105 protein-coding genes, 1 pseudogene and 1 riboswitch (2 of these 107 only partly in view) are annotated in these 112273 nt (G+C 66.9%); of the genes and pseudogenes, 56 read left to right on the top strand and 50 right to left on the bottom strand.

The window, feature by feature from the left end; translation table 11 throughout:
* Positions 1-367, top strand: the 3' portion of a protein-coding gene (locus tag J2T23_RS06540) for a sensor histidine kinase (RefSeq protein ID WP_141159219.1). It extends 110 nt beyond the left edge of the window; 367 of the gene's 477 nt are visible here — the last part of the coding sequence; the start codon falls outside the window, past its left edge; its stop codon occupies positions 365-367.
* Between the two features lie 102 nt (positions 368-469).
* Here the strand turns inward: J2T23_RS06540 and J2T23_RS06535 are convergent, their stop codons facing one another.
* Positions 470-1081 carry an NADPH-dependent FMN reductase gene (locus J2T23_RS06535; protein WP_141159218.1) on the bottom strand — a complete coding sequence of 204 codons (612 nt, stop codon included), beginning with the start codon at positions 1079-1081 and terminating at the stop codon, positions 470-472.
* Between the two features lie 309 nt (positions 1082-1390).
* On the opposite strand from J2T23_RS06535, the gene J2T23_RS06530 reads away from it, so the two are divergent.
* Both J2T23_RS06530 and J2T23_RS06525 read left to right on the top strand, forming a co-directional pair.
* On the top strand, positions 1391-4033 hold the full coding sequence (locus J2T23_RS06530; RefSeq protein WP_307358236.1) for an exo-rhamnogalacturonan lyase family protein: 2643 nt from the start codon (positions 1391-1393) through the stop codon (positions 4031-4033).
* A gap of 176 nt (positions 4034-4209) precedes the next feature.
* Positions 4210-5178 carry an SRPBCC family protein gene (locus tag J2T23_RS06525; protein ID WP_141159216.1) on the top strand — a complete coding sequence of 323 codons (969 nt, stop codon included), beginning with the start codon at positions 4210-4212 and terminating at the stop codon, positions 5176-5178.
* A gap of 78 nt (positions 5179-5256) precedes the next feature.
* On the opposite strand, the gene J2T23_RS06520 is transcribed toward J2T23_RS06525, so the two are convergent.
* Positions 5257-5736: an Lrp/AsnC family transcriptional regulator gene (locus tag J2T23_RS06520; protein WP_307358233.1), complete on the bottom strand. Its 480-nt coding sequence runs from the start codon at positions 5734-5736 to the stop codon at positions 5257-5259.
* An 83-nt stretch (positions 5737-5819) separates the two neighbouring features.
* On the opposite strand from J2T23_RS06520, the gene hisC reads away from it, so the two are divergent.
* The 3 genes from hisC to J2T23_RS06505 all read left to right on the top strand — a co-directional run bounded on the left by hisC (position 5820) and on the right by J2T23_RS06505 (position 8332).
* Positions 5820-6923 (top strand): histidinol-phosphate transaminase, encoded by a 1104-nt coding sequence (gene hisC, locus J2T23_RS06515; protein WP_307358231.1) that lies wholly within the window; start codon positions 5820-5822, stop codon positions 6921-6923.
* Between the two features lie 107 nt (positions 6924-7030).
* Positions 7031-7609 (top strand): YitT family protein, encoded by a 579-nt coding sequence (locus J2T23_RS06510; protein WP_307358437.1) that lies wholly within the window; start codon positions 7031-7033, stop codon positions 7607-7609.
* A gap of 81 nt (positions 7610-7690) precedes the next feature.
* Positions 7691-8332 carry an NADPH-dependent F420 reductase gene (locus tag J2T23_RS06505; protein WP_307358229.1) on the top strand — a complete coding sequence of 214 codons (642 nt, stop codon included), beginning with the start codon at positions 7691-7693 and terminating at the stop codon, positions 8330-8332.
* An 84-nt stretch (positions 8333-8416) separates the two neighbouring features.
* Here the strand turns inward: J2T23_RS06505 and J2T23_RS06500 are convergent, their stop codons facing one another.
* Positions 8417-9331, bottom strand: a complete 915-nt coding sequence (locus J2T23_RS06500; protein WP_307358226.1) for an SMP-30/gluconolactonase/LRE family protein — start codon at positions 9329-9331, stop codon at positions 8417-8419.
* 158 nt (positions 9332-9489) lie between these two features.
* Between J2T23_RS06500 and J2T23_RS06495 the strand changes: the two genes are divergently transcribed.
* The gene (locus J2T23_RS06495) at positions 9490-9843 is read left to right on the top strand and encodes a hypothetical protein (RefSeq protein ID WP_141159211.1); all 354 of its coding nucleotides are present in this window, start codon (positions 9490-9492) and stop codon (positions 9841-9843) included.
* A gap of 44 nt (positions 9844-9887) precedes the next feature.
* Here the strand turns inward: J2T23_RS06495 and J2T23_RS06490 are convergent, their stop codons facing one another.
* Both J2T23_RS06490 and J2T23_RS06485 read right to left on the bottom strand, forming a co-directional pair.
* On the bottom strand, positions 9888-10820 hold the full coding sequence (locus tag J2T23_RS06490) for a threonine/serine dehydratase (RefSeq protein WP_307358224.1): 933 nt from the start codon (positions 10818-10820) through the stop codon (positions 9888-9890).
* 2 nt (positions 10821-10822) lie between these two features.
* Entirely contained in the window at positions 10823-11086 is a 264-nt protein-coding gene (locus J2T23_RS06485) for a hypothetical protein (RefSeq protein WP_141182552.1), read from the bottom strand.
* Positions 11087-11286: 200 nt separating this feature from the next.
* Here J2T23_RS06485 and J2T23_RS06480 point away from each other — a divergent pair, with 200 nt between their 5' ends.
* Positions 11287-12543 (top strand): SLC13 family permease, encoded by a 1257-nt coding sequence (locus J2T23_RS06480; protein WP_141182553.1) that lies wholly within the window; start codon positions 11287-11289, stop codon positions 12541-12543.
* A gap of 71 nt (positions 12544-12614) precedes the next feature.
* Here the strand turns inward: J2T23_RS06480 and J2T23_RS06475 are convergent, their stop codons facing one another.
* Positions 12615-13349, bottom strand: coding sequence for a hypothetical protein (locus tag J2T23_RS06475; RefSeq protein WP_307358221.1), 735 nt, complete (start codon positions 13347-13349; stop codon positions 12615-12617).
* A gap of 277 nt (positions 13350-13626) precedes the next feature.
* Here J2T23_RS06475 and J2T23_RS06470 point away from each other — a divergent pair, with 277 nt between their 5' ends.
* Entirely contained in the window at positions 13627-15246 is a 1620-nt protein-coding gene (locus J2T23_RS06470; RefSeq protein ID WP_307358219.1) for an HNH endonuclease signature motif containing protein, read from the top strand.
* Positions 15247-15307: 61 nt separating this feature from the next.
* Here the strand turns inward: J2T23_RS06470 and J2T23_RS06465 are convergent, their stop codons facing one another.
* The 3 genes from J2T23_RS06465 to J2T23_RS06455 all read right to left on the bottom strand — a co-directional run bounded on the left by J2T23_RS06465 (position 15308) and on the right by J2T23_RS06455 (position 17529).
* Positions 15308-16168 carry an MBL fold metallo-hydrolase gene (locus J2T23_RS06465; RefSeq protein WP_307358217.1) on the bottom strand — a complete coding sequence of 287 codons (861 nt, stop codon included), beginning with the start codon at positions 16166-16168 and terminating at the stop codon, positions 15308-15310.
* Positions 16169-16317: 149 nt separating this feature from the next.
* Positions 16318-17196, bottom strand: a complete 879-nt coding sequence (locus tag J2T23_RS06460; protein WP_307358215.1) for a Rieske (2Fe-2S) protein — start codon at positions 17194-17196, stop codon at positions 16318-16320.
* A gap of 33 nt (positions 17197-17229) precedes the next feature.
* On the bottom strand, positions 17230-17529 hold the full coding sequence (locus J2T23_RS06455; RefSeq protein WP_307358212.1) for a putative quinol monooxygenase: 300 nt from the start codon (positions 17527-17529) through the stop codon (positions 17230-17232).
* 139 nt (positions 17530-17668) lie between these two features.
* Between J2T23_RS06455 and J2T23_RS06450 the strand changes: the two genes are divergently transcribed.
* Positions 17669-18634, top strand: a complete 966-nt coding sequence (locus tag J2T23_RS06450; protein WP_307358211.1) for a hypothetical protein — start codon at positions 17669-17671, stop codon at positions 18632-18634.
* Positions 18635-18650: 16 nt separating this feature from the next.
* Here the strand turns inward: J2T23_RS06450 and J2T23_RS06445 are convergent, their stop codons facing one another.
* Positions 18651-19673, bottom strand: coding sequence for an Lrp/AsnC family transcriptional regulator (locus J2T23_RS06445; RefSeq protein ID WP_141159204.1), 1023 nt, complete (start codon positions 19671-19673; stop codon positions 18651-18653).
* A gap of 136 nt (positions 19674-19809) precedes the next feature.
* On the opposite strand from J2T23_RS06445, the gene J2T23_RS06440 reads away from it, so the two are divergent.
* Entirely contained in the window at positions 19810-21030 is a 1221-nt protein-coding gene (locus J2T23_RS06440; protein WP_307358210.1) for a M20 metallopeptidase family protein, read from the top strand.
* Positions 21031-21099: 69 nt separating this feature from the next.
* Entirely contained in the window at positions 21100-22389 is a 1290-nt protein-coding gene (locus J2T23_RS06435; RefSeq protein ID WP_307358208.1) for an MFS transporter, read from the top strand.
* A 127-nt stretch (positions 22390-22516) separates the two neighbouring features.
* Here the strand turns inward: J2T23_RS06435 and J2T23_RS06430 are convergent, their stop codons facing one another.
* Positions 22517-23377 (bottom strand): hypothetical protein, encoded by an 861-nt coding sequence (locus J2T23_RS06430; protein ID WP_307358207.1) that lies wholly within the window; start codon positions 23375-23377, stop codon positions 22517-22519.
* A gap of 192 nt (positions 23378-23569) precedes the next feature.
* On the opposite strand from J2T23_RS06430, the gene J2T23_RS06425 reads away from it, so the two are divergent.
* From J2T23_RS06425 to bcp, 7 genes are all read left to right on the top strand, one after another.
* On the top strand, positions 23570-24370 hold the full coding sequence (locus J2T23_RS06425) for a hydroxypyruvate isomerase family protein (RefSeq protein ID WP_307358203.1): 801 nt from the start codon (positions 23570-23572) through the stop codon (positions 24368-24370).
* Positions 24371-24419: 49 nt separating this feature from the next.
* The gene (locus J2T23_RS06420; protein ID WP_307358201.1) at positions 24420-25298 is read left to right on the top strand and encodes a 2-hydroxy-3-oxopropionate reductase; all 879 of its coding nucleotides are present in this window, start codon (positions 24420-24422) and stop codon (positions 25296-25298) included.
* Between the two features lie 167 nt (positions 25299-25465).
* Positions 25466-27256: a glyoxylate carboligase gene (gene gcl / locus J2T23_RS06415; RefSeq protein ID WP_307358197.1), complete on the top strand. Its 1791-nt coding sequence runs from the start codon at positions 25466-25468 to the stop codon at positions 27254-27256.
* A gap of 2 nt (positions 27257-27258) precedes the next feature.
* A complete protein-coding gene (locus J2T23_RS06410) occupies positions 27259-28452 on the top strand; it encodes a glycerate kinase (RefSeq protein ID WP_141159197.1) in 1194 nt (397 codons plus the stop codon).
* Complete coding sequence (gene allB / locus J2T23_RS06405) at positions 28445-29788, top strand: allantoinase AllB (RefSeq protein ID WP_307358194.1); 1344 nt, start codon at positions 28445-28447, stop codon at positions 29786-29788. The genes J2T23_RS06410 and allB overlap by 8 nt, the downstream gene beginning before the upstream one ends.
* Before the next feature lie 9 nt (positions 29789-29797).
* Positions 29798-30466 carry a winged helix-turn-helix domain-containing protein gene (locus J2T23_RS06400; RefSeq protein ID WP_307358191.1) on the top strand — a complete coding sequence of 223 codons (669 nt, stop codon included), beginning with the start codon at positions 29798-29800 and terminating at the stop codon, positions 30464-30466.
* A gap of 81 nt (positions 30467-30547) precedes the next feature.
* Positions 30548-31027: a thioredoxin-dependent thiol peroxidase gene (gene bcp, locus J2T23_RS06395; protein ID WP_141159194.1), complete on the top strand. Its 480-nt coding sequence runs from the start codon at positions 30548-30550 to the stop codon at positions 31025-31027.
* A gap of 68 nt (positions 31028-31095) precedes the next feature.
* Here bcp and J2T23_RS06390 read toward each other — a convergent pair whose 3' ends face one another.
* The gene (locus tag J2T23_RS06390; protein WP_307358186.1) at positions 31096-32484 is read right to left on the bottom strand and encodes an MFS transporter; all 1389 of its coding nucleotides are present in this window, start codon (positions 32482-32484) and stop codon (positions 31096-31098) included.
* 90 nt (positions 32485-32574) lie between these two features.
* On the opposite strand from J2T23_RS06390, the gene J2T23_RS06385 reads away from it, so the two are divergent.
* Positions 32575-33147, top strand: a complete 573-nt coding sequence (locus tag J2T23_RS06385; protein WP_307358183.1) for a GNAT family N-acetyltransferase — start codon at positions 32575-32577, stop codon at positions 33145-33147.
* Between the two features lie 172 nt (positions 33148-33319).
* Here J2T23_RS06385 and J2T23_RS06380 read toward each other — a convergent pair whose 3' ends face one another.
* Positions 33320-33601: a hypothetical protein gene (locus tag J2T23_RS06380; protein WP_246839834.1), complete on the bottom strand. Its 282-nt coding sequence runs from the start codon at positions 33599-33601 to the stop codon at positions 33320-33322.
* Between the two features lie 245 nt (positions 33602-33846).
* Here J2T23_RS06380 and J2T23_RS06375 point away from each other — a divergent pair, with 245 nt between their 5' ends.
* From J2T23_RS06375 to J2T23_RS06330, 10 genes are all read left to right on the top strand, one after another.
* The gene (locus J2T23_RS06375; RefSeq protein WP_307358179.1) at positions 33847-34959 is read left to right on the top strand and encodes a PP2C family protein-serine/threonine phosphatase; all 1113 of its coding nucleotides are present in this window, start codon (positions 33847-33849) and stop codon (positions 34957-34959) included.
* Positions 34956-36914, top strand: a complete 1959-nt coding sequence (locus tag J2T23_RS06370) for a glycosyltransferase family 2 protein (RefSeq protein WP_307358175.1) — start codon at positions 34956-34958, stop codon at positions 36912-36914. The genes J2T23_RS06375 and J2T23_RS06370 overlap by 4 nt, the downstream gene beginning before the upstream one ends.
* Positions 36914-37246 (top strand): STAS domain-containing protein, encoded by a 333-nt coding sequence (locus tag J2T23_RS06365; RefSeq protein WP_307358172.1) that lies wholly within the window; start codon positions 36914-36916, stop codon positions 37244-37246. Before J2T23_RS06370 ends, J2T23_RS06365 begins: the two co-directional genes overlap by 1 nt.
* Positions 37239-37664, top strand: a complete 426-nt coding sequence (locus J2T23_RS06360) for an ATP-binding protein (RefSeq protein ID WP_307358168.1) — start codon at positions 37239-37241, stop codon at positions 37662-37664. The genes J2T23_RS06365 and J2T23_RS06360 overlap by 8 nt, the downstream gene beginning before the upstream one ends.
* Before the next feature lie 201 nt (positions 37665-37865).
* Entirely contained in the window at positions 37866-38363 is a 498-nt protein-coding gene (uraD, locus tag J2T23_RS06355) for a 2-oxo-4-hydroxy-4-carboxy-5-ureidoimidazoline decarboxylase (protein ID WP_307358166.1), read from the top strand.
* Positions 38360-38698 carry a hydroxyisourate hydrolase gene (uraH, locus tag J2T23_RS06350; protein WP_141182570.1) on the top strand — a complete coding sequence of 113 codons (339 nt, stop codon included), beginning with the start codon at positions 38360-38362 and terminating at the stop codon, positions 38696-38698. The genes uraD and uraH overlap by 4 nt, the downstream gene beginning before the upstream one ends.
* 80 nt (positions 38699-38778) lie before the next feature.
* A complete protein-coding gene (locus J2T23_RS06345) occupies positions 38779-39588 on the top strand; it encodes an IclR family transcriptional regulator (RefSeq protein WP_307358161.1) in 810 nt (269 codons plus the stop codon).
* A 557-nt stretch (positions 39589-40145) separates the two neighbouring features.
* Positions 40146-41180 (top strand): quaternary amine ABC transporter ATP-binding protein, encoded by a 1035-nt coding sequence (locus J2T23_RS06340; RefSeq protein WP_307358159.1) that lies wholly within the window; start codon positions 40146-40148, stop codon positions 41178-41180.
* Positions 41180-43207 carry an ABC transporter permease gene (locus J2T23_RS06335; RefSeq protein ID WP_307358155.1) on the top strand — a complete coding sequence of 676 codons (2028 nt, stop codon included), beginning with the start codon at positions 41180-41182 and terminating at the stop codon, positions 43205-43207. The genes J2T23_RS06340 and J2T23_RS06335 overlap by 1 nt, the downstream gene beginning before the upstream one ends.
* 90 nt (positions 43208-43297) lie before the next feature.
* Complete coding sequence (locus tag J2T23_RS06330) at positions 43298-44275, top strand: ABC transporter substrate-binding protein (RefSeq protein WP_307358154.1); 978 nt, start codon at positions 43298-43300, stop codon at positions 44273-44275.
* An 80-nt stretch (positions 44276-44355) separates the two neighbouring features.
* Here the strand turns inward: J2T23_RS06330 and J2T23_RS06325 are convergent, their stop codons facing one another.
* Together J2T23_RS06325 and J2T23_RS06320 are read right to left on the bottom strand one after the other, a co-directional pair.
* On the bottom strand, positions 44356-44637 hold the full coding sequence (locus tag J2T23_RS06325) for a hypothetical protein (RefSeq protein WP_141159182.1): 282 nt from the start codon (positions 44635-44637) through the stop codon (positions 44356-44358).
* A gap of 128 nt (positions 44638-44765) precedes the next feature.
* Entirely contained in the window at positions 44766-45446 is a 681-nt protein-coding gene (locus J2T23_RS06320; RefSeq protein WP_141159181.1) for a GntR family transcriptional regulator, read from the bottom strand.
* 119 nt (positions 45447-45565) lie between these two features.
* Here J2T23_RS06320 and purU point away from each other — a divergent pair, with 119 nt between their 5' ends.
* The 6 genes from purU (at position 45566) to J2T23_RS06290 (ending at position 55342) form a co-directional block, all read left to right on the top strand.
* Positions 45566-46471: a formyltetrahydrofolate deformylase gene (purU, locus tag J2T23_RS06315; protein ID WP_141159180.1), complete on the top strand. Its 906-nt coding sequence runs from the start codon at positions 45566-45568 to the stop codon at positions 46469-46471.
* Positions 46472-46520: 49 nt separating this feature from the next.
* Entirely contained in the window at positions 46521-49013 is a 2493-nt protein-coding gene (locus tag J2T23_RS06310) for a GcvT family protein (protein WP_307358150.1), read from the top strand.
* A gap of 4 nt (positions 49014-49017) precedes the next feature.
* Entirely contained in the window at positions 49018-49644 is a 627-nt protein-coding gene (locus tag J2T23_RS06305; RefSeq protein ID WP_307358148.1) for a cyclodeaminase/cyclohydrolase family protein, read from the top strand.
* Complete coding sequence (locus J2T23_RS06300; protein ID WP_307358146.1) at positions 49641-50546, top strand: bifunctional 5,10-methylenetetrahydrofolate dehydrogenase/5,10-methenyltetrahydrofolate cyclohydrolase; 906 nt, start codon at positions 49641-49643, stop codon at positions 50544-50546. The genes J2T23_RS06305 and J2T23_RS06300 overlap by 4 nt, the downstream gene beginning before the upstream one ends.
* Before the next feature lie 620 nt (positions 50547-51166).
* Positions 51167-52579: an MFS transporter gene (locus J2T23_RS06295; protein ID WP_307358143.1), complete on the top strand. Its 1413-nt coding sequence runs from the start codon at positions 51167-51169 to the stop codon at positions 52577-52579.
* Positions 52580-52834: 255 nt separating this feature from the next.
* Entirely contained in the window at positions 52835-55342 is a 2508-nt protein-coding gene (locus J2T23_RS06290) for a GcvT family protein (RefSeq protein WP_307358141.1), read from the top strand.
* 76 nt (positions 55343-55418) lie between these two features.
* Here the strand turns inward: J2T23_RS06290 and J2T23_RS06285 are convergent.
* The 3 genes and pseudogenes from J2T23_RS06285 to J2T23_RS06275 form a co-directional block, all read right to left on the bottom strand.
* Positions 55419-56117: pseudogene (locus J2T23_RS06285) on the bottom strand (alcohol dehydrogenase catalytic domain-containing protein); the annotation flags it as partial.
* A 106-nt stretch (positions 56118-56223) separates the two neighbouring features.
* The gene (locus J2T23_RS06280; RefSeq protein ID WP_307358138.1) at positions 56224-57630 is read right to left on the bottom strand and encodes a ferredoxin reductase; all 1407 of its coding nucleotides are present in this window, start codon (positions 57628-57630) and stop codon (positions 56224-56226) included.
* Positions 57627-58931, bottom strand: coding sequence for an aromatic ring-hydroxylating oxygenase subunit alpha (locus J2T23_RS06275; RefSeq protein ID WP_141159173.1), 1305 nt, complete (start codon positions 58929-58931; stop codon positions 57627-57629). Before J2T23_RS06275 ends, J2T23_RS06280 begins: the two co-directional genes overlap by 4 nt.
* A 371-nt stretch (positions 58932-59302) precedes the next feature.
* Between J2T23_RS06275 and J2T23_RS06270 the strand changes: the two genes are divergently transcribed.
* A complete protein-coding gene (locus tag J2T23_RS06270; protein ID WP_307358135.1) occupies positions 59303-60871 on the top strand; it encodes an HNH endonuclease signature motif containing protein in 1569 nt (522 codons plus the stop codon).
* A gap of 208 nt (positions 60872-61079) precedes the next feature.
* Here the strand turns inward: J2T23_RS06270 and J2T23_RS06265 are convergent, their stop codons facing one another.
* The 3 genes from J2T23_RS06265 to J2T23_RS06255 all read right to left on the bottom strand — a co-directional run bounded on the left by J2T23_RS06265 (position 61080) and on the right by J2T23_RS06255 (position 65275).
* Positions 61080-63434: an FdhF/YdeP family oxidoreductase gene (locus tag J2T23_RS06265; protein ID WP_307358131.1), complete on the bottom strand. Its 2355-nt coding sequence runs from the start codon at positions 63432-63434 to the stop codon at positions 61080-61082.
* A 117-nt stretch (positions 63435-63551) separates the two neighbouring features.
* The gene (locus J2T23_RS06260; protein WP_307358128.1) at positions 63552-64172 is read right to left on the bottom strand and encodes an MBL fold metallo-hydrolase; all 621 of its coding nucleotides are present in this window, start codon (positions 64170-64172) and stop codon (positions 63552-63554) included.
* A complete protein-coding gene (locus J2T23_RS06255) occupies positions 64169-65275 on the bottom strand; it encodes an S-(hydroxymethyl)mycothiol dehydrogenase (protein WP_307358126.1) in 1107 nt (368 codons plus the stop codon). Before J2T23_RS06255 ends, J2T23_RS06260 begins: the two co-directional genes overlap by 4 nt.
* Before the next feature lie 311 nt (positions 65276-65586).
* Here J2T23_RS06255 and J2T23_RS06250 point away from each other — a divergent pair, with 311 nt between their 5' ends.
* Genes J2T23_RS06250 through purM form a run of 3 tightly spaced genes read left to right on the top strand, consistent with a single transcriptional unit; the run spans position 65587 to position 68773 of the window.
* Positions 65587-65901, top strand: coding sequence for a hypothetical protein (locus J2T23_RS06250; RefSeq protein ID WP_141182585.1), 315 nt, complete (start codon positions 65587-65589; stop codon positions 65899-65901).
* A gap of 59 nt (positions 65902-65960) precedes the next feature.
* Positions 65961-67631 carry an amidophosphoribosyltransferase gene (gene purF / locus J2T23_RS06245; protein WP_141182586.1) on the top strand — a complete coding sequence of 557 codons (1671 nt, stop codon included), beginning with the start codon at positions 65961-65963 and terminating at the stop codon, positions 67629-67631.
* Positions 67628-68773, top strand: coding sequence for a phosphoribosylformylglycinamidine cyclo-ligase (gene purM, locus J2T23_RS06240; protein ID WP_141159166.1), 1146 nt, complete (start codon positions 67628-67630; stop codon positions 68771-68773). Before purF ends, purM begins: the two co-directional genes overlap by 4 nt.
* A 46-nt stretch (positions 68774-68819) precedes the next feature.
* Here purM and J2T23_RS06235 read toward each other — a convergent pair whose 3' ends face one another.
* The 3 genes from J2T23_RS06235 to J2T23_RS06225 form a co-directional block, all read right to left on the bottom strand.
* Entirely contained in the window at positions 68820-68969 is a 150-nt protein-coding gene (locus tag J2T23_RS06235; RefSeq protein ID WP_307358122.1) for a hypothetical protein, read from the bottom strand.
* Positions 68970-69025: 56 nt separating this feature from the next.
* Positions 69026-69595, bottom strand: coding sequence for a VOC family protein (locus J2T23_RS06230; RefSeq protein ID WP_307358120.1), 570 nt, complete (start codon positions 69593-69595; stop codon positions 69026-69028).
* A 165-nt stretch (positions 69596-69760) separates the two neighbouring features.
* Positions 69761-69994, bottom strand: coding sequence for a DUF3073 domain-containing protein (locus tag J2T23_RS06225; RefSeq protein WP_141161457.1), 234 nt, complete (start codon positions 69992-69994; stop codon positions 69761-69763).
* Between the two features lie 272 nt (positions 69995-70266).
* On the opposite strand from J2T23_RS06225, the gene J2T23_RS06220 reads away from it, so the two are divergent.
* The gene (locus J2T23_RS06220) at positions 70267-70944 is read left to right on the top strand and encodes a septum formation family protein (RefSeq protein WP_141182588.1); all 678 of its coding nucleotides are present in this window, start codon (positions 70267-70269) and stop codon (positions 70942-70944) included.
* Between the two features lie 41 nt (positions 70945-70985).
* Here J2T23_RS06220 and clpB read toward each other — a convergent pair whose 3' ends face one another.
* The 6 genes from clpB to J2T23_RS06190 form a co-directional block, all read right to left on the bottom strand.
* Complete coding sequence (clpB, locus tag J2T23_RS06215) at positions 70986-73628, bottom strand: ATP-dependent chaperone ClpB (protein WP_141159163.1); 2643 nt, start codon at positions 73626-73628, stop codon at positions 70986-70988.
* 155 nt (positions 73629-73783) lie between these two features.
* Positions 73784-74854, bottom strand: a complete 1071-nt coding sequence (locus J2T23_RS06210) for a sulfate/molybdate ABC transporter ATP-binding protein (protein WP_141183464.1) — start codon at positions 74852-74854, stop codon at positions 73784-73786.
* The gene (locus J2T23_RS06205) at positions 74851-75696 is read right to left on the bottom strand and encodes an ABC transporter permease (RefSeq protein ID WP_141159162.1); all 846 of its coding nucleotides are present in this window, start codon (positions 75694-75696) and stop codon (positions 74851-74853) included. The genes J2T23_RS06210 and J2T23_RS06205 overlap by 4 nt, the downstream gene beginning before the upstream one ends.
* A 55-nt stretch (positions 75697-75751) precedes the next feature.
* Positions 75752-76186: an SRPBCC family protein gene (locus J2T23_RS06200; RefSeq protein WP_307358116.1), complete on the bottom strand. Its 435-nt coding sequence runs from the start codon at positions 76184-76186 to the stop codon at positions 75752-75754.
* A 99-nt stretch (positions 76187-76285) separates the two neighbouring features.
* The gene (modA, locus tag J2T23_RS06195) at positions 76286-77131 is read right to left on the bottom strand and encodes a molybdate ABC transporter substrate-binding protein (protein ID WP_307358114.1); all 846 of its coding nucleotides are present in this window, start codon (positions 77129-77131) and stop codon (positions 76286-76288) included.
* Complete coding sequence (locus J2T23_RS06190) at positions 77128-77538, bottom strand: TOBE domain-containing protein (protein WP_141159159.1); 411 nt, start codon at positions 77536-77538, stop codon at positions 77128-77130. Before J2T23_RS06190 ends, modA begins: the two co-directional genes overlap by 4 nt.
* A 118-nt stretch (positions 77539-77656) precedes the next feature.
* Here J2T23_RS06190 and J2T23_RS06185 point away from each other — a divergent pair, with 118 nt between their 5' ends.
* Positions 77657-78526 carry a DUF4031 domain-containing protein gene (locus tag J2T23_RS06185; RefSeq protein ID WP_307358111.1) on the top strand — a complete coding sequence of 290 codons (870 nt, stop codon included), beginning with the start codon at positions 77657-77659 and terminating at the stop codon, positions 78524-78526.
* A complete protein-coding gene (locus J2T23_RS06180) occupies positions 78523-79332 on the top strand; it encodes a 2-phosphosulfolactate phosphatase (RefSeq protein ID WP_307358109.1) in 810 nt (269 codons plus the stop codon). Before J2T23_RS06185 ends, J2T23_RS06180 begins: the two co-directional genes overlap by 4 nt.
* A gap of 14 nt (positions 79333-79346) precedes the next feature.
* Here J2T23_RS06180 and J2T23_RS06175 read toward each other — a convergent pair whose 3' ends face one another.
* Positions 79347-79748, bottom strand: a complete 402-nt coding sequence (locus J2T23_RS06175) for a YccF domain-containing protein (protein ID WP_307358107.1) — start codon at positions 79746-79748, stop codon at positions 79347-79349.
* A gap of 110 nt (positions 79749-79858) precedes the next feature.
* Positions 79859-80470 (bottom strand): phosphoribosylanthranilate isomerase, encoded by a 612-nt coding sequence (locus J2T23_RS06170; RefSeq protein WP_141159155.1) that lies wholly within the window; start codon positions 80468-80470, stop codon positions 79859-79861.
* Positions 80471-80575: 105 nt separating this feature from the next.
* On the opposite strand from J2T23_RS06170, the gene J2T23_RS06165 reads away from it, so the two are divergent.
* The 7 genes from J2T23_RS06165 to J2T23_RS06135 all read left to right on the top strand — a co-directional run bounded on the left by J2T23_RS06165 (position 80576) and on the right by J2T23_RS06135 (position 84690).
* On the top strand, positions 80576-81145 hold the full coding sequence (locus J2T23_RS06165) for a HutD/Ves family protein (RefSeq protein WP_307358104.1): 570 nt from the start codon (positions 80576-80578) through the stop codon (positions 81143-81145).
* A gap of 69 nt (positions 81146-81214) precedes the next feature.
* Positions 81215-81279, top strand: a riboswitch (guanidine-III (ykkC-III) riboswitch).
* Between the two features lie 9 nt (positions 81280-81288).
* Positions 81289-81612, top strand: a complete 324-nt coding sequence (locus tag J2T23_RS06160; protein WP_307358102.1) for a DMT family transporter — start codon at positions 81289-81291, stop codon at positions 81610-81612.
* Positions 81612-81977, top strand: coding sequence for a DMT family transporter (locus J2T23_RS06155; RefSeq protein WP_141182598.1), 366 nt, complete (start codon positions 81612-81614; stop codon positions 81975-81977). The genes J2T23_RS06160 and J2T23_RS06155 overlap by 1 nt, the downstream gene beginning before the upstream one ends.
* A gap of 9 nt (positions 81978-81986) precedes the next feature.
* Positions 81987-82613 carry a nucleoside/nucleotide kinase family protein gene (locus tag J2T23_RS06150; protein ID WP_307358098.1) on the top strand — a complete coding sequence of 209 codons (627 nt, stop codon included), beginning with the start codon at positions 81987-81989 and terminating at the stop codon, positions 82611-82613.
* 29 nt (positions 82614-82642) lie between these two features.
* Positions 82643-83671 carry an aldo/keto reductase gene (locus J2T23_RS06145; protein WP_307358095.1) on the top strand — a complete coding sequence of 343 codons (1029 nt, stop codon included), beginning with the start codon at positions 82643-82645 and terminating at the stop codon, positions 83669-83671.
* Positions 83672-83715: 44 nt separating this feature from the next.
* Positions 83716-84018, top strand: a complete 303-nt coding sequence (locus J2T23_RS06140; protein WP_141159149.1) for a putative quinol monooxygenase — start codon at positions 83716-83718, stop codon at positions 84016-84018.
* 21 nt (positions 84019-84039) lie between these two features.
* Positions 84040-84690, top strand: coding sequence for an MBL fold metallo-hydrolase (locus tag J2T23_RS06135; RefSeq protein ID WP_307358093.1), 651 nt, complete (start codon positions 84040-84042; stop codon positions 84688-84690).
* Positions 84691-84748: 58 nt separating this feature from the next.
* On the opposite strand, the gene J2T23_RS06130 is transcribed toward J2T23_RS06135, so the two are convergent.
* On the bottom strand, positions 84749-86644 hold the full coding sequence (locus J2T23_RS06130) for a DEAD/DEAH box helicase (protein WP_307358092.1): 1896 nt from the start codon (positions 86642-86644) through the stop codon (positions 84749-84751).
* A gap of 318 nt (positions 86645-86962) precedes the next feature.
* Between J2T23_RS06130 and J2T23_RS06125 the strand changes: the two genes are divergently transcribed.
* Complete coding sequence (locus J2T23_RS06125) at positions 86963-87700, top strand: class I SAM-dependent methyltransferase (RefSeq protein ID WP_307358090.1); 738 nt, start codon at positions 86963-86965, stop codon at positions 87698-87700.
* Here J2T23_RS06125 and J2T23_RS06120 read toward each other — a convergent pair.
* Positions 87697-89121, bottom strand: coding sequence for an MFS transporter (locus tag J2T23_RS06120; protein ID WP_307358088.1), 1425 nt, complete (start codon positions 89119-89121; stop codon positions 87697-87699). The genes J2T23_RS06125 and J2T23_RS06120 overlap by 4 nt on opposite strands.
* Positions 89122-89129: 8 nt before the next feature.
* Positions 89130-90476, bottom strand: a complete 1347-nt coding sequence (locus J2T23_RS06115; RefSeq protein ID WP_307358086.1) for a CynX/NimT family MFS transporter — start codon at positions 90474-90476, stop codon at positions 89130-89132.
* Between the two features lie 686 nt (positions 90477-91162).
* Here J2T23_RS06115 and trmB point away from each other — a divergent pair.
* Positions 91163-92086, top strand: a complete 924-nt coding sequence (gene trmB, locus J2T23_RS06110) for a tRNA (guanosine(46)-N7)-methyltransferase TrmB (protein ID WP_307358084.1) — start codon at positions 91163-91165, stop codon at positions 92084-92086.
* 21 nt (positions 92087-92107) lie between these two features.
* Here trmB and J2T23_RS06105 read toward each other — a convergent pair whose 3' ends face one another.
* Both J2T23_RS06105 and J2T23_RS06100 read right to left on the bottom strand, forming a co-directional pair.
* On the bottom strand, positions 92108-92554 hold the full coding sequence (locus tag J2T23_RS06105) for a hypothetical protein (protein ID WP_141159142.1): 447 nt from the start codon (positions 92552-92554) through the stop codon (positions 92108-92110).
* 5 nt (positions 92555-92559) lie between these two features.
* On the bottom strand, positions 92560-94140 hold the full coding sequence (locus J2T23_RS06100) for a hypothetical protein (RefSeq protein WP_307358081.1): 1581 nt from the start codon (positions 94138-94140) through the stop codon (positions 92560-92562).
* A 211-nt stretch (positions 94141-94351) separates the two neighbouring features.
* On the opposite strand from J2T23_RS06100, the gene J2T23_RS06095 reads away from it, so the two are divergent.
* Together J2T23_RS06095 and J2T23_RS06090 are read left to right on the top strand one after the other, a co-directional pair.
* Complete coding sequence (locus J2T23_RS06095) at positions 94352-95170, top strand: DUF1206 domain-containing protein (RefSeq protein WP_141161454.1); 819 nt, start codon at positions 94352-94354, stop codon at positions 95168-95170.
* A 27-nt stretch (positions 95171-95197) separates the two neighbouring features.
* Positions 95198-95716, top strand: coding sequence for an SRPBCC family protein (locus tag J2T23_RS06090; protein WP_307358079.1), 519 nt, complete (start codon positions 95198-95200; stop codon positions 95714-95716).
* Here J2T23_RS06090 and J2T23_RS06085 read toward each other — a convergent pair.
* Both J2T23_RS06085 and J2T23_RS06080 read right to left on the bottom strand, forming a co-directional pair.
* Positions 95713-96369, bottom strand: a complete 657-nt coding sequence (locus J2T23_RS06085; protein WP_141159139.1) for an anti-sigma factor family protein — start codon at positions 96367-96369, stop codon at positions 95713-95715. The genes J2T23_RS06090 and J2T23_RS06085 overlap by 4 nt on opposite strands.
* Positions 96366-96866 (bottom strand): sigma-70 family RNA polymerase sigma factor, encoded by a 501-nt coding sequence (locus tag J2T23_RS06080; RefSeq protein ID WP_307358076.1) that lies wholly within the window; start codon positions 96864-96866, stop codon positions 96366-96368. The genes J2T23_RS06085 and J2T23_RS06080 overlap by 4 nt, the downstream gene beginning before the upstream one ends.
* Before the next feature lie 242 nt (positions 96867-97108).
* Between J2T23_RS06080 and J2T23_RS06075 the strand changes: the two genes are divergently transcribed.
* Positions 97109-97675, top strand: a complete 567-nt coding sequence (locus J2T23_RS06075; RefSeq protein WP_307358073.1) for a COG4315 family predicted lipoprotein — start codon at positions 97109-97111, stop codon at positions 97673-97675.
* Positions 97676-97700: 25 nt separating this feature from the next.
* On the opposite strand, the gene J2T23_RS06070 is transcribed toward J2T23_RS06075, so the two are convergent.
* From J2T23_RS06070 to J2T23_RS06055, 4 genes are all read right to left on the bottom strand, one after another.
* A complete protein-coding gene (locus J2T23_RS06070; protein WP_307358071.1) occupies positions 97701-98453 on the bottom strand; it encodes a hypothetical protein in 753 nt (250 codons plus the stop codon).
* Positions 98446-99024, bottom strand: coding sequence for an RNA polymerase sigma factor (locus J2T23_RS06065; RefSeq protein WP_307358069.1), 579 nt, complete (start codon positions 99022-99024; stop codon positions 98446-98448). The genes J2T23_RS06070 and J2T23_RS06065 overlap by 8 nt, the downstream gene beginning before the upstream one ends.
* A 180-nt stretch (positions 99025-99204) precedes the next feature.
* Positions 99205-99906 carry a protein tyrosine phosphatase gene (locus J2T23_RS06060; RefSeq protein ID WP_307358066.1) on the bottom strand — a complete coding sequence of 234 codons (702 nt, stop codon included), beginning with the start codon at positions 99904-99906 and terminating at the stop codon, positions 99205-99207.
* A 169-nt stretch (positions 99907-100075) separates the two neighbouring features.
* Positions 100076-100678, bottom strand: coding sequence for a DMP19 family protein (locus tag J2T23_RS06055; protein WP_141182613.1), 603 nt, complete (start codon positions 100676-100678; stop codon positions 100076-100078).
* Positions 100679-100898: 220 nt separating this feature from the next.
* Here J2T23_RS06055 and J2T23_RS06050 point away from each other — a divergent pair, with 220 nt between their 5' ends.
* Positions 100899-104375 (top strand): DEAD/DEAH box helicase, encoded by a 3477-nt coding sequence (locus J2T23_RS06050; RefSeq protein WP_307358063.1) that lies wholly within the window; start codon positions 100899-100901, stop codon positions 104373-104375.
* 376 nt (positions 104376-104751) lie between these two features.
* Here the strand turns inward: J2T23_RS06050 and J2T23_RS06045 are convergent, their stop codons facing one another.
* The 7 genes from J2T23_RS06045 to J2T23_RS06015 all read right to left on the bottom strand — a co-directional run.
* The gene (locus tag J2T23_RS06045) at positions 104752-106044 is read right to left on the bottom strand and encodes an ammonium transporter (RefSeq protein ID WP_141182615.1); all 1293 of its coding nucleotides are present in this window, start codon (positions 106042-106044) and stop codon (positions 104752-104754) included.
* A 247-nt stretch (positions 106045-106291) separates the two neighbouring features.
* Complete coding sequence (locus tag J2T23_RS06040) at positions 106292-106915, bottom strand: helix-turn-helix domain-containing protein (RefSeq protein WP_141159130.1); 624 nt, start codon at positions 106913-106915, stop codon at positions 106292-106294.
* 57 nt (positions 106916-106972) lie between these two features.
* Complete coding sequence (locus J2T23_RS06035) at positions 106973-108250, bottom strand: allantoate amidohydrolase (protein ID WP_307358061.1); 1278 nt, start codon at positions 108248-108250, stop codon at positions 106973-106975.
* A gap of 11 nt (positions 108251-108261) precedes the next feature.
* A complete protein-coding gene (locus tag J2T23_RS06030) occupies positions 108262-109416 on the bottom strand; it encodes an FAD-dependent oxidoreductase (RefSeq protein WP_307358059.1) in 1155 nt (384 codons plus the stop codon).
* The gene (locus J2T23_RS06025) at positions 109416-110783 is read right to left on the bottom strand and encodes an FMN-binding glutamate synthase family protein (protein WP_307358057.1); all 1368 of its coding nucleotides are present in this window, start codon (positions 110781-110783) and stop codon (positions 109416-109418) included. Before J2T23_RS06025 ends, J2T23_RS06030 begins: the two co-directional genes overlap by 1 nt.
* 9 nt (positions 110784-110792) lie before the next feature.
* Positions 110793-111521, bottom strand: coding sequence for a GltB/FmdC/FwdC-like GXGXG domain-containing protein (locus J2T23_RS06020; RefSeq protein ID WP_307358055.1), 729 nt, complete (start codon positions 111519-111521; stop codon positions 110793-110795).
* On the bottom strand, positions 111509-112273 hold the 3' portion of the coding sequence (locus J2T23_RS06015; protein ID WP_307358053.1) for a class II glutamine amidotransferase domain-containing protein. Its footprint extends 144 nt past the window's final position; 765 of the gene's 909 nt are visible here — the last part of the coding sequence; its start codon lies off the right edge, out of view; its stop codon occupies positions 111509-111511. The genes J2T23_RS06020 and J2T23_RS06015 overlap by 13 nt, the downstream gene beginning before the upstream one ends.

Genomic DNA, 112273 nt, shown 5'->3' with positions numbered 1-112273 from the left:
GCTGACGGCACCCCTGCGGCAGCGCGGAACCGTGGTCCACTGGGATACTCCGCACTGGGGCATTGAGATCCCGGCAGGCTCCGCATCCCTCCTGTACCAGTCCGCCCGGGAAGCCCTCAGCAACGCCTTCAAGTACTCCGCGGCGCACACGCTGACCATTCAGCTGGCGGCCGTTGACCATGGCATCAGGCTGGTGGTGGCCGACGACGGCACAGGCTTCGACAGCAGCCTCGCCACGTGCGGGCGGCACCACGGTTATGGCCTGCGGCTGATGGCCGTGGCTGTGCAGGAGGCCGGTGGCGCCATAGACATCAGCGCCTCACCCGGGAGGGGCACCAGCGTGACGGTCACGCTGCCGCTGGACTGACCCGAAGGTTCCAAACCGCAGGCGCGAGGGACGGCCTGCCCATAGACCCGGAGGCCCGCCGTTGCTGGGACGGCGGGCCTCCGTATGTCCAGGGAGAGGAACCTAGCGGGAGAGTTTTTCCGCGTCCGGCTCCAGGTCGCCAATATGGCCCGGCGCGTTGGCAGCGAGGACCCTTGCCACGAATGCCGCATATTCGTCCATGAAGTGGCCCAGGAACTTCGCGGTCGCTTCATCCTTGACCTCGCCGTCGGCGCCAAAGACATCAGGCTTGTAGCTGATGTAGGCCTCCGGGGAATTCAACTGGGGCGCATCAAGGAAGCTCAGGACGCTGCGCATGGACGACTGCATCACAGCGGTGCCGATGCTGCCGGGAGAGGCGCCGATGATGCCCGTGGGCTTGCGGGCAAATGAGTTGGTCCCCCAAGGACGCGAGCCCCAGTCAATGGCGTTCTTGAGCGCGCCGGGGATGGACCGGTTGTATTCGGGAGACACGAACAGGATGCCGTCGGCAGCCTCGATGGCTTCCTTGAGGGCGCGGCCTTCGGGCGGGAAATCGGCATCGTAGTCGTAGCTGTACAGCGGGAGGTCTTTGATGGGGATCTCGGTGAATTCGAGTTCTTCGGGGGCCAGTTTGATCAAGGCCTTTGCCAGGGTCCGGTTGATGGAGCCGCTCGCCAGGCTGCCCACGAAATATCCGATCTTGTATGTCGCCATGAGTGATCCTTTCCAACAGCCGGTCCACGCCGGCTGGCTGAGTGTGGCTGGAAATGTGCCGGCCCCGCACCGGACGGGAACGGCGGCTGGTGTTCACTGCTTCATCAGTCCAGCACATACAGGACGCCCCGGCCAGAGGGCGCACGTTGTCCTTGAGGCTCAACGGCGATGGGGATGCCCCGACAAGCCAAACCACCCCCGTCCGCGACACCCGAACCGTGGACCGCCCCTTGCGGGGATAAATCGCACCTACTAATTTGAAACGTATCAGAAAGCGTTTTCAGCGCATGCGCAACGGAATTGGATGACATGACGGACAACGTCCTTATCAGGTGGATTGACGGGCAAGCCCCCACGGAAATCAGCGGCGGGACCACGTGGGGCATGCCGTTCCCCCGCGGCTCGGTCCAGGGAACAGAGGCGCTGGCGGTGACGGATGCTGCGGGCACCCCCGTGCCCAGCCAGGCGTGGCCACTGGCCACCTGGCCTGACGGATCGCTGAAGTGGGCCGGCGTCGCTCTTCCCGCGACGGGATCGCCGTCGGACACCTACCACGTGACGGCCGACGCCGGCACAGCCAGCGCGGCCGGCCAGCCGCCGTCGGACGGCAGCTCAGTCACGGTCACCGAAAGTGCCGACGCCCTCGCCGTGGACACGGGTGCACTGCAGATGGTGATCGACCGCGTCGGCCCGTCCCTGTTCCGCAGCCTCTCCCGCCATGGTGAACCTGTTGCCCGGGACGCCCGGCTGGTCAGCTTCCTGCAGGACGGCGTGCCCGAAGGCGCCGGGACTGCCAGCCGCGACGCCTTCACCGGCGAGGTCACCGCCGTCGTCCTTGAACAAAGCGGACCCGTGCGCGCCGTGGTGCGGCTGGAAGGGCGGCACCGCCAGGACGGCGCCGGAGGCAAAGGGCGCAGCTGGCTGCCCTTCGTGGTGCGCTTCTACTTCTACGCCAACGCCCGCAGCGTGCGCATGGTGCATTCCTTTATCTGGGACGGCGACGCCGGGCGGGACTTCCTGGCCGGACTCGGGGTGCGCTTCACCGTGCCGCTGGAGGCCGAACTGCACAACCGGCACATCCGCATCGCGGGAGCCGACGGCGGGTTCCTCACCGAGGCGGTCCGCGGCCTGACCGGGCTCCGCCGGGACCCGGGCGCTGACGTACGCGGCGCCCAGGTTGCCGGACGCACCACTCCCCCGGCGGAGACGTGGAACCCTGAGGTTTCCCGCCGGCTGCACCTGATCCCCGCCTGGGGCGACTACACGCTCAGCCAACTCAGCGCCGACGGCTTTGAGCTCCGCAAGCGCACGGCAGCCGGCCATGGCTGGGTGGGAATTTCCGGCGGCACCCGCGCCGCCGGATTCTGCTCGCTCAGCGATACCCGCGGCGGGCTGGGAGTAGGGATCAAGGACTTCTGGCAATCCCACCCGGGCCAGCTGGACATCCGGGGAGCGGCCGGCAGCGAAGCCTCCCTGACGGCTTGGCTGTTCTCCCCAGAGGCCCAGCCCATGGACCTGCGGTTCTACCACGACGGCATGGGCCAGGAGACGTTTGGGGAGCAACTCGAGGGCCTCGAAATCACCTACGAGGACTACGAGCCTGGCTTCGGAAATCCCACCGGCATCGCCCGCACCCATGAATTGACGCTGTTCGCCTACGGGGCCACGCCGTCAACGGAGAGCCTGGCCGCGGACGCGGCAGCCGCCTCTACCCCGGCCCTGCTGCAGGCCACCCCGGAATACCTGCATTCTGCCGGAATCTTCGGCGACTGGTCCCCGGTGGACCGGAGCACCCCGGCCCGCGCCCGCCTCGAGGACCGCCTGGACTTCCTGTTCGATTTCTACGCCGGGCAGGTGGAGCAGCGCCGCTGGTACGGGTTCTGGAACTACGGCGACCTCATGCACACCTACGACCTCGACCGGCACGTGTGGCGGTACGACGTGGGCGGCTACGCCTGGGACAACTCCGAGCTCTCGCCGGACCTCTGGCTCTGGTACTCCTACCTGCGCTCCGGCCGGGCGGACATCTTCCGCTTCGCCGAGGCCATGACCCGGCACACCGGCGAGGTGGATGTCTACCACCTTGGCCCGTGGAAAGGCCTGGGTTCCCGGCACAACGTCCAGCACTGGGGCTGCAGCGCCAAGCAGCTGCGCATCAGCACGCCGGCCTATCGCCGCTTCTACTACTACCTGACGGCTGACGAGCGCACCGGCGACCTGCTGTCTGAACTGGTGGACAGCGACCAGAACTTCCTGGGCCTCGACCCGGTCCGGAAAGTCCGCCCCGACGCCGCAACCTACCGGCCCAACAGGGGCGCGTTGGGCGTGGGCCTCGGGACTGACTGGGGCTCGCTTGCTGCAACATGGCTCACGGACTGGGAACGCACCGGCAACCCGCGCTCACGGGACCGGCTCCTGGGCACCATGGCGGACATCGGCGCGCTCAAGTACGGGTTCCTCACCGGCGAAGCGCTGTACGACCTGGACAGGGGCAGGTTCGACACAGGCCGGGAGCAGATTTCGGTGTCACACCTCAGCGCGGTGTTCGGGCTGGTGGAGATCTGCAGTGAGCTGGTGGACCTGGTGGATGATCCGGCGTTTGAACGCGCCTGGCTGCAGTACTGCCGGCTGTTCCTTGCCAGCAAGGAGGAGCAGGTGGAGGCCGTGGGCCAGGCGCTGGAGGGCATCTACCTCACCCAGGCGCACAGCCGCCTTACCGCCTACGCTGCCGCACGGCTGCAGGATGCCGGGCTGGCGGCCCAGGCGTGGGAACACTTTGCCGGGGGCGGCGAGCACCTGAACCACGGGGCGGCGTTCTCGCTGCGGAAAATGGAGCCGCCCTTCGTCCTGCTGCCGGTTGATGAAGCGCCCACGGTCTCGACTAATGACGCGGCGCAGTTCGGTCTCGCCGTCATCCAGAACCTGGCGCTGGCGGGCCGGCACCTGGACTGACACTCATGCGTTGCACAAAACCTCGACGGCGGCACCTGGCGGGTGCCGTCGTCGTCCGTTTCCCCTCACGCCCACGTTGGACTCTGGAAACATCCGCGATCAAAAGGTATGTTACTAAGCATGCTGATGATTCTTCCCGAGTCATTGGTTTCCGGTAGCAAAGCGAAGGAGACGTTATGAGCACGAAGGTGGAAAAACGCATTCTGGTGAACGTACCGGTGAGCACCGCTTATAACCAGTGGACCCAGTTCGAGGAATTCCCGCACTTCATGGGCGGCGTCAAGAGCGTGACCCAGCTCAGTGACGACCGGCTGGAATGGGTGGCCGAGATCGGCGGCGTCCGCAGGCAATGGGAAGCCAAAATCCTGGAGCAGATCCCGGATCGGCGTGTGGCCTGGGCCGCCACCGAAGGCGCAACGAACGCCGGTGCCGTGGACTTCGAGGATGTCGGAGGCGGCCAGACCTCGCTCCGGCTGACCCTCGAATACGAGCCCGAAGGCATCGTCGAGAAGGTGGGCGACAAACTCAACGTCGTTGACCGCCAGGCCGAATCCGACCTGCAGAAGTTCAAGGCATTCATCGAAGACGAAGGCTATGCCAGCGGCGCGTGGCGCGGTTCCGTCAACGCCGGAACCACTGTGGGCACGCCCGGTGTTGAACACGCAGGCGCTTCCCGCGGCGATTCCGGCAAGGCAGGAATCTCGGGCAAGGTTGCGGCCGGCGTAGGCATCGCAGCGGCAGCAGGCGCAGCAGCGGCGATGGCTGCCGGCAGCAACAAGGACGACGCCGAAACGCGCGACGTCACGGTCACGCAGACCACGCCCGCGGTCCCGGCAGAACCGGTGGTTCCCGCAGAGCCGCTCACCACCGGCGCCACCACCGGCAGCGCCTACCCGGGCACGGGGACAACGGACACCACAACGGCAGGCACGACGTCGGGGGCCGGCTCCTCCGGTTCCGTCGCCGATCTGGGTGATGACAGGATCGGGCACGCCTTTGACCAGACCAATGGCCTGGTGGACACCACTGGCGAGTCCGACGAGACGGCTGCCGGCGAGAACCTGAGCGCCGGCGAACGGCGCGGGGACGACCGCAACGCCGACGGGGGCCTCCCGCCTGTGGGTGGCAACCTCGGCGGCCACTGACCCGGCCCCACCCAAGAACCAGCGCCGCCCGCCTTCCTCCCAGGGCGGGCGGCGCTTCCGCGCCTTCGGGTAGGTCTACTACTTTTGGGCTGCCGCTTGGAGCAGCGGCACGGTGCGGGTGGGCATGACTTCCACCAGGGACATGGCCGTACTGGTACGGACGACGCCGTCAATCGCCAGCATCGCGTTGGTGATCCTGTGCAGGTCGGCGGGGTCCCTTGCGGCCACCTTTGCGAGCAGGTCCGCATCCCCGGTGGTGGCGTGCATTTCGATGATCTCGGGGATGGTCTGCAGCGCCGCCACCGCAAGGTCGCTGGAGGACTGGCTGATGGAGATCGAGATAAAGGCGATGAGCGGCAGGCCAAGGGCCTCGGTCCGGACCCGCTGGCTGAAGGGCGCCAGGCTGCCGTCGTTGACCAACCGTCGGAGCCGGGCGTGCACGGTATTGCGGGCCACGCCCAGCGTCCGGGAGAGGGACAGGACGGTAGCCTGCGGGTCCCGGTCGAGTGTGAGGAGGATCTCTGCGTCCAGGGCATCAATAAGGTGCATATTGAGCATTTTGCCATCTGGCTGACCTCCAACCACAGGATCTGTCCTGTGGGATCCTGCCCTGTTGCGCAGACGTCCTGAAATCGCTGATCATGCTGTCCATGACCAGCACCCTTCCCGAAGCCACGGCACCGACGGTCCGCGCCGCCGTCGCCCAGCTGCCCGCCTACGTGGCAGGCAGGAGCGCCCAGTCGGCCCTGACCGCCGCCCTGGCCTCGAACGAAAGCCACTTCACCCCCCTGCCCTCCGTCGTCGACGCGATTGCTGCGGAGGCCGGCAGGATCCACCGGTACCCCAGCATGGGCGCAGTGGAGGCACGGGAAGCGATCGCCGCGCACTTCGGCGTCAATGCTGACGAGGTTGCCGCCGGACCGGGAAGCTCCGGGGTGCTGCAGCAGGTCATCTCGGCCGTCTGCGGACACGGCGACGAGGTGGTGTTCGCCTGGCGCTCGTTCGAGGCCTATCCCATCCTGGTGGCGGTGGCCGGCGCCGTATCGGTCCCCGTCCCGCTGCTGGCGGACGAACACCACGACCTTCCCGCCATGGCTGACGCCATCACTGAGCGCACCCGGCTGGTCATCCTGTGCTCGCCAAACAACCCTACCGGCGTGTCCATCAGCCCGGAGGCACTGGAGGCATTCCTCCAGGCCGTTCCGCCACGTGTGCTGGTGGTCCTGGACGAGGCCTACATCGAGTTCCAGCGCGGCAACGGCATCGACTCCCTGGACTTTTACCGCCGCTACCCCAACCTGTGCATCCTGCGCACCTTCTCCAAGGCATACGGGCTGGCAGGCCTACGGATCGGCTACGCCATCGCCCGGCCGGAAATCGCCGAAGGCCTTCGGCGCACGGCCGTCCCCTTTGGCGTCAACAGGATGGCCCAGGCCGCCGCGGTGGCGTCGCTCGCTGCGGAGGACGAGGTTCTTGAGCGCACCGAGGCGGTGGCCCAGGAACGGACCCGCATGATCGGAGCCCTTCGCGGCCACGGCTGGGACGTCCCGGACAGCCAGGCCAACTTCTACTGGCTGCGCGCTTCCGACGGGCTGCGCGGGCAACTCCTCGACGCCTTGGCCCAGGCAGACATCCTGGCCCGCGGCTACGCTGCCGACGGCGTCCGGATCACACTGGCAGACAAGCCAACCAATGACCGTGTGCTTGCCGTCCTGGCGGACCGCGGAAAGTTTGCGGCCCAGTGAGCACCTCCACGGAAACACGCGCTGACGCAACCACCGCTGCCCCGGCCACGCACCCTGAAGAGCCGACGGCGGGAGGTTCCGTTCCGCCGTCGGCCGTCCGCCATTCGATGGTTGAGGACGTCCTGGGCATCCTGACGGGCACCTTCGCCGCATCGCTGGGGCTGTTCCTCCTCAAGTCGAGCGGGGCCGTCACCGGCGGAACCGCGGGCTTGGCCCTGCTGGTCAGCTACTCGGTTGCACTTCCGTTTGGTGTGATCTTCTTTGCCGTGAACCTGCCGTTCTTCGCGCTGGCCGTCTGGAAGAAAGGCTGGAACTTCGCGCTCCGCACGGGGGCCGCGATCACGCTGGTGTCCCTGATGGCCAGCGTGCACCCCGCCGCCTTTGGGTCCCTGGACCTCGACGCGGTGTATGGGGTGCTGGGCGGAAACCTGCTGGCCGGAGTCGGCCTCCTGATCCTCTTCCGGCACCAGTCAAGCCTGGGCGGTTTCAGCATCCTGGCGCTGCTCCTGCAGGACAAGTTGAACTGGCGTGCAGGATACGTGCAGATGGTCCTGGATGTGGCCATCGTCCTGGCTTCGCTGGTCCTCGTTGCACCATTGGTGGTGCTGCTGTCCGCTGCCGGCGCCACCCTGCTCAACCTCGTCCTCGCCCTCAACCACCGGCCCGGGCGCTACACGGGCAACTAGGCACCGGAAAGCAGGCACCGGCCCCTTTATTTCCCAAAAGCCGGCTGAAATATCTGCCCGGGGACCGGTGTTGGCGCCACTATGACAACAATCGGAATCATCGGTGCAGGACATATTGGAAGCCAGGTGGCACGGAAGGCCGTGGAGCAGGGCTACGACGTAGTCATCAGCAACTCCCGCGGGCCGGAAACCCTCCAGGACCTCGTGGCTGAGCTCGGCCCCAGAGCCAAGGCGGCAACGCCGGCTGAAGCCGCCGCCGCGGGCGACTTCGCCGTGGTCACGGTGCCGCTGAAGAATTACAAGGACGTCCCGGTGGAACCGCTGGCCGGCAAGATCGTGATCGACACGAACAACTACTACTGGGAGCGGGACGGCAGGATCCCCGCCCTGGACAACGGCGAAGCCACCACGTCCGGGATGCTGCAGGAGCACCTCCCACAGTCGAAGGTGGCCAAAGGTTTCAACCACATCATGGCCAAGGACATCACCACTGATGGCTCACCCGCCGGCAGCGAAAACCGGCGCGCCCTGGCCACCGCGAGCGACTACCCGGAAGCTGCCGAACTGGTGACGCGCCTGTACGACGAATTCGGATTCGACACTGTAAATGTGGGCCCGCTCTCCGAAAGCTGGCGCGTGGAACGCGACCGTCCTGCGTACGTGAAGCGGCAGAACGCCGTTGAGCTGAAGGACAACCTGGAAAAGGCTACGCGGACCATCTGACCCGTCAATCCGAAGGTTATCGATACGGGACTGGCCGGCAGTTGCAACTGCCAGCCAGTCCCTTGTTCCTGTGCTGCTTCCGGCCTACTTCCAGGCAGGAACCAGCACCACTTCGAACGGGCTGGCCGGCCGGTTGAACTGGGCGTTCACAGCGGCCACGGTATCGTCGAACTTGGCCACAGTCGTCGGAATGTCGAACGCCCCGGACTTGATCGTGTTCCTCTCATCGGCGGAGGACAAATCGCTGGAAAGATCCAAGCGCTTGATCTGGTTCAGCTGGTTCTGGACGGCCCAGACGTTATCGCCCTCCACCAGGATGCCGTCCACGAACGGAACATCGGCACCTTTAATGACGGCGCTCCTGCCGTTTTTCGGATTGACGGTATACAACGCCCCATTGCTGGTGTGCGCCACAATGAGGGTCTGGCCATCCTCAGTGGACGCAATGCCGTTCAGGTTGAATCCGGGTTGAAGGTCCGCTGCCGGCCCGCTCAGTTTCAGGGTCTTCACCTTGCCCAGCTCCCCGTGCTCCCCCACCGGCAGGAAGTAGAGTTCGGCCGCGGCAGAGTTGGTGAACCAGGCGCCGTCCGCGGTCAGTGTGACGTCGTTGATGAATCCCTCTGCCAGGTCGAAATCGGCAACGGGCTTGCCGCTCCGGGTGTTGTAGACGAATGCCTTGCCGGTGCCGCCGCCCGCCACAAACAGCAGGTCGTGGCAAGTATCAGCCTTCAGGCCCACGGCGGCACGCCCCGCAGGGGCATGGATGAATCGGGTGGCAGTACCCTTGCGGAGGTCACCGCGGAAGATGTCTCCGGTGGTCAACTCCCCGGCGTAGAAAGTCTGGCCCTCCCCTGCCGCGATGCCTTCTGCGGAGGTGGCGCCGTCGAGCACGATTTCCCCTGCTGGCGGCGCTGCTGAAGCCGGAAGGGCTGTGGGGAGAAACAGCGAAAACAGGGCGGCAAGGCCCACGGCCGCGTGGCGGCGCAGTGTCTGGCGCATGCTGGTTTCCTTATTCTGGAATGATGCGCGCGGGGCCCCATCTGCGGAAGCTCCGCACGATTGGTACAGCCATTGTAGGCGCGCGAATTGGGCATGCGAAGGCGCCGGGCTACCCAATCTGCTTACAATCGAACCCTCTGACCACTACCGAGGGACCCATGAAGAAATTCGCCACAGCCCTGTTTGCCGCCGGCCTCATTGCTTCCGCTACGGCCTGCACCGCCACACACCAACTGACCACCGCTGAGACCTGCGAGCGGATCCAGGCCGTTGTGTCGAACCCCGCCAACAACGCCGGCAAGACGGGCATGAACAACCTCGCCAACCAGATCCGCCCCATCCACGCGGTTGCCTCGGACGACCTCAAGCCTGCACTGGGCCAGATCCTGGCGTACACGGATGAACAGGCCAAGGAGAACCCGGACAAGGACAAGCTGGCCGATCTCCAGTCGGGCTACCAGGAAGCCGGCACCACCTACAGCAAGTTCTGCGGCCAGGGCGGCGCCCAGTAGCCTGCTGACCCGGCCCGGGCGCCGCGTTGGTCGCCTGGGCTGGGCTAGAGCGTAGCCGGGTCCGTGTTTGCGCCGCACAGGATGACCGCCACCCGTTCATCGCGGGCCGGCACGTAGGCTCCGGTGGTCAATGCGGCGTAGGCGGCTGCGGCGCCGTGTTCCACCACGATCCGGTAGTCGTTCCACAATGCGGAGCGGGCTGCGACGATGTCCGAGTCCGTGACCAGGACACTTTCGACGCCGCAGCGGACCGCCACTGAGAAGGCAATCCCGCCGGCACGCCGGGCGCCCAGGGAGTCGGCAGCGATGCCCGATACCGGGACGTCCACCGGCTTCCCGGCAGCCAGGGCAGCGTGCAGCGTTGGCGCGGCCCCAGGTTCCACCGCAACCACTTTGGCGGAACCTTCGACGGCGGCGGCTACCCCGGCCATCAGCCCGCCACCTCCCACTGCCACCAGGACGGTGTCCACGTCCGGCACCTGGTCCAGCAGTTCAGAGCCGACAGTTCCGGCGCCGGCAACGATTTCGGGCTGGTCGTAGGCGTGGCAGTAGACCGCGCCGGTTTCCTCGGCATGGACCACGGCGGCCTGGTAGGCGGCCGCGTATTCCGCACCACCCTGGACCACGGTGGCGCCGATCGCCTTCAGCTTGGCGACCTTGACGGCCGGCGCGGCTTCCGGAACGAACACGGTGGCCGGTACGCCCAGCTGCTTCGCTGCATACGCATTGGCCAGTCCGGCATTCCCGCCGGAGGCAACCACGATGCCCACGTCTGCCCGCAGTTCCCCGCGCTCCCGGCTGGCCAGAATCCGGTTGAAGGCGCCGCGGGCCTTGAACGTGCCCGTGTGCTGCATGAATTCGCACTTGAGCCAGACCTGGCCGTCGGCCAAGCCACGGTCCGCCGCCACGACGGGCGTCCTGCGGAGAAGGCCGGCCGTCCGCCGCTCCGCCTGGTCAATATCGGCGCGGGTGACCATGCTCAGACTTCGTCGTCCCAGGTGCCCGGTTCCTCCAGCGCCTCCTCCGGTTTATGGTCCCGGGCGGCTTCTTCGCCTCCGACGTACGACGCCGGCACGGTTCCGGGCGCGTGGGCCTGCTGTTCCTCGCGGATGTTGGCTGCCCCCGGCTGTTCGGGGTGCTGGCCGGACTGCGGAGCCCTGGTGGCTTCTCCCTTGGCTTCGTCCGGGTCGCCCGGGCCCCGAAGGTCTGCGGTGTTCTGGGGATCGTCGCTGGAAACGGTCATGGTCCTGCCTTTCACCTTGGGAACTTCCTGTTTGGCCGGGGGGAACCCGGCCCGTCCTCCAGCCTACGGTCTGGTCACCTCCCTGGCCGTTCCCGCGCGAGGTTAAATGGCGCGCCACCACGGGATTCATTGGAGGCGCGCCCGGCGAGCTGCCTCCCGGCGTCGTATCCTGCTGTGGAGCCACAGACCCGGAGCCTGACATGACTTATATCCAGATCATCCCCCTGGTGATCCTCGTGGTGATGTTCGTCGTCGCCACCAGGTGGCCACTGAACATCGGGGTGATGGGGCTGGTGGCCTCGTTCGGCGTCGGCTATTTCCTGCTGGGCTTGTCGGACAAGGAGATCCTGGCCGAATTTCCGGCCAGCATTGTCCTGACCATCATTGGGGTCACTTACTTCTTCAGCATGGCGCAGCGGAACGGCACCATCGGCATCATCGTGCAGGGCTGCGTCCGGATGGTTCGCGGAAAGACCATGCTGCTGCCGTGGGTGTTCTTCCTGATGGCCGCCGCCCTGACTTCCCTGGGCACCTTCTCACCCGCCGCCATCGCTTTGCTGGCTCCCGCGGCTATCGGTTTTGCCTACGAGTCGCGCATCCACCCCGTCATGATGGGCGCGTTCATTATCAACGGCGCCCACGCGGGCGGCTTCTCCCCGCTGTCCGTGGCCGGAGTCCTGGTGCATGACATCTCGCTGAAGAACGGTTTTCCCATCTCCCAGGGCAGCCTCTTCAGCGCCAGCTTCGCCCTTAACCTGGTCCTCTCGGTGCTCACCATTGTCCTGTTCGCCCTGTTCGGCAAACTGCGTGACGGTGCCCCCAGGCAGCATGTGGACACCGACACCCCGCCCGTCGGACGCCCCCACGGCCAGCAGATCATAACTTTGGTCCTGATTGCCGTGATGCTGGTGGCCACCCTCGGTTTCCACCTCCCCATCGGCTTCGTGGCCCTCTCAGCCGGGCTGCTGCTGGCGTTCATCAACATCCAGGAACACAAGACTTTCATCGGCGGCATCTCCTGGTCCACCGTCCTGCTGGTGGCAGGCATGATCACCTATGTCTCCCTGTTGGAGCATGTGGGGGTCATCGACACCTTGGCCCAGCAGGCCCTGGCCCTGGGCGCCCCGCTGCTGGTCGCGCTGGTCCTTTGCTACGTAATCGGCGTGGGCTCTGCCTTCGCGTCCTCCACGGCATTACTCACAGCGTTCATCCCGCTGGCCGGCCCCCTCCTGGCCACGAGCTCGCTCAGCGCCTCCGGAACCGTGGCCGCGCTGGCCATCGCGGCCACCGTCGTCGACGTCTCCCCCTTTTCCACCGATGGTGCGCTGGTGGTGGCAAACGCGCGGGACGACGACCGGCAGCGGGTCTACCGCCAGCTCATGTTCTACGCGGGCGGCGTGGTGCTGGTGGCCCCGGCGCTGGCATGGGCGCTGCTCATCCCTACCGGGATCATCTAGGGCCTGGTTTCCAGCCCCACCCAGCCAGCAGGGTGAGGGGGGCTGGAACGGGTGCGGGGACTTGGCCGCCGCTACCGGGAGGCGGTGGGAGAGGCCGACGACGAGGCGCCGCTGCCCGAGGACATCGTCGCCGAAGAGGTGGACGAAGCAGTGGACGCCGACGAGCTGCTGGGCGAGGACGTGCCCATTGAGCCGGACGAACTGGTGGAGGACGGGCTTGACGTTGCGCTGCCGCCCTCGGCCTTCTTCAGCACGTCGTTGATGAGGCCCTCGAGTTCCTTCTGGTCCGTGTCACCAAGGTCGGTGCCGCTCTTGGTAGCCACCACCAGCAGGCGCCCCTTCGCAGCGGAAACCTGCATCAGCTTCTGCTGATTGTCGCCGCTCCGGGTGCTGACGGTTGCAAAGGTCTTTTCAGCGTCAGTGTCGGCCTTGAGTTCCTGGCTTGAAACGTCGTATTTCTGCCCGAGCGCCGAGACCGAGAATTTAGCGCACTGGTCCATCTTGCCGCTGATGTCGCTGAGGGTCTTTACTGCGTCGGGGCCGCCACTTCCGGACTGGGCAGACAGGCTGCGCGGCTGCTGGCCTTCGGAAAGTGCGACGGCGACATCACCGTTCTCAACTTTGTCCAGCAGGCCGGCGGTGGCGATGTCCTTGCAGTCCTTGGGATCGACGGTTGCGGCGCTCATCAGCAGGTTGGCGATGTTGCTGCCCTGGGCAACCTGGTCCTTGGAGTACAGCTTGAGCTCATTGCCGTCGTCGTCCTTCATGCCCGAAATCAGGTTCCGGAGCTCATACTCCGAATACACTTTGGCTTCGGCAGTCTGGCTGGCGGAAGCTGACGCCGTCGACGAACTGGAAGGACTGGCAGTTCCACTGCCCCCTCCCGAACAGCCGGCCAACGCCAGCATTGCCGCAGCCACAACTCCAAGCGCAGATACTCTTCGCATTAGGTTCACCCTCCCAAATAGACAGCATGCTTAGTACTTTCACTGTAGAGGTTCCCTTTGGAAGTGTGAAGTAACGCCGCCAGGAGGGAATTGGGGATCCACGTTAAATGTCAGTGGGTCGTTGGATGATGTCCATATGGAATTCAGCGGCGGTGTTGGGGTGGTGTTGGAGGGTGTTCGTGCCTCTGTTGCTGCCCTGGATGCGCTGGAGCGGGAGGACGCTTCCCTGGCAGCCGGTTTAGATGTTGGTTTCGGTGTTGGTACTGGTGTTGGTGCCGGTGTGGATGTGCTGCAGCGGCGGTATGAGATCCGGTTGGAGCGGCTGGAGGTTGCGTCCCGCTTGGAGGCGCAGCTTGCGGGGGTGAAGGCACGGGACGTCGCCGACGCCGTCGGGTTCCAGAAGGCGATGACCCCGCCGGACGCCTCGGTCCAGGACCGCACGTACGGGCAGATGTCGGTGGTGGAGGAGATCGCCGGGGTCCTCACCATCAGCTCCGCCGCTGCCGGGGCGTTGGTGGAGCAGTCCCGCCGGATTTGTTCCCTGCCGCTGGTGTTCCAGGCCCTGTCCGCCGGGACCATGTCCTGGCAGCACGCCCGCGTCGTCGCGGACGAAACCGAAGGCCTTGACGCTGTCGGGGCTGCGGCTTTGGTGGCGCATTTCTTCGACCCCGACGCACCCGATCCGGCCCGGGGTGCCGCGCCCGGTGAGCTGGTCCCGTCCCGGTTCCGGGCCAAGGTCCGTGGGTGGCGGGAGCGCCATCATCCGGAATCGATCGAGAAGCGCCATGCGAAAGGGGTGGCGGATCGTCGGATGGAATACACCCCCGACCGGGATGGCATGGCCTGGGTCTCCCTCTACCTTCCCGGGGACACCGCGTGCGCCATCTGGAACCGGACCACCGCGACCGCCCGCGGCCTCCAGGGACCAGACGAGCCCCGCACGCTTAGCCAGCTCCGCCCCGACATCGCCGCATCCCTGTTGCTCGGTGCCGTCCAAGCGTCGGGTGAGGGGTCCACCGGCACCGCCCCGGGCACGCAGGGTGTCACCGGGATCGGGAAGGTCCCTGCGCCGCGGGCCGACGTCCTGGTCACCGTGCCTGTGTTCGCCCTTCTCGGCCTTACCGACGAACCAGCAGTGCTGGATGGTTTCGGCCCGATTCCGGCGTCCATGGCACGGAAACTCGTCGCCGGTGGGGCGGAGTCGTTCTACCGGGTCCTCGTCGACCCGCGGGACGGGGCACCCCTGGAGATCGGCAGGAAGAACTACCGGCTTACCGGGTCCATCAAACGCTGGATCAGGCTGCGCGATGCCCAGTGCACGTTCCCCGGCTGCACCAACAAGACCCCCGACAACGAAACAGACCACCTCCAAGCGTGGGAACACGGCGGCACCACCAACGTCAGCAACCTGGCCCAGCTCTGCCGTAAGCATCATCGGCTCAAACATCACAGCCAATGGGCCCCCGGCCCCGCCACGAGCAAGGACCCACCGGGCTGGACCTCACCCACCGGGCGCTTCTACAAACCCGACCAGCAGGATTCAGAACCAACCCACTGGCCACCAGGAACCTGGCCACCGCCACTTCAATGGGCCGCGCCCCGTGAATGCCAGTGCCTGGCGGCGAGCCTCGAAAACCTTCCGCAGTGGGAACCCGACGACGACGGCACATCCATAGATCCGAGCGACCTGTCACCCGACGATCCACTCTGGGCCGAACTCCTGGCCACGCCACTCGCGCTGTCATCGCAAGGGTGAACCCCGCGCTGAGGCCCATCCCACCCATCAGCCGCTTCATTACCCGGCCCCGGCAGTACAGCTACGCTGCTTCGGGCGCTCCTGCGATCCGCCGTCGACGTGCCATCCGTTGCGCCTTCTCCTTGGCGGCCGCGGCCCGGAGCCTGGGGACAACCTCCATGGCGATGGGCTGCCCATGGCCGGGGGCAAGCAGCCGGGGCCCCAATTCTGCCAGCCGGGCCACGGAGTCCATCGCCGTCCTGCGGCTCCACGTGGTGTACCAGGGCGGACCGGAAACATGTGATGCCCGGAGCAGGAGACCGCGCGCCGAGTTCAAGTCCACGGTGGTTACCGCATCACCGGTCATCAGGACGCCATCTTTGGAACGCCAATACGCCACGTGTCCGGGGGTGTGCCCCGGCGTGGGAACGGCGGCCCAATCGGGCAGGCCGGGCACCTCGCCGCTTCGTGGAAGGCCATGCACAACGTCGGTAATGTCACCTGCGGCCTCAATCCGCCGCCGGACGCGGGCAGGCAGGGACCATACAAAGGGTGCAACCAGCCACCGGTCCAGCGGCATTGAATATCCCGGAACGTAGCGGCCGGCAGCCATCGGCAGTTCGGCGCGGTGGACATATGCCGGAATCTTCCAGGTCCGGGCAAGTGTCCCAGCAGCCCCGGAGTGGTCAGGATGCAGGTGGGTCAGGAAGATGGCTGCAGGAACTTCGCCGGGACCGAGCAGTTGCTCCACTGCCGCGCGCAGCGGTTCCGCACTGGCCGCCCATCCGGAGTCGATCATCGCCCATGAGGGGCCGGATCGGACCAGGTAGACGTTTGATGCCAGCGGGCCAGAGCCAGTGGTCATCAGCACCACACCGGAAGCGATCTCCTGCGGTTCCGAAACACGCATCACCGTGACCTCACCCAGCTCCGAAGACTGCACTGAAGTGGGCGTACGGGGGGCACGAAGCCCCGCGGAATTGCCCCGTTGATCTGCGGCGGGGCATGGCCGGACCATTCCACTCCACTGGGCCTCGCCATACCCCCAGTTTTACGCCGGTCCGCCGTCGACGGTAGGGCCGAACGGCCTCTCTAGCCGTCCGCCCCGGGCAGGCATACTTCGACGAGATCCCCCGTTACCCGGGTTTCGAACAGCGGCTGCCGGGAAGTTGCCGGGCCGGACCTGACCTCGCCGGTGCGCAGCGAGAATGTGCTCCGGTGCCACGGGCAGACGACGCACGGGTCCCCGCCGTCGTCTTTGATCTTTCCTTCGTGAAGAGGCCCGGAAAGGTGGCTGCAGACGTCGGACAATACGTTGACCGTCCCGCCGTCGCGGTGGACCAGCAGGGGGATGCCGGCGACATCGCGCTTGTGCAAGCCGCCCTCGGGCAGCTCCGCCAGGGGTGCCAGGGGGTGCCAGCCGGCGGGGAAACGGTGCGGAATTTCCTCGCTGTGGTTTACTCCGGCCGCCTGGCGGTAGGAGAGGTGGCCGCCCAGGAAACCCCCGGCGCCCACCGTCGCGAGCCCGAGGTACGCGAGCACCTTGCCACTGCCTACTCCGCCGGTTGCCCGCCGCACGAGGGACGCCACGTAGAGGCCAGTGGCGGTGACGTTTGCCGCGGCGTGCACCAACCCGACCCGCTGCTGCTGCGGGTGCAGCTGGGACCAGTCGGTAAACCCGGCGAGCGCAGACGGAATCACGGTGGCGGCGCCCACTCCTATGAGCAGCCTGGCCGCCTTCTCACCCCCCGGTACCGCATCGAGCACGCCTGCGGAGACCCAGGCGCCGATGGGCACCTGGACGGCAAGGGGGTGAACCGGGTGTCCAATGGGGACGCCATGGAGGACATCCCGGGCCCACCGGGGCTTGATGACCTTCAGGACGACTTTCCGGACGCTCTTGGCCAGTGGATCGAGCCACTCGGCCTCCTCGAAGCGGGTGACAAGCTCAAGTGCGGGCAACGGTTTCATGTGTCCTCCCTTACCCCGATTACTGCAATCCACTCACCGCAACGGCGACCCCACCACGGTGAACCGGTGGGCTGCTGCCTGCCCGGAAAGGAGAGGCATCGCCTCGGCGATCGCGGCCCGTGTGCTGTCCAGCTGCAGCGACGCCTGGTGCGCCTCAGCGGACTCCCACAGCTCGGAAACGAACACGGTATCCGGCATATCCGCATTGACTCCCACCTCATAGAGCAGGCACCCGGCTTCCCTCATCCCGGGTTTCGGCCGGAGCAGGATCGCCACCAGGGCATCCCGCTGGCCGGGCTTCGTTCCAAGCATTCCCATATTCGCGAAGGTCATAAGGACAGTCTGCGGCAGGAGACCGGGAGTCGGGGAGGGCAGGCCTTGTTGGGCACTCAGCCCAGGCATTTAATCCATACGCTGTATTATTGCGTTGGCCTTTCCATTCGGCGGCCTACCTGCGATCAAAGGGCGTTCCTTGGCAAACACAGGACTTGGCGTGGCCGGCTCAGGGGAACGCCGGTACGGCCGGACACCTGCTGCGGAAGCGGCCACTGCTGCCCTGCTGGGAGTCCTTGGAGGAATCCTGGGGCTGGCACCCTGGCTGATCACAGGAGCACAGCTTCCTGTTCAGAACCTCTGGGGAGCGGAAACACAGCCCCGCGATATGCCACTTGCCCTCCTGCCGCTTAGCCAGTACCGCAGCACTACCCTCGTTGCCCTGCTCACCGTGGGTGCATCCGCCACTGGGCTTGCCCTGCGCGCGTTGAGGCCTGCCCGCCGCGGGGCCGCTGCTGCATGTGCAGTGGGCGGTGTGCTCCTGGTCCACGGCGGGGCTGCCGTCCAGTCGTTCGCAGTGCTCAGCAGCGGCCTGGACCCGGAGCCAAGGTCTTCCATCTACATCGCCGGCCTGCTCGGCGGCACCATAGCCGCGATAGCGGCCGGAGTGGTTGCCCTCCTGGTGCTCGCCTCGCCGTCCCGTCCCGTCGCGGCCTTGGGCGTTGGCCTGATGGCGGTGCCGTTTGCTTCATGGCTGGCAGCTGCCGCCGCATTCCTGGCCAGCCCGGGCGGGATGCCAATTTTCCTGGCAACCGTGTGGCACTGGCTTCCTGCCGTCCTTGTGGGCGCCGCATTGTCCTGGTGCGGCTTCAAACCTTCCGCCCGCCTGTGGGTGTGGGCGGCAGACCTTGCACTGCTGTGGCTGGTTCCTACCCTGTTCACCAGCGTCAATTACGTCCTGGGGACCCGCGTATACCTCGGCAACTTCTCCGAGATGGCCGTCCTGTCGCGCGAAATCCTCGCCGCCACTTTGGGCCCTGCAGGCGGAGCGGGACCCATCGTGCTGCTGGCACTGGCTGTGGGGCTGGTCGGGGCGCTTTTCCTCGCCGTTCTGGAGCGGAAGAGCAGGCGTTCCGAACCAGCACCGCAGGGCGGTGGCGGTTAGCGGTAGTCCGCAACACTCACTCTGCGGCGCCCAGGCTTCCACCATGAACGACGGCGCCACTCGCCGTCGTATCTTCCTTCAGCATCCAGCCCACGCGCTTGACCGTCCTGAGCATCACGGCACTCTCGACAATTTCTATGCCGGGCACCTTCTGCTGCAGCGCCAACTCGGCGGACATGACGTCTGCCAGCGTGTGCAGCCACATGATGATCACGAAGTTGGTGGGGCCGGTAGTGGAAGCGCTCAGCCGCACGTTGCTGATGCTGCGGATCTCGGCGGCGGCTGCCTCGTGCTGGCCCGCCGGGACGTTCACGAACCATTGGCAGGTTACCGGAAACGACGAGTACCTCTGGGCGATTTCGCAGCGGAAGGACAGGATGCCGCTGGCCAGGACCCGGTTCAGCTGCCTCTGCACGGTGGCGGGATGGCGGCCAAGGGCGCGGGCAATCTGGGCAGCTGTGGCACGGCCGTCGCGGGCCAGGAACGGCAACAGGTCAAGGTGGCTCTGCGGAAGCTGCCCCGCAATCCGCGCCGGTTCGAGGCTTGCAGGTGGTCCGAGCGTGCGAAGGGTGGCCAGCTGGGAACGGCTCAGGACATTCAGCCGCCAGTCGTCCCCGCTGCTGTGCAGCCGGGTGCACAGGGCCACCTGGTACTTGGTCAACCCATCAATGGTCTTCAGGTGTGAAACCACGCGCTCGCTGAACTCCTCCAGCGAGCGGGTAATGACTGTCAACATCAGGTCCCGGTTGCTCGCAGCCTCCTCCACAGTGACGATCTCCGGAACCGCAGCAAGCTGCGCCGTGACACTGTCCCGCCGGTTCATCTCGCAGTCAACGGCCACATAGGCCAGGAGCATCTGCTTCGGGTCGCCCGCCAGGTGCGCTGTCGCCCATGCCGCCCCCTGGGACGTCAGGCGGTCCCATCGGGCCGCGAGGGTGGTGGCGTGCACGTCCAGCACCTTGGCAGCGTCAGCCCAGGCGATTCTCGGGGATGCCTGCAGCACCTGGATCAGGGCAAGGTCGTCCTCGCTGAGCTCCATCTGCACCTTTCTCTCCCTGTATAAATCGTGCTTGAACCTGTCGGTTGACGAATAATTTCTGCGCTTTGCGCAAATGTGAACCATGCCACTTCAGAATAGTCCCCAAGCCCTGATGCCGATTGCCAAGGAGTAACACATGCCCATTACCGAGGACGCCAAGGACCTGCAGGATGACCTGGTACGCCTGCGCCACGACCTGCACAGGCAGCCGGAAATCGGCCTCCACCTCCCGCGGACCCAGGAGAAGGTCCTTAAGGCCTTGGATGGGCTCCCCTTTGAGGTCACCCTCGGCAAAGAGACGACGTCGGTCACCGCGGTCCTGCGTGGCGGCAATCCAGGTGCCGGCGCGCAGCGGCCGGCCGTGCTGCTCCGCGCCGACATGGACGGGCTGCCCGTCCAGGAGAAGACCGGTGTCGACTTCACCTCCCAGGCCGACGGCGCCATGCACGCCTGCGGCCACGACCTGCACACCTCCATGCTCGCCGGAGCCGCGACCCTCCTGGCGGAGAAGAGGAACCAGCTCCAGGGCGACGTCGTCCTTATGTTCCAGCCGGGTGAGGAAGGGTGCGATGGTGCCAGCTACATGCTCCGGGAAGGCGTGCTGGACGCCGCCGGTCCCCGCGTCCAGGCCGCCTACGGTATGCACGTGTTCTCCTCACTGGAGCCGCACGGCACCTTTTGCACCAAGCCCGGCGTCATGCTCAGCGCCTCGGACGGGCTGGAAGTCACGGTACTCGGCGCCGGCGGCCATGGTTCGGCTCCGCACTCGGCCAAGGATCCCGTCACCGTGGCTGCCGAGATGGTGACGGCCCTGCAGGTCATGGTCACCCGCCAGTTCAACATGTTCGATCCCGTGGTCCTGTCCGTGGGCGTGCTGCACGCGGGGACCAAACGGAACATCATCCCGGAGTCGGCCCGCATCGAAGCAACCATCCGGACCTTCTCGGAAGCATCCCGCCTGAAGATGATGGACGCCATTCCCCGCCTGCTGAAGGGGATTGCAGCCGCGCACGGCGTGGAGGTCGCCGTCGACTACCTGCAGGAGTATCCCCTCACCATCACCAGCGAAGACGAAACCCACACCGCCGAAAAAGTGATCACCGAACTGTTCGGCGAGCGCCGCCTCTCACGCTGGGCCACCCCGCTCAGCGGCTCCGAGGACTTCTCCCGGGTGCTGGCGGAGGTGCCCGGCACCTTCGTGGGACTCAGCGCCGTTGCACCGGGCGCCGACCACACCGCTTCACCCTTCAACCACTCACCGTACGCAACGTTCGACGACGCCGTGCTGGGGGACGGCGCCGCACTTTACGCAGAACTCGCCATCTCTCGGCTGGCCATGCTCTCCCGGGCCGCATAGGCGCCCCTCCCCTATCCGGCAGCAGTGCTGCTGCCCCCATCCAAGAACGAAATGACCAGGAAGAAGACCATGTCCGTTGCAGTAAACAAGCCCCGGGCGGGGCGCATGTCCACCGCCAAGACCGTCGTCGGCACCGGCATCGGCAACGCCGTTGAGTGGTACGACTGGGCCATCTACGCCACTTTCACCCCCTTCATCGCCAGCCAGCTGTTCAGCAAGGAGGACCCGGCGTCGGCCGTACTGTCCACCCTGGCGATCTTCGCCGTCGGCTTCGTGGCCCGGCCCTTCGGCGGCTTCCTCTTCGGCTGGATCGGCGACCGGGTGGGCCGGAAGACCTCGATGACGTTCGCCGTAGGCCTTGCCTCGCTCGGCAGCCTGATGATCGGCGTCGCCCCCACGTTCGCCAGTGTCGGCGCGTTCGCCTCGCTGATGCTGCTGGTGGCCCGGCTGGTGCAGGGCCTGGCGCACGGCGGCGAGCTGCCGTCGTCGCAGACCTACCTGTCCGAAATGGCACCCAAGGAGCACCGCGGCTTCTGGGCTACCCTGATCTACACGTCCGGTACCGTGGGCATCCTGTTCGGCACATTGCTGGGCGCCGTCCTGAACATGTCGTTGAGCACCCAGGCGATGAACGCCTGGGGCTGGCGGATCCCCTTCCTGATCGGCGCCGCCATGGGCCTGTACGCGCTGATCATGCGGTCGCGCCTGCACGAGACCGAGGCGTTCCAGGACGAGGCGGTCACTACCAAGCGCGCTCCCATCTGGCCGCAGATTGTCCGCTACCGCAAGCAGGCCATGCAGGTCATCGGACTGACCGTGGGCCTGACGGTCATCTACTACATCTGGGGCGTCGTTGCGCCCAGCTACGCCACCACGGCACTGAAGATCGACCGCGGCGAAGCACTGTGGGCCGGCGTGATCGCCAACATCGTCTTTATCGCCGCCCTGCCGGTGTGGGGAAAGCTCTCGGACCGGATCGGCCGCAAGAAGGTCCTCTGGGCCGGAGCCATCGGATCAGCGGTGCTGCACTTCCCCATGACCTGGCTGCTGAAGGATTCCGCCTGGCAGCTGGCCGTGAGCATGTCCGTGATGCTGGTCTTCGTGGCCGCGAGCGCCGCCATTGTTCCGGCCGTGTATGCCGAGCTGTTCCCCACCTCCATCCGCACCGTGGGCGTCGGCGTCCCCTACTCCATCTGCGTGGCCGTGTTTGGCGGTACCGCCCCCTACCTGCAGCAGTGGCTGGGATCCTCGCTCGGGGCGCCGCAGGTGTTCAACATCTACGCAGTGCTGCTCCTGGTGGTCAGCGCAGCGTTCGTGTTCACGATTCCTGAAACGAAGGGCAAGGACCTGACCCACTAGCTCACGGATTCCCAACATCCCCGGCGCGGTTTTCCGCGCCGGGGATGTTTGGCGTTTCCGGGGAATCGCGGCAGCCGGATCGAAGGGCGGCCGGATCGAAGGGCAGGCAGGTTTGGTGGCGGCCTGGCTACGCCGCGGTGGGAAGCACCAGGAGGTAGCCGGTGGCCAGGCCACTGCTCCAGCGCCGCGGTTCACGGACCACGAACTGCGTGGCCAGCTGCTCCGGAGTCAGCAGGGTATTGGGTGCCGGCGACGGGCCCCACTGGCCACTGCCGTAGGGATAGAGCGGATCGAGGACGCGGATGCCGGTCACTGAAAAATCGGGGAACTGGCGTGGGTCGCCCACCGATTCAAATCCGCTCATCACCCAGGCGTGGCGGCCGCTCCACATCACCAGGCCCACCGGCCTGCCCGTCTCCGTGATGGCACGCGCCGCCGTCCGCACCGCTTCCCCATAGTCCGGGACGCTCACCACCGCGTACGGCCCCATGCCAGCCTCCGTCAGCACCTGCGCCCAGCCAAAGGGATTGGCACCGTTGAACGAGTCTGAGGAGTGGGCGCGGGCCCTCTCCCACAGCTCACTCTGCTGCGTGCGGTCGGCCCAAGTGCCGCCGCCGGTATCGTCAATCAGGTTGTGCGCCATCTGGATGCTCGCTGCAACGCACCAGTCGAATGTGTACTGCGGGACGAAGTCGCCTTCCCGGTACAGGTTGAGGGCGAACGGCTGGGGTGCGGGGGCGGGAGCCGGCGTAACGTCAGGTACTACCGCTGGGACCGCCGCCTGCGGAGGAGCGGGGGCGGCGGCGGCCGCATCCGGCGCGGAGCTTGCGGAACCGGCCGCCGTGGCGGACACCGAGGCGCTCGCCCCGGACGAAGGGGCCGCGGATCCGGGCATCGCCTGCCCAGGGGCCGCCGCCGGCGTGCAGCCGGCGACCACGGCGGCCAGAGCCAGGAGCCAGGCCAGAAACCGGAGGCGGGCAACGGTCATATTCGCTCCAGTTCCTTCACGGTGGGCGGGCATACCTGCTACCAGTCTCCTGCCCACGACTCCCCTTGACTACCCCTGCCTCACTTCCCTACACTTTTCATAAAGCAGAATCTAAATTCCACAAAGCGGAAACGGTAACCAGGCCGGAAGCAAGGGAAGATAGATCAAAGCCCCTCCTCGGAAGGACCTACGATGACGTACACAGTGAACTGCTCCATCCTCCTCACGGAGCTGCCCCTGCTCGAGCGCCCCGCCGCCGCCAAGGCTGCAGGCTTCGACGCTGTTGAGTTCTGGTGGCCTTTCGAGTCCTCCGTCCCGGCCGACAGCGAAATCACCAAGTTCGAGAACGCCATCACGGACGCCGGCGTCCAGCTCACGGGCCTGAACTTCGACGCCGGCAACATGCCCGGCGGCGACCGCGGCCTGGTTTCCTGGAAGGGCCGTTGCTCTGAGTTCAAGGACAACATCGACGTCGTCACCGGCATCGGCGAACGCCTTGGGTGCAAGGCCTTCAATGCCCTCTACGGCAACCGGCAGGACGACTTCACCCCCGAAGAACAGGACGAGCTCGCCGTCAAGAACCTGGCGGCGGCAGCCCAAGGGGTCGCCCGCATCGGCGGCACCGTCCTGCTCGAACCCGTCAGCGGCGCACCCAAATACCCGCTCCTGACCGCCAACGACGCACTCGACGTCATCTCCCGCGTCAAGGAAGAGACCGGCGCCGGGAACATCAAGCTGCTCGCCGACTTCTACCACTTGGCCGTCAACGGCGACGACGTCGAATCCGTCATCGAAAACCACGCCAAGGACTTCGGCCACATCCAGATCGCCGACAACCCCGGCCGCGGCGCCCCGGGCACGGGCACCCTTCCCCTGGGCGAATGGATCTCCCGCAGCCGCGAACTCGGCTACCAGGGCTACATCGGCCTCGAGTACAAGGAACCGCAGGAAACCGCCTTCAGCTGGGCCATCCGCGAACACGTTGCCCGCTAGCCACCGCCGCACACACGCAAGACCTCAAGACTTCAGAAAGAGAACCATCATGAGCAACGTTGCAGTCATCGGACTCGGAATCATGGGCCTGCCCATGGCCATCAACCTGGTCAAGGCCGGCCACACCGTCACCGGCTTCAACCGCAGCCAGGACAAGATCGACAAGCTGGTTTCCGAAGGCGGCCAGGGCGCCACCAGCATCGCGGACGCCGTCAAAGAGGCCGACGTCGTCATCACCATGGTGCCGGACTCCCCCGACGTTGAGGGTGTTGTCAGCGGCCCCGACGGAGTCTTCGCCAACGCCAAGCAGGGCACCCTCTGGATCGACGCCTCCAGCATCCGCCCGGACGTCGCCGTCCGCCTCGCCGCAGACGCCAAGGAAGCCGGCATCCGCCCCCTCGACGCCCCGGTCTCCGGCGGCGAACAGGGCGCCATCGACGCCGCCCTCTCCATCATGGTCGGTGGCGACAAACAGGACTTCGACGACGCCCAGGACGTCCTGAACGCCGTCGGCAAGACCATCGTCCATGTGGGCCCATCCGGCTCCGGCCAGACCGTCAAGGCCGCAAACCAGCTGATCGTCGCCGTCAACATCGAGGTCCTGGGCGAGGCCATCGCTTTCCTGGAGGCCTATGGCGTGGACACCGACGCCGCACTCAAGGTCCTCGGCGGCGGCCTGGCCGGCTCCAAGGTCCTGGACCAGAAGGGCCAGAAGATGCTGGACCGCAACTTCGACCCCGGGTTCCGCCTGGCCCTGCACCACAAGGACCTGGGCATCGTCACCTCAGCTGCCCGGGAAGCCAATGTCGCCATCCCGCTCGGTGCCGTGGCCGCCCAGCTCGTCGCCGCCACCGTCAACCAGGGCGACGGCGCATTGGACCACTCCGGACTCTTCAAGCAGGTCCTCCAGCTCAGCGGCAGGAAGTAACCCTCACGCCGCCCAGCCGGCCGCCCCGAAAACGGGCCACATTGACACGGACACGCCGGCCGCCGTCGTAATTTGCGACGCCGACACTCCCAAAGTGCCCCGCCACCGCCGGGCCTTCCTTCAGCACACCCAAAAACAGACTTCCCAAGCTTTCAAGGAGCACCCCCATGAGCAAGATGCGTACCGTTGATGCAGCGGTGGCCATCCTGGAAAAGGAAGGCGCCATCGAGGCGTTCGGCCTGCCAGGCGCCGCCATCAACCCCTTCTATTCAGCAATGCGCGCCCACGGCGGCATCCGCCACACCCTGGCCCGCCACGTTGAGGGCGCCAGCCACATGGCCGACGGCTTCAGCCGCGCCAAGGACGGCAATATCGGCATCTGCATCGGCACCTCCGGTCCCGCCGGTACAGACATGGTCACCGGTCTCTACGCCGCCTGGGCCGACTCCATCCCCATGCTCTGCATCACCGGCCAGGCTCCGGTGGCCAAGCTGCACAAGGAAGACTTCCAGGCCGTGGACATCGAGTCCATCGCCAAGCCCGTGACCAAGATGGCCATGACCATCCTGGAGCCCGGCCAGGTTCCCGGCGCTTTCCAGAAGGCCTTCCAGCTGATGCGTTCCGGCCGCCCGGGCCCCGTGCTGCTGGACTTGCCCATCGACGTGCAAATGACCGAGATCGAATTCGATATCGACACCTACGAGCCCCTTCCCGTCGAGAAGCCCAAGGCATCCCGCAAACAGCTGGAAAAGGCCCTGGACATGCTCCTCGCCGCCAAGCACCCGCTGATCGTGGCCGGCGGCGGCATCATCAACGCAGGCGCCTCCGCGCAACTGGTTGAGCTTGCCGAGACCCTCAACGTTCCGGTCATCCCCACCCTGATGGGCTGGGGCACCATTCCCGATGACCACCAGCTGATGGCCGGCATGGTGGGCCTGCAGACCAGCCACCGCTATGGCAACGAGAACTACCTGCAGTCCGACTTCGTGATCGGCATCGGCAACCGCTGGGCCAACCGCCACACCGGCGGCCTGGACACCTACACCGCCGGCCGCAAGTTCGTGCACATCGACATCGAGCCCACGCAGATCGGCCGCGTGTTCTCCCCTGACCTGGGCATCGCGTCCGACGCCGGCGCGGCGCTGGCGGGGCTGGTTGAGCTCGCCAAGGAGCGCAAAACCGCCGGGTCCCTGCCGGACTACAGCGCCTGGGTTGCCGAGTGCCAGGAACGCAAGGCGTCCCTGCACCGCAAGACCCACTTCGAGAACATCCCCATCAAGCCGCAGCGCGTCTACGAGGAGATGAACAAGTCCTTCGGCCGCGACACCACCTACGTGTCCACCATCGGACTGTCCCAGATCGCCGGCGCGCAGATGCTGCACGTCTTCGGTCCGCGCAAGTGGATCAACGCCGGCCAGGCAGGGCCCCTGGGCTGGACCGCCCCGGCAGCCCTCGGCGTCGCCCGCTCCAACCCGGACCAGACGGTGGTGGCGCTCTCCGGCGACTACGATTTCCAGTTCATGATCGAGGAACTGGCCGTGGGCGCGCAGTTCAACCTGCCGTACATCCACGTGGTGGTGAACAACTCCTACCTGGGCCTGATCCGGCAGTCGCAGCGCGGCTTCAACATGGAGCAGAACGTGTCCCTGGCGTTCGAGAACATCAACAGCTCACACCTGTCCGAGGACACCCGCGGCTACGGCGTGGACCACCTGAAGGTGGCCGAAGGCCTCGGCTGCAAGGCCGTCCGCGTGGAGGACCCCAGCGACCTCGCCGCCGCGTTCGACAAGGCCAAGGCCCTGATGGTCGAATTCCGGGTTCCCGTGGTGGTGGAGGTGATCCTGGAAAAGGTCACCAACATCTCCATGGGCGTGGAAATCAACGCCGTGAACGAGTTCGAGGAACAGGCGGAATCCGCCGCCGACGCTCCCACCGCCATCCTGGCCCTGCAGGCCTAACCATGCGGATCGTGATTGCCCCGGACAAATTCAAGGGTTCACTGTCAGCCCCGGAGGTGTGCAGCCACCTGGAAAAGGGCCTGCAGCGCGGGGCCGGCGGAAACCTGGACATCGTCCGGATTCCGGTGGCCGACGGCGGCGAGGGCACCCTCGACGCCGCCGTCGGCTCCGGCTTCACCCGCCGCACGGCAACGGTCACCGGCCCCACCGGACAACCGGTGGAGGCGGACTTCGCGGTCCGGGGCCACGAGGCCGTGATCGAGATGGCGACGGCGTCCGGGCTCGCCCTGGTGCCAAGCGTCCGGAACGGACGCCGACCGGATTCGGCGGATGCCACCACGGCCACCAGCCTGGGCACCGGACAGCTCATCCGCGCAGCGCTGGACGCCGGCTGCCGCCGGATCATCCTCGGTGTGGGCGGCAGTGCCAATACCGACGGCGGCGCGGGCCTCCTGCAGGGCCTCGGCGCCAGGTTCCTGGACAGCAGGAACAACGAACTCTCCCAGGGCGGGGCTGCGCTGGCCAACCTGCACAGCATCGATTTCACCGATTTCGAGCCCCGCCTGGTGGACACCCGCTTTGTGCTGGCGTCCGACGTGGACAACCCGCTGCTCGGTGCCCAGGGCGCCGCGGCGGTGTTTGGTCCGCAAAAGGGTGCCGCGCAACAAGACGTCGGCATGCTCGACGCCGCCCTGGCCAGGTTCGTCGAAGTCCTGGCCAGGGAAATCGGATTCCGCGCCGTCAAGGCCGCCGAGGCTCCAGGAGCCGGGGCAGCCGGCGGGGTGGGCTACGCCGCCATCGCCGTCCTGGCCGCAACGCGGCGGCCAGGCATCGACGTCGTCCTTGAATTCACGGGGCTGGCGGACCGCCTGGCCGGTGCCGACCTGGTGATCACGGGCGAAGGCAGCCTGGACGAACAGAGCCTGCTGGGCAAAACGCCGATGGGTGTGGCCCGGGCAGCGGCAGGCCAGGGTGTTCCCGTCGTCGCCGTCTGCGGCCGGACCACCTTGGACCAGGACCAGGCCGCGGCTGCCGGGTTCGAGGACATCCATGCTTTGACGGCGCTCGAAACCGATGTAGACAGGTGCATAGCAGAGGCAGGGCCGCTGCTGGAGCAGCTGGGCACCCAGATCAGTGCGGGGCTGGCGGCCAACAGACCTGCCACCGCAAGTACCAAGGAGGACCTCCGTGTCTGAAGAACGCTTTGACCTCGTCATCCGTGGCCGGCGCATCCTGACCACCGCCGGCATCGCCCCGCGCGAAGTGGGGGTGCGCAACGGCAGGATCGTGGCCATCGAGCCGCTGGGCAACGGCCTGGCCGGCGCCGAGGTCATCGAACTGGCCGACGACGAGACGCTGCTTCCGGGACTGGTGGACACCCACGTCCACGTCAACGAGCCCGGCCGCACCGAATGGGAGGGCTTTGCCTCAGCCACCCGCGCCGCGGCAGCCGGCGGCGTCACCACCATCATCGACATGCCGCTGAACTCCGTACCGCCCACCACCACCGTGGAAAACCTTAAGCTAAAGCGCGAGGTGGCCGAGGACCAGGCCTTCATCGACGTCGGGTTCTGGGGCGGCGCCATCCCCGGCAACAAGGCCGACCTCCGTCCGCTGCACGACGAAGGCGTCTTCGGCTTCAAGTGCTTCCTCCTGCACTCCGGCGTGGACGAGTTCCCGCACCTCGAGGCGGACGAGATGGAGGAGGACATGGCCGAGCTGAAGTCCTTCGATTCGCTCATGATCGTCCACGCCGAGGACTCGCACGCCATCGACCGGGCACCGCACCCGGGCGGGGACCACTACGAAACCTTCCTGGCCTCCCGCCCCCGTGGCGCCGAGAACAAGGCCATTGCCGAGGTCATTGAGCGGGCCCGCTGGACCGGTGCCCGGGCCCACATCCTGCACCTGTCGTCGTCGGATGCGCTGCCCATGATCGCCAGCGCAAAACGCGACGGCGTCAAGCTCACCGTGGAAACGTGCCCGCACTACCTGACCCTGATGGCGGAGGAAATCCCGGACGGCGCCACCGCCTACAAGTGCTGCCCGCCCATCCGCGAGGCCTCCAACCGGGAGCTGCTGTGGCAGGGCCTCCTGGACGGCACCATCGACTGCATCGTCTCGGACCACTCCCCCTCCACGCTGGACCTGAAAGACCTCGAGAACGGCGACTTCGCCGTGGCCTGGGGCGGCGTCTCCTCCCTGCAGCTGGGCCTGTCCCTGATCTGGACGGAGGCGCGGCACCGCGGCATCCCGCTGGAACAGGTGGTGTCCTGGATGGCGGAACGGCCTGCCAACCTCGCACGGCTCACCAACAAGGGCCAGCTGGCGCTGGGCTATGACGCCGACTTTGCCGTGTTCGCCCCCGACGAGGCCTTCGTGGTGGACGTGTCCAAGCTCAAGCACAAGAACCCCATCACCCCGTACGACGGCAAGGCCCTGTCCGGCGTGGTGCGCAAGACCTTCCTCCGCGGCGCCGCAGTGGACGGCCAGACCCCCACGGGCAGGCTGATCCGCCGCGGCGGCGTCTAGGGACGCGCCATGGCAGTGGAAGCACACCATCCCCGGACGGCAGTACCGCATCGGGTCCATCAGCCGGTTCCGGCCCGACGGGCCACCGCCCACGGGCTGGCCGTCTGGGTGGTTCCGGCCGAAGGAACCACCCCGGACCTCCTGCGCCACGCCGCCCAAATGGTCCTCGCCAGGGCCCTCGAAACTGCTCCGGAGGCGGAAGTCCATTGGCCTGCCGCCGGAGCCCCCATGTCCGGGGTCTCCGCCGGGACGGAAGGAGTCGCAGCCGACTCCTCTCACGCTCCTTCCGCAGCGGAGAACCCCGGCGCAACCGGGCCCGACGGCGGCACGCGCCTGCCGCCGTCGGCCGGCCCCGTCAGCCGGGTCGCCGTGGACCTTGCCGCCGACTCCGTCCTGCTGGACGGCAGCCCGGTGGCGCTGACCGGCGTCGAATACAAGGTGCTGCGCTACCTGGTGACGCACCTGTCCCGCACGGTAGGCCGCGAGGAACTGCAGGAGTTCCTGGAATCGCTGAATTTTCCCGGCGCCACCGCCCGTTCCATCGACGTCTACGTGGGCAGGATCCGCAAGAAACTGGGCAATGCCCGCCACGCCGTGGCCACCGTCCGCGGCGGCGGCTACCAGTTTGTGCCGGGCCCGCACGCAGCCGTTCGGGGTCCGGCGGAATACTGCATATGACGCGCTGGTTTGTATCAGTAAGCGGTGACCCGCTTCACTTGATGTTTGGCCATCACTGACCGAGTCTTACAAAGGAACGCCATGAGCCCCACCCTGACCACCAAGCTTCAGCCCGGTACCCCGGCTCCTGATTTCACCCTCCGGGACGCCCAGGGCCGCGAGACCTCGCTGGCCGATTACCGTGGCAAGAACGTCATTGTCTACTTCTACCCGAAGGCGGCAACCCCCGGCTGCACCACCGAAGCCTGCGATTTCCGCGACAGCCTGGCCTCCCTGCAGGGCAAGGGCTACGAGGTAGTCGGCATCTCCCCGGACGCCCAGGAAGCCCTGGCCGGCTTCAGCGGTGACTTCTCCCTCACCTTCCCCCTCCTGTCCGATCCCGACCACGCGGTTGCCCTGGCCTACGGCGCCTGGGGCGAAAAGCTGGTCCACGGCGAAATCCATGAGGGCATCGTCCGCTCCACCGTTGTGGTGGACCCTGAAGGAAACGTCACCCTGGCCCAGTACCAGGTGCAGGCCGACGGCCACGTCGCCCGCCTCAAGGAAGCCCTGGGAATCTAAACCCGCCACCATTTCCCGCAGCATTTCCACGGACGCCCCAGCACCTTGCGTGCTTGGGGCGTCCGGGCTTAATCCGCAGTTTCCATTGCCGCCTGCGCATACGACGCCGACACCCGGCGGTAGACCGGGGAAAGGAAGGCGAGCAGGGCGGCCAGGATCATGATAAGCCCGGCCACCAGGAATACCAGGGCGATGCCGCGCGAGGTGCCCTCGCCCAGGAGTGGCGCCAGGAGCGCGGCACCGTCCGCGGACCGGGCGTACGGGATGATCCAGTACTGGGCAATGGGGGCGATGAGGAACGCCGTGACGGGAGCGGCGGCGGACTCGAAGGCCATGGCGAAGCCAAAGACGCGTCCCTGCCGTTCCAGCGGCACCATCCGCTGGATGACCGTCTGTTCAGCGGCCTCCACGAATGGCACCAGCACCAGGTACAGCCAGATCCCCAGGATGTAGAGCCATGGCCACTCCCGCAGCGTGAACACGGCGCCGAGCACTCCCATGGCCGCCACGGCAACCAGCAGGGTCCGCAACGGGTTGGCGCCGAGCCCGAATTTCCCAATCAGCGCGCCGCCGATGATGAATCCCGTGGATCCAACCGCGAAGACGGCACCCCACATCTCCACCGAAAACATCTCCAGCCCGTAGGGGTCCATCAGCGCCATGTAGACGCCGCCGATGAAGTTGTTGAACGTGGAAAACACGATCAGCGCGAACAGCCCCGAGATGGCCAGGACGGCAGTGAACGAACCCCGAAGGTCGAAGCCGCCATGGGCGTCCGATGCCGCCACGTGTACCTCCTCGGGTATCCGAAGGGTCAGCAGGTGCGCCGCAGCCAGCGCCGTGAGCACCAGCGCGACGGCGATGGTCCAGCCCATGCCCAGCAACCCGATGGACAGCCCGGACAGCAGGGAGGTGACGATGAACATCAGCCCCTGCACCATTCCCACCAATCCGTTGGCATTCGCCCGCCGCTCCGGCTCGATGAGGATGGTCACCGTGGTGGACAGGGCGATGTTCCGCATGTTCTCCACCACGGCGCCGATCAGGATGATCAGCGTAAAGATCCAGAACCACGGCTGCCCCAGGTCCAGCAGGGACGGGGCAGGAGTGAGCAGGAACATCACCCCTGACACTAAGAACATCACCAAGGTGAAGGCGGCGGCGAACCGCATCACGGCCAGCTTCCGGCAGCGGTCCACGAACGTGCCGAAGCTGATGCTGGACAGGGCAATCAGCAGCATGTAGGCGCCGCCCACCACACCGGTGGCAATCACGTTGCGCGTCTCCAGGTACAGCCAGAACGTCAGCGCGAACCACAGGTAGCTGGTGGTGATGTTGGCCAAAGCCGTGTTGACCAGGATTCCGGCGAAGGTGCGGGAGCGCTCAGCCGGCGTTCGCAGGGCGGCGGCAACGGTATCCGGATCCGCGGCAGCACTGCCCGGTTCCTGCTGGGTCATGCGTCCCAGTGTAGTGACGGGCAACAGGAGCCAACAGGTGGAGATCAGTCCGGCAGGCGGTTCCCGGCCAGCGGCGGCTAGGATCGCAGCATGGCCATTGAGGTGCGACCCGCAACGGTCTTCGAGGACGTCAAGATCCTCGTGGGCCCCAAACGGCCCGACGCCACCGTCTGCTGGTGCCTGAGCTACCGGATTCCCTCGAAGCAAAACGTGTCATTGCGGGGCGAAGAGCGCGGGGAACTGGTCCGGGAGCTGGTGACGCAGGATCCGCCGCCAGGCGTGGTGGCGTACGACGACGGCGAACCGGTCGGGTGGGCAGCGGTGCACCCTCGGGCGGACACCAGCTTCGCCCGCAACAGGCGGATTCCCCACGTTGACGACCAGGACGCCTGGTCGGTGTGGTGCCTCCGCGTCCGGCCCGGCCACCGCGGCAAGGGAATCTCACACCATCTGCTGGGCGGTGCCGTCGCCATGGCCCGCGCTTACGGGGCTCCCGTAGTGGAGGGCTATCCCGTGGACAACGGCGGCCACAAGGTGGACCTCACCATGGCATACGTGGGTACCCGCAAGCTCTTCGAGGCTGCTGGCTTCACCAAGGCTGCGGACACCACCTCGGTGCTCAACGGCTTCCCCCGGGTGCTGATGCGGCTGCAACTGGAATAACAGCGCTACTTCCGGCGCCAGTACTTTCGCCAATCGACTTCCATGGCCCACAACGCCAGCAGCATCGCGTCCATGGTCATGAGTCCAGCCATCAGGTACGACCAACCGACAAACAAACTCACAGCAATCTCCTGACTATCCCCAGCCAATCGATTGCTGCTAAGTGTGGCACCTACAGGGCGGGTACGGAATGCCCTCGGCCCGCAGTCTTTAAAAGGCCCTCCAGCCTGCCATGCGCCTCGGTCTCCAGCTTGAGCCGATGCGTGAGTTTCTCCACCTGCCTGGACATGTGTTCCCCCACCTGCAGCCGGTCCCCGGGCCAACTGGAGACCTCCCGGGATTCGGCGAGGGCCTGCTCCAGTTCCCTGGCAGCGGCCCGCACCTTCCGTGAGTGGAAGAAGACGCGCAGGAAAGCCCTGGCTTTGTCCATTCCGTTTTGTTTTACGTGTTCCATTGGCTTCCCCGCCTTCGGCAACCTTGTCAGCTTCCGCGCGGTCGTCGTCGTACCCTGGTTCCTGGAAAGCTGCTGCGTTATGTCGAGTGTGACCGGCGTTCCTCAACGTCCCGGCAAGCGGACCCCAAGATTCCCGCAAGATCGGGGTGTGCGTGGTTCCCGCACGATGCACTTGTCAGCGACGTCACCGGAAACTGTGAAGCCTAAGACATGCCCTGTGCGCCTTAATACGGTAGAAGTAGAGCATGGTCTCTCCCTCCGAATCCCGCCGTGCGGTGGTCATCGAAGATGATCCGGACATCCGCGGACTGCTGGTCCGTGTCCTGGTCAAGCAGGGCTTCGATGTCACCCACGCGGGCGCCGGCCTGCCGGGCGTGGAGGAAGTCCGCCGCCGCAAGCCGGACCTGGTGACGCTGGACCTGAACCTGCCGGACCTTGACGGGCTGGAGGTGTGCAAGCTCCTGCGCGAATTTTCGGACGCGTTCATCGTGATGCTCACCGCCCGGGCAGACGAACTGGACAAGCTGACCGGCCTGGACAACGGCGCCGACGAATACATCAGCAAGCCGTTCAGCCCCCGTGAACTGCAGTCCAGGATCAATGCCCTGTTCCGGCGCCGGCCCTCCGCCGCCGCGGAGTCCGCTGCCCGGGGCGAACTGGAACGCGCCACGGAGGTGCAGCAAAGCCTCCTGCCGAAAGAGGACATCCGGGTGGACGGCTACGACGTGGCAGGCCTCTTCCGGCCCTCCCGCAACGTGGGCGGCGACTTCTACGACTGGTACCAGACCCCTGACGGGCTCCACCTGACCTTCGCTGACGCGATGGGCAAGGGCATGGGCGCCGCTTTGATCGCGGCCACTGTCCGCGCCGTCATGCGTTCCACCGGCCTGCGCCAGGACCTCGACGCCGGGTTCGCCTCCGCCAGCAAGGCGATCGCCGCGGACCTGGACTCCTCCAACTCCTTCGTGACCCTGTTCCACGCCCGCCTGGACGCAGCGTCCGGCAACGTCAGCTACGTCGACGCCGGGCACGGCCTGGCCCTGCACGTCCAGCCCGCCGGGCCGGCAGACCGCCTCCCCTCGGGCGGACCACCGGTGGGAGCCTGGCCGGGGACGCAATGGCCGCAGGCCAAACTGGAACTGGCACCGGGCGACTCGCTGGTGGTGGTCAGTGACGGCGTGCTGGACGTCTTTGAGTCGGTCGAGGACTTCACCGACGCCGTGCGGCAGGCCACGCAGTCGGCAGGTTCGGCGCAGGAAGCCACGAACTCCATCCTGGCCCTCGCTCCTGCAGAGACCGCCGAGGACGACGTCACGGTGGTCGTGGTCCGCCGCCTCCCCCACGGAGTTGCCGCGTGACCCGCTTCTGGACGCGCCTGGTGGTGGTGCTGACTGTCCTGACCGGCCTGAACTACATTGCCTGGCGCTGGATGTCCTCGCTCAACTGGGACGCCTGGTGGATCGCCCTCCCCCTGGTGGCGGCCGAAACCTACAGCCTCATCGACGTCATGCTCTTCGGCATGACGGTGTGGAACCTGAAAATCCGCAAGGGCGCCCCCGATCCGCCCCATGACGCCACTGTGGACGTCTTCATTACCACGTACAACGAGGACCTGGACATGGTCCTCACCACCGCACTGGCGGCCCAGAAAATCCGGCACCCGCACAGCACCTGGATCCTGGACGACGGCGCACGGCCCGAGCTCAAGGCCCTGTGCGAACAGCATGGCCTGGGCTACGTCACCCGGAGCGGGGACTGGACCAAGGACCTGCCCCGGCACGCCAAGGCGGGCAACCTCAATAACGCCCTCATGGTCACCCACGGTGAGTTCCTGCTGATCCTGGACGCGGACCAGATCCCCGAGCCTGACATCCTGGAAAAGACTTTGGGCTACTTCAACAACCGCCGGGTGGCCCTGGTCCAGACACCCCAGTACTTCAGCAACGTTCCGGACAGCGACCCCCTGGGCAGCCAGGCGCCGCTGTTCTACGGCCCCATCCAGCAGGGCAAGGACGGCTGGAACGCCGCCTTCTTCTGCGGCTCCAACGCCATCCTGCGCCGCGAGGCGCTGATGCAGCTGGGCCTGGTGGGCTACGTCAAGGAGACCGAGAAGAGCATCCGGCGCGCGCTGGCCGCCTCCCGGGCAGCGATCAAGCAGGCCCGGAAGTCGGCGGACGTGGAGTCGCCCCTGGTGGCGGACGTCCTGGACGAGGTGGAGGCCGCCACCCGCGAAGCACAGGAGCAAGTGGACGCAGGCCAGCCCCTCAGCGAGGTCACGTACCGGGTCCGCCGCCGCGTGGACGCCGCCGTGCAGACCCTGGTCCAGGCCGACGTCGCAGCCCTGCAGGCGGACCTCGAGGAAATCGCTGCCATGGAACTGGCCCATGTGGGCGAGTCCGGCGTCCCGGTGGTGGCGGACGACGCCGTGCAGCGGATGTCGGCCCGCGACTGGTCACCCCTCGGTGCCCTGGAATCCGTCCAGGCCGTGCTGGATGCGCTGACCGTGGAACGCAGCAACGAGGCACAGCCCGTGATGCCGCTGGCCACCATTTCGGTCACCGAGGACATGGCCACGGCGATGCGCATGCACGCCATGGGCTGGGAGAGCGTCTACCACCACGAAATCCTGGCGTACGGCCTGGCGCCGGAGGACATCGCCACCATGCTGACCCAGCGCCTCCGCTGGGCCCAGGGCACCATCCAGGTGCTGCTGCGGGAGAACCCGCTGGTGCAGAAGGGCCTCAAGCTCGGCCAGCGCCTGATGTACTTCGCCACCATGTGGACCTATCTCAGCGGCTTCGCTGCGGTCATTTACTTCGCGGCCCCCATCATCTACCTGCTCCTGGGCATCCTGCCGGTCAGCAGCCTCAGCTGGGACTTCTTCATCCGGTTCATCCCGTTCATGGTGGTTAACCAGCTGCTGTTCGCCGTGGCCGGCCGCGGGATCCCCACCTGGCGCGGGCAGCAGTACAGCCTTGCGCTGTTCCCCACCTGGATCAAGGCGTGCACGACGGCGGCCCGCAACGTTTGGTTCGGCCGTCCCCTCGGGTTTGCCGTCACCCCCAAGGCGCGCCAAAGCGGCGGACCCAGCTGGAGCCTGATCCGGCCCCAGATCGTGGTGTCCATCCTGCTGGCCGCCGCCGCCGTCGTCGGGATCGTCCGCCTGGCCACCGGGCTGGCCGAGCCTCTGGGCACCCTGGTCAACGTCGTCTGGGTGGTCTTTGACCTAGTGGTCATGAGCATCCTGGTCCGCGCCGTCCTCTACAAGGGGTACGAACCGGCCGCAGAACCTGAAAACAGAGAGGAATCCTGATGGAGTTCAGTTATGAGGTCAAAGACTCGTACGCGGAGGTCAAGGCGGACGGACGGCTCAACATGGTCTCCGCGCCGAAGCTGCGCGAGTTCGTGACGGATGTGATCGCGGGCGGATCCAACCGGGTCGTGGTTAACCTCGAGAAGACAGCATTCATGGATTCCTCGGGCCTCGGCGCCCTGATCGGCTGCCTCAAGGCCGCGCGCCAGGCCGGGGGCGACCTCCGGATCGCTGCCGTGCAGCCGCAGGTGAACATGGTGCTGAAACTGACCAGCATGGACAAGGTGCTGACCGCCTACCCCACGGCCGAAGCAGCGTTCAGCAATGACTGAGGTCCTGGCCTCGCGCAGCTTCCGCGGACCGGCTGCCGAGGACGCCATCGAAGCCGTCCACAACGGCCTCGACAGCCTCTGGCGGGACGTCCCCTTCGTGGACGACATGGACCAGATGACGTTCACGACGGCGGTCATCGAGTCAGCGTCGAACATCGTCCAGCACGCTGAGCCGGCCGGTGAGCAGCAGGTGGAGCTCGGGGTGGAGACCACCGTGCAGCCGGCGCTGCTGCAGGCACGGGTCAGCGCTTACCACGCGAAGCCGCCGTTCGGCCCGATGGAGGCCTCCACCCCGGACGACAACGCCGAGTCCGGACGCGGCCTGGCGCTGATTGAAGCCCTGGTGACTACAGTGACCTTCGAGCGGCAGGACGGCACCAACACCTGGGTGCTGTCCAGGACGTCCTCGCAGGGATAAGCGCTGGCCAGTCACATCGCAGCCGGACACCCTTTGCTTGACAGCACGCAGGAGCTGCCCTTGAATATTACGTATGCTGAAATAACAGTTCCATGATGCGGAAGCCTGCCGGTAGTATTGCCACAAGCAGGTGTCGGACTCTCCGGCGTCCGCATAGCCGTCACCATGGATGCCAGCATCACCCCAAGGATTACTGCCAGCATGAAGCTTGCCGAATTCAACAGCGCGGATACGGCCTCCGCCCAGGCCCTCCTGCGGCCCTGCATCGACGTCAGCCGCTGGGTGGAGGCGGTGGCCGGAGCCCGGCCCTTCGCCGCCCGCAGTGAGCTCCTGGAGTTCGCCGCCGAGGCCGCCAGCCCCTTCACCCCGCCAGAGGTTGAAGCCGCCATGGCCCACCACCCCCGGATCGGGGAACGCCCGACGGCGGCCAGCACCGAGGCCTCCATGTCCCGTTCGGAGCAGGCCGGTGTGGACCCGGCCGACGCTGCTGTCGCCGAGGCCCTGGCGCGCGGGAACCGGGAGTACGAGGAGAAGTTCGGCCGCGTGTTCCTGATCCGGGCCGCCGGACGCAGCGCCCAGGACATCCTGGCGGCACTGAACCAGCGGCTCACCAACTCCGCGGAAGAAGAAGACAGGATCGTGGCCCAGCAGCTGCGCGAAATCGCCGTACTGCGGCTCGAAGGACTGATCAGCGAATGAGCGTCTCCCACGTGACCACCCACATTCTCGACACCGGTGCCGGACGCCCGGCGGCGGGGGTCGCCGTCGTCCTTTCCCGAAACGACGCCGGCACCTGGCGTGAGCTGGCAGCGTCCAGCACTGACGCCGATGGCCGGGCCAAGGACCTGGGGCCGGAGCGCCTGGAACCTGGCCATTACAAACTGAACTTCGCCACCGGCGCCTATTACGCGGGCCTGCAGACGCAGACGTTCTTCCCGGAAGTGGACCTGGTCTTCGAGGTCACCGGCCCCGAGCATTACCACGTGCCGCTGCTCCTAAGCCCGTTCGCCTACTCCACCTACCGCGGCAGCTAGGGCAATCCCGGCTGCCGCAACCGCCGGGAGCCTGACGCAATGTCACGCCCATCACATCAACCGGCATAGGATCAGGAAGTATGGCTCCTAAAAATGAACCGGAAACCGATACCGATGCCGACGGCGGCCAGTCCGGCGGGGTCCAGTCCGTGGAGCGCGCCCTGACCGTCCTGGAGATCCTGGCACGCGAGGGACATGCGGGCGTGAGCGAAATCGCCGAAGAAATGGGGATCCATAAGTCCACCGTGTCCCGGTTGATGGGTTCGCTGGTGACGCGCGAGATGGTCCATCAAAACAGCGAGCGCGGGAAGTACCAGCTCGGTTTTGGAATCCTTCGCCTGGCCAGCTCTATTCCCGGCCGCCTGAGCCTGGTTCGTGAGGCACGGCCCGTCCTGGAAAGCCTGGCCGAGCAGTTTAAGGAAACCGTCAACCTCGCTGTCCTGCGCTCCAACTACGCCGTTAACGTGGACCAGGCCATGGGTCCCTCAACCCTGGCCACCTACGACTGGGTGGGAAGCCTGACCCCGCTGCACGCCACTTCCAGCGGCAAGGTCCTGCTTGCGGCGCTGGAGGCGGACGAGCGCGAGCGCATCCTGAAGGAGACCGGACTGTCGGCGCGCACCTCCCGCACCATCACCAGCCGGAAGGAACTGGACGCCCAGCTGCTCGACGTGGCGGCCAAAGGGTACGCCGTGGTGCGTGAGGAGTTCGAAATCGGCCTGAACGCCGTGGCGGTACCCGTCTACAACCACCAGGGCACTGTGATCGGTTCGGTCAGCATCTCCGGGCCGGCGTTCCGCTTCGACCCCGAAAAGATCCCGGGCCTGCTGGAAACCCTCAAGGATGCTGGCCTCAAAGTCAGCGCGAATATGGGGTACACGCACCGCTGAAAGACCCCTGACTCACCATCACAATGGCCCCGAATCCCCAAAAGGCTCGGGGTCATTGCCTGTCTGCACGCCGTTGCCCGGGCCTTCCATTGCGGCAAACGCCTACCGAAAGCACCCTCCACGCGGCGCCTCCTGCGCAACTTGAATCACTAAATGCAACATGCTTAGCCCTGACAGCCGGCGTGTCAAGACCCTTGCGCAGTTGTTATCTGCCGCCCCGTAACATCGCGGCGTTATCCGGAAAGCCTTGACAATATGAGTGGTATAAATCACTCTGTTGCGTAATACGAAGTCCGTTGCGTCATCTCCTGGGAAACCAGTTTCGGCAGAAGAACTCCGTTTTGCCGGGCATGCCGCCCACCAGCGTCACCCAATGGCAGGTAAGGCACACAGGAGCCGTGCCTCTCCTGCCACAGATTCCCCCTAAGCACGGCCCGAATACCTCCCCAACGTCGGTACCAGTGCCAGCTCCGGATTCGCGAAGCATCAACACCTGGCACAGCTCTGCCTTCGGCCCAGCCATTGATTACAGCCTCCACACAAGCAGGAGTACAGCAATGAACAGCCCCGCGATATCGGTCCGCAACCTTTGGAAGGTCTTCGGACCAGGGGGAGAGAAGATCCCGGGAAACCGGGAACTGGCCACCCTCGGCTCCGCAGAATTGCTTGAACGCACCAGCTGCGTAGCCGCGGTCCGCAACCTGAGCTTCGACGTCGCAAAGGGCGAAGTCTTCGTGGTCATGGGATTGTCCGGCTCAGGCAAATCCACCCTGATCCGTTGCCTTACCAGGCTCATCGAGCCGACGTCCGGACAGGTCCTGGTGGACGGCAACGATGTCCTGCGGGCAGGCGTGGCTGAACTTCGGGAGCTCCGGCGGCGGAAAGTATCGATGGTTTTCCAACACTTCGGCCTGCTGCCGCACCGCACGGTCCTGGACAACGTCTCGTATGGACTGCAGATACGCGGAACGGCGAAGAACGAACGCCACACCAAGGCCAGGGAAATCATTGAACTCGTTGGGCTCAAAGGCTACGAACAGCACTACCCGGACCAACTGTCCGGCGGTATGCAGCAGCGCGTCGGCCTGGGGCGAGCCCTTGCCGGAGATCCGGACACCATCCTTTTCGATGAGCCCTTTTCGGCTTTGGATCCGCTCATCCGGCGTGACATGCAGGCAGAAGTCATCCGGCTCCACAAGGAAATGGGCAAGACCATGGTGTTCGTGACCCACGACCTCGCCGAAGCGCTGAAACTCGGAGACCGGATCCTGATCATGCGCAACGGAGAGCCTGTCCAGTGTGGCACCGGTGACGACCTTGTAGGCTCCCCGGCGGACAAGTACATCGAGGACTTCGTCTCGGAAGTCCCCCGTGCCGACGTCTTGACCCTTAAATGGATCACGCGGCCGCTGGCCGACACCACGCCCAGGGATGCAGCAGTGCTCAACTCCAGGATGATCATCCGCGACGCCATCCCGGCTGTCATGCACTCCGCCTGCCCGGTCCTTGTCGAAGAGGGCGGCAGGATTACCGGACAGATCGATCGCGACAGCATTCTTTCCGTGCTGCAACCGGCAGAAGCGGCGGCCTGATGTCTGCCCTCCTCGAAAAACAGAAAACCGTCCCGGCTGCCCCCATCATCCTTGAATCACGCCGCAGGCCGAGCCGAAGGACAGTCCTCCTGCTGGCCGCCGGCGCACTCTGGATCCTGGGATTCCTGCTCCTCAACGGCACGGCCACCCTGGCGTTGCCAGCCTCGGAACTGACGGACCTGCACCGCTCGCTGAACCAATTCAACGCCTGGGTGGCGGCAAACCGGGCTGACAACCCGGTCTTCCTTTACTTTTTCACGCCGCTTCGGACCGCCGTGGATGCGGTGGCGAACCTGTTTACCACCACCTTCGCAGCAACGTCCACCGGCCTGCGCCTTCCGGAAATCGGTTGGCTGGGAACGGTAGGCCTGCTCACCTGGATCGCACTGGCTGTCGGCAACGTCCGGGTAGCCCTGCTGACGGCTGTGGTCTTTGTCTTCTTCGGATTTCAAGGCCTGTTCGTGGAAGCCACGTACACGTTCGCCCTGGTTCTGACGTCCGTGCTCCTGACCCTGCTGGTGGGCATCCCGCTTGGCGTACTGTCCGGCATCTACGGCAGGGTAGCCCGGGTCATCACCCCCGTGCTGGACTTCATGCAGACGCTGCCCACCTTCGTCTACCTCGCCCCGCTTGCCCTGGTCTTCCTGATCGGACCGGCATCGGCAGTGATCGCCACGGTGATCTACGCTGCTCCACCCGTCATACGCCTTACCGCACACGGTATCCGCCGCATTCCAGATAACACCCGCGAAGCGTCCGACTCGCTCGGCACCACGGGCCTGCAACGGCTGCTGACATTGCAGCTCCCCATGGCGCGCCGGACCATCGTGATGGGCATCAACCAGGGGACCATGGCCGCCCTGTCCATGGTGACCATCGCCGCCCTGATCGCCGCTCCGGGCCTTGGCCAGACGGTGGTCCGGGCCCTGCAGTCCCTGGACGTTGGTACTGCAGTCAATGCCGGGCTCTCCATCGTCCTGCTGGCCATCGTGCTGGACCGGGTGACCACAGCAGCCAGCCGCCGCGCGGAACCCGGCGCAGCCGCCAAACGCCGCCTGGGCCGCAAGGCCCGTGCCGGACTCCTCGGGATCGCGCTGGCTGTGGTCCTGGTCATGGTGCAGTTGTCCAGGACCATGCTGTGGGCAGCAGCCTTTCCCCAGGACCTCAATGTTGGACCGGCCATCGTCCAGGCCGTGAACACCGCCAGCCACTGGCTGCAATCGAACGTGTCGCTGTTCACGGTATCCCTGCGTGAAGGTGTTACCGGAACAATCCTCAACCCGTTCCAGTCGTTGCTGACCGAGACGCCCTTCTTCATCCTCGTCGCAGTGGTCGCCATCGTGGCCTACGCACTGGGCGGCTGGAAGCTCGCGGCCGTAACCACTGCCTGCCAGGGAGTCATCATCTACCTCGGACTCTGGAGCGACGCCATGGTCACCCTCGCCGGAACCCTCGTTGCCACCGCCGTGGTAATGGTTTTGGGAATTGTCTTTGGCGTGGCCATGGGCCGGTCCAGCCGCGTCGACCAGCTCATGCGGCCCCTGCTCGACGCGGGCCAGACCATGCCCTCCTTCGTCTACCTCGTGCCCTTCCTTGGCCTCTTCGGAGCCACCCGCTTCACTGCGATCATCGCGGGCATCATCTACGCCGCCCCGGTCGCCATCAAGATCACCGCCGATGGAATCGCGGCGATCTCACCGACTGTCGTCGAGTCGGCGATCGCCAGCGGTTCGACGCCGTGGCAGGTAATCACCAAGGTGCAGCTGCCCATGGCGAGGCAATCCCTGGCCCTCGCTGCCAACCAGGGGCTGATCTACGTGTTGGCCATGGTAGTGGTAGGAGCCCTGGTCGGCGCCGGCGGCCTCGGATACGACGTCGTGGCAGGCTTCGTCCAGAGCTCCATCTTCGGCAAGGGCCTTGCCGCCGGCCTGGCCATCGTGTTCCTCGGAATCATGATGGACAGGATGACGCAGGCTGCCGCCGCCGCTCCGACGCGCAGAATCCCCGCGTCCACGCCCGCCACGTAAGCGTTCCACCCCCGCTCACGCCCCAATGCCCCTGCAAACTTGCCTGCTCCCAGGCGAGAAGTCCCGTATGCCCTAACAAGGAGACCCACCATGAAGAAAGCTGAAAGGCTGATAAAACGCACCTTGCCGGCAATGGCCGGAGCTGCCGCCGCAGCCCTGTTCCTCGCAGGCTGCGGCGGAGCATCGGTAAACCAGGCCGCTGCGGCAGGCGGTGCCACGGGAACACCCTGCGGCAGCGTAAACGTCGCAATGAACGCGTGGGTGGGTTACACCGCCGACGCAGCCGTCTACAGCTACGTGGCGAAAAACAAGCTCGGCTGCAGCGTCGTCCAGAAGGACCTCAACGAGCAAGTCTCCTGGCAGGGCTTCGCCTCCGGGGAAGTGGACCTCATTATCGAAAACTGGGGGCACGCCGACCTGGCGAAGCAGTACATCACTGACCAGAAGGTGGCCGTCGATGCCGGACCAACCGGAAACGAAGGGCACATCGGCTGGTACGTTCCGCCATGGATGGCCGAGAAGTACCCGGACATCACCGACGGGCAGAACCTCAATAAATACTCTTCGATGTTCACCACCTCAGAGTCTGGCGGAAAGGGGCAGGTCCTTGACGGCGATCCCGCCTTCGTCACCAATGACGAGGCGCTGGTGAAGAACCTGAACCTTGACTACAAAGTGGTCTTCGCCGGATCGGAAGCGGCCCTCATCCAATCATTCCGGACTGCGCAGCAGAACAAGACACCCCTTCTCGGCTATTTCTACGAGCCGCAGTGGTTCCTTTCCGAGGTTCCGTTGAAGAAAGTGAACCTGCCGGCGTGGACCGAGGGCTGCGACGCCAACCCCGAAAAGGTTGCGTGCGACTATCCGACCTACAAGCTCAACAAGGTCATGTCCAAAAAGCTGGCGGACAGCGGCTCACCGGCCGCCAAGCTGGCCAAGGCATTCACCTGGACCAACGAGGACCAGAATTCGGTTGCTACGGATATCCAAGGCGGCATGACGCCTGAAGCGGCGGCAAAGAAGTGGGTGGATGCCCACCAGAGCGTGGTGGATGGTTGGCTTAGCTGACAAGCGTTCCCATTGCCGTACCAAGGGGAGCGGCCCGGAGGAGTTTAGTACCCGGGCCGCTTTCCCTTGGTTTTCCAGGGTCACACCCAGATCTGGTAGCCGGAGGACTTGTCGAAAATGCGCCGGGTGCTGATGCCCTCGGCGGCGATCCAGAGCACCGAGCCGTCCTCCGCAGCCTGGTCCACCACCCCGCTGGCCACGTGCTCCCCCCGCAGCCACACCTGGACGCTGCGGCCGGGCAGGCGCGCCCAGTCGGCCCGGAGGCCGAGAGCCGTTTTCGACGTGCCGCCGCCCTGGCCATCCTGTTCGAGGTCAGGGTCGGTGGCATCACGTGGGGCTTCAAGGGTTGTCCGGGAATCCACTGGCCACTCCGATCGCCGGCGCCGTCGCCGCTCGAATCCATCACTGATATTTGATTGATATATCAATCTGGATTTCGAGTATGGTCCAGGTCACACTCCCTGTCAACAGGTACCCGGGGCGAAAGGCGCTAGGCCTTGAAAAGCGCCTCCCGGACCGCGCTTTCGAATCCGCTGACGTGGGCCCGGGCAAGCTCCGCGGCCCGCTCCTCATCCCCGTCGATGACGGCGCGGAGCAGATCGAGGTGTTCATGAACGTGGTGTGACAGGTCCGGCAGCCGGTCAATGACCATGCACCAGATGCGCGTTGCCAGGTTGTCATAGCGGATCAGGATGTCTTCCAGGTGCGGGTTGGCGGCGGCGGCGTAGATGCCCTGGTGCACCCGGGCATCGAGCTGCAGCGTCTCTGTCACGGTTGCCGAAGAGACATCGAACGCCTCAACCTTTTCGAGGGTGGCACGCAGCTCGTCCCGGACCGCGGGGGAAGCCACCCGTGCGGCACGGGCGGCCGCAAGGGGCTCGAGCTGGGCGCGGATCTCCGAAATAAAGGAAAGGTCGGTCACGTCCACCCGGGTAGCGAAAGTGCCACGGCGTGGGTAGGTCTTCACCAGCCGGTCCAGCTCCAGCCGCTTCAGGGCTTCGCGTACCGGAGTCCGGCCGACACCCAGATTCTTGGCCAGGAGCTCATCGTTCAGCAGCTCTCCGGGCTTAATTTCAAGGGTCAGCAGCCAGTCGCGGATGCTCTCATAGGCAACGTCAGCCAGGGACTTCTTCCCCATGGCATCAGCCACCGCCAAAGCTTCGAATGCCATGCTGAGCCCCTTCTTCCCAACCAGAAAACCTATTGACCTCGCCTGTAGACCAGTATACGCTGGCACCCAATCTAATATATCAGTCCGTTGCTTTTGAATATATCTAGAAGGAGCAGGGTATGACCCTCATCGAAACAGCCCCAGCAACCACCACCCTGCCGGCACTCAAAGAAGAGCAGCCGCAGAAGTTCGTGCTGACCCTGTCCTGCAAGGAGCAGGCAGGAATTGTGCAGGCCGTCACCACGTTCCTGTTCGAGCGCGGCTTCAATATCGACGAGCACCAGCAGTTCGACGACAGCCTGCGCGAGACACTCCACCTGCGCACCGCGTTCTCCGGCTCCCCCAACTACACGCCTGCCATGCTCGAGGAAGAGTTCGCGGGCATCGCCAGCCGGTTCGACATGAAGTTCAGCTTCCACGACCAGACCGCCAAGCGCGTCCTGGTCATGGTGTCCAAGTTCGGCCACTGCCTCAACGACCTCATCTTCCGCTGGCGGGGCGGCAGCCTTGGCGGCGAACTGGTTGCGGTCGTTTCCAACCACGAGACCCACCGTGCCATGGCGGAAGCAGCAGGGCTCCCCTTCATCTACGTCCCCGTCACCCCTGACACCAAGGCGGACGCAGAGCGCCGGCTGCTGGACCTGGTGGATGAGTACGAGGCCGACCTCGTAGTCCTGGCCCGTTACATGCAGGTTCTCTCCGACGATCTCTGCCGGGCACTGGAGGGCCGGGCCATCAACATCCACCACTCCTTCCTCCCGGGCTTCAAGGGCGCACGCCCCTACCACCAGGCCTACGACCGCGGCGTCAAGCTGGTGGGCGCCACCGCCCACTACGTCACCGCCGACCTGGACGAGGGTCCGATCATCGAGCAGGAAGTCATCCGGGTGGACCACACCTACGGCCCGGCGCAGCTGTCCACCGTGGGCCAGGACGCCGAAGCACTGGCCCTCTCCCGCGCTGTCCGCTGGCACTGCCAGCACCGCGTACTGCTGGACCAGACCAGCACCGTGGTGTTCCGGTAAGCAGCCCCCGCCCGCAGACATAACCCGTAAAGCAGCAGGAGAGACTCCCTTGGAATCGTCACCACGCATTGTCATTATCGGAGCCGGCATCGTCGGCACCAACCTCGCGGATGAACTCGTCACGCGCGGCTGGAACAACATCACCGTCCTGGACCAGGGACCCCTCAACATGCCCGGCGGCTCCACCTCGCACGCCCCGGGACTGGTCTTCCAGACCAACCCCTCCAAGTCCATGGCCCTGTTCGCCAAGTACACCGTGGAGAAACTGCTGTCCCTCACCGAAGACGGCGTCAGCTGCTTCAACCAGGTGGGTGGCCTGGAGGTTGCCACCACCGAAACCCGCCTCGCTGACCTGAAGCGCAAGCTCGGCTACGCGCAGGCATGGGGCATCGAAGGCTCCATACTTTCCCCGGCGGAATGCAAGGAGCTCTATCCGCTCATCAACGATGAGGACATCCTGGGTGGCCTCCACGTTCCCAGCGACGGCCTGGCCAGCGCCGCCCGCGCGGTCCAGCTGCTGATCAAGCGCACCGAGGCGGCCGGCGTGAAGTACGTCGGCAATACCGAAGTCACCGCCATCGAGCAGTCCGGCCGCCGGGTCACCGGGGTCCAGACGCCCGACGGCGTGATCCCGGCAGATATCGTCGTCTCCTGCGCCGGATTCTGGGGCGCCAAGGTCGGCGAACTGATCGGCATGTCCGTACCCCTGCTGCCGCTGGCGCACCAGTACGTCAAGACCACCCCGGTTCCTGCCCAGCTGGGCAGGAACGAGCTGCCCAACGGTGCCCGCCTGCCCATCCTCCGCCACCAGGACCAGGACCTCTACTACCGCGAACACGGCGACCGCTACGGCATCGGCTCCTACGCCCACAAGCCGATGCCCGTGGACCTGGACGAACTCGGCAGCTTCAAGCCGGACGAGATCAGCGAGCACAACATGCCCTCCCGGCTGGACTTCACCCTCGAGGACTTCCTCCCCGCGTGGGAAGCCACCAAGCAGATCCTGCCCGCACTGCGCGAAAGCGAGATCGAGGACGGCTTCAACGGCATCTTCTCCTTCACCCCGGACGGCGGCTCCCTGGTGGGCGAGTCCAAGGAACTGGACGGCTTCTTCGTGGCCGAAGCCGTCTGGGTAACCCACTCGGCAGGCATTGCCCGCGCCGTGGCCGAGCTCCTGGTGGACGGCAAGTCCTCCATCGACCTGGGCGACTGCGACATCCACCGCTTCGAGGAAGTCCAGCTGACCCCCGAGTACGTCAGCGAAACCTCGCAGCAGAACTTCGTGGAGATCTACGACGTCCTGCACCCGCTGCAGCCCAAGCTCTCCCCGCGCAACCTGCGCGTCAGCCCCTTCCACGCCAGGCACAAACAGCTGGGCGGCTACTTCCTGGAAGGCGGCGGCTGGGAACGCCCCTACTGGTTCGAGGCCAACGCCGAGCTCCTCAAGGAGATGCCCGCAGACTGGCAGCCGCCGGCCCGTGACTCCTGGTCCGGCATGTTCAGCTCGCCTATTGCCGCGGCCGAGGCATGGAAGACGCGCACCGCCGTCGCCATGTACGACATGACCCCGCTCAAGCGCCTCGAAATCTCCGGACCCGGCGCCCTGAAGCTGCTGCAGGAACTGACCACCGCGGAAATGGACAAGAAGCCCGGAGCCGTCACCTACACCTTGCTGCTGGATGGGCAGGGCGGGGTCCGCAGTGACATCACCGTGGCCCGCCTCAGCGACGACACCTTCCAACTCGGCGCCAACGGCAACATCGACACCGCCTACTTCGACCGGGCAGCCCGGCACCAGACAGCAAGCGGCAGCGCCGAAGACTGGGTCCAGGTCCGCGACACCACCGGCGGCACCTGCTGCATCGGCCTCTGGGGCCCGCTGGCCCGTGAGGTGGTCGGCGCGGTCAGCAGCGATGATTTCTCCAACGACGGACTGAAGTACTTCCGGTCCAAGCAGGTGGTTATCGGCGGCGTCCCGGTCACCGCCATGCGGCTGTCCTACGTCGGCGAACTGGGCTGGGAGCTGTACACCAGCGCCGACAACGGCCAGCGCCTCTGGGACGCGCTGTGGAAGGCCGGGCAGCCGTTCGGCATCATCGCCGCGGGCCGCGCCGCCTTCAGTTCGCTCCGTCTGGAAAAGGGCTACCGCTCCTGGGGCACCGACATGACCACCGAGCATGACCCCTTCGAGGCTGGCCTCGGTTTCGCGGTGAAGATGGCCAAGGAGAACTTCGTCGGAAAGGCAGCCCTGGAGGGACGCACCGAGGAAAACTCCGCGCGCCGCCTGCGCTGCCTGACGGTCGACGACGGACGAAGCCTGGTGCTGGGCAAGGAACCGGTGTTCTATAAGGACCAGGCGGTGGGTTACGTCACCAGCGCCGCCTACGGCTACACCGTCCGCAAGCCCATTGCCTACTCCTACCTCCCCGCGGAGGTATCCATCGGCGATTCAGTGGAGATCGAGTACTTCGGGCGCCGGATCGTGGCCACCGTGACCCAGGATCCGCTGTACGACCCCACCATGTCCCGGCTGCGCGGCTAGCACCATGATCAGTTCAGAGACAGTCAGCAGCTACCTCACCCGGTTGGCCGCAAAGCAGCCGACGCCGGGTGGTGGCGCCGCGGCGGCCCTCCACGCGGCCCAGGGCGCAGCCCTGGTGGGCATGGTGGCGCGCTATACCACCGGCGCCAAATACGAACAGCACGCACCGCTGGTGCAGCGCATCACCCAGGCAGCCGACGACCTTGTCGCCGAGGCGCTGGGCTTGGCTGAAGCAGATGAAGAGGCCTTCCAGGCCGTCATCGACTCCTATAAGCTCCCGTCCGGCACCGATGAACTCAAGGCCGCCCGGGCGGCCGGAATCCAGTCCGCGCTCATCCAGGCGGCCCAAACCCCTGCCCGGCTCATCGAGCTGTCGGGCGGCATCGTTGACCTCGCCACCGAACTCTTCGACGTCGCCAACGCCAACGTCATCAGCGACGTTGCCGCGGCCGCTGACGCCGCCCGCGCAGCTGCCACCACGGCGCGCGTCAACATCGACATCAACGTCGTGGCGGTCAAGGATCCGGAGGCACGCGCGCTGCTTGCCCAGCAGACGGACGGCATTGAAGAGAAAGTGGTCCTGGCGGCAGATGCCCTCTCGGCCCGCGTTCGCGAAAGGATTCTGGGTTGAGTACTGCAATACTTTCCGGAAAGCCTTTGGCCGCGTTGATCCAACAGGAAGTCAAGGAGCAGGTCCGGTCCCTTGACCTGGACGGCGTCCGCCCGGTCGTGGCGGTGGTCCTGGCGACCGCCGATGAGTCAACGCGCTGGTACGTCCGCTCCATCGAGCGGGCAGCCGAGCGCGCCGGAGTCGGCTGCCGGATCATCGATCTGGGCCATGATGCGACGGAACAGGTGCTTGCCGGCGCCTTGCGGGACCTGGGCGCGGAGCCATCCGTGCACGGCATCATCCTGCAGACCCCGCTGCCGGCAGGAGTCCGGACCCACCACCTGGTGGGCCTCATCGCCCCGGAAAAGGACATCGACGGGGCCAATCCGCTAAGCCTGGGACGACTTGCCGTCGGCCAGCCGGCTTTTGCTCCCGCGACCGCCCGCTCCGTCGTCGAAATCCTGGACCATTACCAGGTTCCCGTCGCGGGGAAGGATGTGGTGGTGGTGGGCCGGTCCGCCGTGGTGGGCAAGCCGCTGTCCCTCCTCCTGCTGGCCCGCGATGCCGCCGTGACGGTCTGCCACTCCAGATCGGGCCCGCTGGAGCGCTACACCAAGGATGCCGATGTCGTGGTGGTCGCGGCCGGCCGCGCCGGGCTGCTGACTGGCAGCCACGTCTCCTCCCGGACGGTCGTGGTCGACGTCGGCACGAACGTCCTTGCCGACGGCTCGCTGGTAGGTGATGTGGACGAAGCCAGCGTCACCGGGACCGCAGCGGGGCTCACCCCCGTTCCTGGCGGCGTCGGCTCCGTGACCACGGCACTGCTGCTCCTGCACACCGTGGAGGCCGCACGCCGGCAATCGTCCTCCACGCCGCTGGAGGCCGAAGCCGCGGAGGCCCAGGTCCTGGAAGCCGCGGGCTAGGCACGGCACAGAGTCAGCAACGGGTGTCCCGTTTTTCGTAAAAGGTGCTTCGGTGGGCCTAAGACCTGGGGAGGTATTCCTCATCGAAGCACCGTTTTCGGAAAACGGGGCCCCGCAGCCGGCCTGTGCCGTCACGGCAGAGGCCACCCTGTCCCCGCGGGCAGGGCTTTTGGCATGCCCCGGAGTACCCGGCAGGAGCGCCTACACACTTTGCCTTTAGCTGGTCACACTCTTGACATTGAATGTGAGCTAGCGCACGATTTTGTTGCATACAGCGAAGGTTGTTGATCATCACGGAACGAAGCTTGCCCGGATACGCTCCTCCCGTCCCCCGGCTCCACCCGTGATGACTTTGGGGAACAGTCGAACGAATTCATGATGGCCGGTTCGAAACGGGCCTCGGCCCGCGCATCGGCCGCACAACGTTGCCAGCATCCACGCGGCAGCGCCAGATCACCAAAGGAAACTGTCTATGACTATCAGGGGTGGCAGCACCATCGATCACAGCAGCGCGGGGCGCCGGAACCGGGGAACGACGCCGAAGTATGTCCGTGGGTCCAGGAAACAGCGCTCTGGCACCTTCAGCGGTTTGCGCTGAAGCCGGAAGGGAACGAATCTCAATGATCAATCCAACCAAGACGACGGTCCCCGTCGACTCCTCCTCATCAAGAGAGACCAGCTCCACGTTCAAGCGCCGCTTCATGATGCGGCTTGTCGCGGTCTTCATAGGCGGGATGTTCCTCGACGGTTACATCCTCGGAATCATCGGCCCGGTTACCGGATCCATGCGGTCAGATCTCCAGCTCGACGCACTATCGCTGGGCATGATCGCTGCAGGCCCGCTGGCTGGTATCTTCATCGGCTCCCCGCTGGCTGGCTGGGCTACTGACAAGTTCGGACGCAAGCCAATGTTCCTCGTGGACATGGGCCTGTTCCTGGTCGCCTCAGGAGCCCAATTCTTCGTAACTTCTGGAGACGGCGCCGTGATCCAGCTGGCCATCATCCGATTCATGATGGGCGTCGCGATCGGCGGCGAGTACTCAATCGGTGGGCCACTGCTGTCAGAGTTCTCCCCGCCCAAGCTCCGCGGGCGGCTGCTCGGGCTGACCCTGATCGCCTGGTACGTCGGTTTCATGATGGCATTCATCATCGGCACGCTCCTGCACGACGCCGGCACCCCATGGCGCCTGGTACTCGGCACAAGCACCATACTGGCATTCGTTCTGTTCCTCGCCCGCATGGGCCTCCCCGAATCGCCGAGCTGGCTCATTACGAAGGGACGGCACAAGGAAGCACTCGAGATCGCACACCGATATATCGAATCGCCGCAGATGCACGACAGCATCACCGGAGAGATGGATCTGAGGATGCTCCAGGAGGCCCAAGCCGCGGAGAGTGGAACCAAAATCAAGAACGCCTCCTTCGGAATGCTGTTCTCGAGGCAGTACTGGCGCGCCACTGTCTTCACCGCAGGTTTTTGGTTCTGCGCGGTCACTCCGTACTTCGCGATCGCGACCTTCGCCGACGAGGTACTCAACCAATTCGGCTTCGGCGGCGGCTGGGCCGGTGGAGTCGGCCTGTCCGCACTTGCGGTCGCGGGCGTTGTCACCAGCGTACTTCTCATTGACAAGCTCGGCCGCCGAATCCTCACTGTTCCGGGGCAGTGGCTCTGCGCGGGCATCCTGCTGGTCATCGGAGTATGGGGGAACGCACCAGCGATCCTCGTGCTCGTCCTGTTTCTCGCCTTCTCCTACTTCAATGCCGGCTACACCACGATGACCCAGGTCTATCCGGCCGAGGTATTCCCCGGCCACCTGCGCGGCGTCGGCATGGGCTTCGCCGCGTCCTTCAGCCGGATCGGAGCCGCACTCGGCACCTTCGCCCTGCCATGGGCGATCGCCAACATCGGCATGGGCGCAACCATGGTCGTAGCCGCCGCCGTCGCATTACTCGGCGCAGTCCTCTCGCAATGGCTCGCGCCTGAGACGAAGGGGCGCACCCTCGCCGAGATCTCAGCAGACTTCTCCCACTGACACCGGGACCGCACGGCCACCCGCCGCCGGATAACCGGAGCTGCACCAAAGAGGCCTTCGCCGCACCAGCGGCGGGGGCCTCTTTGCCGCCTTTCGACACAGCGCCGCCGGCTGCCGCAACAAAGCAGGAAACCCTTGACATCCCCTGTGAGCTGAGACACTCTGTTGCATATAGTGATGCGCGTTGCTCATAGCGAAGCAAATACCATCACCCGGTCAGGCGGATTCCAGCACCAACCAGGAGAACCAAAAACCATGAGCGCATCACCCCGCGTCGTCATCATCGGAGCCGGCATCGTCGGCACCAACCTCGCCGACGAGCTGGCAAGCCGCGGCTGGAACGACATCACCGTCGTCGAACAAGGCCCGCTGGAGCTCGCCGGCGGCTCCACGTCGCACGCCCCCGGACTCGTGTTCCAAAACAATCCGTCCCGGACCATGACGGAGTTCGCCACGTACACCGTCAACAAGCTCCTGGCCCTGGGCAAGGACGGGCAGTCCTGCTTCAACCAGGTGGGCGGCCTGGAGCTGGCAACCACTCCCGAGCGTCTGGCCGACCTCAAGCGCAAGATGGGCGTCATGACCTCCTGGGGTGTGGAAAGCCGGATCATCGACGCCGACGAATGCGAAAAGATCTACCCGCTGCTGAACACCGGCAAGCTCACCGGCGGCCGCGAGGTCCTTGGCGGCCTGCTCATCCCCACCGACGGGCTCGCCCTGGCGGCCCGGGCCGTGCAGCTGCTGATTGAGCGCACGCGCGAACAGGGCGTCACCTACCGCGGCTCCACCACGGTCACCGGCATCGCCCGTGACGGTGGCAAGGTCACCGGCGTCGAAACCTCCGCCGGACTGATCCCTGCCGACATCGTGGTGTCCTGCGCAGGGTTCTGGGGCCGTGAGCTCGGCAAGATGGTGGGCCTGGAGGTGCCGCTGCTGCCGCTGGCCCACCAGTACGCCATCACCACGCCCCTTGCCGAACTCGAGAACGTCAACGAGCTTCCCAACGGTGCTGGCAAGCCCATCCTGCGCTACCAGGACAAGGACCTGTACTACCGCGAATGGGGCGACCGCATCGGCATCGGCAGCTACGCCCACCGCCCGATGCCCGTGGACATGTCCGCGCTGCCGAAGGTCTCTGCCGAGGACATGTCCGACCACCGGATGCCCTCCCGCCTGGACTTCACCCTCGATGACTTCCTGCCGGCATGGGAGGACAGCCAGGACCTGCTGCCGGCACTGCGCAGCACCGAAATCCAGGACGGCTTCAACGGCATCTTCTCCTTCACTCCGGACGGCGGCCCGCTCATGGGCGAAGCACCGGACCTCGAGGGCTTCTTCGTGGCCGAGGCCGTCTGGGTCACGCACTCGGCCGGAGTCGCCAAGGCCATGGCAGAGCTGATCATCGACGGCCAGCCGCGGACCGACCTGCACGGCTGCGAGCTGACCCGTTTCGAAAAGGTCCAGACCTCCGACGCCTACGTCAGCGAAACCTCACAGCAGAACTTCGTGGAGATCTACGATGTCATGCACCCGCTTCAGCCCCGCGAATCGCCGCGGGACCTGCGCGTCAGCCCCTTCAACGTCCGCCAGAAGGAGCTCGGCGCCTTCTTCCTGGAGTCCGCCGCCTGGGAGCGACCGCACTGGTTCGAAGCCAACCGCGGACTCCTGGCCGACCTGCCGGAAGAATGGCGGGCTCCGGAGCGCGACGACTGGTCCGCCATGTTCCACTCCCCCATTTCCGCCGCCGAGGCGTGGAAGACGCGGACCGCCGTCGGACTTTTCGACATGACGCCGCTGAAGCGGCTCTCCGTCACCGGCCCGGGAGCGCAGGCGCTGCTGCACCGGCTCAGCACGGGCAACATCGCCAAGAAGCCGGGTGCCGTGACGTACTGCCTCCTGCTGGCGGACGACGGCGGCATCCGCAGCGACGTGACCGTGGCCAGGCTCGCGGAGGAAGAGTTCCAGCTGGGCGTGAACAGCAACGTGGACTTCGATTACCTCCGGGTGGAGGCCCGCCGGCAGTCGGCGGCCGATCCCTCCCAGTGGGCGCACGTCACGGACATCACCGGCAGCACCTGCTGCATCGGCCTGTGGGGCCCCCTGGCCCGCGAGGTCATCGGCAAGGTCAGCACGGACGACCTGACCAACGACGGCCTGAAGTACTTCCGGACCAAGGAAATCTCGGTGGGCGGCATCCCCGTCACGGCGATGCGGCTCTCCTACGTAGGCGAACTGGGCTGGGAGCTCTACACCACGGCCGAGTACGGGCTGAAGCTGTGGGACCTGCTGTTCGAAGCCGGCCGGGAACACGGCATCATCGCGGCGGGCCGCGGCGCCTTCAACAGCATGCGGCTGGAGAAGGGCTACCGGCTCTGGGGCACGGACATGACCTCCGAGCACCACCCGTACCAGGCCGGCCTGGGCTTCTCCGTGGCCAAGGACAAGACGGGATTCGTGGGTGCCGAAGCCCTCGCCGTCCGCAAGGAGCAGCCGGCCGCCAAGACGCTGCGCTGCCTGACGGTCGACGACGGCACGTCAGTGGTGCTGGGCAAGGAACCGGTGTACGTGGCCGGGGAAGCCGTTGGTTACGTCACGAGCGCGGCGTACGGCTTCACCGTCCGCAAGCCCCTCGCCTATGCCTGGCTGCCCACGTCGGTGGCTGAAGGCGACTCCGTGGAGATCGAGTACTTCGGCCGGCGCGTGGCGGCCACTGTTTCGGCGGAGCCGCTCTTTGACCCGGGTATGGAACGCCTCCGCGGCTGACCTGCCCCAGCCGCACCAGGTGGTTGGGCCTGCTTGAGACCTGCAGGCCCAGCCACCTTTTTTGGTGCCCGCGGAGCTAACCCCGGGCATGGCAACGGCGGCACCCCTGTTGAGTGGGGTGCCGCCGTTGGTCCAGGACGTACTTCGTGGCGGCGCCGGCATCGAACTCGGCGTAGCCGCGCGGGGCATCGTCGAGCGAAATGGCCTTCGCGTTGACGGCCTTGGCGATCTGGATCCGGTCATGCAGGATCGCCATCATCAGCTGCCGGTTGTACTTCATCACCGGGCATTGGCCCGTGGTGAAGGACAGGGACTTGGCCCAGCCGGTACCCAGGGACAGGGACAGGCTTCCCTTCCTGGCGGCCTCGTCCGCGGCTCCCGGGTCGCCCGTGACGTAGAGGCCCGGGATGCCCACGGAGCCGCCGGCGGTGGTGAGGTCCATCAGCGAGTTAAGCACCGTGGCCGGTGCTTCCTGGGCGCCATGGCCATGGCCGCGGGCCTCGAAACCGACGGCATCGATGCCGGAGTCGACGCCGGCCGTGACCGCGCCGTGGAAACCGGTGGGCAGGATGTCGGAGAGCATGGTCAGGTCCATGATCTTCTCCAGCGCCTGGTCCCGGTCGGGGAAGCGCAGCAGGTTCCAGTCGGCGTACGGAACCAGCACGTATTCGTCGGGCCCTGTCTCGATGACTTCGCCGGTGATCTCGTGCCCCAGGACGAGGCCCGCCGGGGCGGTGGTGCGGCCGCGCACCATGTGCTGGTCGGAGCCGCAGACAACAGAAGGCCTGACGCTGGCTGCATCAGACCTTCCGTGTGGTTTTACTTTTCACTTGCGGTGAATCATGGGGGTGCGCAGGGCTCCCGCCGCTCCAGGGGCGCGGCTAGGCGTCGATCACCATGTCGGTGCGCGCAGTGGAACAGCAGGGAAGGAACTTTCCGGCGTCGATTTCCCGTTTGCGGATTCCGCCCTGGTGGTTCATGTCGATCTCCCCGGACAGCTTGACCACCTTGCAGGAGCCGCACATGCCCTCCTTGCAGTTGGCGCCGATCCGGACACCGGCGCGCTGTGCCACCTCAAGGATGTGCTCCTCGGGGTCGATCCGCACATTGATCCCGGTGCGGAGAAAGGACAGGGTCAGGCTGCCCGTTCCCACGGTGTCGAAGCTTGAAGCGTCGGGTGTCTGCGCCTCCGGGGCCGCAGCCGGGGTGGCGGCCCCGGCAGGGACTTCCGGCGTGGCGGCTTCCAGCGCCAAGCCCGTGGCCTGCAGGGTTCCATCCTCGGCGTAGCCGGGCTCGTAGATCTCGAACGCTGCGGGCTGGCCTTCGAAGTAGTCCTCTGCGGAGTCCGCGATCTCCTCAGCGATTTCCCCGGCAATGTCCGCAGCCAGGGCGAGCTCGGCCTGGTATTCAAGGAGGGTCTGCCGGTCGCCGGAGAAGAACTCCATGTAGATGGAAGTGTCGTCGACGCCCACGCTCCTGAGCAGTTCGGTGGCGGTGTTCAGGTACCCCTCGGGTCCACAGGCGTAGACCTGCCGGCCGTTGGCGTCCGGAGCCACTTCGTCGATCATGGCTGAGGTCAGCCGTCCGCTGAAGCCTTCCCAGTCCCCGGGCCTGCCGCGGTCGCCCAGGGCGTAGAAGACCTTGATGCGCGAGTCCACGGAAGCGATGTAAGCCAACTCCCGGTGGAAGGCAAAGCCGCCGGCTTCCGCGCCGTGGTAGAGCACCACAACGTCGGCAGTTCCCGGCAGGGAGTGGATGGTCCGCAGCATCGACATGATGGGGGTAATGCCGGCGCCGGCGGCCAGGAAGAGGTACCGCGCGCGCCGGTCGGCGTCAGGAAGGTGGAATGCCCCAACGGGTCCCAGCATGTCCAGGACGGTGCCGGGCCTGACATTCTGGTGTACCCAGGGTGAAACCAGTCCACCGGCGTCGCGCTTGACGGTGACGCTGAAGGTCCACGGTTCCGTGGGCGAACTGGACAGCGAGTAGCTGCGGTCCACCGGCTCCTGGTCCTCGCCGTTTACGGGGAAGGCAATGTTCACGTACTGGCCCGGACGGAACGCCAGCGGGGCGCCGTCGCAGCGGCGGAACACGAACGTCATCATGCCGCCCGCTTCGGGGATGGTCTCGACGCATTCGGCCATGAACTCCTGCGGATGCCACGGGCCCAGCGCCTTGGCTGCGCTGGCGGGTCCTTCAATGCTGCCCATCACCCGGTTCCACGGCATTTCAAGGCCGCGAATGCGCTGTGGCTCCTGGACGGGCGTCTCAGTGAGGACTTCAATCATGCCAAGTGCTCCTGCACCCGCTGGACGTACCAGTTGATGAAGGCCTCCACCTGGTATTCGCTCTTCATGTACGGGCCGGGCTCGTAGGCGGGGCTTGCAGCACCCTGCTGGCACAGCTCAACGAACGCCTTGTCCTGGATGTTGGTCTGCTTCCAGGTGTAGGTCAGCTTGTCGAGGTCGTAGTCCACGCCTTCCTCGGCGTCGTCGGCCACCAGCCAGGTGGTGCGGACCAGGGACTGGTGTTCGTTGATGGGGAAAACGCCGAAGGTGATGACGTGGTCGCCCAGGAAGTGGAACCAGCTGTTGGGCTGCAGGTGCATCGAGCAGCGGCCCAGGCGGAAGTCCGGCAGGTCGCCGAGGAGCTTCTTGGAGAGCCTGCGGCCGTCTGCGGAGAACGATTCGCCTTCGCCGTCCAGGGATTCGCGTGAAATGCGGATACCGGCGATACGGGTATCGAGTTCCTCAACCACCTCGTAGGGCAGGCCATAGCGGCGGCACCGCTCCTCGAGGGAGGACTGGGCTTCCTTGTTGCGGTCCCATACTTCCTCGAGGTGGGTCGGGATCAGGCCCTCGGTCAGGCCCCACGTGGGGAACAGCGAGCAGGCGAGTTCCGGGTGCCCGTCGCAGTGGTAGCACTCACGGTTGTTCTCCATGACGAGCTTCCAGTTGCCCTCTTCGATGATGTTCTGCTGGTAGGCAATCTTCGTCTTGGACAGGTCGTGCGGCGCAAGGTAAGGCTCGAAGATCTTTGCGGTCTCGTCGAAGTCCGCCGGCGGCTCGTTCGCGATGCAGACGAAGATGAGGCCGGCAACTTCACGGCTGTGGGCACGCTTGAGCGCGAAGCAGCTCTTGTCGAACTTGGCCTCCCCCGGGGCGGAGGCGTGGATCAGGTTGCCCTCGGGCGAGTAGGTCCAGGAGTGGTAGCCGCAGACCAGGTTTCCGGTGGAACCGGCAGCTTCGGTCAGGACACGTGCACCGCGGTGGCGGCAGACGTTGTGCAGGACGTTGACCTCGCCGTCGTCGTTACGCAGCACGATCAGGGAGTAGGGGCCGTAGTCGACCGTGATGTAATCGCCCGGCTCCGGAAGCTCGGCGACGCTGCCGGCAAAGATCCAGTGCTGGCCGAAGATGGCCTCCATGTCGAGCTTGAAGATCGTCGGGTCGGTGTAGAAGGGGGCGTCGAGGGAGTAGCCGGTGCGCCGCAAAGCAAACAACTCGGTAATTTCGGCCAGCTGCTCCGCAGGCAATGTTGAGGCGAGCTTTCCGCGTGCGCTGAGGGGCGCGTTCACTGAGGTAGTCAATGTGTTTCCTCCCGATAGGGCTGGGCATTGGGCGATTTGAGGGTGGTTACGGAGCAGGTGGGGCTACAAGGGGTGTCCAAGACGTTCCGTCAATGAATGTGGGGAGGTTCATCAGCAACAGAAGCGATAACTCCGGAAAAAACTGAAGCGCCTAACGCAACAACGATCACCATATGCAACAGTGTGACTCCTGCCACGCCCACTGTCAATCAATTTCGGATATGACGAAAAAGCACGGTCGGTGCCACGGAGGACCGCTGTTTCTGAACGTAAAGAATCCGTTGCTGGAGGCGTCGTATGGCTGACCGTCCCCTCCCGAGGACAGGCCCGGCGGTCCCATTAATGTCGTACCCCCTTGTCATGATGGGTTTATGGGGAAATCGGCGGTGGTGAGGGCGTTTGGGGAGATCCGGGCTGCCCTTGCTGTGCTGAATGCTGAGGTGGACGGGGCTGGTTTGGAGCCGTTTTCTGCGGCTGATCCGTTGGCTGGTGTGGCGGCTGGGTGCCTGGACATTCTGGCCGGTGCCCGGGAGGTGGAGGCCGGGTTTGCTGGCCTGAAGGCGAGGGCTGCGGTTGGGTATGCGGAGAGCGCCGACGTGGTTGCGGGGCCGGATGTGCCGGTGCGTGCGCAGGAGATGGCGGTCGCGGCGGAGATCGGGTGCGTGTTGGCCCTGGGGCCGCGGGCCGCGTCGTCGTTCCTGACGGCCTCGCACGCCGTTGTTGCCTCGTTGCCGCTGACCTTGTCGGCGTTGCAGGGCGGGGTGATCTCCTGGGGCCACGCGGTGGTGATGGCGGACGAGACGGCGTGCCTTGATGCTGCGGGGGCGGCGGCGTTGGAAGCCCATTTCCTGGACCCTGACGCCGCGGACCCGGCGCGGGGCTGCCCGGTGGGTGCGTTGCCGGCGCACCGGTTCAAGGCCAAGGCCCGGACCTGGCGGGAACGCCACCACGCCGAGAGCATCGAGGCACGCCACGCCAAGGGGGTGTCTGAGCGGCGGGTGGAGTTCCGGGCGGACCAGGACGGGATGGCCTGGCTCTCCGCGTGCCTTCCCGCGGACCAGGCCCTGGCCGGGTGGAACCGGCTCACCGCGACCGCCCGGGGCATGCAGGGCCCCGGCGAGGGCAGGACCCTGACCCAGCTCCGGGCCGACACCTTCGCCGACGCGATCCTCACCAACGGCACCGGCGCCAGCGACACCCGTGCAAGCGGCAGCGGCAGCATGACCGAGGGCGCAAGTGGCAGCTCCACCGACGGCGCGGGTGCAGGCGGCAGCCCCAGCGACGGCGCGGGTGCTGCCCTGGACCGTGTGCCGTCGCCGGTCCGGGCGCAGGTGCTGGTCACGGTTCCGGTGTTCTCGCTGCTCGGCCTGACCGATGAGCCGGCGGTACTGGACGGGTACGGTCCCATTCCGCCGTCCATGGCACGGGAACTGGTGGCCTCCGGGGCCGGGTCGTTTTACCGGGTGTTGGTGGATCCGCGGGACGGGGCCCCGTTGGAGATCGGCCGGACGAGTTACCGGGTCACAGGTCCGATGCGGGCGTGGTTGCGGATGCGGGACGGGAAGTGTCCGTTCCCGGGGTGCAGCAACAACTCCCTGGACAACGATGCCGATCACATCCTCGCCTGGGCCAAGGCCGGCACCACCGGAATCAGCAACCTGGGACAACCCTGCCCGAAACACCACAAACTCCGACACACCACCGGCTGGAAACCCACCCCCGCCACCAAGAACGAACCACCCGGCTGGACCTCACCCACAGGCCGCCACTACCAAAGCGAACACCAGCACTGGGAACCACCACGGTGGCCGGACACCCAAGACCGCGTCCGGGTTCCGGAGGAGGGAAGCTCGCATTGCACTGTTCCGGACCTGGTGCAGATCCAGGTATCCCCAGCAGAAGATTGGCTGGAGCTGGTCCTGCACGCGCCCTCCGCCTGACACCGCAAGCGCCTGACACGGTGAGTATGTTGCGGCCCGGCAAGCGTCGTCCACCGCTATGGCAAGGACCTGTACCCGGAGGCCGGTCCCGACGGGAACTACCCGGCCCAAAAGCCGAGTGGGGGAACAGCGATGGCGACAGCCGGCACCTGCCGGACTGCCGCCGTCGTCACTGCCCGCACCGGCGCAGCTTACCCACCCGATGGGGCTAAGCGTGCGTTCCGGCCAGCTCCCCTGCAGATTCCTCGGCTGCTGCCGCCCCGCCCTGGTGCGGCTCGAACCGGACGAACATGGCCTTGAAGCCGGGGGTGTTGGATACGCGGGCCACGTTTTCCTTGTGGACCAAGGCGTTGGCTTCGGGGAAGTACGCCGCGGCACAGCCCTTCGCGGTGGGGTACGCCACCAGGCGAAACTTGTCCGCCCGGCGGTCCACGCCCTGGAACGTGCTCACCACATCCACGAGCTCGCGGTCCTGGAATCCCTGCTCGGCGAGGTCCTCGGGGTGGATCAGGATGACGCGGCGTCCGCCGGAGATGCCGCGGTAGCGGTCGTCCAGGCCGTAGAACGTGGTGTTGTACTGGTCGTGGCTGCGGATGGTCTGCAGCACCAGGTGCCCCGTGGGCGGGGTGAGGTACTCCAGCGGGCTCACAGTGAACCGGCCCCTGCCGATGTCCGTGGAGAACGAACGGGTGTCCCGTGGCGGGTTGGGGAGCACGAACCCGTTCTTGGTCCGGACCCTGGCGTTGAAGTCCTCAAAGCCGGGCAGGACGCGGGCGATGTGGTCGCGGATCACATCGTAGTCCTCGGCCATACCGCGCCAGTCCACGGCGTGCTGCGGCCCGAACGTGGCCTCGGCCATTCGCGCCACGATCACGGGCTCGGCGAGCAGGTGTTCGGAGACCGGGGTGAGGCGGCCCTGGGTGGAGTGCACCACGGACATGGAGTCCTCCACGGACAGGAACTGCGCGCCCTTGGGATGCTTGTCGTCCTTGTCCGTGCGGCCCAGCGTGGGCAGGATCAGCGATGTCCGGCCATGCACGATGTGCGAGCGGTTGGGCTTGGTGGAGATGTGCACGGTCAGCCCGATCCGCTGCATGCCGGCTTCCAGCGCTTCGGTGTCCGAGCAGGCGAGCGAGAAGTTCCCGCCCATGGACACGAATACGTCCACCTCGTCCCGTTCAAAGGCCTCCATCGACTCCACGGCGTCGTAGCCGTGGTGCCGCGGGGAGGTGATGCCAAACTCGGCGTCCAAGGCCTGCAGGAGCCACTCCTTGGGTTTCTCCCAGATGCCCATGGTCCGGTCGCCCTGGACGTTCGAGTGCCCGCGGACCGGGCAGGCGCCGGCGCCGGGCTTGCCGAAGTTGCCCTGCAGCAGCAGGACGTTGACCATTTCCTTGATGGTGTCCACCGAGTGCGGCTGCTGCGTCACGCCCAGCGCCCAGCAGAAGATCGAGGCCTTGGATGCCACCAGCATCCCCGCCACCTTCTCGATCTGCACGCGGGTCAGGCCGGTGGCCTTCTCGGTCTCGTCCCAGTCGATGATGCGGCGGGCGTCGCGGTAGGCGTCGAACCCGTCTGTCTGGTCGGCGATGAAGGAATGGTCGACGACGGTCCCCGGGTTTCGTTCCTCGGCCTCCAGGAGCAGGTGGCCCAGCGCCTGGAACAGCGCCAGGTCCCCGCCCACCTTGATCTGCAGGTACTCATCGGCCAACGGCGTCCCGCCGCCCACCACACCGGAAACGGTCTGGGGGTCCTTGAAGTTGAACAAGCCGGCCTCGGGCAGCGGGTTCACGGCCACCACCTTGCCGCCCTTGTCCTTGCATTCCTTCAACGCGGACAGCATCCGCGGGTGGTTCGTGCCGGGGTTCTGGCCCACGACAAAGATCAGTTCGGCGTCGTGGATATCGTCAAGGGACACGGTGCCCTTGCCGATGCCGATGGTCGGGTTCAGCGCCGATCCGGAAGACTCGTGGCACATGTTGGAGCAGTCCGGCAGGTTGTTGGTGCCCAGTGACCGGGCGAACAACTGGTACAGGAACGCGGTCTCGTTCGCGGTGCGGCCGGAGGTGTAGAACACGCTGCGGTCCGGGGTGGTGGCCCGGAGGTGCTCACCGAGCAGCTCGAAGGCGTCAGCCCAGGAGATTGGCGAGTAGTGGGTGTCACCCTCCCGGATCACCATCGGTTCGCTGAGCCGGCCCTGGTTTCCCAGCCAGTACTCGGTCTTCCCTGACAGCTCGGCAATGGAGTGCGTGGCCCAGAACTCCGCCCCGACGGTCCGCACGGTGTTTTCCTCGGCCACAGCCTTGGCACCGTTCTCGCAGAACTCGGCAGCTTTGCGCTTCTTGTCCGACTCGGGCCACGCGCAGCCCGGGCAGTCGAAGCCGCCGCGCTGGTTCAGCCGGAGCAGGGACTGTGCCGTGCGGGTGACGCCGGCCTGTGCCACCGCGCGCTCCAGGGCAACCATGACGGCCTTGACCCCGGCGGCCTCGGTCTTGGGCTTGTGGACTTGGAGCTCGTCCTCATTGATGTCCGCGACGGGGGCAGGCTGCTTGCCGAACTTCATTGTTCCCACTTCCTCGCCGTCACCAGGGAGTTCCCGTGCCGGCCTCTATTGTTCATTTGCAGTGGAGGCGCGCCGGAAATCCCGGCGCGCCTCCAGGACACTCGTTGCTGATGTCCGCTACTGGGAAACCTTCGCCAGCGTTTCCTGTTCGGCGGCGATGGTGGTGTCCTCGCCGTGGCCGGTGCGGACCACGGTCTCCGCCGGCAGCGTGAGCAGCCGTTCGCGGATGGATTTCAGGATGGTGGGATAGTCGCTGTAGGACCGGCCGGTGGCGCCGGGGCCGCCGTTGAACAGGGTGTCCCCGGTGAACACTGTTCCTTCGTTTTCAAGGTAGAAGCAGGTGGACCCCGGGGAGTGGCCGGGAGTGTGGATGGCCTTCAGCGTTGCCCCGCCCACCTCGAACAGGTCGCCGTCGGAGTGGTAGCCGTCCGGCTTGGCGTCAGGGTAGACCTGCTCCCACAGCATCAGGTCCTCTTGGTTCAGGAGGATCGGTGCGCCCAGGGCATCGGCAACCTCGCGGGCGGCACCGATGTGGTCGTTGTGCGCGTGCGTGAGCAGGATGGCTTTGACCTTCCGGCTGCGTACCTGGGCGATGATCGCGGCGGCGTCGTGCGGCGCGTCGATGATGAGGCATTCCTCGTCGTTGCCCACGATCCAGACGTTGTTGTCCACGTCCCAGGTGCCGCCGTCGAGCGAAAATGTGCCCGAGGTGACCAGGTTCTCGACAGTGACGCTCATGCCGGCGCCCCCGCCGGCTGGACCTCTACAACTGAGCGCAGGACTTTGCCCTCGTGCATTTTGCCGAAGGCTTCCTCCACCTGGTCGATGGCGATGCGCTCGGACACGAACGCGTCCAGGTCCAGGTTGCCCTGCTTGTAATGGGACACCAGCATGGGGAAGTCGCGGGAGGGCAGGCAGTCGCCGTACCAGGAGGACTTCAGCGAGCCGCCGCGGCCAAAGACATCCAGCAGCGGCAGTTCCAGCGTCATCTCCGGCGTCGGGACGCCCACCAGGACCACGCGGCCGGCAAGGTCGCGGGCGTAGAAGGCCTGCTTGTACGTTTCGGGTCGGCCGACGGCGTCAATCACCACGTCAGCGCCGTTGCCTCCGGTGAGGGCGCGGATGGCCTCCACCGCGTCCTCCTGCTTGGAGTTCACGCCATGGGTGGCACCGAGGGACCTGGCCATGCCGATCTTGTTGTCGTCGATGTCAACGGCGATGATCGTCGTCGCGCCCGCGAGCCTCGCGCCGGCGATCGCGGCGATGCCCACGCCGCCGCAGCCGATGACGGCCACGGACTCGCCGCGCTTTACCTCGCCGGTGTTGATCGCGGCGCCGATGCCGGCCATGATGCCGCAGCCCAGCAACCCCACTGCGGCCGCGTCGACCTCCGGGTCCACCTTGGTGCACTGCCCGGCAGCCACCAGGGTCTTCTCGGCGAAGGCGCCGATGCCCAGGGCGGGAGAGAGGACCGTGCCGTCCTCAAGGGTCATCTTCTGGGTGGCGTTGTGGGTGTTGAAGCAGTACTGCGGCTGACCCTTGGCACACGCCCGGCACTCGCCGCAGACCGCACGCCAGTTCAGGATCACCCTGTCCCCGGGCGCCACGGACGTCACGTCCGGACCAACGGCGCTCACAACACCCGTGGCCTCATGGCCCAGCAGGTACGGGAAGTCGTCGCCGATTCCGCCCTGCTTGTAGTGCAGGTCCGTGTGGCAGACACCGCAGGTGATGATGTCCACCAGCGCCTCCCCCGGACCCGGATCCGGCACCAGGATGGTCTCCAGCGACACCGGGGCATTCTTCTCCCGGACAACGACAGCTTGAACTTTATGGACCATGGTTCTTGTGTTCCTTTCCTGGATCCGGCCGGATCCGGTGAGTCGGCACCAAGTGCCAATCTAGCTGACATGCCACGCCGGGAGACCACGTCATGCCACCACGGCGACCCTGCCCAATTGCGTATTACGCAACAGAATGCACATAGCGCCTACCGGAAAATATGACAGTGGCCACACTCCATGTCAATAGATATATCAGTTGCAGCCCCCGTGGCTACCAGGCTCGGTTCTGCGTCCGTCCCGCTGATCCGCCGCCTGGCCGCGTACCCTGCGTTATACGCACTCTCTGGTCCAGCATTAGGCTGGATGGCATGGCTTTTGAACAAACCCCTGCCGAACGGCGCGAGGTGACCGTGCGCCGCGCGCCGAAGTATGTCCCCTTTTTGATTGCGGGGGCACTGGCAGGCATTGTTGCCGCCGCTGTCGTGGCTTACGCGGCGCCTGGCGACTCGACGTTCGATCCCGGTGCCGTGTTCGGCTTCTTCCTGATCATGTTCGCAGCCGTCGGCGCAATCCTTGGCGCAGCCTTGGCGCTTGTACTGGACCGCCGGAGCGTGAGGCGGCAGGAACGTGCCGTCGTGGAGGCCGTTCCGGATTCGGAAACTGATACCGGCCCCCAGGACTAACCGGGGTCACAATTAGGTGCAGGGGAAAGTCATACCCCACAACGTGCGATAATCGATCAGTGGCACGCGGCGATGGCAAACTTTCCCATGATCTTCTTCCCGGCGAAAAAGGACCCCAGGATGCCTGTGGCGTCTTCGGTGTTTGGGCACCCGGTGAAGAAGTAGCAAAACTTACCTACTACGGGCTGTATGCACTGCAGCACCGCGGTCAGGAGTCGGCTGGCATAGCCACCAGCGACGGCAAGCGGATCAATGTCTACAAGGACATGGGCCTCGTATCCCAGGTCTTCGATGAGACCACGCTGAACACCCTGACCGGGCACCTGGCCGTGGGCCATTGCCGCTACTCCACCACCGGCGCGAGCCACTGGGCCAACGCGCAGCCCACCCTGGGCGCGACCTCTACGGGCACCGTGGCCCTGGCGCACAACGGCAACTTGACGAACACCGCCGAACTCAACGCCATGATCACGGAGCGCAACGGCGGGCAGCTCACCGGCGAGATGAAACAGGGCAACACCTCGGACACCGCGCTGGTCACCGCCCTGCTGGAAGGCGAGCCGGGCAAGAGCCTCGAAGAGACCGCCACCGAGCTTCTACCCAAGATCAAGGGCGGCTTCTGTTTCGTCTTCATGGACGAGGGAACCCTCTACGCAGCCCGCGACACCTTCGGCATCCGCCCGCTGGTCCTGGGCCGCCTGGAACGCGGCTGGGTTGTCGCCTCCGAACAGTCAGCCCTGGCCACCGTGGGTGCCAGCTTCATCCGCGAGATCGAGCCCGGCGAGTTCATCGCCATTGACGAAGAAGGCGTGCGGTCCAAGAAGTTCGCAGAGCCGACGCCGGCCGGTTGCGTTTTCGAATACGTCTACCTCGCCCGTCCGGACGCCGCGATCGCAGGCCGTTCCGTGTATGAGTCTCGCGTGGAGATGGGCCGCCAGCTGGCCCGGGAGAACACCCACGAGGCCGACATCGTCATCCCGGTGCCGGAATCGGGCACTCCGGCAGCCGTGGGCTATGCCGAGGAATCCGGTATTCCGTTCGCACACGGCTTCGTCAAGAACTCCTACGTGGGCCGCACCTTCATCCAGCCCTCGCAGACCCTCCGCCAGCTGGGCATCCGGCTCAAGTTGAACGCCCTTGAGTCCGTGATCCGCGGCAAGCGCGTCGTGGTGGTGGACGATTCCATCGTCCGCGGCAACACCCAGCGGGCCATTGTCCGGATGCTGCGGGAAGCCGGCGCCGCCGCCGTGCACGTCAAGATCTCCTCCCCGCCCGTGCAGTGGCCCTGCTTCTACGGCATCGACTTCGCGTCCCGCGCCGAGCTGATCGCCAACGGCGCCACCATCGAAGAGATTTCGCAGGCCATCGGCGCGGACTCGCTGGCCTACATCTCCGAGGACGGCATGATCGGCGCCACCCGGCAGCCGCGCGAACGCCTCTGCACCGCCTGCTTCACCGGCAAGTACCCCATCAAGCTGCCCGACGCGGACAAGCTGGGCAAGAACCTGCTGGAGCGTACCGACCTGGGCGGCATCAAGCCCTCCCCCGCGGCCCTTCCTGGCGAAACGGCCGCCCTGGCCGTTGACGCCACCGAGGATCCGGCGGAAAAGGCCGGCGCCACGGGCTGCGATCCCGGCCCGGACTCCGAATTCGAGAACCTGCTGACCGAAGCCGACCTCGTGCCCGACGTACACGCCGCCACCAGCGCCGACAAGAAGGACTCCGTATGACCTCCGCCAGCCCTGCCGCAGACAACGCCGGCATCACCTATGCGTCCGCGGGCGTGGACGTGGAAGCCGGGGACCGCGCCGTCGAGCTCATGAAGGATGCCGTGAAGGCAACCCACAACTCCTCGGTGATCGGCGGGGTAGGCGGCTTCGCCGGGCTTTACGACGTCTCCCGGCTGCTGACCTTCAAGAAGCCGCTGCTGGCCACTTCCACGGACGGCGTCGGCACCAAGGTAGCCATCGCCCAGGCCATGGACATCCACGACACCATCGGGTTCGACCTGGTGGGCATGGTGGTGGACGACATCGTGGTGGTGGGTGCTGAGCCGCTGTACATGACCGACTACATCGCCTGCGGCAAGGTGGTCCCCGAACGCATCGCGGGCATTGTCCGCGGCATCGCGGCCGCCTGCTCCGTGGCCGGCACCGCCCTGGTGGGCGGCGAGACTGCCGAGCACCCGGGCCTGCTGGGCGAGCACGAATACGACGTTGCCGGCGCAGCCACCGGCGTGGTGGAAGCCGACGCCCTGCTGGGCCCGGACCGCGTGCGCGCCGGCGACGTGGTGATCGGCATGGCCTCATCCGGCCTCCACTCCAACGGCTACTCCCTCGTCCGCCGCGTCATCAACCACGCCGGCTGGGCCCTGGACCGCCAGGTGTCCGAACTGGGCCGCACCCTGGGCGAGGAACTCCTGGAACCCACCCGCGTCTACGCGGCCGACTGCCTGGACCTCGCCCGGACCTTCCCGGTCAGCGCCGGCGCAGCCGTCCACGGTTTCAGCCATGTCACCGGCGGCGGCCTTGCCGCCAACCTGGCCCGCGTCCTCCCCCAGGGCCTGGTGGCCACGGTGGACCGTGCCACGTGGGAGCTGCCGGCCATCTTCAAGCTGGTGTCCGAGCTGGGCAACGTTCCGCTGGCCGACCTGGAACGCACCCTGAACCTCGGCGTGGGCATGGTGGCCATCGTGTCCCCGGAAGCCGCGGATGCCGCCGTCGCACGCCTGAACGAACGCGGCCTGCCGTCCTGGATCATGGGCACCGTCACCGGGGATTCAGACGCCATTTCCAAGTCCGGACCTGACTATGTCCAGGGCGCCAAGGGCGTGGACGGCGGCGCTGTCCGCCTGGTCAACGCCTACGCCTAAAGCCTTCGTCGAGTGCTCCCCGCCACCGGTGGGGAGCACTCGATGTCTAAGCGGTGGTTTGGATCAGGTTGAGGACGCCGCCCTGCGGGTCCTGGATGGTGGCCAGTGACCCGTCGGCGGGACGCTCGTCCGGCTCCACCATGACCTGGCCCCCTGCTGCCTGGGCGGCCGCAGCTGCTGCGGCAACATCTGCCACGCCGTAGTAGACCTGCCAGTTTGCCTGATCGCCCTCATCGGCAGGAACGACGCCTGCTACCTCATTGCCGCCGATGAGCAGCGTACTGTAGCTGCCGCCGTCGTCCTGGGGTATTCGGTGACGTCATGCCCGAAAAGCTGCTGGAAGAAGCCGACAGCGGCCTGGGGCTCGGGTGTAAAAAGTTCCGCCCAGGCCAGCGCGCCCGGCTCGTTGAACAGTTGGCTGCCGTAGTGGGTTCCTGCCTGCCAGATACCTGTGGTTCCGCCACCTGGAGGGGCAAGGAAGCCCAGTACACCGGTATCACCCACCTGCTCCGGCCCAAACTGGGCCGTCCCTCCTGCGTGTCCGGCCTCCTCCAGCAGTTCCGCAGCGTCCGCGGCGGCAAAGTAGACGTTCCACTTCGCGGAGGTGCCGGCCTGCAGCTGCAGCGGGCTCTGCGGCGCAATGGTGGCCACCAGCTGCCCGCGGACAAAGGCCTGCGCATAGCTGCGGCCGTCCGGGGTGGGAAAATCCTGGTAGGTCCAGCCGAAGAGGCGGTTATAGAAAACCTTCGCGGCCGCAACATCGGGAGTCTGCAGGTCTGCCCAGCAGGGCTCGCCGGTGGCATAGGTGGTTCGGACATTCATCCGGTCAGGTTACCAAGCCGGGCATCGGAGAAACACGGAAAGCCCGCTGCCGCACCGGTACTCCGGTGCGGAAACGGGCTCCATGATGTATGCGGTGACCCGAAACCGGGTTACAAGAAGAAGATCACAGCAGCCGGGCGCGGGGCCACGGCAGGCTTGCGACAACTAGCCGATGCGACGGCTGTCAACCTCGTCGTCATCGTCATCCAAATCATCCGCGTACTTGTCCACATAAGCCGAATAGTCCGGCTCAACCGGCTCACTCGAGTAATGGCTCGTCGAACGACTGCCCGGACCCGTCAGCTCCCGCTGAAGTGCCGAATAGTCAGTGTTCGGGGAGTAGTACTTAATGTCCCGAGCCTGCTTGGTAGCTTTTGCCTTTTGACGGCCGCGCCCCATGGCGTGACCCCCTTTTGTACTTGGACCGGAGGTGGTCACCTTGGCGATCGGTGAGGCCCCGGAATGTTTGGTCAATTTGTCGTACACCTAGATTACATGCTTTCGGCGCCCCCTGCTTGCCGCCAATCGGCCCGTGCAGTGGCGTGGGGTACCATGACGCACCTCCACCCGCAGGATTCCGGGATTTTTCTTCGGTAGAGTCACTAAAGAAGTGCCGATTTTGTGTGGCCTTTGGCGAGCCGCGGAACCACAACCCAGGAGGATGCGCACCCGTGAACCAGGACGTCCCGCCGAAGCCCGCCCTCCCGCCTCGAACCGGAAACCTGCCCCTGGTGCCGGGGCGGGACGCCGGTCCAGCGCCCGCCCCGGAGTCGGTCACCTGGTCCCAGCCGCGCCGGGAGCCGGGACCGGACCAGCGCGTCAACAGGAGGCCTGCCTTCTGGAAGGCATTCCTCGTCACGGTCATCATCGCGGTCGCCGGTTCGCTGGTGTGGCTCGCCGTGTGGCTGAACTCGTCGCCCGGGACGGACTCGGCGACAAGTTCAGGCCCCGGCGTGCTGCAGACCGCCGTGACCCCGCCGGCCACCCCGCAGCCCCTGCCCCGCGATGGGGTTGCACCGGCAGACTATGCCGTGGGCGACTGCTTCAAGGACTTCGACCCGCAGGCCCTGGCGTCCACTTTGGTGCCATGCGACACGGGCCATTCAGCACAGCTCGTCGCCACCCTCCACTACCCGGAGAGCGCCAAGTATCCGGGGGCGGACCCGCTCAAGGCCAAGGCGCTGGAAGTCTGCCAGGCAGCGAAGCTCGGCCCGGCGGCCAAGCAGTTCCAGCTCAACTACCAGCGCAGCTATCCCAGCAACACCAGCTGGGAATCCGGGGACCGCAGGGTGGATTGCTACGTCACGGCCGACGCCGGCAACGTGATTAACGCGAGCGTGCTGCCCTGACAGTCACCAAGGCAGCACAGCCTGCATCACGGCCGCTGCGGTTAATCCTTCCGGCGTACTGAGAGGCCGGAGCTCGGGACACCCGTCAGCGCGTCCACGTTGCCCTCGGTAAGTTCCCCAAGGTCCGCGGCGGTGTCAACCACCACGGTGTCGCCGTCGCTGATCTCCCCGGCGAGGATGGCCTTGGCCAGCCGGTCGCCGATCTCACGCTGCACCAGGCGGCGCAGCGGCCGGGCACCATAGGCGGGGTCGAAGCCGGACAGCGCCAGCCACGCCTTGGCCCCGTCGGTGACCTCCAGCGTGAGGCGGCGGTCATGGAGGCGCCGGCCCAGCTCGTCCACGTGCAGCTCCACGATGCGGCCCAGTTCCTCGACATTGAGGGCGTCGAAGAGGACCACTTCATCGAGCCGGTTAAGGAACTCCGGCTTGAAGGAAGCGTTGACGGTGGCCATCACGGCGTTCCGTTTGGCCTCCGCGTCCAGGGTCTGGTCCACCAGGAACTGGCTGCCCAGGTTGGATGTCAGCACCAGGATGACATTGCGGAAGTCCACGGTGCGGCCTTGGCCGTCGGTGAGGCGGCCGTCGTCGAGCACCTGCAGGAGGATGTCGAACACCTCCGGGTGCGCCTTCTCCACTTCGTCCAGCAGCACCACGGAGTAGGGGCGGCGGCGCACGGCCTCGGTCAGCTGCCCGCCTTCCTCGTAGCCCACATATCCCGGAGGCGCCCCGACCAGCCGGGCGACGCTGTGCTTCTCGCCGTACTCGGACATGTCGATCCGCACCATGGCGCGTTCGTCGTCGAACAGGAAATCCGCCAGCGCCTTGGCCAGTTCGGTCTTGCCCACGCCGGTGGGTCCCAGGAACAGGAAGGAACCGGTGGGCCGGTTGGGGTCGCTGATGCCGGCCCGCGCGCGGCGGACGGCGTCGGACACGGCCGTCACGGCCTTGGCCTGGCCGATCAGGCGGCGTCCCAGCTCCTCTTCCATGTGGAGCAGCTTCTGGCTTTCGCCCTGCAGCATGCGGCCCGCCGGGATGCCCGTCCACGCAGAGATGACCTCAGCGATATCCTCGGCAGTCACTTCCTCGGCAACCATCTGCGTGGACTTGTCCGTCACGGCGGCCTCTGCCTCGGCAGCGGCGTTCACCTCGCGCTCGAGGGCCGGGATCTCCCCGTAGAGGATCCGGGAGGCAGTTTCGAGGTCGCCTTCGCGGGCAGCCTTGTCGTACGCGGAGCGCAGTTCGTCCAGCTTTGCCTTCAGGTCACCCACGCGGTTGAGGCCGGCCTTCTCCGCTTCCCACCGGGCATTCAGGGCGGAGAGCTCCTCCTCCTTGTCCGCCTTGTCGGCGCGGAGTGCGGCGAGGCGCTCCACGGACGCGGGATCCGATTCGCCGGTCAGGGCCAGCTCCTCCATGGTGAGCCGGTCCACCTGCCGCCGCAGCTGGTCGATTTCCTCCGGAGCGGAGTCGATCTCCATGCGGAGGCGCGAGGCTGCCTCGTCCACAAGGTCGATGGCCTTGTCCGGCAGCTGGCGGCCCGTGATGTAGCGGTTGGACAGCGTGGCGGCGGCCACCAGGGCAGAGTCTGCGATGGCGACCTTGTGGTGCGCCTCGTAGCGCTCCTTGAGGCCGCGGAGGATGCCGATGGTGTCCTCCACGCTGGGCTCGCCCACGTACACCTGCTGGAAGCGGCGTTCCAGGGCTGCGTCCTTCTCGATGTTCTCGCGGTACTCATCCAGGGTGGTGGCACCGATCAGGCGCAGCTCGCCGCGGGCCAGCATGGGCTTGAGCATGTTGCCGGCGTCCATGGAGGAATCTCCGGTGGCGCCTGCACCCACCACCGTGTGGATCTCGTCGATGAACGTGACAACCTGGCCCTCGGAGCCCTTGATCTCCTCGAGGACAGCCTTGAGCCGCTCTTCGAACTCGCCGCGGTATTTGGCGCCGGCCACCATGGAGCCAAGGTCCAGGGAGATCAGCGTCTTGCCGCGCAGGCTTTCCGGGACGTCGCCCGCCACCATGCGCTGGGCCAGGCCCTCGACGACGGCCGTCTTGCCCACACCGGGTTCGCCGATCAGCACCGGGTTGTTCTTGGTGCGCCGTGAGAGCACCTGGACAACACGGCGGATTTCCGAGTCCCGGCCGATCACCGGATCCAGCTTGCCGGCGCGGGCCATGGCAGTGAGGTCCGTGCCGTACTTCTCCAGGGCCTGGAAGGTGTTTTCGGGGTCCGGGCTGTCCACTTTCCGGTCGCCGCGGACCCCGGGCAGCGCAGCGAGCAGGGCTTCCCGGGACGCTCCGGCTTCGCGGAGGAGCCGGGCAGCAGCGTCGTTGCCGGCGGAGAGGCCCACCAGCAGCACCTCGGTGGAAACGAAGGAATCACCCAGCCGGTCCGCCTCCTCCTTGGCGTGCTGGATGGCCTGCAGGGCGGGCCGGGACAGCTGCGCCTGCTGGCTGGAGCCGCCGGAGGTGGCGGGCAGGGCCTTGATCGCGCTGCTGGCCTGCACGCTGACAACGTCCGGGTCCGTGCCGGTGGCGCGGAGGAGCGCAACGGCCACGCCTTCCCGCTGGTCCATCAGCGCTTTGAGGAGGTGGGCCGGTTCCACCTGAGGGTTGCCGGCCGTGGAGGCGTTCATTGCCGCCGCGGAAAGAGCCTCCTGGCTCTTGGTGGTGAATTTGACGTCCAAAGAGAGCTCCTTTCGGGGGCTGGTTGACTAAGTTGAGTGTACTACGCTCAACTTTGCGCGGCGACGTTCCTTAGCCATGTTTGCCCACGGCGAAACGGCTGTCCAGAGCCGGAGGTCCCTCCCGCCGGGAATCCCCTGGTTGCCCCTTCCGGTCGCTAAGTCCCGTACACGGAGACGGCGGCGGCCTTGACCACGAAGTGCACCGTCATGCCCGGCGCAAGGCCCAGGTCTGCGGAAGCGGAAGGCGTGATGTCGGCGGCCAGGCCGCCTGCCCTCACCCGGATCTGGTCACCGTGGGGTTCGAGGTCGGTAATGGTGACCGCGAACGAGTTCCGCGGGCTTCCGTGGGCGTCGTCGAGGAACACTGACACAGCCGACGGCGGGAAGACGGCAACGCCCGGACCGCCTGCTTTCGGGAAGCCGGCTTCGGGGAAGGCTTGTTCCTGGTGGTGCCCCGCGATCCTCATGCCACGGGAGGTATGCACCCCAGCGCCGTCCAACGTGCCAGGGATGAAGTTCAGTCCAGCCAGTCCGGCGGCAAAGGAGCTGCGGGGACGTTCCAGGACCGTCCGCGTGGGCCCTTCCTCCGCAACCTTCCCGTTCTCCAGGATGACCACACGGTCCGCGAGCACCAGCGCATCCAGGACGTCGTGCGTGACGATGATGGCCTGCCGCCCCGCGAGGACCCGCTTGAAGAGGCGGCGCAGCAGCGGAGCAGAGTGGATGTCCAGGGCGGCCAGCGGTTCATCGAGCAGCAGGAGTGCGGGATCGGCGGCGAGCGCGCGGGCCACCGCCACGCGTTGGGCCTGGCCGCCGGACAATTGTGCGGGACGGCGTCCGGCGAGGTGTTCCGCTTCCACATCAGCCAGCCAGCGCATGGCCTGCTGCTTCGCGTCCCGCTTCGGGACACCGCCGCTGCGGGGCCCGAAGGATACGTTGTCCACCGCGCTGAGATGGGGGAACAGCAGGGGTTCCTGGGCAAGCAGGGCCGTGCCGCGGTGATGGGGAGGCAGCCAGGTCCGGTTGGCGCCGTCGAGGTCGAAAAGGGTCCTGCCGTTGAGTTCCGCCCGGCCGCTGTCCGGCCGCAGCAGGCCCGCGATGCTGGCCAGCAGGGTGGATTTGCCGGCGCCGTTGGGTCCCATCACGGCCAGCGTTTCGCCCGGCCGGACGGCGAGGTCCACGTCGAAGCCCCGCCCGGCCACGGCTGCCTGGAAGGACAGCGTCACGGGACTTCCCCGCGAACGGGTGCGGGCGTCGTCGTCCGTTTGGCAGTCCATGGGCGGCTCTTTGCCGGCTGCCGGTACGCGAGCGCCACGACGGCGACGGCGACTGCCACCAGGACCAGGGACAGCGCGACGGCGGCAGCGGGGTCCGTTTCCCGTTGCAGGTAGATCTCCAGGGGCAGGGTCCGGGTCACCCCCTGGAGGCTGCCGGCGAAGGTGAGCGTGGCACCGAACTCGCCCAGGCTGCGCGCGAAGGAGAGGACGGCGCCGGACGCGAGGCCGGGCAGGACCAGCGGCAGCGTGACCCGCCGGAACACCGTTCCCGGCCGGGCTCCCAGCGTGGCGGCCACTGCTTCGTAGCGGGAGCCCGACGTCCGCAGGGCCCCCTCCAGGCTGACTACCAGGAAGGGCAGCGCCACGAACGTCTGCGCCAGGACCACCGCCGTGGTGGAGAAGGCGATGCGCAGCCCAAGCACCTCCAGGGCCTGCCCCAGCAGCCCTTGGCGGCCGAACGTGTACAGCAGGGCGATTCCGCCCACCACCGGCGGAAGCACCAGCGGCAGGAGTACCAGCGAGCGCAGGAGCCCCTGCAGCCGGAAGGAATCGCGGGCGAGGACCAGTGCCAGCGGAACCCCCAGCACGACGCACAGCACTGTGCTCGCCGCGGACGTTCGAAGGCTCAGCCCCAGCGCAGTCAGTGATGGGCCCGACGTCACCAACGGAATGAACTGGGCCCAGTCGACGCGCAGCACCATGGCCAGCAGGGGCAGGACGACGACGACGGCCGCCAGGACGGCCAGCACCCGGACCCAGGCGGGGATGCCGGAGTACGCGTGCCTGTCCACCTGCTGCACTCCCTCTCTGCCTTTCCCCGTTTCCGTGCCTGCTGTACCCAAGTGCTCAGCGGCTTTCGAGGACCTGCTTGAGCCTGGACAGTTGGGCTACCTCAGATTCCATGGTCCTGGTGACCATCGAATCAAGGACACGCATCAGGAGCGGAAGCCGGGCGTCCAGGGCAAAGTGAACGGTGGTGCTGCCGGCTTCCCCGGCCAAGGTATACGTGCCTGTGGGCCGGGCCGGCCCCGCAACCACCTCGAAGCCCAGCAGGCGGCCCGGCTCTGCGGTGGTGATTTTGTAGTCACCCTGCAACGGGCGGCCCTTGGGTCCGGTCAGCGTTTGGCTGTAGATTGCGCCGGGCTCACCTGCCCTGCCTTCCTTGAGGGAAATGGATTTTACGCCCTCACGCCAGGCGGTATTGTTCAGGCCGTCGGCCAGGAAGTCGTAGACCTCGCGTGCCGGCCGGTTGATGGTGATGCTGTTTTCTGCGTGGGCCATGCTGCTTTCCTCCGGACATGTCGGCTAAGAACGCTGGATGCTTGACGGTGGTGTCGACCGGCACGGCCCGGCGAACCGCCGGCCGTTCCTCGCCCCACCCTACTGTCCGCCGGGCCCGAAACCCGCGGCGGCCAGGACTTTTTGGCCCTCCGGGCCTGCCACCAAGTCCATGAATGCGTGGGCGGCGGCCTTGTTCCTGCCGCCGGCGAGGCCCGTAATCGGGTAGGTGTTCACGGCACTCCCCGCCTCCGGGAACTGGATGCCTGCCGCCCTGGTCCCCGCCGCCTTGATGTCGGTGCCGTAGACCAGCCCGGCGTCCGCCTCGCCGGAGGTGACCTTGCCCAGGACGTCGGTGACTGCGTTTTCCTCGCTGACCGGGCTCAGCGTGAGCCCCGCCGCCTGGGCCACCCTGGCCGCGGCGGCCCCGCAGGGAACCTGCCTGGCGCAGGTCACCAGCTTGATGCCCGGCCGGGCCAGGTCCTTCAGCGATGTGACACCGGCAGGATTGCCCGGCGGCACGGCGATTGCCAGGGTGTTGGTGGCGAAGTTTTCCGGCGTGCCATCAGCCAGGCCCGCGTCCAGCACCTTCTTCATATTGGCAGTATCCGCGGACGCGAAGACGTCCGCGGGCGCACCCTGGCTGATCTGGCTTGCGAGGTCCGAGGAACCGGCGAAACTCAGCGCAACCGATGTGCCGGGATGTTCCGCTTCGAAGGTGCCGGCGAGCTCGGTAAAGGCCTGCTTGAGGGAGGCCGCCGCGAAGACGGTGATTTCGCCGCTGGGCCTGTCATTTGCGGTTGTGCCCGCACCGGCACCGGTTACGGAGCCCCCTGCGGCGCAGCCCGGGAGGACAGCCAGCAGCAGTGCGACCACCGGCAGGACACCGAGGGAAAGCACGTGTTTCCGGAGTGGCGGGTGCCCGGACCGGGCAGGTGGCTGTTTCATGCAGTGGCCCGGCCCTTCGAGGATTCGATGATGACAGTGGTCGCCTTGACCACGGCGGTGGCAACGGCCCCCGGTTCCAGCCCCAGTTCGCGCACGGCTTCGCTGCTCATCAGGGAGACCACCCGGAAAGGACCGCACTGCAGTTCCACCTGCGCCATGACCTTGTCCGTAATGACATTGGTGACCAGCCCGACGAACCGGTTCCGTGCCGAACTGCTGCCGCCTTTGGGGTCCTCCGGGAGCTGGGCGAGCTTCTGTGCGTGCGTTGCCAGTTCCAGCCCGTCCACCGCCCGGCGGCCGGAAGCGTCCCGGAGTGCCGTCAGGGTCCCCTGCTCTGTCCACCGGCGGACAGTATCGTCGCTCACGCCCAGGAACCGTGCAGCCTCGGAAATGCGGATGAGTGCCATAGGAGGATTATATTCCGCAAATACGGTTTTTTGTCCTTCATGTATCCGCAAGCGAGGTTGCGGGCAGGCCTCCCGGCCGCTCCGCGGCCCCAGCCGGCGGCGGCACTAGACTCCTTCCATGGCCATCTACATCGACCCGCCGCTGTGGCCTGCCCACGGAACGCACTTCTCGCACTTGGTGTCGGACATATCGCTGGACGAGCTTCATTCGTTCGCGGCTGCCGCCGGCATTCCTGAGCGGGCGTTCGACGGCGACCACTACGATGTGCCGGAACGCCGGTTCAATGACCTGGTGGCCGCCGGCGCGGCTCCGGTGGAGGGAAGGGTGCTGGTGCGCCGGCTCATCGCCAGCGGCCTGCGGATCCCGGCGCGCCGGCGGAACAAGTCGCTGAAGGTCCCGCTGCTGAACCGCTGGGAAGCCATCATGCCCGGGCACGACGCACTCTTCCTGGACCTGCTGGACCGGTGGAGCGAACCACACCGCCACTACCACGGCTGCACCCACCTGCTTTCCGTACTGGAGGCGATCGACCTGCTCACGGAACCTGGCGAGCCGCCGCGGGCAGTGCTGCTGGCGGCCTGGTTCCACGATGCCGTCTACCGCGGGATCGCTGAACAGGACGAGGAGGAGTCAGCGCGCCTGGCCGAAGACCGGCTGGCCGGCGCCGGGCTTCCGGAGGAAGAAGTGGCGGAAGTTGCCCGGCTGATCCGCCTGACGTCGGACCACCGGCCGGAGCCTGGTGACGACGCCGGGGCCCTCCTCTGCGACGCGGACCTTTCCATCCTGGGCGCCGAACCGGACGAGTACGCCCGCTACGTCGCTGCCGTGCGGAAGGATTACGCGCACATCGGCGACGCCGACTTCGCAGCCGGCAGGTCCGCCGTCGTCCGCCACCTGCTGGAACTGGACCCGCTGTTCCACCATCGGCGGGCCAGGGCCCTGTGGCTGGACGCCGCACACCGCAACCTGGAAGGCGAACTCGCATGAACGCACCCGGCACCAGTCCGCGGCACACGCACTCCGCCAATGCAGCCCACCGGCAACTCCCTTTCGCCGTCCGGCTGGAATGGGGGCTGGAGGGAGCCAGGACGGTGGCACCCGGGGCCGACATCGCGGTAGTGGTGGATGTCCTGTCCTTCAGTACCTGCGTCAGCGTGGCCCTGGACCGGGGCGCTGAAGTCTTTCCCTACCGCTGGCGGGACACCACGGCCGAGGACTTCGCCGCCCACCACCGCGCCCAGCTGGCCGGGCCCCGCGGCGGCGGAGGCCTGAGCCTTTCCCCCGCAAGCCTCCGCGCTGCGGATTCGCTGGACCGTGTGGTGCTGCCCTCGCCCAACGGTTCCGAACTTTGCCATGCGCTGGGCGCCGAAGTGCCACTCGTGGCCGCAGCCTGCCTGCGGAACGCGGCGGCCACGGCGGAATGGGTGGCCGCCAACCTTGCCGCCGATGCCGTGGTGGCCGTGGTCGCCGCCGGTGAGCGGTGGCCCGACGGCACAATCCGGCCCTCCGTGGAGGACCAGATCGGAGCCGGCGCCTTCATCGCGGGGCTGGTGGCCGCCGGCAAGGGCGGCTACGAAGCCGGTGACGGGCGGCACGGCTATGCTCCGGAGGCCGTGGCGGCCATGGCTGTTTTCGAGTCCGCCGAACCACGGCTGCGCGAGCTGCTGCAGAATTGCTCCAGCGGCCGCGAACTGTCCGGGGCAGGCTACGCCGAGGACGTGGACATCGCCGCTGAGCTGGACGGAAGCGAGCGGGCGGCCATCCTCCGGGACGGCTCGTTCCGGCCGCTGTAACCAGCCGGCAAACCTTAGCGGTAGGTGCTGACGAACGGCGTGCTGGTTGGCACGATCTGCTTGCCCAGGGGCATCAGCGACACCGGGATGAGTTTGAGGTTGGCGATGGCCAGCGGGATGCCGACGATGGTCACGGCCATGGCGAACGCGGTGACCACGTGGCCAATGGCCATCCAGATCCCTGCCACGAGCAGCCAGATCACGTTGCCCAGCAGCGAAAAGACACCCGTACCGCCGGGCTTGTCCACCACCATCCGGCCAAACGGCCACAGTGTGTAGGAGGCAATCCGGAATGAGGCGATACCCCAGGGGATGGTGACGATCAGCAGGCAGCAGACCACGCCCGCGAGGAAATAGCCCAGGGCCAGCCAGAAGCCGCCGAAAACCAGCCAGATGATGTTCAAAAGTGTCTTCATGCACCCATTGTGCCCTCGACCCCCTGACAAAAAGGCTGTCCGGCCAAAAGATGGGGGACATCCCTGAGCGGGCCCTGACCCGGCACCGGTCAGGCGCAGGCGGATGGCCGCTAAGCCGTGGCAGCGGCCTTGGCAGCATTGACGAACGCGCGGATCTTAGCCAGGTCCTTCACGCCGCGGGACGCTTCAACGCCGGAGGAGACGTCAACGCCCCAGGCGTGGGCAGCGGCTGCTGCCTGGCCCACGTTGGCCGCCTCGAGGCCACCGGCAAGCACCCAGTTCCGGCCCTCCAGCACGGGCAGGCCCGCCACGGAGGCGTAATCCCAGGACTCCCCGGAACCCGGAACGGCGGCATCGATCAGGAGGAGGTCCTCACCCCAGTCCTCGAACTCGTCCGGTGAGGCACCCATGGTGATGGCCCTGACCAGCTTCATGCCGGCGTCGTGCACTGTCTCCACGTCCGTGCGGGACCGGGCGCCGTGCAGCTGGATCCATTCCAGGCCGGCGGCCCGGGCGATGGCGATGGCGTCTGTGACAGGCTCGTCGCGGAACACCCCGATCGGGGAGACGCTGTCCGGTACTCCGGCCAGCAGGGAGGCGGCCTGTGACGGTGAGACAACCCGGGGGCTGGCGGTGAGGACGAACCCCACGGCATCCGCGCCGGCGTCCACTGCTTCGCGGACCGATTCGGGCGTGCTGAGACCACACACTTTGACGAACATTCCCGGGCTCCTTCAGGCTGTTTTCGTGTTGACCCCCCGGAGGAGAGTAGCAGGCACGGGACCGGTGTGCGACGGGCAGCCACGGCGGGGAACTACGCTGGGCTGATGCAGATCATCCGCTTCGAAAGGCTCAAAGCCGAACCATGGCGCAACGGTGGCGGGGTGACAAGGGAAATCGCACGCCAGGGGTCGGCGGACGGCGGCTGGGACTGGCGGGTGAGCATCGCCGATGTGGCCAAGGCCGGCGACTTCTCCGCTTTCCCTGGGATGGAGCGCGTACTGACGGTCATCGAGGGGGAACTGCTGCTGCTGACCGTTGGCGGCGCGGAACAACCCCTTGAAAAGTACCGTCCGTTCCGGTTCGACGGTGGCGCAGCTACAACAGCTGCACTGCCCACCGGCGACATCCGTGACCTCAACGTCATCACCCGGACCGGGGCGTTCAAGGCCTTCACCTCCATCATCGAACTGTCCAAAAAACGCGCCCACCCCGTGTTCGAAGGGCAACTCGGGGTGCTCCTGCAGGGCCAGGCGAAGGTCAGCGACAGTGCTGGAGACCCGCTTGAGCTCGGCCGTTACGACGCCGTGGTGGGGTCGGACAGCGATTCTCCGGAAATCCTGGGCCGCGGCTTCCTGGGTGTGGTGTCCATCGACCCCCTGGAACCTGCGACGTAAGCACCCGCGCGGGTGGTGAGGTTGCGCACCACCGGTGGCAGCCCGTCGTCGTGCCTTGCTACCTTGGAAGCCAAGGCCCTCCCCGGGCCTCCGGACGACGGTTCAGTACCCGGCACGCGACAAGACTGGCCAAAGGAACTGTCATGCCGTGGATCATCCTCATTCTTTCCGGCGCGCTGGAGGCCGTGTGGGCAGCGGCGCTGCACCGGGCCGCGCAGGTTTCCGGACGCCGCCGAATCGCCCCCGCGGCCCTGTTCCTGGCGGCCGTTGCCGCCAGCACCGGCGGCCTTGCCGTGGCCATGCAGGCCATTCCCACCGGAACGGCCTATGCCGTGTGGGTGGGCGTGGGGGTGGTCCTCACCTCCGCCTACGCGATGGTCACCAGGGTTGAACGCCCGACGGCGGCGCGCCTGCTCCTGCTGTCCGGCATCGCCGCGTGCGTGGTTGGCCTGAAGGTGGTGGCGTGATGGTGAAGCGTTCCGTTCCGTGGCTGGTGCTGCTGGCGTCGGCCGTCCTGGAAGCTGTCTGGGCCACTGCGCTCGGCCTGTCCGACGGCTTCACCCGCCCGCTGCCCACCGTGGTCTTCGCCGTCACCGCCACGCTCAGCATGCTGGGCCTGGGCATGGCCGTCCGGACCATCCCGCTGGGTACGGCCTATGCCATCTGGGTGGGCATCGGCGCCGCGCTCACCGTGGGTTGGGCCATGGCCACCGGCGTGGAGCCGTTCAGCGTGGTGAAGCTGCTGTTCATCACGGGGATTGTGGGCTGCGCCGCAGGCCTGAAGGCGTTGCCGGCAGAAAAAGATGCGCCGCTGGCGCCCGGCGGTGACTAGGCTTTTGCCATGCACTCCCCCGAGATCACCATGGCCGTCGACGCGCTGCGGCGCCGGCTGGTGCGCGGAACGCGGACCATCCTGGGCATAGCGGGGGCGCCGGGGTCCGGCAAATCCACCTTCGCCGCCTGGCTGCAGGAGCAGTTCAGCCCCGGCGCCTCAGTGGTGGTGCCGATGGACGGGTTCCACCTGGGCAACGCAATTATCGAGGGGACCCCGCTCCGGCAGCGCAAGGGAGCCATTGATACGTTCGACGCCGGTGGCTACCTTTCCCTGCTGCGCCGGCTGTCGCTCCGGGACGAGGCAGTTGTGTACGCACCGGAGTTCAGGCGCACCCTGGACGAGCCGGTGGCCGCTTCGATCGCCGTCCCGGCCGACGTCCAGCTGGTGATCACCGAGGGAAACTACCTGTTGGCGGACCAGGAACCGTGGAAGGACGTGCGGGCGCAGCTGGACGAAGTGTGGTTCCTCGAAACGCCGCCCGCGCTCCGGCTGCAGCGCCTGGTGGAACGGCACGTTTCGTTCGGCATGGAACGGGAGGCTGCGGTTGCCTGGGCCACTGGACCTGACGAAGCCAATGCCCGCCTGATCCAGGCCACCCGCCCGGCAGCGGACCGCGTCCTACCTTGGCTGTAATTTCAACGCAGGAACCGAACAGGAGAACCATGGCAAACGCACCCACCGAATCCGGCAGCACTGGACCCGCAGAAACTGTCCAGCTCGGCGACGGACTGACCGTCAGCCCCCTGGGCTTCGGCGGCATGGCCCTCACGCCGGTCTACGGCGAGGTGGACCCTGCCGAGGCGCTGCAGACCCTGCACCACGCCGTCGACGCCGGGGTCAGCTTCATCGACACCGCTGACATCTACGGCGGCGGCAGCAACGAGGAACTCATTTCCCAGTTGCTCAAGGACCGGCGGGACGAAGTCCAGCTGGCCACCAAGTTCGCGCTGGTGGGCACACCCACTGACGGCTACACGGACATCCGCGGTGACGCCGCCTATGTCCACGAGGCAGTGGAACGGAGCCTTCAGCGGCTTGGCACCGACGTGATCGACCTCTACTACATGCACCGCCGTGACGTCCGCGTCCCTATCCAGGAAACCGTGGGCGCCATGGCGGAGCTGGTCGCGCAGGGAAAGGTCAGGCACCTGGGCCTTTCCGAGGTGACGGCACAGGAACTGCAGGACGCGGCAGCGGTCCACCCGATCGCCGCGGTCCAGAGCGAATGGTCCATCTGGAGCCGGGACGTGGAACGCAATGTTGTTCCCGCCGCCGCCGGGCTGGGAGTGGGATTCGTCCCGTACTCCCCCCTGGGCCGTGGCTTCCTCACCGGAACCGTGGATACTGCCAGCCTGGGCGAGAAGGACTTCCGGCGGAACATCCCCCGGTTCGCCCCGGACGCCGCGAGCGCCAACCAGGCGGTGGTGGACGCCGTCCGGACTGTGGCGGACCAGCTGGCCGCCACGCCGGCGCAGGTTGCCCTGGCGTGGCTCCTCGCCCAGGGCAAGCGGCTCGGACTTCCGGTCGTCCCCATCCCCGGCACCCGCAAGGCCGCACGCATCGACGAAAACCTTGGCGCGCTTGCCCTGGACCTCACCCCGGCGCACCTGGAGGCCCTGGACGCGGCGTCGGACGGCGTCGTCGGCTCCCGTTCCTCGGACCCCGCCTGGGTGTCCGAGGGCCGCGAATAGCGCCCTACCAATCCCCATCCCCAAATACGACCCCAAGGAGCCCCATGCCTGCCATCGTCCACTTCGAAGTCCAATTCAAGCCCGAGCATGTCACCGACGCCGCCAAATATCTGGCTGAAACCCTCGCCGCCACCCGAGCGTGGCCCGGCAACCAGGGCATCGAAGCGCTGGTGGATGACGCCGACCCCTGCCACATCCTGGTGGTGGAAACCTGGGCCACCACCCAGGACCACGACGACTACGCCGCCTGGCGGGCCACGCCGGAAGGCAGGAGCGCGCTGCACGAGGTACTCGCCGCGCAGCCGTCCAAGCAGGTTTACTCCACCACCCTGCCGCTCGGCCTCTAGCCCGTCCTTAGACTGAAGCCTATGGACTCACTTCGATACGACCTGCCGGCGATCACCATCCGCAGCATCCCGGTCAGCGAGATGGACAACAACGTGTACCTGCTGACGGCGAAGGAGAGCGGCGCACAGGTGCTGATCGATGCCGCTGACGATTTTCCTGCCATCCAGCAGCTGCTGGCGGACGGGGCCGGGGACACGTCGGCGGCCCCGCGGCTTGCGCTGATTGCCACCACGCACCAGCATTGGGACCACGTGCGCGCCCTGAAGGAACTGGTGGACGCCACGGGAGCACCGGCAGCCGCCGGAGCGGACGACGCCGACGCGCTGCCGGTCCCCGTTGAGGTCCGGCTGAACCATGGCGACGTCGGGAAGTTCGACGGCTTCGAGCTCACCGCCGTGCACCTGCGCGGCCACACCCCGGGCTCCATTGCCTTCGTGTACGAGGACCCGGAAGGACCTGCGCACATCTTCTCCGGCGACTCCCTGTTCCCCGGCGGCGTAGGCAATACCCAGAAGGACCCGGAACGGTTCAACCAGCTGCTGTCAGACGTCACGGAGCGGCTGTTCGGCGCCTACCCGGACACCGCCGTCGTGCATCCCGGGCATGGCAAGCCCACCACGCTGGGTGCGGAGCGCCCGCATCTTGGGGAGTGGCGCGCCCGCGGCTGGTAATGTCTGCACACGCAAAAGGCGGGCCCAACCGTGAGGTTGGGCCCGCCTTTTTCATTGGCTAGCGGCCGCGGCGCTCGTTCGACGCCGGGGCGGACGCGCGGCGGGGACCGCTGCGGGCGGGACGGCCCGAGCCGCCATTGCCGCCGCTGCCGGAACCGTAGGACCCACCCGAGGTTCCGCCGGTGTTGGAAGACCATACGGCCTTGTTTCCGCCGGCTGCACCGGAGCGCTGGCCGGAGTTGCCCGCTGCTGCGCGCTGGCCGGTTGCGGGGCGTCCGCTGCGCTGGCCACCACCGGACGCGGGGCGTCCACCTGAGGCGGGACGGCCCGTGCCGCCGCGGGGAGCATCGCTGCGGGTGATCCGGGAGTCGCCCCGGCCCTCCGCTGCACGGCCGTCGGAACCGCGGCCGGCCGATGAGCGGCCACCTGCTGCGGGAACGTCGTTGCGATGCGTGGAAGCGGTGCCACGGCCGCGGGCGTTGCGGCGGGCAGCGGCTGCTGCCCCTGCGCGGTCCTCGTTCTGCTCCGCGTTGCGGTCGAATGCTGCACGGGCCTCCGTGCGGCCTTCGAAGGCAACGGCCCGGCGTTCGGCGCGGGTCGCGTCACTGCGGGCGGGCTCGGCCGAAACCTTGCCGCGGCCGCCGCGGCCGCCACGCCCACCGGTGGTGGGAGCGGCCTGGCGGCGTGCGCGCTTGCGCTCCGCGTTGGCGCCGGTGGAGGTGCCCCCGCCCTGGCGGGGAGCCTTGGCGGCCATCAGGGCGGCGCGGGTACGCGGGTCAACCTTGTCGGCGATCTCGCCCACCAGGTCGGCCACGAGCGGGGAGTTGGCCGTGACGCGCTCAAAGTTCACATCGACGCCGGCAGCCTTCATGAGCTTCTTGACGTCGGCCTGCTGCTCCGGGAGGGTCAGCGTGACCACGGTGCCGTCGGAGCCGGCACGCGCGGTGCGGCCGGAACGGTGCAGGTACGCCTTGTGCTCGGTGGGCGGGTCCACATGGATGACCAGTTCGACGTCGTCCACGTGCACACCGCGGGCGGCGACGTCGGTGGCCACCAGGACGCGGACGTCGCCGTTGGAGAACTCGGCGAGGTTGCGGTCACGGGCGTTCTGCGAGAGGTTGCCGTGCAGGTCCACAGCGGGGATGCCGGCGTCGGTCAGGGTCTTGGCCAGCTTGCGGGCGTGGTGCTTGGTCCGCATGAACAGGACGCGGCGGCCGGCGCCGGAGGCAAGCTCAACGATCAGCTGCTTCTTGACGGTCTGGTCGTTGACCACCAGCACATGGTGCTCCATGGTGGTCACCGCGGCCTGCGGATCGTCCACCGAGTGGGTGAGCGGGTTGGACAGGTAGCGCTGGACGATCTTGTCCACGCCGTTGTCCAGGGTGGCGGAGAAGAGCAGGCGCTGGCCCTGGCTGGGGGTCATGTCCATGAGCTTCTTGACCACGGGCAGGAAGCCGAGGTCGGCCATGTGGTCGGCCTCGTCCAGGACGGTGATCTCCACAGCCTCGAGGGTGAGGATGCGCTGGCGGATCAGGTCCTCCAGGCGGCCGGGGCAGGCGATGACGATGTCGACGCCTGCACGCAGCGCCTTTTCCTGCCGGGCCTGGGAGATGCCGCCGTAGATCACGGTGGTGTTCAGGCCGGCGGCCTTGGCCAGCGGCTCGATGGTGGCGTTGATCTGGGTTGCCAGTTCACGGGTGGGCGCCAGGACCAGGCCCATGGGGCGTCCGGGCTTCCGGAAGTACTTGGCTTCCCGCTCAGCGAGTCTTGCTACAAGCGGGATAGCGAAAGCAATGGTCTTACCGGATCCGGTCCGGCCCCGGCCCAGGACGTCACGGCCGGACAGCGTGTCCGGAAGGGTCTTCACCTGGATGGGGAACGGTTCAACGATTCCCTGGGCGGTAAGGGTGTCTGCAAGGGCCTTGGGAGTACCGAGGGCAGCAAAAGTAGTCATGTAGTTTTTTACGGTCTTTCTGGCGGTATCCGGGCGGATATCGGCCCCCGATGCCGGTTGGACCAGGGGTTTCGCCGAAGAAAAGTCAGGTGATCAACCGGGCGCTGTAAATCAGGACAGCCGGCCGGGACCAAATGGAACGCGTTCATCGACGCAGGATGTGCCTCTCACATGAAGAAAGCCCGCTCCCTGGAAAGGAACCTCCAGATCCGGAGCAGGCGGCATCACTGCACATCAAGTTCCTCCAGTCTAGCATCCCCGCGCCGGGAACCTGTCGTCGGCGTTGCCTTCGGGGACCTGGCGGGGCAGTGTTGAGCCATGAGCGAGCACCAGGACATGCAACAGCCCGAAGGGCACAGGCACGACGGCGGGGCTGCCCTGGGCGGTATTGGCGGCGGCATCGACGCGGCTTCTGCCTGGGACGAGCGGTACCGCAGCAAGGCAAGGCTGTGGAGCGGAAAGCCGAACCCGCAGCTGGTCCGGGAGGCCGGGGGCCTCCGGCCCGGGAAGGCCCTGGAACTGGGGTGCGGCGAAGGTGCCGACGCCATCTGGCTGGCGCACCAGGGTTGGTCCGTGACCGCCGTCGACGTTTCCTCAGTTGCCTTGGAACGGGCCCGCTCGCACGAACTGGCCGAACTGGCGCGGGAAAGCGTGCACGCCTCAAACGGGACCCTGGAAAGCCGGATCACCTGGCAGCAGGCGGACCTGACGCAGTGGCACCCCGGGAACTCCTACGACCTGGTGACCTCGCAGTTCCTGCATTCCCAGGAACTGGACTGGCGGGTCCCCCTGCGGGCAGCAGCCTCGGCCGTCAAGGCAGGCGGAACGCTGCTGGTGGTGGGCCACCACCCGGACCGGCTTCCGCCCTGGGGCAACGACCACCACCAGCACCTGGACATGTTCTACACGGGGGACCAGCTGGTGCAGGAACTGGGACTGGATGAGCCCGGGTGGCAGGTGGAGGTCCTCACCAGCCGGGAGCGCCCGGTGACGGGGCCGGAAGGGCAGGAAGCGACCATCGCCGACGTCGTCCTGCGCGCCACCCGCCTCTCCTAACCTGCCGGAGGAGCCGGGGTGGTGACGCGGGGCGCCACCACTGCCGCCGCGACCCCGATGGCTGCGGTGAAGGCGAACACTCCTGCGAAGGACTGGGCCGGCGTGGTGAACGCGGCGAAGACAATCCCGGTGGTGGCCAGCGACAACGCCCCGCCCAGGGAGTCGGAGATGGACATGGCGGAGCTGTTGAAGCCTTCGTCCTCCTTGGTGGACAGCGCCAGGGTCATCACGCTGAGGCGTGGGTAGAGCAGCCCCATGCCGCCCCCTGCCAGCACCCAGCCCGCGATGGCGGTGGCGGCCGGCCAGTGCAGCGCGGTGGTGGCCAGGGCCAGGGTTATCGCGGCCAGGACCATAAGCGATCCGGCCTGGACGGCGCGGCGGTGGGGCAGCCGCGTGCCCATCCGGCCCTGGACGGCGGCAGCCCCCGCCCAGGCGAGCGCACCGCCGGTGAGGGTCAGCCCGGCCAGCGTGGGCGGGAACGAATACTGGTCGATCAGCAGATACGGAAGGTAGACCTCGGCGCCGAAGAACGACGCCGACGCGAGCCCGCGCGCCAGGATCACGCTCGGCAGCCCGCGGCGGGCGGCGAGGGTGCCTGGGGGCACCAAGGGGCGCACGGCCACCAGGGCCAGGACGACGGCGGCGAGCGCCAGCAGTGCCGTGGCTGCCGGGAAGCCGGGGATGCCGGCGTCCGCGGAAAGATTGAGCCCCAGCACCGCGAGCGCGGCCAGTGCCGCCCATCCCAGCCGGCCCAGGGCCCACGGCGGCGCAGTTTCTTCCGCCTGCCCGTTTCCGGCCGGCTGTCCGTCCGCGTCGGGGCCGTCCAGTCCGCGCAGCACCGGGACGATCATGGCCAGCGCCGGAATGACCAGGCCCACCACGCCCAGGAACACCCAGTGCCAGCTGAAGACCTGGGCCACCACACCGGCGGCGAAGGGCCCCACCAGGGACGGGACCACCCAGGCCGCCGAGAAGGCAGCGAAGATCCTGGCGTGCAACTGGCCCGGGAAGAACCGCGCCACGAGCACGTAGAGCGCAACAGTGAGGGCGCCGCCGCCGAGGCCCTGCACCAGGCGGCCGGCGACGAGCAGAGGCATGGTCACGGAAGTCCCCGCGATCAGCAGGCCCGCCACGAACAGGGCCACGGAGGCGTACAGCGGTGAGGCGGGGCCCCGGCGGTCAGACCAGTTTCCCGCCCCCACCATGCCGATCACGCCGGTGGCCATGGGCCCCGCAAAGGCCAGCGCGTAGAGGCTTCCGCCGTTCAACTCCCGGCTGACCAGGGGCATGATGGTGGTCACGGCAAGCGATTCGAAGGCGGCGAGGAACACCAGGGCGCAGGTTCCCACGGTCACCCACAGGTACGGGGGCCGGAAGATTCCGGCGGCGTCGCGGGTTCCCGGGAGCGTGGAGTCCTGCACGGCCGGCCCTACTCCACGAACCGGTTCCGGCCGGACCGGTAGCCGAAGACGGCCGCGAGCAGGCCCACCGCCATGAACAGGATCCCGGCGGGAACAAAGGACCCCGTCGCCTGGTGGAGCTGGCCCACCATGAGGGTGCCCGTGGAGCCCACCCCATAGCCCACACCCTGCATCATGCCGGAGAGGTGGGCTGCGGTGTGCCCGTCACGGGTGCGGAGCATAATCAGGGTCAGGGCCGCGGCGGTGAGGCTTCCCTGCCCCAGCCCGAGCAGGCCGGCCCACACCCAGATGAGGTTGAGGGGGCCCAGGATGCTCAGCACGAATCCCCCGCCGGTCATCAGAGCTACCACCGTGTTGATGGCGCGCTGGTCCCGGAACCTCGCGGCGAGGGCGGGAGCGAACAGGGACCCCAGCATCTGCAGCACGATGCACACGGCAACGATCAGCCCGGCGGTGGCGCCATCCACGCCCCGCTCCCGGAGGATGGGCGCCAGCCAGGCGAAGCCGCTGAAGGACATCATGGCCTGCAGCACCATGAAGATGGTGACCTGCCAGGCGACCGGTGAGCGCCAGACGTTGATCCCGTCCCTGACCGCCTGGTGCCTGACCGTGCCCTGACGCAGGGCCACGGGGAGGAACAGGAGAAGCACGACGGCGGCGGGGAGCGCCCAGACCCACAGTGCCTTGGTCCACTCCCCCGTCGCTGTGTACACCGGGTAGGTGAAGCCGGCCCCGAGCGCGGCGGACGCACAGATGGCGGTGGTATAGAGCCCGCCCATGAGCCCCAGCCGGTGCGGGAAGTCGCGTTTCACCAGGCCCGGAAGGAGCACGTTGCACAGGGCGATGGCGGCGCCGCAGGCCGCGGTGCCTACCAGGAGGGCAGGAAGGTGGCCGCCCCCGCCCGTTGCTGTTCCGGTGTCCACAGGCCGCAGCAGCAGCCCGGCGGTCAGCAATACCATGGCGCCTAGCAGCACCCGCTCCGCACCGAACCGGCGCGCCAGGACCGGGGCGAGCGGCGCGAAGACGCCCAGCAGCGTCACGGGAACAGTTGTCAGCAGCACCACGGACCAGCCGGGCAGCCCGGCCTGGGAGGTCACCTCCGGCAGGACGGCGGAGAGGCTGGAAAAGACGCTGCGCAGGTTCAAGCCGATCAGGACCAGGCACACGCCCAGGTAGGCGAGGGCGCGCCTGCTGCCCACGCGGGTGGGTTCCGCCGCCGGCAGCTCATCGATTTCTGCGTCCACCAGGGTGCTGAGGTCCACCACACTGCTGCCCGTCCGGGTCCCGCCCTGGGCGTCCCCGAAGGCAGCCATTCGCCGCTGCTTCCTTGCCTCGGCATTCGTTCCGTCCGTCATGGGCCCATTCTTGCAGGCGGGGGGCGGCACGGAGTTTTCCACATACGGGACGCCGCTGCTTCCGGCGCGCAAGGCAGGTTCGTAGGTTGGGGAAAGCCGCCGGTTCATCCGGCCCGCGTCCACTGATACATGCCCCCTGATACATGCCCACTGATACTTGCCCACTGGCAGACCGACCGACCGGAAGTAGATGATCACCATGAATTCACAGGAAACCGCCCCGGTTGATGAGCGGGGGCCATCCGTTCAAGGACCGGCAACCGCCATGCGGGGCCCCGGGAAAGCCATTGCGAGCCTTGTCCTGGCCATCCTTGCACCCCTGGGCCTCGTGATCACCCGCCCCCTCGCGCCTTCGCGCTGCTGCTGACCTTCCCCTACAACGGTCCGTCAAAGCTCCCCTGGGTAGCGCCATTGGTTCTTTGGAGCCTGCCTATGATCCTCGGGTCGATTTCCACGGGTTTGGCCATCGCGGTGATTCGGGACGCGAAACAGCAAGGGTTCGCCAAGGGCATGTCGACAGCCTCACTGTGTGTGTCGGGCGTGGTGTTTGTGATCGGACTCTTGCTCTCGACAAGTCTCATACTGATGATGCATTAGCCTGCATTTTCGCGGCAGGAGGTTTCCGCCGAATCCAGCCCGTCCCGCGTGCCCGCCCGCGCTGTTCCTGCGGCGCTATTCTGGAAGGGATGAGTGAATCCCCTGAAAACCCCCAGCAGCCGCATGTCCCCAGGCCCGTGACACCGGGGACCCAGGCCTCCTTCGGCACGTACGGCGGCCGCCCGGTCAGTTTCGTGCGCCGCGGCACCCGTCTCCAGGGCCGCCGGCAGGCAGCCTGGGAGGAGCACGCCGAACGGTGGGCCGTGGACGTGCCCCGGCACGTGGCCAACACCTCGGTCCACCCCGACTACACCTTTGACGCCGCGGCTGAGTTCGGCCGGGACGCCCCGCTCATCGTTGAGATCGGTTCGGGCCTGGGCGACGCCATTTGCCACGCGGCGGAACAGAACACCGGCACCAACTTCCTGGCCGTGGAGGTCTACACGCCGGGACTGGCCAACACCATCATCAAGATCAACAGCCGGGGCCTGGACAACGTCCGCGTGGTGGAGGCGAACGCGCCCGAAGTCCTGGCCACCATGCTGCCTGAAGGCTCGGTCAGCGAATTGTGGGTCTTCTTCCCGGACCCGTGGCACAAGTCGCGGCACCACAAGCGCCGGCTCATCCAGCCGGAGTTCGCCGGCCTCGCTGCCCGCGCGCTGAAGCCGGGCGGCCTGTTCCGGATCGCCACCGATTGGTCCAACTACGCAGTCCACGTCCGCGATGTCATGGCCGGCTCCGCAGACTTCGAGAACCTCCACACCGGCGAGCGCCGCGGCCCCGAAAGCCCCCTGACGCAGGTGTGGCAGTCCGGTGTCGAAGCGGTGGTGGGCGGTGCACCCGTGCGGGAAGGACGTGCACCGGTGAGCACGGAACACACCGGGCCCAACGAAGGCGTTGACGAGACCGGCGGCTGGGCCCCCCGCTTCGAGGGCAGGATCAGGACCAGCTTCGAGGCGAAGGCGCACGAGGCCGGCCGGTTGATCTTCGACCTCTGCTACCGCCGCCGCTAAGCGGCGGGGCCGGGAACGCCGCTAGCCGACGTTGATGGCGGCCACGATCTCCTTGAGCATGTCCAGGCGCGGTTCGGCTTCCGGGTCCAGGTACGGCCAGACGACCACGACGCCGATGAACCGGTTGCTTTCCCACACGCCCACTGTGGCTGCCACCTTGGCCGGGCCGCCGTCGTCGTCATACCCCGCCACCACGGCGTATGCAGCCTTGCCCGGCAGGTCCAGCTCGCCCTCCGCCAGGAGGGTGCCGCCGCGGTCCTCAAGGTAGTAGCCCGCCATCAGGTGCGCCCAGCCGTTGGCCTGCGGTGCGTCCTGGACGGAGGTGTCGTCCTTGATGACGGTGACCAGGACACCGCCCGGCAGGCCATACTGCCCGCTGTTGGGCCCGGCCGTGGAGTCGTCCAGGACCTGGGTGTGCTCGGGGAAGTCCGCGGTGAAGCCCAGCGGGGATTCGATGTGCACTGACATGGGTTTCAGAGCCTCTCGAGCTTGGTGTCGTTGGGGACTTTATAGTACGTGGACACGTTGGTGGTGGACTGGTTCTCGGTCTTGATGTCCACCTCACCCACTTTCACATCGATGCCCGCCTCATTCTTGGCAGTCAGCACCGAGTTCACCTGGACGGTGGCCGAGCCGGCCTCGTAGAGCCGGGCCGCGTCATGGGCCGCGCCGGTGTCATTTCCCAAGGCAACGTTGCGCAGGTAGCTGTCGATGATGGGACGGTTCACGGGCGTGTAATCGATGTCGATCTTGACGGTGCCCTGGGTCCCTGCGGTCACGGTCGAATCGAACTTCGCCCCCTCGGTCTTCAGGCCGGACGTAACGCCCTGGGCCACGGTCCCGTCCATGGAGACGGAGACGGAATCGATGTTGTTGTGCTTGTCCATATTGACCGCCAGGCCGCCCTTGCCGGAAGCCTCAAAGACCCTGCCATCCAGCTTGAGCCGGCCGTTGGCGGAAACCTCGCCGCTGGCCGTGGAGGTGCCGTCCGTCAGGTTCCGCTCGTAGGCGAGGTCGAGCTTCGCACCGCCGGATACCGTGCCGGATTCACCGGTTGCATCCAGCGAGAACGTGCCCTTGGCCTTATCCGTCTGGCCGGTGGAGCCGTTGTCCTTCGCCGCGTCATTGATGGTGTCCAGGATGTAGCCGGGCGGGTTGCCGGCCACATCCTTGATCTCCCCGATGCTGTCCGGCGGAAGGTCGTGGTACATCTGCTTGCGGGCCGCCATGGCTTCCTCCACGCTGGCGAACGTGTACTCGCGGGAGACCTCGCCGGTGAGTGTTGCCCCCGCGGTGCCGGAGGCGTCATTGACGCCCAGGCCCATGTTTCCGTACACCTTCATGGTGGCGGACCCGTCGGCGTTTTCCACCACCTCCGTGCCCACTTCGGCGCCGCCGTGGACCCAGGCAACCCTGGCTTCGATGGAGGCCTTGCCTGTTTCTGTGTAGACCGGGATGTCGGCCCTGGCCAGTTCCTGCAGGTGGCGCTTCGCCAGTTCCTGGGCTGCCGCGGGGATGCCGCCGTCCATACGCATCAGGTCTTCGGCAAACGGGCCGTCGCTGCCTTCGCCCTGGATCAGGTACTGCCTGTCGGCGTCGGACAGGCCGGCCCACCACTTTGCCTGCTCTTCCAGGCTGGCGTTGACCATGCTGTCCAGTCCGGCCGCGAGCTCGCGGCGGTGCCCGGCCGCTGCCCTGGCTTCTTCGGCCCGTTCCTTGAACCACTCCCTCGCCTGCTCCGCCATGGAGGTGATCCGGTCCCACGTGCTGCCGCCGGAACCGCCACTTCCCGTGGTGGAAGCTTTCTCCTGCTCGTCGGCATGCTTCATCAGGATTTTGGCGTTTTCCCGCAGGCTGGCCACCACCCTGTCCAGGCTGGGACGGTGGCTGGCGCTCCACTCCTGGCGGAATCGTTCACCGTCCCGGCCCTTCCACGGCGCGGATTGGATCTGGCTGTGCAGTGACCCGGCGCGGCTGCCCAGCAGTGTCGCTGCCTGGTCGGCGGCCTTGGCCAGCGCCCGCAGCTGGCTGATGTCTGCGCCGTAAAAAGTCATGGTTTCCCCCGGAAAAAAGTGCGGTGCCTGTCGATCGCTGGTCCTCATGGTTGCACAGGTACGGAATCGCGGCGATGGGGATCCCTCCCCATCGCCGGCCTGGAACCAACTGTTCCGGGACCCCGCGGCGTGGCACGATTGCCCTTACAAGAAGGGCACGCAAACCAGCGCACTACCGCGCCGTCCAAAAGGAAAGACGATCAAAGAAGAACTGAAACAGGCCGTTGACAAGGCCGAGGACGTCACCAATTCGCGCGTCCTTGAGATTTTCGCCCGGTCCGGGTTTGCGGCCAGCGGCATCCTCCACCTCCTGGTGGGCGCCATTTCCATCCGGCTGGCGGTGGGCGGAACCGGAAATGCGGACTTCAGCGGTGCGGTAGCGGAACTCGCCACCATGCCCGTGGGCCCGTTCCTGCTGTGGGGCAGCTTCGCGGCCTGCGCCGCGTTGTCGCTCTGGCAGGCAGGGGACGCGATCTTCGACTTCAACCACCAGGCCACCAAGACCAAGGTGAAGAACAAGGCCAAGGCCACCTTGCAGGCGATCGTGTACGCAGTCCTTGCCCTGACCCTCTGGCACTTCCTCACGGGCGCTGGAAACGGCGGCGACAACCGCAAGGCCGCGAGCGACTTCACCGTATCGATGATGCAGGCCCCGGGCGGCGTTGCCCTGCTGGTCCTGATCGGTGTGGCGGTTGCCGTGACGGGTGTGGTCTACGGCATCCGGGGACCGAAGAAGTCTTTCCAGAAGCAACTGCGGATGCCGGCTCCGGGGCCGGCCAGGACCGCCGTCACGGCACTGGGCGTGGCAGGTTACCTGGCCAAGGGAACAGTACTCCTGCTGGCAGGCCTGCTGATCGCCGTCGCCACGCTCAAGCGGCATCCGGAGGATTCCACCGGCCTGGACGGCGGCCTGCGGGCCCTCCGTGACCAGCCAATGGGCCCCTACCTGCTGGCAGCGGTGGGAGCCGGGCTGATTTGCTACGGGGCGTACATGATCATGCGCGCACGGTTGGCGAAAATGACCAAGTAGCAGGCGCCGGCGTGGTTAGGTTGGGGCATGCCCCAGGTACGCGCCGAACGCTTGATCCGCATCGACCCCGAGACGGCGTTCGCCTTCTCCCAAACCACCGGGGACTTCCGTCTCAAGTGGGACCCCTTCATTTCCTCGCAGGGCTTCCTTGACGGAGCGCGGGCGCCGGGAAAGGGCGTCCGGACCCGCACCAGGTCACGCCTTGGGCTGGCCATGGTGAGCCAGTATGTCTCCTATGCGCCGCCCGGGAACGTAGGAATGACCATGGTGTCCGGCCCATGGTTTTTCACGAACTTCGGCGGCGGCTGGCGGTTCACCAAGGACGACGACGGCACCCGGGCCGTCTGGAAGTACACGTTTTCCTGCCGCCCGGCGTTGCTGCGGCCCATTATGGAGCGGATCGGCAGCCGGGTGCTGGGCTACGAGATTGAACGGCGGATCGCCGCCTTCGCCCGCGCCTGCGAGGATGAGGGCCTGGTGGCGGAATTCCGTGCGTTGGGAACAGACCGGGGACACCACCACCCTGGCCCCGCCCCGCAGTCCTAGGGAACGGTTATGACCGCCACGGCCCGCTGGGCGCCGTCGCGCAGTTCGACGCTGGAGATGCTGCCCAGCTGGATGGGTGTGGCACCGGTGACCTTAACCTTCCCGCTGGGGGTGGCGGTCCAGGCGCAGGCCCGGTCCTCCGCGCCGGCCCGGTCGCGCACCCACAGCGACAACGTCCCTTCCTCCGGCAGGCTGCTGCCGCTGACCGCCAGCTCAGTCCCCCAGGTCTTCCGGGCCATGTCGATGTTCACCTGGAGCCCTCCGCCGGAGGCCACGGAGTAAGTGGCATCCGGCTGCGGCGGCCTGGCGAGCAGCGGCCCCACAGCCAGGCCCACCGCAAGGCAGGCAGCGGCAACGGCACCTGCCAACGCCACCCATCGCCGTCGTAATGAGCGGCGACGGTGCGCCAGCTCGCTGAACAGGCGCGCCGGAGCGCCGGGGTCAGCGCCCTCCCCGCCGCCGGGCGCGGCGGTGAGCGCCACGGCGTCGGGGACGGGGAGGGCATCGAGGAGCATCGGGACCTTCTCCAGCACGGCAAGCTCTTTGCGGCAGGCGGCGCAGCCCTGGAGGTGTGCTTCGAAAAGGCTGAGGTCGGCGGCGTCGAGGCCGCCCAGCACGTAGGCGCCCAGCAGGTGGTGCGGGTTGGGAGTCACCGTTCCACCCCCATCTCGTCCAGGATGGTGCGCAAAGCCCGGAGCGCGTAGAAGGCGCGGGACTTGACGGTGCCGCTGGGGATGCTGAGTTGGACAGCCGCCTCGTTGACGGTGAACCTGCGGTAATGGAGGGCCACCAGGACGTCCCGGTGTTCCTTGCTCAACCGGAGCAGGGCCTCCTCCATCAGGACCCGGTTCAGCAGCTCGTCAACGCGGCCCATCACCTCTGCGGGTTCGGTCAGCCTGCTTTCCAGCGCCTCATGGGGGCGGCGCTGGCTCCGGCGGTAATTGTCGATCATGATGTTCCTGGCTGTGCGGTACAAGTAACTGCGGAAGCTGCCGTTGACCTCCGGGGCGTGCTGCCAGACGCGGAGCACCGTTTCCTGGACCACGTCCTCCGCGAGCTGCGGATCCCTGGTGGCGCTGAGCACGAAGCGGCGCAGGGCGCTGCCATGTTCACGGTAGATGGCCTCCACCACGTTGTCGTCGAGCGGCATCCCGCTCCTCCCGTCACTGCCCTGCACTGCTTCCGGGAACGCCACGGCATCCTGCGCTCCCGGCTGTTACCACGACGGAAAGCAGGAAAAGGTTCACCTACCCGGCGCGGCAGCCTGCCTGTGAACCATTCTTCACCCGGAGGCGTCGTAGGGGTTAGCGCAGTGATCCAGCGCCGGGCGCCCCGCGAAGCGCCACATCCCAGAACGCACATAGCCAGGCAAGAACATCCAAGGAGCACACCATGAAACACCATCTCGGGGCAGGCCTTGCCATCCTGGCCCTGGCGGCAGCCCTCACCGGCTGCGGCAGCAGCACCGGGACCACGCCGGCGGCCTCCAGCCCGGCCACGGGCGGCGCCACCAGTTCAGCAGGAACTTCCTCCGGGACGTCCTCCGCCAGCCCCTCCGGAACGTCGGCGCCGTCATCGCAGGCAAGTTCCGCCGTCGACCTTAAGGCAGCGTCCTCGGCGGCAGGAAGCATTGTGGTGGATGCGAAGGGAATGAGCCTCTACTTCTTCACCAAGGACACCAAGGACTCCGGCACCAGCGCCTGCACTGGTTCCTGCCTGGTCCAATGGCCTCCGCTCACCACCACTTCGGGATCCCCCACGGCAGAAGGAGTCACCGGGAAACTGGGCACCATCACCACGCCTGACGGCAAGAAGCAGGTGACGTTGAACGGCATGCCCCTCTACTACTTCGCGAAGGACACCAAGCCGGGCGACACTCTGGGCCAGGGTGTGGGCGGCGTCTGGTACTTGTCCGATCTGTCAGGCGCCATGATCAAATCGGCCGGACAAGGCTACTAGCCCGGCAGGATCCGCCCGGCGGGGCCTACTTCAGCGGAACGTCCGCGGCCTTGCCCGGGAGCGGGATGTCGGTGGGCAGCGGAACGGGCACTTTAGGGCCCTGTTCCAGCCCCTTCCGGACGTCTCCCGGCACCTCGGTGGGCAGCGCCGGCGAAGCCGGGACCTCCGCGGGCTTCTGCGAGGGCGTTCCGTGGGCGGGCATGGATCCCTGCCGTGTTGGAACGCTCGACGGCGCCGCGGCGGCAGGTGCGGAAGCGGGCGCGGGTTCCGGTAGGACGGCATCCGCGCTGCTGGTTGCCGAAGGCCGCGGGGCTGCCGGCGCGGGAACCGGAAGCTGCTTGCCGTCATTGCCGGCGGGGGCCGCGGTTGAGCCTGCCACGAATGAGGTGACGGCGTGGTTCAGCTGGGAGATGGAGTCCCGGAATCCCTGGTCGGAGGCGGCGGCAACCGCGCCGCCGGCCGCAAGCGAGGCAGCCACGGAGAGCGTGGTGAGTGTTATGCGGCGCTTGGCCTTGCGGCGGGCGGCCAGTTGGTCAGCCGGCTGCCCGGCAGCGGGAAGCGCGGTGGTGGCGGGCGCGGCCACCGGAAGCACCGTGGTGGTGGCCGCTGAGGGGCCAGCCATCAGCGCCGCGATGTCGGCAGAAGGCGCCGGGGCCTCGGCCGCCAGGGCGCGAAGATGGAGCAGTGCGTCGCGGAGCTGGCCGTCGCCGCCCATGCCTGCCTCCAGCAGAAGCTGGTCAACGGCACCTTCGTTCCGGGATCCTGCGGTATCACTCATGATGTGCCTGGTTTCTCTTGAGCGTTTGTGCCTTGAGGTTGTGGAGGGCCCGGCGCTGGAGCTGCTTGATGGCTCCGGTGCTCTTGCCCATGATGGCGGCTACCTGCTCGATGGACAGGTCCGCAACGACGCGAAGGGCCAGGACCTCCTGGTGTTCTTCGCTGAGGCCTTCCAGCATGGCTTCGGCACCGGCCGTCAGTTCCACCGCGTGGTCCTCCGCGGACGGGGTGGTCCGGGCATCATGCTGGGGGTCGTAGGGCGTCAACTGAGGCCTGCGCTCCTGCCGGCGGTAGTGGTCCACCATGCGGGCGTGGGCGATTGAGAAGATCAGGGACTTTGCGCCCTGCAGTCCACCGGTGAGGGTGCCGGTCCGCGGGTAGAAAGCCATGAAGACGTCCTGGGTCACGGCCTCGGGATCATCCAGTCCGCGCGCTTTAAGGTACCCCTGCACCGGGCCCGCGAAGGTTCGATAGGCAGCAGCGAACAACACGGCCGGATCAGTTCCGGCTGCGTTGTCGAATATGTCGATCTCTTCTTGGGCCAAAGTGTCCAGCACCAGCGGCTCCTCCATCCCGGGATCAGGCCCTTGCCTTATCCCGGTTTCCGGTTCGGGCTGCCAATCCCCGTGGTATTCCGGCTGCCTCGCGGCAGGTCTGCCAGGGGCGCTCCTTCAAGCTTTTCCAGCGGCGCGCGTACCCGCCCGGCTGCCCGGACTGCGGCCGCAGCCGCAGTCCAGACTAGCCAATGCGCCTTAGTGGGCCGAAACCGACGGCGTGTGGACGGTGTTGCCACCCACGGCGGGAACGGCAGGAACAGCGGGAACGGCCTTGGCGCCGTCTACGCCCGGGACGGCCGGAACGGCCGGAACTGCAGGAGCGGCGGGGACCTCCGGCTTTGCGGCGTCAACGGAGACGGAACCGTTGCCCTCGGCACCGGCCTTGGCTGCGGCGTCGGCCTTAGCCACGACGTCGGTGCAGTAGCTCTTGATGTTGGCCTCACCCTTGGCAGCGATGGACAGCGAGGAGAACGCCTTGGAGGAAGCGTCCAGGCCGCCGTGGGTGAAGGCGGTGCAGAGGCCCAGGGCTGCGGGGCCGGCCGCGTCCACGGCGGTGTTGGCCGTTGCGGAACCGGTTACATCAGCGCTGGCCTTTTCGTCGGAAGCGCCAGCCGTGGCCGTTGCCTTGGCGGTGGCTTCCGCGGTGCCGTCGGCGGTCTTCAGTGCGTCGGACACTGCCGAGGTGGCGGTGGGGGCCGGGGTGGCCTGGGCATCAGCGGCTGCTTCGGCTGAAAGCTTGGGGGCAGGCGCACCAAAGAGCTCGTGCGCAGTCTGCTGGGCCTGGGTGGGAAGGGCACCGGAGACGGCTGCGGCGCCGGTTCCGCCTACTGCCAGGGTTCCGGCGGCCAGGACTCCGGCGGCGACTTTGCTGGTGGCGAGAACGGTGAATACAGACATTTACTTCTCCAAAACCTAGACAACACATAGGACTGGGCCCGCCGGGCGGACCCATCACTGACTACATCGCCCGTGGTTGCGGAAAGGTTACGGGTGCGGTGGATTTCTTTTTCCTGTCCCCACCGCCGGCAAGCCCGGCGGCCGGCAAGCCCGGCGGCCGGCGGACCCGCTAGAGATGGTTCGCGGCGCCGCTGCGAACCGATCCCGTGCCGGCGTCCTCAAGGGCCATGGCGGCAAGGCGCTGGATGTACGGACCCACTTCCTCGTCGTCCAGCACCAGCAGGTCCGGCTGGCCGCGCAGCCAGCGGGCGTTAAGCGAGGTGATGTTCTCGTGTTCCAGCAGTTCCTCGAACTCGCCGTCGAGCTCCTCGATGCGGAGGACGGCGCGGTTGACCGCACCGGTGTCATCGGTGCCACCGGCCAGGTAGGACGCTGCCGTTCCGTCGGTCAGCACGGCGTAGGCCTCCGCGGCGCGGTTGAAGAGGTCCAGGTGGGCGGCTGCGCCCATCCCTGCCATGCCTTCGCGGACCAGCGGGTCGGTGGCGATCCGGCCACCGGCCATAACGGCGTACTGCGCGAAGCCTCCCTCCAGGGCCTGGGACAGGTAGAAATCCACCAGGCAGCTGCGGACGGCCACCGGCGACATGTCCTCCAGCCGCAGCATGGCCTTGCGCATGGCGTCGATGATGGCAGCGTTGGCCTCCACCACTTCCTCGTCCCTGCCTCCGATGCTGCTGCTGGTCAGGACGACGGGCTGGTGCGTGATGGTCATGGCGATCCTTGCTGGGCGGCGGTTTTGCTCCGGACGCTTTCACGCTACGACGGCCGGTTCACGGCAACACCGGGAACGAAATGAACGTCAAGCGAAGTTTTCGGGACCGGCACGGAAGGAACCCCGGCGGCGTGGGGGCGCCCCCGGGCGAACTAAGATGGATCAGATAACCTCCCACCGGACCCGGCTCCGCCGTGGCCTGCCGAAAGTAGCCCCCACCATGCCATCCCAACCGGACGAAAGTGCGGACCTGGCAATACAGACACCTGCAATCAACGACCGCTCGCTGGCGGCCGGGCTGGCGTATGCCATGGCAAGCAGGGTCTCGGGCATATCGTTCGACGGCGGCACGGGGCTGATGCTGGGAAAGGTCCGGGGCGGGGCGGACGTTCCGTACTCCACCACCGCCAAGCTGGTCCGGAAAGCCGGCGGCTGGAGCTGCACCGTCGGTGTGTGCAGCTGCCCGGTCCGCAAGGACTGCAAGCATGTGGCGGCCCTGCTGTTCGCGGCCGAGGACAACCCCGCCATCCGGGTGCAGTTGCTGGCGCCGTCCACCTCCGCCCAGGTGTCCCGTGCGCCGGCCGCGGCCCTCTCCGACTGGGAGCAGGCCCTCAGCCCCCTGATCTCCCGGCCCGGTGCCGCCCCCTCCACCGCCGGGGTTCCCCTCGCCCTGCAGTTCGAAGTGGAGGAACCCCCGCCGCATTTCTCCTACACCGGCCGCCGGGACCCGGTGCGCGGCGTCCGCCAGCTCAAGGTCCGGCCGGTCATCATGGGCGCCAAGGGCAAATGGATCCGCGGCGACGTTTCCTGGAACACCCTGAGCTACCTGAACTTCCGGCGGGAATCCAACCAGGCGCACGTGGACTGGCTGCAGGAGTTCCTGGCCGGCCATTCCTCCTCCGCGAGCCGGATGCACAACTCCGCCGGCCTGTGGCTAAGCCTGAACTCGTATGCCGGCAGGAACCTGTGGAGCCTGCTGTCCGAGGCACGGAAGATCGGGCTCGCGCTGGTCCACTCGCGCGGCGCCGAGCCTGTCCGCATCACTGAAGCCCCCGCCGTCGTCGGGCTTTCCCTGAGCCGGTACGGGGCACCGGTGGCTGGACCCGACGAAGAAGCCGCCGCGGCAAAAGCAGATGCGTCCGACGGCGGGCTGGAGCTGTCGCCCACCATCACGGTTGAGGGCGCGGAGGTTGATCCGGCATCCGTGGGAACGATCGGCCGGCCGGCGCACGGGTTGTTCTTTACCTCGGGGGAAGCCTCGCTGCCGGGCGTGCCGGACCCCAACGGCACCATCACGCTGGCACCGTTGGAAAACGGGCTGAGCGAGGAGCTGCTGGCGTTCGTCACCGCGGGCAGCATGCTGCATATCCCGGCCAGGGACGAATCCCGCTTCCTGACAGGGTTCTACCCGAAACTGAAGCAGGCGGCCCGGGTAACGGCGCGCGACGAGTCCGTGGAACTGCCCGAACTGGCCGTCCCCACCCTTTCCCTGCTGGCCAACTATGGTGCTGACCACCGGGTACGGCTGCATTGGGAGTGGCACTACAAGACCGGGACGCTGGTCACGGCGCAGCCCTTGTGGCGTCACCCCGGCGATCACGGTTACCGTGACGACACCGCCGAGGCGCGCATCCTGGAGGGCATCGGCCAGCCATGGGACGTGGTCCCTGCCCTGGGCGAATCAGCCACGGGCGGCTGGGGCACTCCGCGGCTTGCGGCATCCGCCGAACTGACGGGACTGGACACGCTGGCGTTCACCGAGGAGGTACTGCCCCGGCTGCGGGAAGCGCCGGACGTGGATGTGGAAGCCGTGGGTGACATCGCGGACTACCGGGAGGCCGGGGAAGCACCCGTGGTGTCCATCTCCACCAAGGCCACCGAGCAGCGTGACTGGTTCGACCTGGGCATCCAGATTTCGCTGGAAGGCCAGCCCGTCTCCTTCGCTGCCGTGTTCTCCGCGCTGGCGGCCGGCCAGACCAGGATGCTGCTGCCCAGCGGAGCCTATTTCTCCCTGGACCTGCCGGAACTGCACCAGTTGCGGGCTTTGATCGAGGAAGCCAGGTCGCTGCAGGACAACAAGGATGCTCCACTGCAGATCAGCAGGTTCCAGGCCGGGCTCTGGGACGAGCTGGCACAGCTGGGGATTGTCGACGAACAGGCAGCGGCCTGGCGGTCCGCCGTCGGCGGCCTCCTGGAGGGCGGCACCGACGGGCTGCCGCTGCCTGCCACCCTGAACGCGGAGCTGCGGCCGTACCAGCTGGAGGGGTTCAACTGGCTGAGCTTCCTCTACAAGCACGGGCTGGGCGGCATCCTGGCGGACGACATGGGCCTGGGCAAGACCGTCCAGGCGCTGGCGCTGATGTGCGCGGCGAAAGACCTTGCGGCAGCGGCTGCCTCGTCCCTGGAAACGTCCGACGACGGTGCTGCCGCCAGCTCCGGTGGCGGGCCCGCCGCCGTCGCGCCCTTCCTGGTGGTGGCGCCCACCAGCGTGGTGGGCAACTGGGCGCTGGAAGCCGCCCGCTTCGCCCCTGGCCTCACCGTCCGGACCGTCGGCGAGACCTTCGGGAAGAGCGGGCAGGACGTTGCGGAGGCACTGGGCGGGGCCGACGTCGTGATCACCTCGTACGCGCTGTTCCGCATCGACTACGAGGCCTACGCCACGCGGACGTGGAACGGGCTGGTCCTGGACGAGGCGCAGTTCGTGAAGAACCACCAGTCCAAGGCCTACCAGTGCGCCCGCAAGCTGCCGGCGGCGTTCAAGCTGGCCATCACCGGCACCCCGCTGGAGAACAACCTGATGGAGTTCTGGGCCCTGACATCCATCGTCGCTCCCGGGCTGTTCTCCAGCCCCAAGCGCTTTGCCGAGTATTACCAGAAGCCGGTCGAAAAGAACGGCGACAAAGGGCAGCTGGAAAAGCTCCGGCGCCGGGTCCGGCCGCTGATGATGCGGCGCACCAAGGACCAGGTGATCAAGGACCTGCCGCCCAAGCAGGAGCAGGTCCTTGAGGTGGTGCTCAATCCGCGCCACCAGAAGGTGTACCAGACCCACCTGCAGCGTGAGCGGCAGAAGATCCTGGGGCTGATCGAGGACGTCAACAAGAACCGGTTCACCATTTTCCAGTCGCTGACGCTGCTGCGGCAGCTCAGCCTGGATGTGTCCCTGGTGGATCCTGCCTTGTCCGCGGTGCGGTCCTCGAAGCTGGATGTACTGTTTGAGCAGCTCGAGGACCTGGTGGCCGAGGGGCACCGGGCGCTGATCTTCAGCCAGTTCACCGGGTTCCTGGGGAAGGTCCGCGAGCGGTTGGACCAGGAGGAGATCGAGTACTGCTACCTCGACGGCGGCACCCGGAACCGTGCCGACGTGGTCAGCGAATTCAAGAACGGCAGCGCCCCGGTGTTCCTGATTTCGCTGAAGGCCGGTGGATTCGGGCTCAACCTCACCGAGGCCGATTACGTCTTCCTGCTGGACCCCTGGTGGAACCCGGCGTCCGAGGCCCAGGCCGTGGACCGGACCCACCGGATCGGCCAGGCCCGGAACGTGATGGTGTACCGGCTCGTGGCCAAGGACACCATCGAGGAAAAGGTCATGGCACTGAAGACCCGGAAGTCGCAGCTGTTCGCTGACGTCATGGAGGGTGACGCCCTGGCCGGCGGGGCCATCACGGCCGAGGACCTTGCGGGGCTGTTCAAGGAGTAAGCCCGTCGTTATCGACTCGCATCCTGGTTTTCGACGCACATCTTCGCTGTCGCAGCCCATATTTCGGTAACGCCAGCGAATCCGCGCAGCGCAAATGCGTTTGCGCCGCGCTGTTGGTGCACCATGGCGCCGGACCTGCGCAGGCGCCTCAGCCACGTCCGCGCGGCGGTACTCGAAGTGCGCGGCGGCATCCTGGCCTGCACGGAACAGTAGGCACGACGAAGGGCCAAACCCTGGAACTATAAGCCGGCTGCTGCCGGCACCGGTCCAAGGTTTGGCCCTGATTCGAGTACTGGGACGCGCCGCGTGACGCGAAAGGGGTATGCCGGGCGCCGCCCCCAGCAGGCGGGCGCCCGGCAGCTTGTGGGAAGTGGAACTAGACCCGCTGCGGGGAGCCCAGCTCCACCGGATCCTCGTCCATCAGGTAGGCCAGCTCCGAGTGGGCCGCGAGGTCGATGCCGCGCAGTTCGTCCTCTGGCTTGATGCGCAGGCCGCCCATGGTCTTGTCCAGGATCTTCGCCAGGATCCAGGTGACGCCGAAGGAGTAGGCCAGGACGCTGACGGTGGCGATCGCCTGGACGCCGAGCAGGTCGAAGCCGCCGCCGTAGAAGAGGCCGCTGACGCCGTTCGGGGCCTTGTCCGTGGCGAAGAGGCCGATCAGCAGGGTGCCCAGGATGCCGCCCACCAGGTGGACGCCGACGACGTCGAGTGAATCGTCGAAGCCCAGGCGGAACTTCCATTCGATGGCCAGCGAGCAGACAGCCCCGGCGATCGCGCCGATGGCCAGTGCGCCGAGCGGGCTGACTGCGCCACAGGCAGGAGTGATGGCGACCAGCGCGGCGATCAGGCCTGATGCGGCACCCATGCTGGTGGCCGCACCATGCCGGACCCGCTCAACAAGGGCCCAGGCCAGCAGTCCGGCCGAAGCTGCGACGGCGGTGTTCAGGAACACCACGGACGCGGACTGGCCGGCGGCGAGCGCGGAGCCGGCGTTGAAGCCGAACCAGCCCACCCACAGCAGGCCTGCGCCCACCAGGACCAGCGGCCGGCTGTGCGGCTTGGCGTGTTCCACCTTGGGCCAGCCGGAGCTCTTGCCCAGTACCAGGGCCAGGGCCAGGGCGGCGGCGCCGGCGTTCATGTGCACCGCGGTGCCGCCGGCGAAGTCGATGGCTTTGATGCCGTTGGCAATCCAGCCACCCACTGTGCTGCCGTCCGCCGAGTCGAACGCAAACACCCAGTGCGCGATGGGGAAGTACACCACCGTGGCCCAGATGCCGGCGAAGACCATCCAGGCGCCAAACTTCATGCGGCCCGCGGCGGCACCGGCAACCAGTGCGGTGGTGACGCAGGCGAAGAACAGCTGGAATGCTGCGAACAGGATGACCGGGATGGACGCCGAATCATCCTTGGCCAGCAGCTGCCCCATGCCGGGGAATTCGGTGACGTCACCGATCAGGCCCAGGCCGCCCACGGAGTTGCCAAAGGCCATTGAGTAGCCGAACAGTGCCCAGAGGACGGCCACCAGGCTGGCGCCGCCGAAGCACATCATCATCATGTTGAGAATGCGGCGCGACCCCACCATGCCCCCGTAAAACAGGGCCAGGGCGGGGATCATCATGCACACCAGCGCCGAGCTGGCCAAAATCCAAGCGACATTTCCCGAATCCATGGGAAACCCCTTTCGTGATGCGAAGAGAGAACGGTCGATTGCCGTCAGAGCCGCTCTGCGGAGGGACGTGGCCGGAGATACCACGTTCAGCGGGAGGGGCGGCTGTTGCCGTCTGATTCCAACTTTATGGCGGCAATTCCCGGGTGGGTTTCCGGTGTGTTAAATGATCGTTTCGGTCATCCACAGGCGAGTTTCAGGGGTCCCGCAGCACGCAGGAAGCGACTGCAGGAGCCACCAGTAACGGGCATTATTTGGCGGAGACCGCCAGGAACCGGATGGGAAGGTCCAGCAATTCCAGCGGGCCGTGCGGGCCTTCACCGTCCAGGAGCAGGGAGTCCCCCGGTTCCATGGCGTACTCGTAGGAGCCGTGGCCGTAGACCATCTTCCCGGCGAGCATGTAGATGAACTCGGTGCCCGGGTGCTGGAACAGGGGAAACACGTCGCTGGCGTCGGTGAGGGTCACCAGGGTGGGTTCAATGGCATCGGGCCGGCCTTTGAGGGTTCCCAGCACGCGATATTCGTGGCCGTGCTGGGTGCCGCTCCGGACGGTGAGGCTGCCTTGGCCGCTCTTGGTGAAGGTGGCGTCCCGGTCGGTGTCCGCGCCGCGGAACAGTGCGGTGACCGGAACGTTGAGGCCGTCGGCCAGCCGCTGCAAGGTGGTGAGGGAGCAGGAGGTGGTGGCGGTTTCCACCCGGGAGATCATGGCCTTGGACAGGCCGGTCCGGGCTGCGAGCTCGGCCGACGACAAGCCGGCCGACGTGCGGTAGTGCCGGACCTGCGCCGCGATGACCTGCTCCAGCCGGCCGGCAACCTGTCCGGCAGCGTCCTCTGCGGGTTGGTCCGTTCCGTGGTCCCCGGCCTGTTCGGTCATGCCTGCCATCTTAGGCGGGCCGCGGTAGGCCCGGCGTACGACGACGGTCGTGGCCAATCACGCTGCCCCGCCCAGCAGCCCGGCAAGGGAGTCCGCCAGGGCGAGCGCGCCGGCTTCGGCGTCGCTGTCCTCGACGAGTTCGTCCGGCGAATGCGAGACGCCGGTGGGGTTCCGGACGAACAGCATTGCGGTGGGCAGGTTCGCGGCCAGTACGCCGGCGTCGTGGCCGGCGCCGGTGTCCAGCACCGGGGCGGCAGGCAGGAGCTGCTGCAGCCGGTCTCGGAGGCCGCCGTCGAAATGGACTGTGGGGCTCAACGATTCCGTGCCCAGGATGGCTGTGCAGCCTTCCTCCGCGGCGATGACCTGGGCGTTCAACCCGATGGCCTCCACCAGCGCGGCGGTGACCGAATCCTCCGGGTGCCTGACGTCGATCCAGAGATCCACCCGGGACGCGATCACGTTGGTACCGCCGGGGACGGGCTGTAGCCGGCCCACCGTGGCGCGGGCCTCCTTGTACTTCCGGGCGGTGTCCCGGATGGACACCGTGACTTTGGCCGCTGCGATCATGGGGTCGCGCCGGTCCCTCATGAGCGTGGTTCCGGCGTGGTTTCCCTCGCCCGTGATGCTCAGTTTCCAGCGGCCGTGGCCAATGACGGAGGACCCGATGGCCACCGGCTGGTGCAGGTCCACCAGTCCCCTCCCCTGCTCCACATGCAGTTCCACGAACACCCCCAGCTGCTGCAGGGCCTTGTGGTCGGGGCCGATGAACCGCGGGTCCTGCCCGTTCGCCGCGGCGGCGTCGGCGTACGTGTTGCCGTCCGGGTCGCGGAGGTTGCGGGCCTTGTCCGGGTCCAGTCGGCCGGTGAGGAGCCGCGAGCCAAGGCAGGCCACGCCGAACCGGGAGCCTTCCTCCTCCGGGAACACCGCAAGCACCAGGGGCCGCCGGGGCCGGAAGTTCCGGGCCTTGAGGAGGTCGACGGCAACCAGCGCCGAGGCAACCCCCAGCGGGCCGTCATACTCGCCGCCGCCGGGGACGGAATCGAGGTGGCTTCCGGTGGCGACGGCGTCTTTCCGCACTCCGGTTGCTGTGTCCCACCAGGCCCAGATAATCCCGTTGGCATCCGTGTGCACGTCCAGCCCGCGCCGGGCCGCCTGCTCAATGAACCAACTGCGGAGGTCCGTTTCGGCGGTGGAGAACACCGGGCGGGAGTAGCCGCCGCGGGTGCTGTCGCGGCCGACGTCGGAAATCTCCTTCAGGAGGCCGGCAACGGTGGGTGCGCCCGCAGTTTCGGCGGGTACCGCGTGCGGCGCTGGTGCTGTGCGGGAAAGGCTCACGGTTGTCCGTTCTAGGTGGTGAGTGCCGGGGAGGATGCGCTCCGGAACCGGTTCGGAACTGGCCCGGCACCGGTGGCCAGGTCCGCCGCCCACTGCCCGGTCAGCGGGGCGAACTTCGCGCCGTGGCCCGAGCAGGGTGAGACGACGGTGAGGTTCTCCGCCCGGTCAATGAGGAAGTCCTCGGTGGGGGTGTTGGTGAACAGGCAGGTGGTTTCGGCGTAAGGTTCGGGGTCCAGGCCAGGCAGGTAGCGGCGGACGTAGTCCACCACGCGGGTACGGTTGGCCGGGTCCACCACTCCGGTCTGGTCCGCGGCGGACCGAATCCGCGGGCCGCCGTTGTATTCGGCCACTTTCTGCCCGGCAAAATCCGCATCCCGGCCGCCGGGGAGGCCGTAGGTTTGGAGGTCGCCGGCCTTGTGGATGAAGGTGGGCCAGTTGGTGCCGGAAAAGCCGGGGTCTTCCCGGTACCTGAAGTGGAAGGCCTGCTCCTGGCGGACGGTAAATTCCGGCAGGCCGGCGAGGAACCCGGCCGGCAGTGGCAGGGAGTCCAGCAGCCGTGGCAGCCAGCCGCCGGCGCTGATGACGAGGTTGCCGGCGTCGAGTGTTTCCCCCGTGGTGGAGTGCAGCCGGTAGCCGGCCCCGCCCAGCCGCTCCACCCGGTCCAGGCTCCAGCCGCTCAGGACTTTTGCCCCGTGCTGGACCGCGAGCGCCACCATGGCGTTGACAGAGGTTTCGGCGTCGATCACGCCCGCACCGGGATGCCAGAGGACCTCGGTGTCGAACGCGATCTGCGGCCAGCGGTTGCGGGCGTCGGCGGCCGACAGCAGCTCGTGGTCGATTCCGGCACCGGCCAGTACCTCAGCGAGGAGGGCGGGTTGACGCTTGGGGCCATGGTCCACCGCGCCGGACGGCGTGATCAGCTCAACACCGGCGTCCGCTGCGAGCCCGTCCCAGAGGTCTTTGGAATCGAGCACGGCCTGGGTGTAGAAGGGGTCCGGGTAGGCGTAGCGGAAGATCCGGGCGGAGCCGTGCGAGCTGCCGTCGTGGGCGGCGGGAACATCGCGCTCCAGCAGGGTGACCTGGTGGCCGCGCGCTGCGAGCTGCCACGCGGTGGCGGCGCCGGCCAGGCCGGCGCCCACCACCACATAATCCGACGGGTCGGCCATCAAAAGCTCCCCTGCGCGCCGGGGATCCAACTGGTGCCGGCCAGCGGCACGCGGGCCATGGCGGAGGCCTCGATGCTCAGTGCCACCAGGTCTTCCGGCTCCAAATTGTGCAGGTGCGACTTGCCGCAGGCCCGGGCGATGGTCTGGGCTTCCATGGTGAGGACACGGAGGTAGTTGGCCAGCCGGCGGCCGGCGGCCACGGGGTCCAGCCGGGAGGAGAGCTCAGGGTCCTGGGTGGTGATGCCGGCGGGGTCGCGGCCGTCCTGGAAGTCGTCATAGAAGCCGGCGGCCGAACCGAGGGCGGAGTATTCGGCGGCGTAGCGGGGGTCGTTGTCGCCAAGGGCGATCAGCGCTGCGGTTCCGATGGCCACTGCATCGGCACCCAGGGCCATGGCCTTGGCGACGTCGGCGCCGGTGCGGATGCCGCCGGAGACGATCAGCTGGACCTTCCGGTGCATCCCCAGTTCCTGCAACGCCTGGACCGCCTGTGGGATGGCCGCGAGGATGGGGATCCCCACGTGTTCGATGAACACCTGCTGCGTGGCGGCGGTGCCGCCCTGCATGCCGTCCAGCACCACCACGTCGGCGCCGGACTTCACGGCGAGCGCCGTGTCGTAGTACGGGCGCGAGGCACCGATTTTGACGTAGATGGGGGTCTTCCAGTCGGTGATTTCGCGCAGCTCGCCGATCTTGATTTCGAGGTCGTCCGGGCCGGTCCAGTCCGGGTGGCGGCTGGCAGAGCGCTGGTCGATGCCCACCGGCAGGGTGCGCATCCCGGCCACGCGCTCTGTGATCTTCTGGCCCAGGAGCATGCCGCCGCCGCCAGGCTTGGCCCCCTGGCCGAGCACGATTTCGATCGCATCGGCCTTGCGCAGGTCGTCCGGGTTCATGCCGTACCGGGAGGGCAGGTACTGGTACACGAGGTGCTTGGACTGGCCGCGCTCCTCAGGCGTCATGCCGCCGTCGCCCGTGGTGGTGGAGGTGCCCACCTCGGACGCGCCGCGGCCCAGCGCTTCCTTGGCGTTGGCGGACAGGGCGCCGAAGCTCATGCCGGCAATGGTCACCGGGGTCTGCAGGTGCAGCGGGCGGCTGGCGTACCGGTCACCGAGGACGACGTCGGTATCGCACTTTTCGCGGTAGCCCTCCAGCGGGTAGCGGGACATGGAGGCGCCGAGGAACAGCAGGTCGTCGAAGTGCGGGACCTTGCGCTTGGCGCCCCAGCCGCGGATGTCATACACGCCGGTGGCGGCCGCGCGCTGGATGTCCGCGATGGTGGCGCGGTCAAAGGTGGCGGACTCCCGCAGGCCCAGTTCAGCAAGGTCCTGGAGAGGTGCTGCGCCCGCGGCAGGAACGGAGGTGATGGTCATGGGGGCCTCCTAGTAGGCAGTCGAGTTGTCGACGTGGAAGTGGTAGAGGTTCCGGGCTGAGCCGTAGCGCTTGAAATCGGCAGGGTTGTCGGTGCGGCCGGCGGCAGCCAGCAGTTCCGCGAGCTCGGCAAGGTGCTCTTCGCGCAGCGGCTTTTCGACGCAGTCCGCACCGAGGGAGGCCACCGTCCCTTTGACGTAGATCCGCGCCTCGTAGATCGAGTCGCCCAGGGCGTCCCCGGCGTCACCGCACACCACCAGGCGGCCGGCCTGCGCCATGAACGCCGACATGTGGCCGATGGTGCCGCCCACCACGATGTCCACGCCCTTCATGGAGATCCCGCAGCGGGCGCCGGCGTTCCCGTCGATGACCACCAGGCCGCCGTGGCCGGTGGCGGCGGCGGCCTGGGAGGCGTCGCCCTTCACATGGACGCTGCCGGACATGATGTTCTCGGCCAGTCCGACGCCGGCGTTGCCGTTGACGGTCACGGTTCCCTTCTGGTGCATCCCGGCGGCGTAGTAGCCGGCATGGCCGTCGATGGTCACCGAGACGTCGGCGTTGATGCCGACGGCGAGGCTGTGCTTGCCGCCGGGGTTGGCAACTGTCCAGGACTGGCCGTCGGCCGCGTTGTGGAGTGCCTGGTTCAGGCTGCGGACCGTGGAGCCGGAAAGGTCCACCACGGTGGGTGCCTCGGCAGTAACTGCAGTTTCCAGGCTTTCGGGGGCTGTCAGAGTGACCATGTGTAGACCTTTCCGGGTTCCGGTTCGAAGATGCGGGCGTTGTCGATGCCGGGCAGCCCGGCGAGGGCGCGGTATTCGGAGGCCATGGCCACGTAGTCCTCGGTTTCGGCGATGATGGCCGGCTTGCAGGCGATGGGGTCGCGGACCACGGCCATGCTGTCCGCGGTGGTGACCACCAGGGTGTAGAAGCCGTCCAGGACCTTGCCCAGGTTCACCAATGCTTCCTCGAGGGTGTCGCCCTGTTGCAGCCGGGAGGCGACGTAGCGGGCGCCCACCTCGGTGTCGTTCTCGGAGTCGAACACCACGCCTTCGCGCTTGAGGCCGCGCCGGACGGTGGCGTGGTTGGAGAAGGAGCCGTTGTGGACCAGGCAGAGGTCGTCGGCCACGGAGAAGGGGTGCGAGCCGCCCGCGGTGACGGCCGACTCGGTGGCCATCCGGGTGTGCGACAGGCCCTGGCTGCCGGCCATCGCCTCCAGCCCGTGGTGGGCGGCGATCTCCATGGGATGGCCCACGCTCTTCATCACGGCCACGTGTTCGCCGCGGCCAATGATGGTGGCGGCGGGCACGGTTTCGGTGACGGCCTTCACCAGGAGGTCCGTCCCGACGGCGGCGCCCACCAGGGTGGTGTCGCCCACCACTTGCACTGCTGCTGCCGCGTCAGACGGCAGGAGCGCCGCGACGCCTGCGGTGAGTGCCGCCGTCGTCATTCCCTGGTCCGCGCCGAGCAGGCTCAGCGTTGAGGTGCCCTGGGA

This window comes from Pseudarthrobacter niigatensis (assembly GCF_030812615.1).
Lineage (GTDB): Bacteria > Actinomycetota > Actinomycetes > Actinomycetales > Micrococcaceae > Arthrobacter > Arthrobacter niigatensis.
The sequence above is the reverse complement of the archived record's forward strand: the minus strand, read 5'-3'. Positions and strand labels throughout refer to the sequence as shown.

Bases quoted from the DNA above. Each gene is read 5' to 3' on its own strand.
- J2T23_RS06535 (WP_141159218.1), bottom strand. From the start codon at position 1,081: ATGGCGACATACAAGATCGGATATTTCGTGGGCAGCCTGGCGAGCGGC.
- J2T23_RS06530 (WP_307358236.1), top strand. From the start codon at position 1,391: ATGACGGACAACGTCCTTATCAGGTGGATTGACGGGCAAGCCCCCACG.
- J2T23_RS06525 (WP_141159216.1), top strand. From the start codon at position 4,210: ATGAGCACGAAGGTGGAAAAACGCATTCTGGTGAACGTACCGGTGAGC.
- J2T23_RS06520 (WP_307358233.1), bottom strand. From the start codon at position 5,736: ATGCTCAATATGCACCTTATTGATGCCCTGGACGCAGAGATCCTCCTC.
- hisC (WP_307358231.1), top strand. From the start codon at position 5,820: ATGCTGTCCATGACCAGCACCCTTCCCGAAGCCACGGCACCGACGGTC.
- J2T23_RS06510 (WP_307358437.1), top strand. From the start codon at position 7,031: ATGGTTGAGGACGTCCTGGGCATCCTGACGGGCACCTTCGCCGCATCG.
- J2T23_RS06505 (WP_307358229.1), top strand. From the start codon at position 7,691: ATGACAACAATCGGAATCATCGGTGCAGGACATATTGGAAGCCAGGTG.
- J2T23_RS06500 (WP_307358226.1), bottom strand. From the start codon at position 9,331: ATGCGCCAGACACTGCGCCGCCACGCGGCCGTGGGCCTTGCCGCCCTG.
- J2T23_RS06495 (WP_141159211.1), top strand. From the start codon at position 9,490: ATGAAGAAATTCGCCACAGCCCTGTTTGCCGCCGGCCTCATTGCTTCC.
- J2T23_RS06490 (WP_307358224.1), bottom strand. From the start codon at position 10,820: ATGGTCACCCGCGCCGATATTGACCAGGCGGAGCGGCGGACGGCCGGC.
- J2T23_RS06485 (WP_141182552.1), bottom strand. From the start codon at position 11,086: ATGACCGTTTCCAGCGACGATCCCCAGAACACCGCAGACCTTCGGGGC.
- J2T23_RS06480 (WP_141182553.1), top strand. From the start codon at position 11,287: ATGACTTATATCCAGATCATCCCCCTGGTGATCCTCGTGGTGATGTTC.
- J2T23_RS06470 (WP_307358219.1), top strand. From the start codon at position 13,627: ATGGAATTCAGCGGCGGTGTTGGGGTGGTGTTGGAGGGTGTTCGTGCC.
- J2T23_RS06460 (WP_307358215.1), bottom strand. From the start codon at position 17,196: ATGAAACCGTTGCCCGCACTTGAGCTTGTCACCCGCTTCGAGGAGGCC.
- J2T23_RS06455 (WP_307358212.1), bottom strand. From the start codon at position 17,529: ATGACCTTCGCGAATATGGGAATGCTTGGAACGAAGCCCGGCCAGCGG.
- J2T23_RS06445 (WP_141159204.1), bottom strand. From the start codon at position 19,673: ATGGAGCTCAGCGAGGACGACCTTGCCCTGATCCAGGTGCTGCAGGCA.
- J2T23_RS06440 (WP_307358210.1), top strand. From the start codon at position 19,810: ATGCCCATTACCGAGGACGCCAAGGACCTGCAGGATGACCTGGTACGC.
- J2T23_RS06435 (WP_307358208.1), top strand. From the start codon at position 21,100: ATGTCCGTTGCAGTAAACAAGCCCCGGGCGGGGCGCATGTCCACCGCC.
- J2T23_RS06430 (WP_307358207.1), bottom strand. From the start codon at position 23,377: ATGACCGTTGCCCGCCTCCGGTTTCTGGCCTGGCTCCTGGCTCTGGCC.
- J2T23_RS06425 (WP_307358203.1), top strand. From the start codon at position 23,570: ATGACGTACACAGTGAACTGCTCCATCCTCCTCACGGAGCTGCCCCTG.
- J2T23_RS06420 (WP_307358201.1), top strand. From the start codon at position 24,420: ATGAGCAACGTTGCAGTCATCGGACTCGGAATCATGGGCCTGCCCATG.
- gcl (WP_307358197.1), top strand. From the start codon at position 25,466: ATGAGCAAGATGCGTACCGTTGATGCAGCGGTGGCCATCCTGGAAAAG.
- J2T23_RS06410 (WP_141159197.1), top strand. From the start codon at position 27,259: ATGCGGATCGTGATTGCCCCGGACAAATTCAAGGGTTCACTGTCAGCC.
- J2T23_RS06400 (WP_307358191.1), top strand. From the start codon at position 29,798: ATGGCAGTGGAAGCACACCATCCCCGGACGGCAGTACCGCATCGGGTC.
- bcp (WP_141159194.1), top strand. From the start codon at position 30,548: ATGAGCCCCACCCTGACCACCAAGCTTCAGCCCGGTACCCCGGCTCCT.
- J2T23_RS06390 (WP_307358186.1), bottom strand. From the start codon at position 32,484: ATGACCCAGCAGGAACCGGGCAGTGCTGCCGCGGATCCGGATACCGTT.
- J2T23_RS06385 (WP_307358183.1), top strand. From the start codon at position 32,575: ATGGCCATTGAGGTGCGACCCGCAACGGTCTTCGAGGACGTCAAGATC.
- J2T23_RS06380 (WP_246839834.1), bottom strand. From the start codon at position 33,601: ATGGAACACGTAAAACAAAACGGAATGGACAAAGCCAGGGCTTTCCTG.
- J2T23_RS06375 (WP_307358179.1), top strand. From the start codon at position 33,847: ATGGTCTCTCCCTCCGAATCCCGCCGTGCGGTGGTCATCGAAGATGAT.
- J2T23_RS06365 (WP_307358172.1), top strand. From the start codon at position 36,914: ATGGAGTTCAGTTATGAGGTCAAAGACTCGTACGCGGAGGTCAAGGCG.
- J2T23_RS06360 (WP_307358168.1), top strand. From the start codon at position 37,239: ATGACTGAGGTCCTGGCCTCGCGCAGCTTCCGCGGACCGGCTGCCGAG.
- uraD (WP_307358166.1), top strand. From the start codon at position 37,866: ATGAAGCTTGCCGAATTCAACAGCGCGGATACGGCCTCCGCCCAGGCC.
- uraH (WP_141182570.1), top strand. From the start codon at position 38,360: ATGAGCGTCTCCCACGTGACCACCCACATTCTCGACACCGGTGCCGGA.
- J2T23_RS06345 (WP_307358161.1), top strand. From the start codon at position 38,779: ATGGCTCCTAAAAATGAACCGGAAACCGATACCGATGCCGACGGCGGC.
- J2T23_RS06340 (WP_307358159.1), top strand. From the start codon at position 40,146: ATGAACAGCCCCGCGATATCGGTCCGCAACCTTTGGAAGGTCTTCGGA.
- J2T23_RS06335 (WP_307358155.1), top strand. From the start codon at position 41,180: ATGTCTGCCCTCCTCGAAAAACAGAAAACCGTCCCGGCTGCCCCCATC.
- J2T23_RS06330 (WP_307358154.1), top strand. From the start codon at position 43,298: ATGAAGAAAGCTGAAAGGCTGATAAAACGCACCTTGCCGGCAATGGCC.
- J2T23_RS06320 (WP_141159181.1), bottom strand. From the start codon at position 45,446: ATGGCATTCGAAGCTTTGGCGGTGGCTGATGCCATGGGGAAGAAGTCC.
- purU (WP_141159180.1), top strand. From the start codon at position 45,566: ATGACCCTCATCGAAACAGCCCCAGCAACCACCACCCTGCCGGCACTC.
- J2T23_RS06305 (WP_307358148.1), top strand. From the start codon at position 49,018: ATGATCAGTTCAGAGACAGTCAGCAGCTACCTCACCCGGTTGGCCGCA.
- J2T23_RS06295 (WP_307358143.1), top strand. From the start codon at position 51,167: ATGATCAATCCAACCAAGACGACGGTCCCCGTCGACTCCTCCTCATCA.
- J2T23_RS06290 (WP_307358141.1), top strand. From the start codon at position 52,835: ATGAGCGCATCACCCCGCGTCGTCATCATCGGAGCCGGCATCGTCGGC.
- J2T23_RS06280 (WP_307358138.1), bottom strand. From the start codon at position 57,630: ATGATTGAAGTCCTCACTGAGACGCCCGTCCAGGAGCCACAGCGCATT.
- J2T23_RS06270 (WP_307358135.1), top strand. From the start codon at position 59,303: ATGGGGAAATCGGCGGTGGTGAGGGCGTTTGGGGAGATCCGGGCTGCC.
- J2T23_RS06265 (WP_307358131.1), bottom strand. From the start codon at position 63,434: ATGAAGTTCGGCAAGCAGCCTGCCCCCGTCGCGGACATCAATGAGGAC.
- J2T23_RS06260 (WP_307358128.1), bottom strand. From the start codon at position 64,172: ATGAGCGTCACTGTCGAGAACCTGGTCACCTCGGGCACATTTTCGCTC.
- J2T23_RS06255 (WP_307358126.1), bottom strand. From the start codon at position 65,275: ATGGTCCATAAAGTTCAAGCTGTCGTTGTCCGGGAGAAGAATGCCCCG.
- J2T23_RS06250 (WP_141182585.1), top strand. From the start codon at position 65,587: ATGGCTTTTGAACAAACCCCTGCCGAACGGCGCGAGGTGACCGTGCGC.
- purM (WP_141159166.1), top strand. From the start codon at position 67,628: ATGACCTCCGCCAGCCCTGCCGCAGACAACGCCGGCATCACCTATGCG.
- J2T23_RS06230 (WP_307358120.1), bottom strand. From the start codon at position 69,595: ATGAATGTCCGAACCACCTATGCCACCGGCGAGCCCTGCTGGGCAGAC.
- J2T23_RS06225 (WP_141161457.1), bottom strand. From the start codon at position 69,994: ATGGGGCGCGGCCGTCAAAAGGCAAAAGCTACCAAGCAGGCTCGGGAC.
- J2T23_RS06200 (WP_307358116.1), bottom strand. From the start codon at position 76,186: ATGGCCCACGCAGAAAACAGCATCACCATCAACCGGCCGGCACGCGAG.
- modA (WP_307358114.1), bottom strand. From the start codon at position 77,131: ATGAAACAGCCACCTGCCCGGTCCGGGCACCCGCCACTCCGGAAACAC.
- J2T23_RS06190 (WP_141159159.1), bottom strand. From the start codon at position 77,538: ATGGCACTCATCCGCATTTCCGAGGCTGCACGGTTCCTGGGCGTGAGC.
- J2T23_RS06185 (WP_307358111.1), top strand. From the start codon at position 77,657: ATGGCCATCTACATCGACCCGCCGCTGTGGCCTGCCCACGGAACGCAC.
- J2T23_RS06180 (WP_307358109.1), top strand. From the start codon at position 78,523: ATGAACGCACCCGGCACCAGTCCGCGGCACACGCACTCCGCCAATGCA.
- J2T23_RS06175 (WP_307358107.1), bottom strand. From the start codon at position 79,748: ATGAAGACACTTTTGAACATCATCTGGCTGGTTTTCGGCGGCTTCTGG.
- J2T23_RS06170 (WP_141159155.1), bottom strand. From the start codon at position 80,470: ATGTTCGTCAAAGTGTGTGGTCTCAGCACGCCCGAATCGGTCCGCGAA.
- J2T23_RS06165 (WP_307358104.1), top strand. From the start codon at position 80,576: ATGCAGATCATCCGCTTCGAAAGGCTCAAAGCCGAACCATGGCGCAAC.
- J2T23_RS06160 (WP_307358102.1), top strand. From the start codon at position 81,289: ATGCCGTGGATCATCCTCATTCTTTCCGGCGCGCTGGAGGCCGTGTGG.
- J2T23_RS06155 (WP_141182598.1), top strand. From the start codon at position 81,612: ATGGTGAAGCGTTCCGTTCCGTGGCTGGTGCTGCTGGCGTCGGCCGTC.
- J2T23_RS06150 (WP_307358098.1), top strand. From the start codon at position 81,987: ATGCACTCCCCCGAGATCACCATGGCCGTCGACGCGCTGCGGCGCCGG.
- J2T23_RS06145 (WP_307358095.1), top strand. From the start codon at position 82,643: ATGGCAAACGCACCCACCGAATCCGGCAGCACTGGACCCGCAGAAACT.
- J2T23_RS06140 (WP_141159149.1), top strand. From the start codon at position 83,716: ATGCCTGCCATCGTCCACTTCGAAGTCCAATTCAAGCCCGAGCATGTC.
- J2T23_RS06135 (WP_307358093.1), top strand. From the start codon at position 84,040: ATGGACTCACTTCGATACGACCTGCCGGCGATCACCATCCGCAGCATC.
- J2T23_RS06130 (WP_307358092.1), bottom strand. From the start codon at position 86,644: ATGACTACTTTTGCTGCCCTCGGTACTCCCAAGGCCCTTGCAGACACC.
- J2T23_RS06125 (WP_307358090.1), top strand. From the start codon at position 86,963: ATGAGCGAGCACCAGGACATGCAACAGCCCGAAGGGCACAGGCACGAC.
- J2T23_RS06115 (WP_307358086.1), bottom strand. From the start codon at position 90,476: ATGACGGACGGAACGAATGCCGAGGCAAGGAAGCAGCGGCGAATGGCT.
- trmB (WP_307358084.1), top strand. From the start codon at position 91,163: ATGAGTGAATCCCCTGAAAACCCCCAGCAGCCGCATGTCCCCAGGCCC.
- J2T23_RS06105 (WP_141159142.1), bottom strand. From the start codon at position 92,554: ATGTCAGTGCACATCGAATCCCCGCTGGGCTTCACCGCGGACTTCCCC.
- J2T23_RS06100 (WP_307358081.1), bottom strand. From the start codon at position 94,140: ATGACTTTTTACGGCGCAGACATCAGCCAGCTGCGGGCGCTGGCCAAG.
- J2T23_RS06090 (WP_307358079.1), top strand. From the start codon at position 95,198: ATGCCCCAGGTACGCGCCGAACGCTTGATCCGCATCGACCCCGAGACG.
- J2T23_RS06080 (WP_307358076.1), bottom strand. From the start codon at position 96,866: ATGCCGCTCGACGACAACGTGGTGGAGGCCATCTACCGTGAACATGGC.
- J2T23_RS06075 (WP_307358073.1), top strand. From the start codon at position 97,109: ATGAAACACCATCTCGGGGCAGGCCTTGCCATCCTGGCCCTGGCGGCA.
- J2T23_RS06070 (WP_307358071.1), bottom strand. From the start codon at position 98,453: ATGAGTGATACCGCAGGATCCCGGAACGAAGGTGCCGTTGACCAGCTT.
- J2T23_RS06065 (WP_307358069.1), bottom strand. From the start codon at position 99,024: ATGGAGGAGCCGCTGGTGCTGGACACTTTGGCCCAAGAAGAGATCGAC.
- J2T23_RS06060 (WP_307358066.1), bottom strand. From the start codon at position 99,906: ATGTCTGTATTCACCGTTCTCGCCACCAGCAAAGTCGCCGCCGGAGTC.
- J2T23_RS06055 (WP_141182613.1), bottom strand. From the start codon at position 100,678: ATGACCATCACGCACCAGCCCGTCGTCCTGACCAGCAGCAGCATCGGA.
- J2T23_RS06050 (WP_307358063.1), top strand. From the start codon at position 100,899: ATGCCATCCCAACCGGACGAAAGTGCGGACCTGGCAATACAGACACCT.
- J2T23_RS06045 (WP_141182615.1), bottom strand. From the start codon at position 106,044: ATGGATTCGGGAAATGTCGCTTGGATTTTGGCCAGCTCGGCGCTGGTG.
- J2T23_RS06040 (WP_141159130.1), bottom strand. From the start codon at position 106,915: ATGACCGAACAGGCCGGGGACCACGGAACGGACCAACCCGCAGAGGAC.
- J2T23_RS06030 (WP_307358059.1), bottom strand. From the start codon at position 109,416: ATGGCCGACCCGTCGGATTATGTGGTGGTGGGCGCCGGCCTGGCCGGC.
- J2T23_RS06025 (WP_307358057.1), bottom strand. From the start codon at position 110,783: ATGACCATCACCTCCGTTCCTGCCGCGGGCGCAGCACCTCTCCAGGAC.
- J2T23_RS06020 (WP_307358055.1), bottom strand. From the start codon at position 111,521: ATGGTCACTCTGACAGCCCCCGAAAGCCTGGAAACTGCAGTTACTGCC.